Consider the following 81,959-nt stretch of genomic DNA (forward strand, 5'->3'; position numbering starts at 1 on the left):
AATTACCGATTTCTGTCCCACTCTCTTTTTCTTATTTATTCACGTTTTCCCATTTCCAGTTTTGAACTTCTGGAATGTCGTCTCCGTTTTCACGGATGTAGTCATGGTGGAAGGCGATTGTTTCATCCATTTGAGCTGCGAATTCAGCTGCTTCTGCTCCAAGAGCTGCATTAGCTGCATCTTGTGCCAAGTGGAAGCGATCCAACTCAGACATCACACGCATATCAAATGGTGTGGTGATATCCCCGTTTTCACGGTAACCATGCACGCGCAAGTTATGGTTGTGACGGTTGAAGAAGATATCACGGATCATGCCTTCGTAACCATGGAAGGCAAAGATAACTGGTTTATCAGTTGTGAAGACTTTGTCGAACTCTTCATCTGAAAGTCCACGCGCATCAACGGATGGGTGACGCAATTTCAAGATGTCGATAACGTTGACAAAGCGGATCTTCAATTCTGGGAAGGCTTTGTGCAAGATTGTAATAGCAGCAAGAGCTTCTAAGTTTGGCTCAGTACCTGCAGCTGCAATAACAAGATCTGGCTCTTCATCTGCTGAAACAGTTGATGCCCAATCGATCACCTTGTATCCTTCACGAACCAATTCTTCTGCTTCAGCTGCTGAGTAGAATTGAGGACGTGGGTGTTTAGAAGAAACGATCAAGTTGATCACATCTTCTCCCTTGAAGGCTTCATCCATTACCGCAAGCAAGCTATTGGTATCTGCTGGCAAGTACTCACGGATATATTCAGGAGTTTTCTCAGCCAAGTGAGTCAAGATACCTGGATCTTGGTGAGTGTAACCATTATGGTCTTGTTGGAAGACCGTTGAAGTTGCAATCAAGTTCAAGGCTGGGTAGTTTTTACGCCATGTTGTATGGGTCTTAGACTTACGCAACCATTTGAAGTGTTGAGTGATCATAGAATCCACAACACGAAGGAAGGATTCGTAAGAAGCGAAGAAGCCATGACGACCTGTCAAGACATATCCTTCAAGCATTCCTTCTGCTTGGTGCTCTGACAATTGAGAGTCAATGACACGACCAGCAGGGCTCAACGCTTCATCGTAGTCTGGTTTCATACGTCCTAACCATTGACGGCTTGTACGAGTGAAGACTTCTTGAAGACGGTTTGATTTGGTTTCGTCTGGACCGAAGATACGGAAGTTATCTGGGTTTGCATCTACTAAGTCTGCCGCATACTTACCAAATTCGATCATGTCTTGAGCCATGATTTCACCTGGTGTGTTGAATTGAAGGGCATGTTTCTTCCAATCAGCTGTGTTCATTGGTTTGATCACACCAGCATTTGTGATTGGGTTCATCGCCATGCGACGGTCACCTTTTGGTGCAATTTCAGCAATTTCAGGAACTAGCTTTCCAGTTTCGTCGAACAATTCAGCTGGACGGTAAGATTCCAACCATGAAAGAAGGGCATCGACATGCTCCATGTGGTGAGCATCTACTGGGATTGGAACTTGGTGAGCACGGAATCCACCCTCGATTGGTGTTCCTTCCCATGCTTTTGGACCAGTCCAACCTTTAGGAATACGAGCAATCAAGACAGGGTAAACTGGTTGAGTTGCTTCTTCAGCAGAACCTTTACGAGCTTCTGCTTGGACTTTCTTGATTTCTTCAATTGCTTCGTCCAATTTTTCAGCGAACAAAGCGTGGGCAGCTTCGTGGTCTTCTGAAATTGCAGTGACATTCGCAAAGATTGGTTTCCAACCAAGACCTTCAAAGAAGAGGGCCAATTCTTCGTCTGTTTTGCGCTCGAAGATGGTTGGGTTGTGGATCTTCCCACCATTGAGGTAGAAGATTGGAAGGATAGCACCATCGTTGACTGGGTTCAAGAAGGTATTTGACAACCAACCAGCCATCAATGGACCTGTTTCTCCTTCACCGTCACCGATAACTGTGGCAGCAATCACATCTGGATTATCCAATACAGCCCCTGCAGCGTGAGAAAGAGCATAACCAAGTTCTCCACCTTCGTGGATAGATCCTGGTGTTTCAGGCGCCGCGTGAGAAGCGATTCCTCCTGGGAATGAGAAGATCTTACACAAGTGTTTGAAACCTTCTTCATTTTGTGGGATGTTTGGATTCAATTCAGTATAAGAACCATCTAAGTAAGAGTTCGATACCATTACTTGTCCACCGTGACCTGGTCCTTCAATGTAGAACATATCCAAGTCGTATTTGTTGATGGTACGGTTCAAGTGAGCATAGATAAAGTTTTGCCCTGGAACAGTTCCCCAGTGTCCGATTGGGTGAGCCTTCAAGTCATTTTCAACGACTTCGCGCTTCAACAATGGGTTATCTTTCAAGTACATTTGAGCAGCTGAAATGTAGTTGGCTGCACGCCACCAAGCGTCTACTTTATCCAAGTAAGCTTTGCTGTTATAATCGACAGTCATCTTGTCTCCTCACAATTTCTAGACAGGTCTGTTGAATAACCTGTTCGTTTGATCAATAGTTTAAACAATCTGTTTTCAATCAAACAGATGATATTGAAGAAAATATTCAATATTACTTCTATTCTATCAAGAATTTCCCTTTTTGTACATCAGAAAGTAAGAAAAATATTCTTTGAACGTCAAATTTTAATTTCCCACTAAAGTGGTTCCATTCCCTACAGGGATACGTTTTAAAAAAAGACTTTGCTGATTTTTGCAAACCAGCAAAGTCCCAAATGAAATGGAGTCAGTTAAATGACTTTTTGACCTTTCTTGTAGACATCTGTCACGAGATTTGTCGCAAAGAAATAGAAGAGATAATCTAGATTTGGTGCGTCAAAGATGGTAATGTCGGCCTGTTTGCCAACATCGAAAGAGCCGATTGTTTTAGCACGATCAACTGAATAGGCCGCATTGATGGTCACTGCATTGAGAATTTCTACTGGAGTTAGGCGCATCATGAAGCAACCCAAGTGCATGGCAAACTGGAGATTGGCTGTTGGACAAGATCCTGGGTTGCTATCTGTTGTCAGGGTGATGGCCATGCCAGCGTCCAACATCTTACGAGCCGGTGCATAGGTATCTTCCATGAGGCTGAAGGTTGTAGCAGGCAAAAGATTTCCAATCACTTTTGCTGCAGCTAATTTTTGAATGCCTTCATCGGTAATCACCATCAAGTGTTCTGCACTAGTAGATTCCAATTCAGCCGCCACATCAACACCACCAATGGATTCGATCTCATCCGCATGAATCCGTAACTTGAAGCCCATCTCCTTAGCTTTAGAAAGAAGATAGCGAGATTCATCTGCTGTAAAGACACCTTTTTCACAGAAGATATCACAGAATTCAGCTAACTTTTCTTCCTTCACTTTTGGAAGCATTTGCTCAATGATGAGATCTAAATACTCTTGAGAACGGCCCTTATACTCTGTCGGGATCGCATGGGCTGCCATAAAGGTTGAAACCAGATCAATTTCATGGTCACGGTCCAAGGCAGCTACTACATCTAGTTGGCGTTTTTCTGTTTCCCAATCCAAACCATAGCCACTCTTAGCCTCAACGGTAGTCACCCCATGACGCAACATGTAATCCAACAGTCGTTTGGACTTGTCATAGAGATTTTCAAAAGAAGCTTCCCGTGTCGCCCGAACCGTGCTCAGAATTCCACCGCCTTGGGCGAGGATGTCTAAGTAAGAAACACCCGCTAATTTTTTCGCAAATTCATGCTCCCGACTGCCTCCATAGACCAAGTGGGTGTGGCAGTCAATCAAGCCAGGAGTCGCAACTTTTCCTTCACAGGATTTGACTTCCGTATGGTCATCGATCAGTTCTGGGTCTGGTTGACCTGTCCCAACTGCAAGAATCTTTCCATCTTTAATGGCAATATAAGCATCGGAAAGGATTTGCGCTTCTGCCATCTCTTTTCCATAGAGAGGATGGCCTAGATCATTCGGACAAAACAATTGATTAAAGTGGGTTAATAGGATATCAGCAGACATATGAAACATTCCTTTCTATTTCCATTGTTATTCATTTTACAATTCTACAGAAAAAGCGTCAAAAAAAAGTCAAAAAGTTTTTCCCTCATTTTTTTTTGCTTTATTAAAAATTATATTTTTTTTTGACTCTTTATTGACGTTTCTTCGATACAATAAAGAAAATATAAATTCACAGTCCAACTATAAGGAGGGTTCTGCTATGTCATTTATAGACGAGAAAGAAATTGCAGCTGCTATGTCTGTCAAACTTGACTTTGATGTCCTACCTGAAAAGGCGACTTTTCAAGAAGGCATCCGTCGTGCACCTGATAGAGGCTTCCGCTTAACGCAAGCTCAGACTGAAATTGCCCTTAAAAATGCTTTGCGTTACATTCCTAAAAAATTCCACCAAGAGTTGATCCCAGAATTTCTGGAAGAACTAAGAACTCGCGGTCGGATCTATGGCTATCGCTTCCGTCCAAAAGATCGCATCTATGGAAAACCAATCGATGAGTACAAAGGAAAATGCACTGCTGCTAAGGCTATGCAGGTCATGATCGACAACAACTTGAGCTTTGAAATTGCTCTTTATCCATATGAATTGGTCACTTATGGGGAAACAGGATCTGTCTGTGCCAACTGGATGCAATACAACTTGATCAAGAAATACTTGGAAGTCATGACAGAAGACCAAACCTTGGTGGTTGAATCGGGTCACCCTCTGGGTCTCTTCAAATCGAAACCAGAAGCTCCTCGTGTCGTCATTACCAACGGTCTCTTGATCGGTGAGTATGACAACATGCGCGACTGGGAAATCGCTGAAGAAATGGGAGTGACCAACTACGGTCAGATGACGGCTGGTGGCTGGATGTACATTGGTCCTCAAGGGATCGTTCACGGTACTTTCAACACCCTTCTCAATGCTGGTCGTCTCAAACTCGGTGTTCCTGATGACGGCGACTTGACCGGTAAACTCTTCATTTCATCTGGTCTCGGTGGAATGAGCGGAGCTCAAGGGAAAGCAGCTGAAATCGCAAAAGCGGTTGCCATCGTTGCAGAAGTGGACCGCTCTCGGATCGAAACTCGTCACTCTCAAGGCTGGATTAGCCAAGTGACCGACAGTGCTGAAGAAGCTGTGAAATTGGCTCAAGCAGCACTGGAAGCTGGTGAATCAACTTCGATTGCCTACCATGGTAATATCGTAGACTTGCTCGAATATGTCAACGAACACCAAGTCCATGTTCATCTCTTATCTGACCAAACCTCTTGTCACAACGTTTATGATGGTGGCTATTGCCCAGTTGGCATTAGCTTTGAAGAACGGACACGTTTGCTGGCAGAAGACAAAGAAACCTTCCGCCGTTTGGTTGATGAAACCTTGGCTCGTCACTTTGCAGTGATTAAAGCCTTGACAGCTAAAGGTACTTACTTCTTCGACTACGGTAATGCCTTCATGAAATCTGTTTACGACTCAGGCATCAAGGAAATTTCTAAGAATGGCTTGGATGACAAAGACGGCTTCATTTGGCCATCTTATGTAGAAGATATCATGGGACCTATGCTCTTTGACTATGGTTATGGTCCATTCCGTTGGGTCTGCCTCAGCGGTAAACACGAAGACTTGATTGCAACTGACCATGCAGCCATGGAAGCGATCGATCCAACTCGTCGCTACCAAGACCGCGACAACTACAACTGGATTCGCGATGCGGAAAAGAACCAACTGGTGGTTGGTACACAAGCACGTATCCTCTATCAAGATTGTATGGGCCGTGTCAACATTGCTTTGAAATTCAATGAACTCATTCGCCAAGGCAAGATCGGACCGGTCATGATCGGACGTGACCACCACGACGTATCTGGTACAGATGCTCCATTCCGTGAAACATCAAACATCAAAGATGGTTCGAACGTCACTTGTGACATGGCGGTTCAATGTTACGCTGGTAACGCTGCTCGCGGTATGAGTCTCGTCGCTCTCCACAACGGTGGTGGTACTGGTATTGGTAAAGCTATCAACGGTGGATTTGGTCTCGTCCTAGACGGTAGCCACCGGATCGATGAAATTATCAAGTCTGCCATTGCCTGGGACACTATGGGTGGGGTTGCTCGTCGGAACTGGGCACGGAATAACCATGCCATTGAAACAGCGATCGAGTACAACCGTCTCCATGCAGGAACAGACCACATCACCATTCCGTATCTGGCAGATGAAGATTTGGTCAAAGAAGCCGTTCAAAAATTGTTTTAACATCAAAAAATAAAAACTGAGAAAGGGGAGGAAAATGCAAAGACTCCTCCTCCCCAACTTCTCCTATAAAAAGAGGTAATCATATGGCAAAAATTGTTGAGTGTATTCCAAACTTCTCTGAAGGACGCAATCAAGCTGTGATCGACGGATTAGCAGCAACAGCAAAAAGTATTCCAGGTGTCACTTTACTAGACTACTCGTCTGACGCCAGTCACAACCGCAGCGTCTTTACACTCGTTGGGGATGAAGAAAGCATTCAAGAAGTGGCTTTCCAATTAGTGAAATACGCTTCTGAAAACATTGATATGACCAAGCACGAAGGCGAACACCCTCGTATGGGGGCAACAGACGTTTGTCCATTCGTTCCCGTTAAAGATATCACTACAGCTGAATGCGTTGAGATTGCTAATAAAGTGGCCGAACGCATCAATCGTGAATTAGGTATTCCAATCTTCCTTTACGAAGATGCTGCAACTCGCCCAGAACGGAAGAACTTGGCCAAAGTGCGTAAAGGACAATTTGAAGGAATGCCAGAAAAATTGTTGGAAGAAGACTGGAAGCCAGACTACGGTGAACGCAAGATTCACCCAACTGCAGGGGTTACAGCTGTCGGTGTCCGGATGCCACTCGTTGCTTTCAATATCAACCTTGATACAGACGACCTAGAGATTGCCAATAAGATTTCTAAAATCATTCGTGGATCAAGCGGTGGATACAAATACTGTAAAGCGATCGGTGTCATGCTAGAAGATCGCAACATCGCCCAAGTCTCCATCAACATGGTCAACTTGGAACAATTCCCATTGTATCGTGTTGTGGAAACCGTTCGTTTCGAAGCGCAACGCTATGGTGTTCGCATCATCGGAACAGAACTCATTGGACTGGCTCCTGCTAAGGCTTTGATCGACTCTGCTGAATACTACTTACAATTAGAAGACTTTGACTACAGCAAACAAGTCTTGGAAAATCACTTGTTGGGTTAGAAAGGGAGTTCTATGAAACTAGTTGACTTAAGTATTACGGAGTTTGCCAAGGTCCTTGGTTCGGATGCTCCAGCTCCAGGTGGTGGTTCTGCTGCTGCTCTATCTGCTGCGAATGGGATTTCCCTTACCAAAATGGTCTGTGAACTGACCATTGGAAAGAAAAAATACGCAGAATTTGAAGACCACATCAAAGGGGTTCATGAAAAAAGCGCTCACCTCCAAGACCAATTACTAGAAGCCATCGACAAAGATACAGAAGCTTTCAACGTTGTATCAGCAGTCTTTGATCTTCCAAAGGAAACGGAAGAAGAGAAAGCCGCTCGTCGTGAAGCCATGCAAAAAGCTTTGAAACATGCGACAGTATCTCCTTTCTCTATGATGGAGCTCATCGTTGAAGCGCTTGAAACAACAAAAGAAGCTGTTGGCAAGTCCAACACCAATGCGGCTAGTGACTTAGGGGTAGCTGCTCTGAATCTTAAAGCTGGTCTTCAGGGGGCTTGGCTCAATGTCCTGATCAACATTTCAGGAATCAAGGACCAAGACTTTGTCCAAGAATACCACGGTAAGGGACTCAAACTCCTCCAAACCGGTTCTGATCTTGCAGATAACATTTACCAAACCATTTTAGAAAGTCTATCTTAAACCTAGCAAATAAAAATAAAGAAAGAAGGGATTCTATGGTTTTATCGGATATTGAAATTGCCAATTCTGTCCAAATGAAGCCCATCACCGATATCGCTGCCGAACTTGGATTGACCGAAGACGATATTTCGCTCTACGGAAAATACAAGGCAAAAATTGATAGCAACCAACTGGAACAACTCAAGGATAAGGAAGATGGAAAGCTGATCCTCGTGACAGCCATCTCACCAACACCTGCTGGAGAAGGAAAGACAACCACCTCTGTTGGCTTGGTCGATGCTCTTTCAGCTATTGGTGAAAAAGCCGTCATTGCCCTGCGCGAACCTTCTCTTGGCCCTGTCTTTGGGATCAAGGGTGGAGCTGCCGGTGGCGGGTACGCCCAAGTGGTTCCAATGGAAGATATCAACCTTCACTTTACCGGAGACTTCCATGCCATTGGGATTGCCAACAACCTCCTTGCTGCTTTGATTGACAACCACATCCATCACGGCAATGAGTTGGGCATCGATTCTCGTCGCATCACATGGAAACGGGTGGTCGATATGAACGACCGTCAACTCCGTCATATTGTCGATGGTCTTCAAGGAAAAACAAACGGGGTTCCTCGTGAAGATGGCTTTGACATCACAGTGGCTTCTGAAATCATGGCCATTCTCTGTCTCTCTGAAAATATCCTTGATCTCAAAGAACGTCTTGATCGCATCATTATCGGGTACAACTACCAAGGACAACCGGTCACAGCCAAAGACCTCAAGGCTGGAGGGGCCATGGCAGCTGTCCTCAAAGATGCCATTCATCCGAACTTGGTGCAGACTTTAGAACATACTCCTGCTATTATCCACGGTGGACCATTTGCCAATATCGCTCATGGCTGTAACAGTGTGCTGGCTACTAAACTAGCCCTCAAATATGCAGACTATGTCGTGACAGAAGCTGGTTTTGGAGCAGACTTAGGCGCTGAAAAATTCATCGACATCAAGTGCCGTATGGCTGGACTCAAACCTGCTGCCGTTGTCCTCGTCGCAACCATCCGTGCCCTCAAAATGCATGGTGGGGTTGCCAAAGCGGACTTGGCTACTGAAAATGTCCAAGCCGTTATCGATGGTCTACCAAACCTAGACAAACACTTGGCCAACATCCAAGAAGTCTATGGCCTACCAGTGGTCGTTGCCATTAACAAATTCCCACTGGATACTGAGGCAGAGCTAGAAGCTGTCTATGAATCTTGTAAGAAACGTCACGTAGATGTCGTCATTTCAGATGTCTGGGCACATGGTGGGGCTGGTGGTCGTGACTTGGCTGAAAAAGTCATTCAACTGGCTCAAGAAGAAAACCACTTCTCTTATGTCTATGACGAAGAAGACAGCATTGAAACAAAATTGACCAAGATCGTCACAAAAGTCTATGGTGGTAAAGGCATCAGCTTAACACCAGCAGCCAAACGCGAACTGAAAGAATTGGAAGCTCTTGGCTTCTCAAACTACCCAATCTGTATGGCCAAAACCCAATACTCCTTCTCAGATGATGCGAAGAAGATGGGAGCACCTAAAGACTTCACTGTTAAAATCAGTAATCTCAAGGTAGCTGCCGGAGCTGGCTTTATCGTAGCTCTCACCGGTACCATTATGACCATGCCTGGCCTACCAAAAGCACCTGCCAGTGAAAAGATTGATATCGATGCCCACGGCAATATCACTGGTCTCTTTTAAGAAAGAAGGCGTCCTATGGTGACTCTCCTTCATCTTACCCCCGCAGATTATCAAATTTCTACTTGGTCCGGTGGCCAAACCACCCAACTCTTTCTCTCCCCAGAGGGAGGAAGCTATCCAGATCGGACATTTGACTTCCGCCTCTCCACTGCAACGGTAGAGGTTGAAAAAAGTAACTTTACCGATCTCACTGGCTACTACCGAATCTTGATGCCCTTGAATGCCTCCATTAGGCTCACCCATCACCATAAAGAAGTGGTTTTGAACCCATTTCAAAGCTACTTCTTTGATGGGGGAGATCCTGTATCTAGCCAAGGGACTTGTCAAGACTTTAATTTGATCTACAAACCTTCTTATCAGGGGCATATGAGTGCTATAACCCCAAAAGAGAGTGTCAAAAGTCAGAGTCGCTATCAATTGATCTATGCTCTCTGTCCGCTAACACTAAAATGGGGAACGAATCATTCTCAAATCCTCCAAACTCACGAGCTCCTGGTGATCGAACAACCATCTCCTCTTCAAGAGATGACAATCACGTTTTTACCCCATCAGTCTGGGGAGCAACCGATTGCTATCTGGACTGGACTACAATAATGTTCACAAAGGAGAAACATTATGAACGGAGCACATAAACAGTCGATTGAGGAACAAGAAAAAGCGAAATTCAGCTTTAGCGGTGCCACTCTTTACGGTATCAACGCCGTAATCGGATCTGGTATCTTCCTCCTTCCTCAAAAAATTTATTCTGGCCTCGGACCAGCTTCTCTAGCTGTCATGTTCGGGGTTGCCATTCTCGTCATGCTACTATCAGCCTGTCTGGCTGAAACAGCTGGCTACTTCGACAAAAACGGTGGAGCCATGCAATACTCAAAAGCCGCTTTCGGAGACTTCGTTGGCTTTAACGTTGGGATTCTCGGTTGGGCCGTTACTGTTATCGCTTGGGCTGCCATGTTAGCCGGATTTGCTAAGATCTTCATCATCACCTTCCCAGCATTTGAAGGCTACAACCTTCCGATCAGTATCGGTATGCTGATTCTCTTGAGTCTGATGAACATTGCCGGTCTGAAAACCTCTAAGATGTTTACTCTGACAGCTACTGTTGCAAAATTAATTCCAATTGTCCTCTTCTCACTCTTTGCCATCTTCTTCATTCCCGGTGGCGTGAGCAAGGGCAACTTCACACCTTTCCTTCAATTGGAAAGTGGAACAAACCTCTTCAGTTCTATTTCTAGTACAGCCGTCTACATCTTCTACGGTTTCATCGGATTTGAAACCATGTCTATCGTTGCAGGGGAAATGCGCAACCCTGAAAAGAACGTTCCCCGCGCTATTCTAGGTTCTATCAGTATTGTATCTGTTCTCTACATGTTGATCATCGCAGGAACAATCGCCATGCTTGGTGGTCGCATTATGCAAACTGGTGCACCAGTACAAGACGCATTTGTCGAAATGATTGGCCCTATCGGAGCTCCACTCGTTTCTTACGGAGCCCTCATTTCAATCGCCGGTCTAAACATCGGTGAATCCATCATGGTCCCTCGTTTTGGTGCCGCATTAGCAACTGAAAAACTCTTGCCAGAAGGGCTTGGAAAAACAAACTCTAAGAATGCCCCTGTCATTGCCATTATCATTTCTGGTATCTTCGCCTTCTTACTCTTGTTATCTGGCTCTTTCGAAACATTAGCAACCTTCAGTGTTGTCTTCCGTTTCTTCCAATACATTCCAACTGCTTTGGCAGCCATCAAACTCAGAAAAATGTACCCAGACAAAAAGGTTACCTTCCGAGTACCATTTGGTCCTGTTATCCCAGTTCTAGCTGTTGTGATCAGTATCTTGATGATTGCAGGGGACAACCTAATGAACTTTGTTTGGGGTGCCATCGGTCTCGTGATCGCAAGTGGACTCTACTTTGTTTTCCACGGCGATAAACTACATAAATCGAAAACCCTTCCTCACTAATTTTCTTTACACACTAGATGGGAACAGAGACGGGAGTGAAGCTCGGTTTTGCTCCCTAACCCATCTAGGACTCCACGAATGTCAAACCTGAGCCCTTTTCTCTATGACTCCTTTCAATTTTTTTAGATCAATAGACAATGGGCCCATGTTTGGTATTCAAACCGAAGTAAACAACACTACTTCCACAGAACAACTATTCATAATCGGAGGTTTTATATGACTCAATTGATTCATTTAGATGGTAATAGCTTAACACTCGAAGAAGTCATCGCTGTCGCTCGGCACGGTGCCCAATGTGAGCTTGATGAACAAGCCAAAGAAGCCGTTATCGCATCCCGTAAAATCGTTGATGACATTGTCCGGGAAAAACGAGTCGTCTATGGTGTAACCACTGGCTTTGGTTCCCTCTGTAATGTCAGCATCTCTCCAGAAGATACTGTTCAACTGCAAGAAAACCTGATTCGAACTCACTCATCTGGCTTCGGTGATCCACTTCCTGAAGATGCCGTTCGTGCCATCATGCTGATCCGTATTAACTCACTATTGAAAGGTTATTCTGGCATTCGTCTGTCAACCGTTGAAAAACTGTTAGAATTGCTCAACAAAGGAGTCACTCCTTATATCCCTGAAAAAGGCTCTCTCGGAGCTTCTGGAGACCTTGCTCCTCTTTCTCATATGGTTTTACCAATGTTGGGTCTTGGACGTGCCTATTACAAAGGAGAACTTCTCAGTGGTCAAGAAGCCCTAGATCGTGCTGGAATTGAAAAGATCCAATTAGCTGCCAAAGAAGGGCTTGCCTTGATCAACGGTACAACCGTCCTAACGGGTATCGGTGCTCTTGCGACTTATGATGGTATCCAATTGCTCAAACTCTCTGATATCGCTGGTGCTCTCTCAATGGAAGTTCACAATGGAATTACCAGTCCATTCGAAGAAGACCTTCATACCATCCGCCCACAAAGTGGACAATTGGCAACTGCTCGCAACATCCGTAACCTTCTTGAAGGAAGCAAGAATACCACTGTTGCGACTCAACAACGGGTCCAAGATCCTTATACACTTCGCTGTATCCCTCAAATTCATGGGGCCAGCAAGGATTCTATTGCTTACGTAAAAGAAAAAGTTGAAATCGAAATCAACTCTGTCACAGATAACCCAATCATTACCAAAGAAGGACACGTCATCTCAGGAGGTAACTTCCACGGTGAACCAATGGCGCAACCATTTGACTTCTTAGGCATTGCCCTTTCTGAAATTGGGAATGTATCCGAACGTCGGGTGGAACGCTTGGTCAACAGCCAACTCAGTAAATTACCATCCTTCTTGGTCAAACACCCTGGACTCAACTCAGGCTTCATGATTACCCAGTATGCTTGTGCATCCCTTGCATCGGAAAATAAAATTTTGGCTCACCCTGCTAGTGTCGATTCTATTCCATCTTGTGAAAACCAAGAAGATTTCGTCAGCATGGGAACGACTGCCGCTCGTAAAGCAGCAGAAATTCTTAAAAACTCACGTCGCATCGTTGCTACTGAAATCATGGCAGCCTGCCAAGCCTTAGATCTCAAACCAGAAAATCATGAACTTGGTAAAGGGACAAAACCAGCTTATGAGCTGATTCGTCAAAAACTGAACTTCATTGAATTTGACAAAGATATCGAAATCTTTGAAGAACTCAATAAAGCATCTGCTGTTGTCGAAAGCGAAGAATTCTTAGCAACCATCGAAAAAGCAGTTGACTTAAGCATTCAATACTGATACAGTAAGAATAAAGCAAAACAGAGGCTGGCGATCTTCTCAGCCTCTGCCTGCTTTCAGAAAAATAAGGGAGGCGACAAGCTTGCTCACAAACTACTATCCAATGACCTACAGCTACTACCAAGGTAGCATCGAGGACAATCCCTACACGGCCAAATGGGGAATGGTCACCAAATTTTTAGACCTAAACGACGAGACCCTCACTCCATTTGAGGGTATGACCTTTGGGATCATCGGCTTTAAGAGCGACAAAGGAGTCTATATCAATAATGGGCGTGTAGGAGCAGTCGAGGGTCCTACAGCCATCCGTTCTCAAATCGCTAAACTTCCATGGCACTGGGGAACCAATGTGACAGTGTATGATGTGGGAAATATTGACGGGCCCAACCATTCACTAGAAGAACTCCAAGAAAGTCTCTCACAAGCGATCCAGCGCATGTACCAATTAGGGATCCAACCTATTGTCCTAGGAGGCGGTCACGGAACTGCGTACGGCCACTATCTAGGGATTCAATCCAGTTTAGAAAAAGATGAACAACTGGCTGTGATCAATCTGGATGCCCACTTTGATTTGCGGCCATACGACCAAACCGGTCCCAATTCTGGAACAGGATTTCGTCAAATGGCTGATCATGCTAAAGAAAAAGGTCAGGACTTCCCTTACCTCATCCTTGGGATCCAAGAGCACAATAACAACCTCTTCCTCTTTAATTATGTCGCTAAAACACCAAGCATTGATTTCTTAACAGGGCAAGACCTCTTCCAGATGAGCCACCAAGCCATTCTGGATCGAATCGATCAATTTTTAGAAAACCAAACCGCGATCTATCTGTCTATTGATATGGATTGCTTTGCGGTCGGCTCTGCTCCTGGTGTTAGCGCCATCCAATCATTGGGTGTCGATCCCAAACTGGCCCTTCTGCTTCTCCAACACATTGCTGCTAGTGGTAAGCTAATCGGATTTGATGTCGTGGAAGTTTCTCCTCCTCATGACATTGACAACCATACTTCAAACCTTGCTGCGACCTTTATCTTTTACTTGACCCAAATATTGGCGCAACAAAAACTGAACTAAGAAGATTTCTACACACATAAAAAGCATAGAAACACCCATTGCTTGGGTATTTCTATGCTTTTTTCATTTTCGCCTGAAAGGAGGCATGGCCTCTTAGCCTTCTCTTATGATTTAGATAAGAGACACTACAGGTCTTTTAATTTCTTAAGAAACTGACGATCTCTGTATGGATTCAAGTGTTGCTCTGCCACCTTTTTGTAGTAATTTTTATCTTCTTTTAAGAAGGTGCTCAGGGCAGGAGCGAGCTCTATTCCTTTCTCCTTTTGATCAGATAAGTAAGCTAATAGATAATGAACCATCCCCTTATCCCGTGAATTGGCAGATTGTTTCATCGTCCTTTCTTTTCGAGCCAGATAAGCCGCAACCTTCTCCTGATCCCCTTGCTGGCAAGCAATTAAAGATTGGTAAAATTCGAGCAACTCTTCCTTCCAAGGGAAGCGAACACTGGACAAAATCTTCTGAGCTTTGTCAAAACAACGGCGAGCTTGGATCAAATCTCCCTTCCAATAATAGGCGATCCCAAGATCAATATCAAAGACGACACGGACGGAATCAACAGCCTGATCTCCCACCAAACGCAGAACCTCTTCTAAGTGGGTGACAGCTACTTGGAAATGGCCTCTCACTTGCTCGATTTCAGCGAGGTAGGCCAAAGAAGCCGCAATTTGAATGGCATACTTGGCCTGCATGCTATTGGTCAAACTAAAGCAATCAATGGAGCGATACAGATGCCGGGTCGCCTGCTCCTCATCCCCAACCATCAGGTGATACAAGCCCTTCAAACGCAACTGAATCGCGATGACCTCATGATTATTAGCTTGGATGGCATCTTCCAAAGCTAAATCTGTATAATAGGCCATCTCAGAGATATTTTCCGTTTGAATGCAATAATAAATGATTTGCCGATAACCCTCTAAGAGGAAGTCTGACTGTTTGAGTTCCCGCGCATAGGAGATGACTTTTTGGATATCATGAATCCCCTTTTGATACTCCCCACTTCGAATAAAATAGCGACCTTCTAGGTACAAGTAACGCAGTTGTAAATGCTTGTATTCTCTATCTCTTTGGTGCCTTGAAAAGAGATTATCTAATTCTTGGCGTATACGGGATAGCTCTCCAAAAATGTCCAAACGGCTATTTGTACCATCTGATAGGAACCCCTCATCTACCTTGGAATAAATCGGAAACAGTTCATGCTCCAGCTGAAGGATTTCTTCTAAATAGGTCAACTCAAACGATAAGGAACGCAAAAGATTTTGGGATCGCTTATATTGGTAGGCAATTTCCTTATAAAGAAGAAGGTCCGTCGAATCTTCTAAGCTTTCTTCCAATTTTTGCGCAATTTGTTGGTGGAAGAGCCGCCGTCTAGCTGGCGAAAGAAGATGGTAAAAGTACATGGCTACCAATTGCTTGCAGAATTGAACCATAAGAGACTCTCCTTCTTCTACGATTGAGACGATCGCTCTTTCAGATAAAGGCTCGATTAATTCTGTCAAAACAGGAAGCTCTGTAGCCGTCAATTCTGCCAAGATAGACAGAGAAATTGGCTTATGAAAACACGATAGGTAGTGTAGAAGAGCCTCTTCCTCACTGCTCATATCCCCAAGTTCCTGAGAAAGATAAGCTTGAATGATATCAGGCAAGGGTTCTAAATTTTCATTTTCTTTCCACTCTTCGATATAGCTGGACAGCAAGAACGGACTGCCTTCACTCCATTCGACCATCTGCTCCATCACTGCCGGCTCTATTGCCCCCAGTTCCCCTTTCAAGAGAGCACGACTTTCACTTGGGGCAAAATTGGTCAACTCTAGTTGAGACAGCCTTTTCTCTACCTTCAAGCTCCCCAAGAAGTTGACGAAGGAAGCTGGCAGAGGCTCTTCAGCTGTAAAAATTAGTTGCCATTTCTCCTGGTTTCTTCTCTCCTCTAGTTGTTTCACTTTTTCTAGAGACACTGCATCGATCCACTGGGCGTTTTCAAGCAGGATTAGGAGCGGTTTTTCTTTGCTAAGGCCTTGAAGCTGATTCCATACCGAAATGAGATCATCCTCCTCTTCCAGAAATGAAATCCCCATCTCATCCCCCAGTTTCTCTAGCGCTTGTCTGAGATCATTCCAGCTGCTTCCTTCGTAGCGTTGACTAGTAGCTCTTCCTTCCACCTTGATAAAATTAAAACTGCGATTGGACATCAAGACCAACTGCCGCAAGAGACGTTTCTTACCTGTTCCAGATTGCCCCATCACGAGAAAAGGACCTACCGCCTCACCCGTCTCGACTAAGGAAAGGTATTCCTCGAGCTGCGAGAGTTCTTGTTTCCGACCAAAGAAAGGAAGTTCATGGATATTCAAGCGATGACTCAGTTTATGAGTTCGTTTGGCTTCCAAAACGGAGTGATAAAGTTCCTCAATTGCTCGACTGGGACGCACACTAAGCTCGCGATCCAATAAATCGACTAGCTTATAATAGGTCTCAAAAAATTTTCCTAGCTGATGATGGAAGCTATAATACTCCATCAAGAGCTGGTAGTTTTTCTCTTCAAATTCATCCAACTCTACCAAATGATGGAGCAAGAGTTCTATACTAGAGTCTCCGAAACCGACCTTTTCAATTTTTTGATAGCAGCTTTCGACATAGAGCTTCCTATAAGCATCTCGTTTGCGAGAAGCCCACTGATCAAAGTCTTCATCATCCTTGACATAGAAGCCCTCTAAAAAGTCTCCCCGATAAAGATCCAAGGCACTTAGTGGATCTCTTTCAAAGAGTTTGACATCCAAAGAAAGGCTCAAATCAGGATTAAGGGCCAAACTGCTCCGACTTGGAGAGACAATGATATCTCCTTCAAAGATTTTATTGGCTTGGTAAACCGTATTCCGTAAGTTTTTGCGAGCTACTTGGTTTTCCTTATCTCCCCAAAGGATACCGGCTATTTCATCACGGTTGACTTGGCCCATGACCGCTAAATAATAAAGCAAGGCCTCCATCTTCGAAAAAGAAAACCGAATATCTTTCTGATTGAAAACAACCTTAGGGGGTCCAAATAACTTTAACGTGAGATCTTTCTTCATTGCAAGCGCCTCCAAAATCGTCTTAGTTATACTATAAAAAAAAAGTTGGCTTTTAGCAAGTGATTTATCCAAATAAAAAGAGATTGAGAACGATTCTTTCTCAATCTCTACACTTCCTACTAAAAGTGTTGATTAATTCACTTCAAAATTCGTTTGATGATCAAATAACGCCTTTGTTGCTTGGTAGACGTGGTAAGCGACATCTTCATTGTTCATGGTGTAAAGGTGGACTCCAGCCACATCTTGAGTAACCAAATCAACAATTTGATCAACTGCATAAGCCAAACCAGCTGCGCGAAGAGACTCTGGATCATGCTCATACTTGTCCAGAATGGCTTTAAACTTCCGTGGGATATGAACATTTTCACAAGTCTTAAGGAGACGAAGAGCCTGATTACGGTTGAGAATCGGCATCACTCCTGCATGAATAGGAACATCGATCCCAGCCAAGGTACACTTATCCTGAAAATCATAGAAACGCTCATTGTCAAAGAAAAGTTGAGTAACCAAGCTAGAGCACCCTGCATCTACCTTCTTTTTAAGATTTTGAATATCTGAAATTTGGTTGGGAGAATCTGGGTGTCCCTCAGGATAGCAAGCACCAATCACCTCAAAATGGGGCGCTTCTGTTTTGATAAATTCAATCAGATCCGTTGCATAACGAAAGTCTTTTAAAGGTTCCACACCAGGGATAATATCCCCACGCAGAGCCAAAATCCGATGAACCCCTACTTCATCTAACTCATGAAGAGTATCGGCCACTTTTTCCTTGCTCAAATAGACGGCTGGCAAGTGAGCAATCGTCGGAATAGACAATTCATTTTGAATGTAATTGGCTAAAGCAACCGTCGTCTCTTTGATATTGTATTTATTATTGCTAGCGGTCACACTAATAAAGTGAGGAGCTAGCTCCTGCATATTTGCCAAAGCACGTAAGAGTTTGGCATTGCCTACTTCAGGATTTGGAGGAAAAACTTCAAATGACAGAGACGGTGTGTGTTGTGACATATTCTATCCTTTTCTTTTGTTTCTTTGATCAAGAACTCTGAGCCACTATTTCTAAGATAAGGGAACGATTCGAAAACCCTCTACACGATGATAGAAGGTCCTCGAAACATTTCTTACAAGTGTTCACGCGCTTCTTTAGCAGCATTAACGAGTTTGATCAAGCTTTCTTTTGTTTCTTTAATTCCACGAGTCTTCAAACCACAGTCAGGGTTGATCCAAACTTTGCCACTTGGTACTTTTGCCAAGATTGCTTCGATGGTATGATCAATTTCACCGTCTTGTGGGACACGTGGTGAGTGGATATCGTAAACCCCAGGTCCAACTTCTGTTTGGAAGTTTTTTGCTTTCAACTCATCCAAGATTTCAAGGTTTGAACGGCTTGCCTCAAATGAGATGACGTCAGCATCCAAGTTGTCGATAGCTGGGATGATATCTGTAAATTCTGAGTAACACATGTGAGTGTGGATTTGGGTGTCTGGTGCTACAGTTGAGTGTACCAAACGGAAGGCTGGAATCGCCCAGTCAAGGTAGTCTTCGTACCAGTCGCTACGACGGAGTGGCAATTTTTCACGAAGAGCAGCCTCGTCGATTTGGATGATCTTCACGCCTGCAGCTTCAAGGTCAAGAACTTCATCCTTGATGGCAAGAGCGATTTGAAGAGTAGAATCCTTGATAGAGATGTCTTCACGTGGGAATGACCAGTTAAGAATGGTAACAGGTCCAGTCAACATCCCTTTAACAGGTTTGTCTGTACGGCTTTGTGCGTAGCTAGACCATTTCACAGTGATTGGGTTGAGACGAGTCACATCTCCCCAGATGATTGGTGGTTTCACCCCACGCATACCGTATGATTGTACCCAACCGTTTTTAGAGAAGAGGTAACCAGACAAGTTTTGACCGAAGTACTCAACCATATCGTTCCGCTCGAATTCACCGTGTACAAGTACGTCAAATCCAACTTCTTCTTGCCATTTGATCCATTCGTCGATCGTTTCAGCAAGGAAGGCATCGTATTCTTCTTGTGTCAATTCACCCTTACGGAAGGCCAAACGTTTGGCACGTACTTCCTTAGTTTGAGGGAATGAACCGATGGTAGTTGTTGGAAGTGCTGGAAGCTTGAAGGCTTCTTTTTGGATTTCTTCACGTTCTGCGAAAGCTGGCAAACGAGTGTAGTCTGCTTCTGTCAAAGCTGCGATACGAGCATGAAGTTCAGCATTTGCTCCAACGCGTTCTGTTGCAAAGAGTTCTTTGTTGGCAGCAAGAGCTTCTGCCCCTTGACCATTGCGGATGGCATCCAAGTCACGCAATTCACCCAATTTTTCAACTGCAAAGGCGAAGTGGTTCAAAATAGCTGGTTCAAAATCTTCGTTAGCCGTTGTAAATGGCACATGAAGAAGGGAGCAAGAAGTCGTCAAGACAACCTTTTCAGCTGGAACTTGATCCAAGATTTCCAAACTCTTTTCATAGTTGTTGCGCCAGATGTTTTTCCCATTCACAATACCTGCATAAAGGGTCTTATCAGCTGGGAAGCCACCTTTAACGAGTTCAAGTGTTTTCTTGCCTTCAACAAAGTCAAGACCAATACCATCTACTGGCAAGTTCACAAGATCATTGTAGACATCACGAACATCACCAAAGTAAGTTTGGATCAAGACTTCAAGGCCTTTCTTGTCAGCCAAGAGTTTGTTGTAGAGGTTCAAGAAGAGAGCTTTTTCTTCAGCTGACAAATCTTTGACAAGAGCTGGCTCATCGAGTTGAATACGAGTCGCACCAAGCTCAGCCAATTTGGCAAAGACTTCTTGGTAAGCAGCAACCAAGCTGTCGACGAAGTCTTCAGCTTTCACACCATCTTCAAAGTCAGATAATTGAAGGAAAGTGAATGGTCCAACCACTACTGGACGAGTGTTGATCCCCAATTCTTTGGCTTCTTGGTACTCATCAAAAATCTTGTGACCAGCCAATTTCACTTCTGTCGCTTTTTCAAATTTAGGAACGATGTAATGGTAGTTGGTGTTAAACCATTTTTTCATTGGAAGGGCACGGACATCCCCTTTTTCACCTTGGTAACCACGCGCCAAAGCGAAGTATTGTTCAAGGTCTGTCAAATCCAAGTTTTGAACAGATGCAGGCACGACGTTGAAAAGGAAGGCCGCATCAAGGAAATTGTCGTAGTGTGAGAAGTCATTTGAAGGAATCTCTGAGATGCCTTGTTCTTTAACAATGTTCCAGTGTTTTGCGCGCAAGTCTTTAGCAGCTACCAAGAGCTCGTCTGCTGAGATTTCTTTTCTAAAGTATTTTTCAGTTGTAAATTTTAATTCACGGAATTCACCCAAACGTGGGAAACCGATAATTGTAGTTGACATGTTGTGTCCTCCAAAAATTCTAATTGACACTATCATATCAGAAGATAGCCGTCTTGTATAATTGCTTTTACACGAATTTTGATATAGCCAAAAACTATAACACAGATTTAATAGGCCTTGAGAGCAGAAATCAAAATCAAAAACTAGGACTTCTTATAAATATTTCCTATAACCCAAGCATCCCCAAAACCATTTTTGAGCGGATTTTAAGCGGATTTTTGAGCGGATTCTGCTAGAAGAACAGCCCCTAAAAACTAAAGAAGGCCTTCTCTACTGAGAAAGACCTGCTTTTATAAGGAAGTTCGTTCCTTAATTTTTTTCATTTGCTTCATTAGGCTAATTTGACACAGAAGGCATCCCAAGGGGCTAACTTGCCCGATTCGAGGACCTGCTCCACCTTGGTATTGGCAATGAGAACCTCTTCAACTCCATTGACAAGTGGTAAGTCTTGCTCTTGACTTGAGAGATTGACAACGACGAGGTAGGCTTGCACTCCTTCTACCCGCTTGTAAGCAAAAACCTTGTCTACTGCGTCCACCAATTCATAATCAGCCGTCACAAGCCAAGGATACTCTTTTCTCAAGGCCACCAGAGTTTGATAGGTATAGAAAATGGAGTCTGGATCTGCTAGAGCAGCCTCAACATTGATCTCTTTGTGGTTTGGGTTGACCGCAAGCCATGGTTGACCTGTCGTAAAGCCAGCTTCTGCCTCATCATTCCACTGCATCGGTGTCCGTGCATTGTCCCGACCAATATGGCGGATCTGATCCATGATCACTTCGAGTGGCACTCCTTTTTCTAAGGCTTCATGGGCATAGTTGATTGACTCGATATCTTCTACATCCTCGAGGGTCTGAAATGGATAATTGGTCATCCCGATTTCTTCTCCTTGATAGATATACGGAGTCCCCTTCATCAAGTGAAGCAGAATTGCTAAAGCCTTGGCAGATTTGACACGGTAGTCGCCATCATCCCCCCAAGTTGACACAATCCGTGGGAGATCGTGGTTGTTCCAAAAGAGGGAATTCCAGCCTTCGTCTTTTCCTAATTCCGTCTGCCACTTGGTGAAAATTTCTTTCAATTTTGGCACATCCAATTCCTTAGCGTAGTGCCATTTTGGTTGACCCGGTTGGTATTGAAGACCAATGTGTTCAAATTGGAAGACCATGGACAATTCTTGATTTTTTGGATTGGAATATTGCTTAGCAATCTCTGGAGTCGCTCCCCAAGTTTCTCCCACGGTGAGCAGATCCTTATCGCCAAAGGTAGCTTGATTCATTTCCTTCAAATAAGGATGGAGCATGGGACCATTGCTGATGATTTCCTGATCTGGGATCTTACCGATCATATCGATGACATCCATACGGAAGCCACCAATCCCCTTGTCAATCCAGAAATTCATCATGTCATAGATCTGATGACGAAGCTCCTCGTTTTCCCAGTTGAGGTCTGGTTGCTTCTTACTGAAGTTATGCAGGTAGTATTGGCCTGATGCTTCATCCAATTCCCAAGCAGAGCCACTAAAAGCAGAAATAATACCATTGGGCTCATTGCGCCAAATATAGAAATCCCGCTTTGGACTATCTGGATTTTCACGTGCTTCGATAAACCAAGCATGCTCATCAGAGGTATGGTTGACCACCAAGTCCATGATGATTTTGATCTTGCGTTTATGGCCTTCTGCGATCAATTCTTCCATATCTTCCATAGTCCCAAAGATGGAGGCAATATCCTCGTAATCCGAGATGTCATAGCCGTTATCATCCATGGGACTCTTGTAGACTGGTGAGAGCCAGATCGCTGTAATCCCTAATTTTTCCAAGTAGTCTAGCTTGCTCGTGATCCCCTTGAGATCCCCGATGCCATCGCCATTACTATCCTTGAAACTCTTTGGATAAACTTGGTAAATTACGGCATTATGCCACCATTTTTGTTCCATTTTTTTCTTCTCCTTTATGATTGTGAAATCACTTTCATCTTACAATAATAGGGGTGAAATTGCAAGAATTTACAAGTCTTCATTCTCTTCACTGGAATAAATCACTTCAAAGAGACGTTGACGCAAACCTTCCTCTAAAGGCGTAATGATCTTCATCAACTGTTTCCAATCCTTGGCTGTTGAACAAGTCGCAAATAATTCATTCTTTCTATCGTAGGCCAGGTTGGCAGATTTCAAGAGCTCAAACATCCGATCTTCTTTTGCGGTAGGACGCGATTGCAGCTCACCCATCGCAATCTCCTGACTGTGATTGTCCACTAAGATAGGGGCTGTCTCAAAGGTATGGAGGAAGAACCGGTGCTGTCTCTTTTCAGGAAGCAGCGTTCGATCACCTGTTACATCCAGCCTAATCTTTCTTTCATCCCAATTGACAGTTAGGCGGGTTTCAACCCTGTTATCTCCTTCTCCTTCGACGAGTACGAAGGAACGATTGTCACCTGGGAAAAGATGCCAGTCCAGCATTTCTGGGAGCTCTACCCCTGTCTGCGGTTGTGCATCCATAGGGATGATGGCTCCTGCACGCGCAAGGACCGGAATATCCTGGCTAGCTCTAAAGACTGTAAGCTTGCCTTTTCCTTCGTACTTCCAATCATGGAAGAAATCATACCAAACTCCGTCTGGGAACCAAACACTCACAGAAGCACTATGATAGACAGGATCCAGAGCCTCTGTAATTGGGGCCACCATGAGTTCACTACCAAAGAAATATTGATTTTTAGCCTCATAAGCCTCTTCTTCGTTTGGGTAATGGTAATAGAGAGGCTGAACCAAAGGCAGTCCTTCTTCATGCGTCGCCACATTCATGGTGTAAAGATAAGGCAGTAAGCTGTGACGCAGGCGCAAATACTGCTTCATCCAGCGACAGGTCTCAGGCGAGTAAAACCACGGTTCCTTGCTGTTAAAGGCATTACAAGAACTATGGAGACGATTGATCGGGCTAAAGACCCCAAATTGCAACCAGCGAAGAGCCAAATCTTCATCATAGTAACCCCGCATATGGCCACCAATATCGTGACTCCACCACGTATAACCGATATTTGAAGCTGTGCTGGTAAAATAGGGTTGAAAGGCTAGGGATTCCCAAGTCACAATGGTATCCCCTGAAAAACCGATCGGATACCGGTGGCTGCCAGGACCCCCATAACGCGATAAGATGAGACCAGCTTGGCCTTTTCGGCAATTGTCTAGATAATGATAGTGATTTAACAACCAAAGGGGATCCATCTTGCCATGACTTCCCTGTTGCCAATCAATCCACCAAAAGTCGACTCCTTGATTTTCCAAGGGATGGTGGACATCTTCGAAATAAGCTTCGCGAAAGGCTGGACTGTAAAAGTCAAAGCTAGCCGCTTCTTCTTTTTCCGCATCTAATCCCAAGCGTTTTGCAACCATAGGGTAAGCATCTTCGAAGGCGCGAATGCCATCTGCTGGATGGACATTTAAGGTCACCTTTAAACCACGCTCATGAAGACCATGTAAGAAGGCTGCTGGATCAGGAATCAAGTCCCGGTTCCAACTATAGCCCGTCCAACCACTTCCAAAGCGAGCAGGAATCGCTGTCTTATGCCAGTCCATATCGATCACACTGACAGCCAAAGGCACCCCTTCAGCTTTGAAACGATCCATTAAATCTGTGTACTCCTGACTGGTATAAGGCCAATACCGACTCCACCAGTTTCCCAGAGCATAACGTGGCAAGAGGGGTGGTTGTCCCGTCAGATGGTAAAAATCTTTCAAGGCCCCTAGATAATCGCGCCCATAACCGAAGAAATACAGATCCACTTCTGGACATGGCCGTGCTCTATATCCGCTTTCGACATCATACAAGTAGGAACTGGAATCGTCCAAAAGAGCATAACCGGCCTTGCTCAAGATCCCATCTTCCAACTCCATAGCTCCATCGACCTCGTCAAGCGTCCGACTGGTCCCTTTCAAGGTCTCAGGCTGATCTCCATAGTGCCACCGGCTACCATAGACTGCATACTGACCCTTGAGCTCGATAAAAAGCCGATCCGGTGTAAAAGGTCCCTTTTCAAAATGAAGGTGGAGATGCTCCGTATGCAGATCGAGGACCTCTTCTGTCTCTACGACCTCATAAGCAACAGGTCCAAAATCACGATTTTGCACAACTTGCGTCTGACCATCTTCAAAAACACCATCCTCTGAGTATTCCAAGCGAACCAAAGATTCCGTTAATACGGAGATTCGGTAGTTCTCTCCCTGTATCACTGATCCTGCCATTTGTCTTTCCTCCTCTTTTTATAGGGCATCTGACTGCCCGCTTTTTATCTGCTCCGCCTCTCCGTGTAGGCGTTTACGATTTTACTATAGCACTCAAAAAAAGGCCTGTCAACACCTGACAGAGCCTTTCCTAAAATTTTATAAGATCAACTTCCCCAATGGATCAAGAGATACATGAGACTCGATCCAAACATATCTGCCAAGGCATGCATGAGGAAAAATGGCAAGAGATTCTTGACGACCTTGAGGACGGACGTTAGGTGAAATTATCCAGTGGATGATTTCAGCAATCCAGGAAGCTCCATGACTAAATTAAGATACAGAGGGTGTCTGCGGAGTAAAAATTAAAAATCATATTTCTGCAGAATCATTTCACCTATTTTAGTTAAGAAATAGGTTATCAACATTCTGAGGCCGGGACAAAAGTCCTAGCCTCTTAATTGTTTTTGGATTGTTGAGCAAGACGCAGTGGTTGAGTGGGCTCTACTACACTGGTTTCATCAGCTTTTACAGCCCTACTTAACTGTGCGGAGGTGGGACGACGAAATCGAATTCTAACGAATGACCAATTTCTGTCCCACTCTCAATTACACGATTAGTCTAACAAGTCTTGGATTCTATCCAGATACTGGTTGTCTGTCACCGCCATCACGCGCACCCCTTCTGGCCAGATAAAGTCGGGAGCAATCTGAATATGAAGCGGTTGATCTTCCGCATCTCGATAACCAATAATGTTGAGATGGTACTCCTCTCTGACAGCCAAGTCCTGAAGGCTTTTTCCTACCCAGCTGGATGGAACCGTAAACTCGACTACTACCACTTCTTCATCCAACTGGAAAACTTCAATCCGGTGTTGGAAAAGAACCATTTTAGCGAGGGACATGCCTGCTTCTACCTCTGGCAGGATGACCAAATCAGCCCCAATCTTTTCCAGAATTTCTTTGGTCACTTCATTTTTGACCTTGGCAATGACGTGCTCGACACCTAGTGCCTTACAGTGCATGACAGCCAGCACACTGGACTCCAGGTTTTCACCCGTCGCGATCACGACTGTGTCACAGTTCCCAATATCTGCTGCATCCAAGAGGTCCAACTCCGTAATGTCTCCAACAATTCCAGTCGTAATCATGGATTCATATTGGTTGATCACATCTGCGTGATCATCAATCGCAACAATATCCACATCCTGGTCTTGCAGGGTTTTCAGGACACTCTGTCCAAAAATTCCTAATCCTAAAATTCCAATGGTACGATTTGCCATAAGTCTCTCCTATCCGATAATGATGTCTGCTTTAGCATATTGCAAGGCATCTGCCTTCTTAGCTTTGTAATTGTTCAAACTGACCATAAGGGTCAAGGGGCCGATCCGACCGATAAACATGAGGACCATGATAATGCCTAGTCCCGCCCCATTTAAGGTCGAGGTCACATTGGCTGTCACACCTACTGTCGCTAGAGCCGATACTGCCTCAAAGACCAGGTACAAAAAGCGTTGACCATCCGGAGTCACGAGACAAAGACCAAAGAGTCCAAGGAGAAAAGTCAACTGGAAAATCACTGCCGTCCCCAAAGAGCGTTGGACCAAGTCTGGTGCGATGGTGCGTTTACCCAGGTTGGTATGTGGCAAGCCGAGCAACTCTTTGCGCGCTAAGAGAATCAGCACCAAGAAGGTGGTGATCTTCATCCCTCCTGCTGTCCCGCCTGGTGCTCCTCCTAGGAACATCTGTAAGAGATAGATAAAGAGCGTCACTGGCCGGACTGCTGTATAATCTAGCGAAGCAAAACCAGCTGTCCGCATACTGACAGTTTGGAAGAAGCTGACCAAGATCTTCTCTCCTAATGGAAGGGACCCAATCGTTGCTGGATTATTAAACTCGGTCAAAAGACTAGTCACTGTCCCAAAGAGAAGGATCGCAGCTGTTAACCAGAGAACCACCTTGGTATGGAAGCGAAGAGTTCGCCGCCCTGATTGATTGCGGGCCTTGGTGGCTAGGTCAAACCAGACCATGAAGCCCAAGCCTCCGGTAATGATCAGAGCAGACAAGGTCAGATTGACCAACCAATCGGTCTGGAAACTCATCATACTATCGCCCCCAAAATTATCAAAGCCCGCATTACAAAAGGCCGAGACAGCAACAAAGATGGAGTTAAAGATCCCATGGCCCCAGCCAAAGCGAGGAATAAAGCGAGTCATGAGGAGCAAGGCCCCCAGTCCTTCGATGGTAAAGGTGGTAATAAAGATGGAGCGGACAAAACGGGCCAAACTCTGGTTATTGCTAAAACTAAAGCTATCCCGAATGGTCTGCCGATCCTTGTAACTGAGCTTTTGGCGACCTTCCATAAAGAAGAGACCGATAAAGGTCAAAATCCCTAATCCCCCAATCTGGATCAAGAGCATACAAATCAATTGCCCCCAGCCATTATAGGTCGAAGCCACCGACTGGGTAAAAAGCCCCGTCACACAAACCATAGAGACTGCTGTAAAGAGGTGATCGATATAGCCTGCTGTTGAGCTTACTTGCTGGACAAAGGGCAAACTCAGTAAGAGCGAGCCCATCAGGATAACCAAGGCAAAGCTGAGAAAGATCCGCCTTGCCGGAGACAGGCGAGTCAGTTTGGCTCGCCATTGTTTAAAATATGATTTCACTAACATAGCTTCATTGTATCATAAAAAGAGAATAGACCTACAAGTAATGAACCATTTCTAGGCATAATTCTAAGGCCTTCTCGAATGCTTCAGAGCCCCAGTCACGCTGGTCATAATTTTCCAGGTCTGCAAGAGAATCTGCGGTAAAGAGGAGCAAGCCCCAAACCGCCCCACGAAGTTGAGCCACTGCAGCAAGGGAGGCGCACTCCATCTCCACCACACTACACCCTTCTTCGATGCGATAGGCCACCTTGTCAGGTGTTTCCCTATAAAAACCGTCGGTCGACCAGGTCATGACCTCTTGATAAGGAATGGACGCTTGTTTGAGAACTGTTTCAATAGCAGTCAGGGCACGGCCGTCCACCTCTATATAACGGGAGGGCGCCACATAATGGTAACTGGCTCCCTCATCTCGCAAGGCCTTGGTAGGGATCAAGAAGGCATTTTCTTCTATGTCCACCAAGACCCCACAGCTACCTGCCGATATAATCTTCTTCACCCCATAGCCAATCAACCAATCCATGAATTGGGCAGCAGCTGCAGATCCAACTGGCGCTTGGGCCAAGCAGATTTCCTCTCCTTGGTGCTCCATAACATAGACCGGATAGACCTTGGTAGCTGAGACAAAGCTAGCTACTTGTTTGGCTCCAACAGCTTTGGCAAAGCGATCAATCTCATCCTCCAGGAAAGCATAAACACATTTTTCGGGTAGGTGCAGGTCTAACCCCTCATGGGTCGGCATAATGACTGCCTGCGGATTGTCGTCAAACTCTAAAATGGGTATTTCATGTTTATGGATCATTGTTTCTCCTTTTTGACGAGTATTTCTTTAATGACACGGGCTGGGTTTCCTGCAAGGACCACATTGTCTCCAAAGGACTTGGTGACCACTGCCCCAGCGCCAGCGACCACATTATCACCCAGCGTCACTCCAGGAAGGATAGTAACGCCTCCTCCTGCCCAGAAGTTGTCTCCTATCGTAATCGGAGCTCCGTACTCGAGACCAGAATTGCGCTCGTCTGGATCCAGTGGGTGCAAGGGCGTCAAAAATTGGCAATTGGGACCAATCATGGCATTATTGCCGATCGTAATGGGACAAATGTCCAACATGGTCAAATTGTAATTGGCATAGAAATTTTCTCCTAGATGGATGTTGACCCCATAATCCACAAGAACCTGACGATTGAGATAGAGGTTTTCACCGGTTGATCCAAACCACTCTTTGATGATAGCTGCCCCTTTTTTAGGATCCACCTCTTGGTTAAAAGCTTCTTGTTTCTCCCGAGAGGATTGGGCCAAAGCCCGTAATTCAGGGTCCGCAGGTCTATAGTAGTCACCCGCAATCATTTTTTCATATTCACTGGCCATAAGGAAACCTCCACGTTATTTTGACATATTATAGCAGAATTCCCCCTTTAAAACAAACGTCAGAATAAGGGTTTGCAAGAAAAAAGATCGTAAACACTTAAAAAAACTTAACAAAACTTGCATCCACTTACAAAATGGTGTACAATGAAGACAAGAACAGAAATAAGGAGCGAATTCATGTACCAGGAACAGCGACTCGAAAAAATATTAGAACTCTTAGAAGAGCGAAAACAGCTATCGGCTAAAGAAATGGTTGATTACTTTAAGGTTTCAAAAGATACTATTCGCAGAGACTTTGCCCTTCTTAGCCAACGCCAGCTGGTCCGCAGAACCCATGGTGGTCTCCTTCCCTTAAACAAAGAACCCGGCCCTTCTTATCTAGACCGTAGTCAGAAAGCCAACAAGGAAAAGACTGCCATGGCTCAAAAGGCCCTGCAATTGATCCAAGATGGACAAGTGATCTTTCTCGATGTTTCCACCTCGATGACCCTGCTTGCTGGTTTGCTTAATAAGGAAGTCACAATCTATTCGCATTCCCTTGACAATGCCATCCAGCTCAGTAGCCATTCCCAGGTTGACTTTCATCTTTTAGGAGGAAAATTCTACCCTAAAAACCGCTTCTACTATGACGCGAATCAAGCACAAATACTGGACAATCTTCGCTTTGATCTCGCTTTTTTTGGAGCGAGTAGCTTAGCCAATGGCGAAGTCACCTTTGAGGATGCTGAAGACGTTGCCGTCAAGTCTCTCGTTTTTGAACGAGCTCGTACCAAGATCCTTGTGGCAGAAAGCAGCAAGTTCTCCCAAAATGCCAACTACTATCTTGCTCGTCTCAAGCAATTTGATTATTGGATTACCGACCAAAAACCAAGCCCTGAAATCCTTAAACAAGTCGGCAACGAAACCACTATTCTCTATTAGGAGGTAATCTTTATGTCTCACATTCGTCTCATCATCAGCGATATCGATGGCACCATCTTAAATGACCACCATCAGATCGATCCACAGTTAGCATCATTGATCCCGGATTTAAAGCGTGAAAAGATTCCTTTCGTGCTGGCCTCTGCTCGCTCTCCAAAAGGGATGGCACCCATTGCCAAAGAGCTCGGCATAGAAGACTGTCCTATGGCCTGCTACAATGGAGCCTTGATCCAAAAAGGAGAGCAGGTTCTGTTTGAGCATCCCTTAGACAAGATTGAAGCCCGTCAATTTATTGATTGGGCCAACCAACACTTTCCTCAGGTTTCGATCAACCTCTATAGTGGAAAAGACTGGATGACCGATCATCTCGACCAATGGAGCCAAGAGGAGGCCCGGATTACAGGAGAAAAACCTATCATTCTTCCCCTATTGGATCCTTTACTGGATGCGACAAAGCCCCTCCACAAATTGCTCTTAATTGGGGAAGCAGAAGAGATCCAAGCCCTCTATCGTGCTATTTCTACCGACGACTTCCCTTCTACCGCCTTTTATCTCTCCAAAGCCAACTACCTAGAAGTCACGGCTAAGCACGGCTCTAAAGAGGATGCTCTGGTTGAACTCGCCAACCACTACCACTTGATCTTAGAAGAAGTCCTCACCATGGGGGACAACTTCAATGACCTTCCTATGCTCAAAAAAGCAGGCATCGGGGTCGCTATGGGCAACGCTCCTCAAGAGGTGAAAGACGGAGCAGCAGTCGTGACAAAGACCAACAATGAAAACGGGGCTGGGCAAGCGGTTGAAACCTATGTGTTGATTTAGTCATCCGTTTAAAAAGGACGTCGAGTATAATACCCGACGTCCTTTTATAGATCTATTGACGAATGTATAGCACTAAAACTACACCATTTTCATATAAATGCTATCCCAACAATGTCTGCAGAATTGGAACCACAATCACAAATAAGACTGTGCTGAGAGTGACCACATTCGTTGAAAACTCAACATCACCTTTACCTTGATTGGCAAGGATAGGAAGAACTGCCAAGGCTGGTGTTGCTGATTGAATCATAAAGGTTCTAAATTCTGGTGCCACCATATTTGGAGAGAAGAACTTCAGAACCAAGAGCATGATGACCGGTGCAAGAATAAAACGACCAACCAGTGTGATAATGGTATCTTTATCAAAGCGAATCGTCTTAAGTCCTGCCTTAGCTAGGACGATACCGATATAGACAAGAGATAAGGGCGTTGTTAAACTACCAATATAAGTCAAGGTACTTTCCGCAAAACTTGGAACAGGAATACGCAACACCAAAAAGACGAGGGCTACGAGAAAACCTAATAAAGGAGCTGGGAAAAGCTTCTTCCAATTAAATGTTTGAGCCTGTTTTGAAGCCCCTTCTTTACTATCAGAAGTCATCAGATAGACACCTAATGTCCAAGTAGATACTGTATTTGTAATATAATAAACCAAGAAGTAAGGAAGGGCTTGATTTCCAAACAAAGCGATATTTAAAGGCAAACCAATAAATATGGTATTGGCATTAACAAAGGTATTAATCATAGTCCCTCGACGACCTGGGCGCACTTTAAAAACTTTCACTGCGATAAAGGCCGCTAGGTAACCAAGAATGAAGGCGATAAACGTGTACAACAAACCGCCAGACAAGCTAATCAGCTTATCTAAAGTTAAATATTTAAGAACAGAGGTGAAAATTGCAACAGGCATGGCCACGTTCATAATGAGCTTAGACAAGTCATTTCCGAAACTCTCTTGGAACCAACCGCGGACTTGCAAGAAATAACCAAGAATGATGATGACGATAATGGGTACAATACTCTGAATTGACGTTAAAAAGATTTCCATAGTCTCCCTTTCTATCTAACAAGACATACACAAAAGGTGTACGAGGCATCCCGTCGCACTCGTACACCCCATTCCCATTTACTTATTTATATTCTGGGTACCATTTCAAATCACGGACCGCTTTAGCCATATCTGTTTCTTGAGCACGCGCAAGACCTTGTTCTTGCGCTTTTTTAGCAACTGCTTCTGCTACTTTGATAGACACATCAGCTACATACTTGAATGGAGGTAAGACTGGTGCTCCTGGTTCGCCTGGATTGACAATACCACTCAATGAATGTGCGGCAGCTCCAATCATTTCATCCGTCAACAGACTCGCTTCAGAAGCCAGCATACCAAGTCCAAGACCTGGATAAATCAGTGCGTTATTCGCTTGACCAATCACGTAGTCCACACCTTTATAGGAAACTGTACCAGCTGGAATTCCTGTTGCAACAAATGCTTTTCCGTCTGACCATTCGATCAAATCTTTGGCACTTGCTTCAGCTAGTTTGGTTGGGTTTGACAATGGGAAAATGATAGGACGTTCAGTGTTTTCACACATAGCTTCTACAATTTCTTTTGTGAAAGTATTTGGCTGAGTTGAAGTTCCCACAAGAATGGTTGGTTTAACCGTCTTCACTACTTCAAGAAGGTCCGTCAACTGATCTGCATTGGCAAAATCAGAACGTTTCTTAGCAAATGGTTTTTGTTGCGGCGTTAAGTCATCCATATCATCAAAAAGGAGACCTTGTTTGTCGACCATAAAGAAGCGTTTATAAGCTTCTTCTTCAGGCAGACCTTCACTAACCATTTCACGAAGGACACGAGAAGCAATCCCTGCACCAGCAGTCCCACCACCATAGCAGAGATAAACTTGATCCGTTAATTTTTCACCTGTAATATCCAATGCCCCAAAGATCCCACCAAGGGTTACAATACCAGTTCCTTGGATATCATCGTTAAAGGTTGGGATTTGTTTTCGATATTTTTCAAGGATGTTGGCAGCATTTAAGCGACCGAAATCTTCCCAGTGAAGGTAGAGTTTAGGGAAAAGACGTTCTGCAGTTTGGACAAATTGATCGATAAAATCATAGTAACGATCACCACGCACACGTTCGTGGCGATTTCCCAAGTAATTAGGATTGTTACGAAGTTCTTCACGATTGGTACCTGCGTCAATGACCAAAGGAAGTACCATTGAAGGATCAATTCCTGCAGCTCCAGTATAGACCATCAGTTTCCCAACAGAAATATCGACACCATTTGTACCCCAGTCACCAATACCGAGAATACCTTCTGCATCTGTCACAACAATAAGACGAATTTCACGATCACCCGCTGCATTTTTCAAAGTCGCTTCGATATTTTCAGGGTGATTGATGTCAAGATAGGCCGCATATTGTGGGTCTACAAAAAGATCGCTATAGCCTTCGATGGTATCGGCAATAGTTGGATCATAAACAATGGGATTAAACTCTTCCAAATGTTGAGCAAATAGGTAGTAAAATAGAGTACGATTTGTATTAAAAATTTCCATTAGGAACAAACGTTTTTCCAAATCATTAACCTTTGTTTGCATTTGCGCATAAGTTTGCGCTGCTTGTTCTTCAATGGTTTGAACGTAAGGTGGTAGGAGGCCAATGAGACCTAGTTGCTTACGTTCCTCTAAAGTAAAGGCAGTTCCTTTATTGAGGAAAGGGTTGTTTAAAATATCATGTGCAGTCATCATGTGACCTCCTTATTAGTTTAATTTATTATACCACTTATTTGCATTAAATGACACTTTGTTCTATATATGATACAATATGAATGAATCACTCAATGAAAGTTCAGGCGATACAACCGAAAATGATGCGATTTCAATAGATAACAAAATAATAGGTTTATCCATCACTTCCTAGATAGTCACGGTCATCTCTTAAAAAAGCCTGTTCCTTTCCACCTTTTAGAAGGTTATTCTCATCAAAAGATCCACTGTTTTCAGGTACTCTTTTTTCCACTTATGATGATCAATACCTATAAAAACCATAGATAATAAATCTAAAATATGTTTGTTATAAAATACTTTGTTTTGTTTAAGGTGTTATTTTTGTCATTTAAAACTTGTATTCTGGTTACATGAAAACAAAACATTATTTACAACGGTATATAGCGCAAAAGGTCAAATATTTGCGAAAAAAACAAAACATGAGTCAAGAGGAGCTATCGGAACGGGCAGATCTTGGATTAAAATACATCAATCAATTGGAAAATCAAAACGTGAATCTGACCATTCACAGTCTTGAAAAAGTCATTGCTGCTCTTGAGTTAACGCCTGAAGAATTCTTCAATTTTAATTCACTCGAAGTGTCTTCAGATTCTACCGACAGCCTTTCACTTAAGAGAGTAAATATGAAAATTAAGCAACTTCCAGTTGGAAAAAGGGAGAAGATCCTAACGATTTTCGAAGATCTTTTAGATAGCCTTTAATGGTCCTCTGACTCACCTCAGATTGTAACAAACAAAAAATCATATAGTCAAATTAGCTATCACGGATAATTTTTGCTTATCCATGTCTGTCTATTTAGAAGAGGGAGCCCAATGAATCTTAAGGACTTTTATTATTTTCTTGATCTTAGTCAACAGCAATCCTTTACTGGGGTTGCCCAAAAACACGGGATCAGTCAACCATCCGTTTCCTATGCGGTTAAACGACTAGAAAAGGAATTTCACTGCCCATTAATCGCGCACGATCCTTCTCACCGTACTTTCAAATTAACGCCCCAAGGAGAAATCTTGCTACGACATATTCATAAGATCTTACCTGAGATCCAAGGGGCTAAAAAAGAGATCCTCCGGAGTCTTTCTCAATTCAATACGATTGGTTTCCCACCAATCATCATTGACTATCTTGTCCGAAAACAACCCGCCTTTATCAGTAATGTTGCAGCTCTTCAAAGTATCCATCCTGTCCAAGAAGGGTCTGTTGAACTTTTAGAAATGCTTTCCAAAGGAGAACTAGATACTAGTTTTTTAGGGAGTTTAGAACCGATTAAAGATCATCGCTTCCAGGTAAGAGAAATGGCCAAACGAGATCTCTTCTATATCCTTCATCACAACCATCCACTAGCCTCAAAAAAAGTATTACAATTTTCAGACGTCATCGATGAAGATTTTATCATTCCAGATGAGCACTTTGTTCATTTAAAAGCCTTTGAACAGTTGAATGAGCGCTATCACCATGAGGCTACGCCCTTCTTTCAGACGGATGATATTCAGCTTCTAAAACAACTCCTTCGTAAACAAGTGGGGATCAGTTTACTAGCAGATCTTGCACTAACAGATGGTGAAGAAGAACTGATCGCAATTCCGATGGCAGAAAATGAACGGATTAGTTTTTACGTTTCACTAGTTGAACCGAAGGAAAGTAATCTCAAACCGGAGGTCATCCAATTCTTTGAAAAATTACTAAACTAGTCGTAGTCTTTGTTCTTAGTGCTAATGCAGAAACATAAAAAAAGTGACTAGCTAGTATTTTTTACGACTAAAAAAAATAGTAGAAATGCCGATAAAATAAGGATTCCTGCAAATTTGTGGGAATCCTATTTTCTTTTATACACTTTGTATATTTAAATTATTTTGTGTATATTTTTCTTGTTAGGCTTTTTATTAATAATTAGGGATATAAAAGTAGACAAAACCCTTGATTATTATACCGTTGACAAGTTTTTCAAAAACCTGTATGATAGAAAAAAGTTTATTAAAAAGGGGACGTATTTTGAAAAAATATACTATTTCACGTAAACAAACTTTAACTTTAGCTTCCGTTGTTTTAGGAACTGTCTTCACAGGAACAACTATTGCTTCTGCTGATGACGTTGCACCTGCAACAACCCAAGCTACTCCTGCAGCTACTACAGCAGCAAAATCGCCTATCACGGCTGCAACCGAAGAAATCAACGCCAAAGCCAATACACCAGTTGTTCCTGTTGATAAAGCAAAAACTGGGGATGTTATCGCTGTGGACGTTAAAAAAACTGGCCCATCTGCTAAAACAGACGGTGCAGATACAACCACTACCTCAACAGCAACCATCAAAACGACTAGCTTAGCAGATCAAGACACACCTGTTGGCACTTCAAAACCAGTCTCTTCTACCAAGACAGCTACATCCACTAAAGAAACAGCTGACTACACTGAGACAACAACTGAAACAGTCAATAAAACAACTGTGGTCGAAGTTACAAAAGAAGCCGATATCGTCAATAAAAAAGAAGTTCAAGGAACATCCGACATCGTCTTTGTCATCGACAAATCAACTTCAATGGATTCTCACATCAGGGATACGATGAAGAATGTCGAGACCTTCGTTCGCAATCTATCGGCAAAAAATATTCAAGCTCGTTTAGGATTGGTTGAATACGAAAGAGCTAGTGAAGTTAAATACCATGATTTCAATGGATCTAAGTTCACAAGTGATACAGAAAGTTTCATTTCTGCTTTGAAAACCATTAAAACTAAAGGCTACTATGAAAATGCTACTGTTCCATTGCATCATATCGCTACTTCAGGAGACTACAACTGGGGGACTGGGGCAAACAACCATCGCTTTGCTTTCTTGATTACAGATGAGGACATTGATCTTACAAAGGATACACCAACAAAAGAAGCGACACTGAAAGCCCTTAAAGATGCTGGTATCTCTTTGACAGTGGTTGGTGAAACACGTGAAAAAAAAGACTTTGATCCATTGGTCAATGGAACAAATGGTCTCTACTTAGATATCGACAAAAACTTTGCTAACTTGTTGAACGTTCAATTTGCCAATAAAGTCGTTGAAACTGTCCAAAAAGGTCGTGTCTTCAAAGTCCAAACAGACAAGTATGAGTTGATCTCAAAAACTCATCGTGTGGCGAAAGTAAAACCACAAACTCCTAGCATCCAAACGCCTGCAACACCGACTCCTACTCCTCAAAAACCGGCTGTTGTAACCCCTGCGAAACCGACTGTATTCACACCTGCTAAAAACGAGCCTGCCAAAACAGCAGTCTATATCGCACCTGCAGCTCTTCCTCAAAAAGAAGCAAGTCTTCCAAATACAGGAAGCAAGACCTCAATTGCCTTGACAACTCTTGGCCTTGGTCTTCTTAGCATGAGTGCTGCCTTTGGCCTCTCTCGTAAAACAAAGAAAGACTAACATGAAAAGCCTAATCAAATGATTAGGCCTTTTTCAATCTCTATTCCAAAAACTCTACCATCCATTGCTCTAAACAGTCCATAAATCGTTGAACAGCTGGAGATACTTTTTCTTTTTTAGGGAGGGCCATCCCAAGAGAAACAAAGCGTTTCGGACTGAGCGGAACTTGCACCACTTCTTCTTTCCAGTCTCTTGCGATCATCGCTTGGTTAAAGCTGACTCCTAGACCAACCTTGACCATCTGATAGGTCGTAAAGCCGTCTTTTGTTGTGAATCGTGTCTGCAGATTAAGGCCTTCTTGCTTGATTAAACGGTCTTGGTCTGTATCTTGACCAGGTAAGGTGTGGATAAAATCTTCTGTTTCCAGATCTTTAATTTTGTAAGTCTTTTGTTCGGCCTTGGGATGATTTTTCGGCAACCAAGCCACCAAGGGGTCTCGATACAATTCTTTCCAGCTGTACTCTCCACTATCCTGAGGCTCCGCGCACAGACAAATATCGACAGATTTCTCAGCTAGCCACTTGGCAATCTCCTTATTTCCACCTTCTAACAGAGTAATCTGAATGGATGGATAGGTTTCGGAAAATGCTTTTAAGAGGCTAGGCATCCACATGGAGGACACGCTAAAGTAGCAGCCAATTGTGATGGAACCTCTGACTAAGCCCTTGATTTCCTCACTGACTTCGACCGCCACCTGATTGGCATCGACAATCTCTCTAAAATAAGGCAACATCAATTGCCCATTTTCCGTTAAGCGAACGCCCTTTTTGTTGCGGATGAAAATTGGAAAGTCCAACTTTTCCTCTAAACTCGAGATCATCCTTGTAATCCCTGACTGGGTATAGTTCAGCTGTTCAGCTGCGGCTGAAAAAGAGCCGGTCTCACTCGCTACTAAAACAGCTTGGCATTTACTGGCATCCATAAACTTCTCCTCCTTATCTATTCCATTATATCATAGATAAGATGAGTTTTTGCCGTTTGTGTAATATCAAAAATTATTTTAAACTAATAGCATCAATAAAGAAAGAGAAGCAACCAAATGAAAACACAACTGAATTTCGCCAACGACTATTTACAAGGAGCACATCCTAACATCCTTAAGCGGATGATGGAAACCAACCAAGTGGAAATGACAGGTTATGGGACAGACCCGATTACTGAGAGTGCCATTGAACGGATTCGAGAGGCTTGTGACTGTCCCCAAGCAGAAGTTCGCTTTCTTATGGGCGGGACCCAAACCAATCAAATCATGATTGATAGCCTCCTTCAATCTTATCAAGGGGTGATCGCAGCGAAAACTGGGCATGTCAGTGTGCACGAGGCTGGGGCTATCGAGTTTGGCGGCCACAAGGTTCTAGAACTCGATACAGCAGACGGAAAATTGACCGCCCAACAAATCAAAGAAATCATTGAAGAGTACTGGGCAGATGGCAATCACGAACACATGGTCATGCCCGGCATGGTCTACATCTCACAACCGACTGAGCTTGGAACCCTCTATAGCAAATCTGAATTGGAAGCCATTGCTCACGTCTGCAAAGAGCACGAGCTCAAACTCTTTGTCGATGGAGCACGCCTGGCCTATGCTCTGGCTTGTCCTGAAAATGATGTGACTCTAGCCGACCTCGCCCAGCTCTGTGATGCTTTTTACATCGGTGGCACCAAGTGCGGGGCCATGTTTGGAGAGGCGGTAGTCATTCCCAATCCTCGTCTTCTGCCTCATATGACCACCATCATCAAGCAACACGGTGCTCTCTTAGCTAAAGGCAGATTGTTAGGCATCCAATTTGACGAATTGTTCAAGGATCATTTATATGACACTATCGGCAAAGATGCGATTACTGATGCCAATCAGATCCGTCAAGCTTGTAAAAGAGCAGGACTCCCTCTCTATTTTGAAAATCCTACCAACCAGATCTTTTGCTTGGTGACCAAAGAGCAGATGGAAAAACTTTCTGAGAAAGCGGTCTTCTCCTTCTGGGAAAAGTATGATGACGAACTGACCGTCATTCGTTTTGCGACCTCCTGGTCCACTCGAAAGGAAGATGTAGAGGCGCTCTGCCAGGTGATTGAGTCACTCTAGGGCTTGAAGGGATCGGTTGCTCACCTCATTTATGATATAATAATCCTGATAGAGGGAGGAAACCAATGTTACAAGAACTAGCCTTTACAGGCCAATGGAGACACTATCAAAAACGCGTTCTCGATAAGAGTGACGCTTTTATGGCGGATGGCCATCTACATTTGGTAGCAGCTCCTGGCTCGGGAAAAACAACCCTGGGAATCGAATTTATCAGACGCTTCGGCCAGCCAACCCTGATCTTGGCTCCAACGGTCACCATTCGTCAACAATGGGTGGATCGGATTATCCAGGCATTCTTGAGTGATGAAAGTCAAGCGGAACAACTGATTTCACAAGACTTAAAACATCCTAAGCTGATTACAGTAGCTACCTATCAGGCCCTACACAGCGCCATGAACCAAGTCGTCGGTCAATCGCAAGCTGAGGATACCGATGACCAGGCAGAGATTGAAACATTTGATTTCAAAGGCTTTGATATCTTCACTACTTTCAAAGCCATCTCACTCGGAACCCTTTGTTTAGATGAGTGTCACCACTTACGCAATGAATGGTGGAAGAGTTTGGAAGCCTTTCGTCAAGCCTTCCCTGACTTAAAGATGATCTCCCTTACCGCCACCCCTCCCTATGAAGGGGATCCTGCCCTTTGGGATCGCTATATCCGCATGTGTGGTGAGATTGATGAGGAAATTACGGTTCCCGAATTGGTCAAGGAAGACACCCTTTGTCCTCACCAAGACTATGTCTACTTTGCCTTTCCAACCAAGGAAGAGCAAGAGCAGTTGGATGCTTTTAGCCAACAAAAGAATGCTCTCTTGCAACAACTGACTTCCGATCCCCTCTTTTGCCAACACCTCCAAACCTGCCAGGCCTTATCGGGTCAGATCAGCGATGATGAATTGCTCAATGAGCCCCAGTATCTCTCTGCTACCCTGATCTTTCTTCGAAGCAAGGGAATTGCCTTTCCCCAACGTTTCCAAGACCTTTTAGGAGCCAAGAAATTACCTGCTTTCACCCTGGACTGGCTTGAAATTCTCCTGCAAGGCCTGCTCTTTCAGGTGCCTCACTGGTACAATCTACCTGAGGAATACGAGAAGCAACTGCTTCATGAATTAAAAGCAGCCAGCTTGATCGATCGAAAACAAGTCAAACTGGTCCGCAACAAAAAACAAGACCTTCTGCTCAACCAATCCCTCGGAAAACTCAATGCGGTTCGAGAAATTTTCAAGGCCGAATACCAGGCGCTTGGAAGTCAACTGCGCCAACTGGTCCTAACAGACTATATCCGCCAAGATTTTGAAGTTCATCTCGGGGATAAAGATGCCCAATTCACTCAATTGGGAGTTCTCTCCTATTTTGAATCTATTCGCAGAGAAAGCATAGAGCTAACTACTCCTCCTGCCATTGCTGTCTTGACCGGTAGCATCGTCATCATCCCGACAGTTGCTAAGCCAAGACTAGAAGAGCTACTTGGAGGGAATCGACTGACTTACCAAAACGTCGGCCAATTATCTCCAGATGACTTTCTCAAGGTTCGCTTGGTTGGTTCTCAACATGATTTGGTGACAGCCGTGACCCAGCTCTTTCAAGAAGGGCTCATCCAAGTCGTCATTGGAACCAAGTCACTTCTAGGAGAAGGCTGGGATGCTCCTTGCGTCAATTCCCTGATCCTAGCGAGCTTTGTCGGCAGTTTTATGCTCAGCAACCAAATGCGAGGTCGTGCCATCCGAGTGTGGCCTGAGGATCCAGAAAAGACTAGCAACATCTGGCACCTGGTCTCCATCAATCTTTCCCTAAAGAAATGGTATGAAAAGTCCGATCTTGAAAAGGAAGAGATCGAGGCCATCACTGATCAGTTGAAAGAATACAGTCCTGATCTGGAGCTCTTAGAAAGACGGATGAAACAATTTTTAGGCCTCCATTACAAGGAGCCCTTCATCGAATCTGGCATCGAACGTCTAGCCTTTGACAATATCCGCTATACTAAAAAACAGTTGCAAAAACTCAATGAAGAGACCTTAGAGCGCTCTACCCATCGTCAAGAACTCCGAGACGGCTGGAAATCAGCCCTGCCGATTCTGGAGAATATGGAGATTGCTAACGAGGTACAAGTGGATAAACACTTCCTGCCCCTGGCCCTATTTTTTGATGCTAGAAAGCTAGCTCGCTGGCTGACGGCCGCTACCTTGACCGATTCTTTCGCCAACCTGATTTACTACTCACATAGAGGAGGAAGGAACACTGTTTCTCTTATTCTTCTATTCGTTTTAGCTGTTCTCGCTCTCCTTGCTTGGCTGCGCTACTATCTCTATAAGAGCCCTTATAAACGGTTAGAAGTCTTCGGCCAGGCTATTCACCAAGCCCTACTCCTTTCTGGCCAGATCCAGACCCAAGAAACCCGCATCCAAGTCGTACGAGACAGAAAGGATGCCATCAACACGCTGATCTATTTGAAGGGCGGAACCATGCGGGAGAAGGAACTCTTCTCGCAAACCATGATCGAATTCTTCGCACCGATTGAAAATCAGCGCTATATCCTGAAAGCACAGGAAAAGGTATCCGATCAAACAGAATATTTCGCTGTACCAAGCCTCTTTGACAAACGGAAAGAGGATGCCCAAGCCTTTGTGGAGCAAATCCGAAAGAGCCTAGGTAAGTATGACCTCGTCTATACCCGAAGTGCCGAAGGTCGCGCTATTCTCCTTGATGCGCGCATTAAGGCCTTAGCTAATAAACAAGAGCGCACCTTCACCAAGAAACAAGTGATGTCGAATTTGAAATAAAAGTTGTAAAAAACCATATTCCCATTGAAATGGAATATGGTTTTTTGGTTTGTTTCTATCAGATCCCCCTATTTCCACAAGCCACCTAAGATTTGCTTTTCGACCAAGGAAAGATCTTCATCGGTCACTTGCCCATTAGTTCCAAGAATATAGAGCTGACCAAAATAGGCAAGCAGCGGGCCAATCAGAATACGCAGGAATTGGGAAATAGTCAGATCAGGATTGATGCGAGGGTCCGCTTTCAGTTCTTGAAGGAGGTCACCAATTCTACCCTGAATGAAACTCCAAATATGTTCTTGCTCCTGCTTGATCTTTTCATTCGAAAACATCTCCTGTAACACGATTTTTAAGAGAGCTTGATTGGTTTTGAGGTAGTTCATTCGGTCATAAACGAAATAGTGAATTTTTTCCTCTGTTGTTTGAAAATTTAAGAGTTGATCCAGAAAATTTCCCAGAAGACTAGGAAGGATCGGATGTAAAATAGCCGTCAGCAACTCATCTTTGGTCTGGAAATACTTGAAGAGTGTGGCTTGGCTAAGCCCGGCATGCTCCGCAATTTGAAGAGTTGAAGTCCCATTATAACCCTTGGTCGAGATCAAATCGACGGCTGCCTGCATAATTTTCTTCTTTCCTTTGGGATAGTCTGCTCCCTCTAGATAAGCTTCAAACGACTCAAAAATACTCTCGTTCATGTCCATCCTCACATCCTTTTTATTTTTATACCTTACGATACCGACGCAATCCGACAATATTCAGCATTGTCAAAGCGACAAGGAAAAGCAGTAAAACACCGATATTTGGCAAAATATCCCCAAGGTTACGTCCGTAAAGAATAATCTGACTCATGGCATCACCTGAGTAGGTCAAAGGCAAGAATTTCCCAATTGTTTTTGCCCACTCTCCCATTGAACCAAGAGGAATGATTCCTGAGAAAAAGAGCTGCGGCATAATCACAAGAGGAATAAATTGCATCATTTGAAATTCTGATTTGGCCAAGGTGGACAAGAGAATTCCGAAGGCGAGTGCTACAAGAGCCAATACCACATTAACTATTATAACATTTAATAAACTTCCGACAACTTCAATATTCAACAACCAAATAGCTGCTAAAACAACAACTGCTGTTTGAAGAATAGCTATGATTCCATAAGACATCATGTAACCATAGACGATTTCAGAACGTTTGACCGGAGTGGCTAATAAGCGATCTAGGGTCCCGCTGGTGCGTTCTTTCAACAGCGCCATCCCTGAAATCAAGAAGACAAAGAAGAAGACGACAAATCCAATCAAGACTGGAATCATTTTGGCAAAGAAACCTGTATCTTCATTCCCATACTCATAAGATTCCTTAATTTCTGGTGATTTTGCATCGAGTTTCAATTGAGGAAGGGCCTGTTTAACACGAGTTAATAGTTGATTGGTGCCTTCACTGGCGATACTGGTCCGCAATACTTGACGGGTCATAGCAGTTTTCGAAGCATCTGTATTGGCATAATCTACCTGATACTCCCCGTCTTTATAAGAAATGACGGCGTCGACTTTCTCATCAGCCAAGTCTTCTTTGGCTTGCTCCATGTCTTTGTATGTTTTCACATTGACATGGTCCAGATCATCCATTTTCTTTACCAAACTAGTTGGTAGATCCTGCGTTGCTAGCTTGATGTTCACGGTTGTACTAGCCGAAAACATGAGGTTCATCAACCACATGATAAAGACTGGAGCCACAAACATCATGGCAAGGGTTCGTTTGTCACGAAGCAATTCTTTGATAACTTTTTTTGCAATGGCAAGGGTTCTCATCTTATTCTCCTTCCGCTTTCAAAAAGACTTCTTCAATACTTGAAACACCATAACTTTCCTTGAGATTTTTTGGTGTATCAAAGGCAATGATGTTTCCACCTAACAAGAGGCCAACCTTATCTGTCAGCTCTGCCTCATCCATGACATGGGTGGTAACCAAAATTCCTACACCCTTGTCTCTAAGAGTAATTAATTCCTTCCAGATTTTCTTTCGAAGAGAAGGGTCGATTCCAACTGTCGGTTCGTCCAAAATCAGGAGTTGAGGATTTCCTAAAAGCGCAATCGCCAGCGACAAGCGTCGTTTCATTCCTCCGGAATAACCAGACACGGCCTTATTTAAGTGCTCTGTTAAATCTACCACCTGAGCCACATGGGCAATTTCATCCTTTAAGTCTTTTTTGGAAAGGCCTTTTAGCTGACCGAAAAATTCCAAATTTTCTTGTCCTGACAAAGCCTCATATAAAGCATCAGACTGGGCCATATAGCCAATATCTCCCAGAATATGACGATTGGGCATGGTGTGGTCTAAGACTAAAGCGATACCGCTATCTGCCTTTTCCATTCCTAACATGGTTTTTATCATGGTTGATTTACCAGCACCAGAAGGACCGATTAGACCAATGATTTCCCCAGACTGTAATTCAAAACCAACGTGGTTTAACACCAATTGTTGACCAAAAGATTTTTGTAAATCTTGTAAATGTAGCAATGTTTTCATATGCATCCTCTCAGGTGAGTGTTTACTCACTTTTTAATCATGAGACTATTATAGTGAGTGAACGCTCACTTGTCAAGTAGAAAATTTCATTTTTTTCAGAAAGATAAAAACACCAGATGAATACATCTGGTGTTGATAATGGAAATTTCTGCTGTTAAGCTTCTGTCTGCATCTACTCGCGATACTCTGAAATAGTCTGTCCGGTCCATTTTTTAAAGGCTCGTGAGAAGGAAGACACTTCGGAGTATCCTAGTAAATAGGCTACATCAACTGTTGTCATGTAATGACAATTTGCGTCACAATGAAATTGATTGGTCTACTCCCCTTCCTTCCATCATATACTGTCATTTTTCTGATATAATAAATTGTTCAAACATCGCAGAAAGGATAACCCATGTCAAATCTTATCAAACACAAACGGGTTGAGTATAGTGAACTCTTTTATGATCTGGTCTTTGTTTACGCTATTTCCAAAACCACTGCCCTTATCCATCATCTTCACCATGGAGTCTTATCATTAGATGCCATCTTTGGTTTCCTGATGACACTTCTGGTTTTGGTCAATTCTTGGATGATTCAGACCGTCTATACCAACCGCTATGGAAAGAATTCCCTTTTCAATATGACCGTCATGTTCATCAATATGGCAATGTTGCTCTTAATCTCAAACATGATTACCAATGACTGGCAGAGCTACTTTCATACCTTCTGCTGGACAGTGGGAACCCTGACCTTAACCCTATTTCTCCAATACTTAGTAGAGTATTTGCGTAAGTCTACTACTCCAGCCAATCGAAAAAGTATCAAGGGCTTTCTTTGGATGACAGGGCTCAGGACCTTGGCTATCTACATAGCTGCACTTCTTCCGATAGATTTTGGTATCTATGTCTATATGCTAGGGATTCTCTTGACCTTCGTCATGCCTATTATCTTAACTCGACATACAAGTCTTTTTCAGATTAATCTCCCCCACCTGATTGAACGCATCTCGCTTTTAGTTATCATCACTTTTGGTGAGATGATTATGGGCCTTGCAGATTTTTTTACACTTGAAAATTTCTCTATCCACTCTATCCTTTACTTTATCATCATGGTCAACCTCTTTATGAATTACTTTGGTAAGTTTGACCATGCCATTGATGAAGAAGGAAAGAATAAGGGAATCTTCCTAATTTATAGTCACTATCCAATTTTCATCGGCTTGATTATGGTGACTGTGTCTATGAGTTTCTTGGTCAATCCAGAAGTCCATCACCATTTTGCGACTGGCTTCTTCTATACGGGTATCGGCCTCTTTCAAGCTGCTATCCTTGCAAATGGCTATTTTAACAAGAGTCACCTCAAGTATGACAAGCTCTATTATGGTTTGCAAGCAGGGATGTTCCTTATCGGACTGGTTCTCTCCCTTCTTTTCTCAGCCAATCCAACCATTGTCATTACCATCGCAACCGTGATGACTTTAGCAATGGAAGTTCACTTTATCCATTTTTATATGACCCGAACCAAGAAATTTTCAAGTCCGGATTGGGAATTGTATTAAAAAATTCTAGTAGATATTTTCTACTAGAATTTTTTCGTTAGTCCAGTACAATCATAGCCTTAATCGTCTTACGTTCATCCATATCTTTATAGGCTTGATCAATCTCATCCAAGCTATAGCTATGAGTAAAGACGCGACCTGGGTTGATGTCGCCATCAAGTACAGCCTTGAGCAAGAACTGCTTGTCATAGGTAGTAACAGAGGCTGCCCCACCTGCCACCGAAATGTTTTGGGCAAAGGTCGAACCAAGGGCACGATTATTGTAATGAGGGACACCGACAAAACCTAAACGCCCACCATTATGAAGCACCCCAAGGGCTTGATCAACAGCTGCTGCGGTACCGACACATTCAAGGGCCGCATCTGCTCCGCCACCAAGGATTTCACGGACCTTGGCAATGCCTTCTTCACCACGCTCCGCTACGACTGCTGTCGCACCAAATTCCAAAGCCATCTGTTGGCGGTCTTCGTGGCGACTCATGAGGACAATTTGTGACGCTCCCCGCATCTTAGCTGCGATCACTGCACATTGACCAACGGCACCGTCCCCGATGACCACTACTTTGTCACCAGGCTTCACGTCTGCTACACGCGCCGCATGGTAGCCCGTCGGCATGACATCTGCCAGCGTCAAGAAAGATTTGAGCATGGCTTCTGTATAATCTGATGGTTGCCCTGGAATTTTGACAAGGGCCCAGTTGGCGTATTCGAAGCGCATGTACTCCGCTTGCACCCCATCAGACCAGTTGGTGCCGATATGACGGTCACACGTCCCATCGTAGCCAGCACGACAGGCATCACACTCCCCACAACCATGGGTGAAAGGTGCGATGACAAAGTCTCCTGGTTTGACCGTTGTAATAGCTTCTCCGATTTCTTCGACAATCCCAATGGCTTCGTGGCCACTATTTTGATGCCCTGCGTCAATATCTGGATTACGGTAGCTCCAGAGATCGGATCCACAGACACATGTGCGGACGATGCGGAGAATAACATCATCCGGCGCTTCGATTTGCGGACGTTCAACTTCTACTAGACCCACTTGCCCAGCTTTTGTATAAACTGTTTTCTTCATAGGAACAACCTACTTTCTATTGCTTCCTTATCTACAGTATACACTTTTTCTTAGGCTTCTGCTCGTACCAACTCGTCATTAATGATGGTGATGATCATGCCCATGACCTTGATCCACTTCCAGTTCTTCGATATTTCGCTTGTGGGCGCGGTGGGTCGCCAAGTCTTCATCCACTTCGATGGTAACATTTTGAAATCCACTCTCTTTGAGCAAGGTGCGGATAGACTCTTTACAGACCTCCATATGCTTGACATGCTCCAGACAAACATGGACAATGGCGTTTTTTTCCAAACCATCCATGGTCCAAAGATTGAGCTGATTGATACTAGCGACATGGTCCAACCGCTCCAAATCACTCTTGACTTGCTGGATATCTACTCCTTCTGGCACGGCATCCAAGAAAATCTTGAGCGTGCTCCAAAAACGTGGAATGGCTTTTGACAGAATAAAGATGGAAATGGCAAGAGATAAGAGCGGATCCAGAATATACCAGTCGGTAAATCGGAGGACAATGGCCATTAGGATGACAGCCACCCAGCCCAGAGTATCTTCCAGAAAATGCAGGCTGAGAATGGATTCGTTCTTGGTTTGCCCCTTGCGAATGACGAGACTCGCTAGCACATTGATGCTGACGGCTATGATTCCAAGCCAGAGAATGCCCTCATCGTTGACAGGTTGTGGGTGAAATATTTTCGTTATATTTTCTAAAATAACCAGAACGGACCCTGTCATGAGAATCACTGCCGTTACCATGGCCCCTAAAAGGCTAAAGCGCTTGTAGCCCAAGGTATAGTGGCTGTCTTCTTCACGGTTAGAAATGCTCTCCAAAAAGGCGGAGATCCCAATAGCGATCGCATCCCCCAAGTCATGGACCGAATCCGCAAGGACAGCGCTGGATCCAAAAATCCCTCCTGCAATAAACTCAACAATGGCATAACTCAAATTCAAGAAAAAAGCGATCCAGACCGCATGTTTTGTCTTCATAATCCTTAATCCTTTGTTATAATAGATTCATGAACATCATGTTCATTATCATTATCTAACATTCACAACAGAAAGGATAGGAGCAAACTGTTTAGGGTGTCCGTTACTGAACAGTTTGTTCGAAGTGTCCATATGACAGCACAGGATCGTCGCATCACCAAAACTCGAAAAGCTATCTATCAAGCTTTTTTACAATTACTCAACCAAAAAGACTACGAGGCCATCACGGTTCAGGAAATCATTGACTTAGCCGATGTGGGGCGATCAACCTTTTACAGCCATTACGAAAGTAAGGAATTATTGCTAGATGAACTCTGTCAAAAGCTCTTTCACCATCTCTTTGAGCGTGCTGAACACCTCTCACCACAAGACTATCTGGCTCATATCTTTCAGCATTTCAAGAAAAATCAAGATCATGTGACCAGTCTCTTGCTCTCTAAAAACGATTATTTTATCCGGCAACTGCGAAAAGAACTAGAACACGATGTCTACCCAATGGTTGCCGACGAACTCATCAAGGCCCATCCAACTCTCCCTCACTCTTACCTCAAACACTTGGTCGTCAGCCATTTCATCGAAACCCTCAGCTGGTGGTTGAAAAAAGGCAAGTCCTACACCGAACAAGAAGTGATCCAATTTTATTTGGAGATTTTAAAAGTGGGCTCGAACTAGAAGGGAGTATTTTCAATGACCAGCGTGCAATTTTACTTTCTATTTCCATCACTCTTCATGCTTCACGAACTTGAAGAAATCATTTGGATGCCATCCTTTGTCAAAAAATTATCAGCACAGTTTCCAGATAATCGAATCCTATCTTATTACACTCCTTTTGCTTTCAATGCCATTGTCTTGGAGCAATTTCTGATCCTAATGACGTCGCTATATCTTAGTTACCAGTTTAACAACTATAGCATTTACGCAAGCATCATAATCGCTTATATCTACCATGTCTTAGGACATCTGATTCAGACAGTCGTTATTCGAAAATATGTGCCTGGATTGTTGACGGGCATTTTAACGAGTTTGTTTGCTCTTTGCAATCTCAAAAATGAATTTCCAATTAAACTTTATAGTTACTCTCTTTTTACCTTATTGGTTATTATTTTAAATCTTGTAGTATCATTTATGATTCTTCATAAAATCAGTCATAAAAAATAGTACTCAGGCAATCATATCTTAGAAAGGAAACCCTATGTTCTTCCCCATTCTTCTCGGCTTTTTTACAGCCTTCTTTGCCCTTGCTTTTGTTCTTCTTCACTTATTGGCTTCTCTTTCTGAAGTTAAAAAAGGGAATCACACTCTAGGAAATACATTTCTCCTCATCGGAAGTAGCCTTGCGACCTTATCACTCATCCTCTACTTCTTTTTACCGATTGTCGCTCTAGTCCTTTGGCTGATCGGCTGTGGTTTGATTTGCTACGGAGCCTATTGGAATGGGAAACACAAAGGAAACTTCCATCCAGCCCACCACCTGATTCGGGTGGGCATCGCTCTGGTCCTTACCATCTTGTTAGCCTTGTTATAAGAAAAGCTCAAGTTTGCAGAAAAACTTGAGCTTTTGTTTTTTCTATTTGTTAAGCCATCAACAGCATGAGAAAAGGAATCACCACCATGGTTGCAAGGGTCGTCTCTGTCACCATGACGGCTGCATAATCACTATCAGCTCCGTAGAGTCTGGCAACAACTGGCGCATTGGTCATCACAGGCATGGCAGACTGGATGATAAAGACTTGCTTCATCAGGCTTGGAAGAGGCAACCAGTAGACGATGGAAGCCATCAAGAGAGGGGCAACCAGGAAGCGACCTAGTAGAATGAGTAGCTGGTCTTTTCCCAGAACCAACTGCTTCACGCCTACATGAGACACTGACAAACCGATAAATATCATAGATAAAGGGGTTGTTAAATTGCCCAGATACTGCAAATCACTGGCTAGAAAGGCTGGCAACTTGATCTGCAGCATCACCATGACTAGCCCCAAGATAAAGCCCATGAGGGGCGGAGAAAAGACTTTTTTCAGACTCGTTTTAAGATCAAACTGAGCTTCTCCTTCACCATCTCGCTGGATGAGATAAGTTCCCAAAGTCCAGAAAAAGGTTGTATTGCACATGTAATAGATCAAAACATAGGGAATGCTGGCATCTCCAAAGAGGGCTTGGTTAATGGGGAGCCCCACGAAGATGGTATTGGAGTTAAAAAACATGGAAATAAAGAGGCCGCGACGGTCCTGTCTCACCGCAAAGATCCTGGCTACTCCTGTCGCAATACCGAGCAAAATAACCATAGACAGGGCAGGAAACCGCAAGGCTGGCAACATTATAAGTAGATCCGCTGCTGTGAAGCGCTGCGTGATGGTGTAGAGCATATAGCAGGGAAGAGCAACTTGAGTGACCAATTTAGCGAGTAGGCCACGTGACTTGTCATCGAACCAGCCTTTTTCACCAATGACAAAGCCCACTAAAATCATGCCCAGGATGACGAGAATCCCCGATATGCTCCTCAAAAAGATGTCCATGTTCTCTCCTTTTCTTTTTTAAATTTGAACTAAAAAAATCATTTTTTACAAGGCTCAAAAACTACTCTAGTATATCACAAAAAGAGGTGGAGCAACATGCCCACCTCTTGTATTTATTAATTGTTACTAGTAGCCTTTCTTGGCCGCCTTGGTCTATTGGTACCAACCAACGAGACTGTTGATAAGGTAAATCAAGAAAAACCAATAAAATGGTGGGGACTATGGCGAAAATAGATGATTCAGTTAAAAAGAAAGTTCCAGAATTGCGATTTAAAGGATTCGCGGATGAATGGGAACAGCGTAAGTTGGGAGACGAAGTTCGAATAGTGACGGGACAGTCTCCTAATTCAGAAAATTATACTGATGATCCTAATGGGCGCTAAAAATGCGAAGACCTATGAAGACCTATTTTGTATTAGTCAAACAAAAGATCCAAAAGAAATGGTATATGATTATGACCATGAAACAAAGTAAAATCAAACCAAGTGATCTGAGGAAGCACCCGATGATCATGAAACGTTATTAAACACAAAAGTCACCCATGTGAGTTCTTGCCAGAAGCTGAAGTTAATCCTTCAACCTGGAAAACCCGCAGAGGTGACTTTTTCTATACATCTCGATTTTTCTGGTAATAATCATTAACCGATAAATATGTCTGTGAATCACCCAGCGACTCCGCTATGTCCATAATCCGCGGTGGTAGTAATCCCACTCGCTGGACAAGTTCGTGATCGCTGAACAATTCCCGTGGACTGCCGGAGAAGCCAAACTTCCCGTGTTCCATAACATACACCGACTCAAACTCGGCGGCGACCCAATCCATGTCATGGGTGATGGTCACAACTTGGTGGCCCGAATCAGCCAACTGATGGAAAATTGCGGTCAACTTGCGCCGGCTTTCCCAATCAAGCGACATCATCGGCTCATCAAATAAATAAATCGCCGGATCCACTGCCAAAACTGTGGCAACGCTCAACAGCTTGCGTTCCGACAATGACAGGTCATATGGACTTTCAGCTGTTTTATCATCCAAGCCAACTCTTTTTAGAGCCGCTAAAGCCCGCCTCGTAATCGTGTCGTGGTCATCTATGACCTGCGCGACACTCCACTCCACCTCTCGTTGAACGGTCGGGTTAAAAAGCTGATCGTCAGGATTCTGAAAAGTAATCCCAACCTTCAGTAACTTTTCGACTGGTTTAAGATCATTAAAATTTTCTCCATCGATCTTAATCACACCGGTTTGTGGTGTCAGCAAGCCCGTCAATAATTTGAAGAGCGTTGATTTGCCGGCACCATTTTGGCCGACAATCGCCACCATCGGATCGGCGAAGAGTTTGTCTTCAACATCCAAGCTAAAGGACCGTTCCGGATAAGTGAACGTCAGGTGGTTCAGTTCAATTGTGGACATAACAAACCTCCTTCAGTTCAGCGTCATTCACCGGATACCGGCCATCAGCCAAGCGCCAATCCATTTTTTGAGCAAGTTGCTGGATTGTCGGGGCTGGAATCTGCCAGTCAGCTTCCAAATGATTAAACACCTCACCCGGCCTGCCCTGGGCTACCATTTGACCCTCGTGCAGCACCCACACAACGTCGGCGACTTCGCACAAATCGTCAATTTCACTGGTGACAATGAAGACAGTCGTCTCTTTGACTTGGGCCAGCCATTGGAAAAATTGTCGGCGACCAAGGGGATCCATCTGACTGGTCGGATCATCCATAATCAAAACAGCCGGGTTAGCCGCAATCGCCGTGGCAATTGCCAACCGCTGGCTCTGACCACCGGAAAGGCTCTCGGGACGCAAATTCAGCTGTTCAATCAGCCCCATTTGCGTCGCAACTTCTTCAACCCGTTTTTGAATCAGTCCTTCAGCCATTCCCTGATTAATCAAGTCAAAGGCAATTTCATCGGCAACCGTGTCTGCCAACCCGCTTAGTTGGCCAGCTGGATTTTGCAGTACAACTCCATTCATGGCATTATAAACGGGCCAATTGTCGGACACTCGCTGGCCAAACATGTGCCAGTCGCCCTCAATCTCAGCAGACACCATTTTGGGAATGACCCCTGCCAGCACACGGCACAAAGTCGATTTGCCGGAGTGGCTATTCCCGATAATCCCAACCACCTGGCCGGTATGAACCTCCGCGTTAATCTGACGCAGTTGTGGTTGCTCAGTACCCGGATAACGGGTGGTCAAATTTTCAATTACAATCCGTTTATCTTCGTCCATATCTTCCACCCAATCAATAAAATTGCCAATCCAGTCAGACCAATGTGCAGCGTCCGCGACAGGCGATACACGCGCTGGGAGGTTCTGACAGTCCGGTTGGGATTATCAAAACCTCTCAGTTGGAGAGAAATCGACCGCGCCATCGATTGATCCAAGGTCTTAATCACCAATGGAATTAGAACCGGCAGGACTGACTTTAATTTCTGAATCAACGTTTTTTGCGGATTGGTTCCGCGAACTTTTTGTGCCTGCTGGATTTTCCGCATATTGCGCATCATTTCCGGCAAAATATAACACACCGACATCAGAACGTAGACGGTTTTATAAGACAATCCGGACAGTTCCAAATAGGCCGCGTTTTCTGAAATACTCGTGGTCACCATAAAAAAGCCACTGGTCAAAATAATCACCAATACTCGACAACCCAGAGTGGTGGCGTAAATCAGGCCTTCTTTGTAGAACGACACCCCAAGCACAGAAAACAGCACAGTTTGATTCCGACTGTAAAATAATCCTTGGATGATCAGCATGGTGCAAATCAGAAACAGGCTGAATCCCAGCGCCTTAAAGATGGTAGAACTCAATTTGGAAAATAACAATAGCAGTGTTGCGACAAGAATTAATCCGGCCTGAAGCAATAAATTCATACTGGCAAAGCTCAACAACGTCATGTCCAAGATGAACAAGAGCTTAGTAATCGGATCGATCACCTGGTACCACTTGAGCTTGACCCGTGGCGCTCCAGAAATCAATGTTTGATCAGTCATCATTTATCACCGCTAAAGAAGTGCACCATCCGCTTCGGTAGCTGACGATAGATGAAGAATGCCAGGTAGGCCACGCAGACTTTATCCAAAATATCCAAGACAAACTCATCGGTAAATGAGGCCAGCCACACTGGTGCATGATTGGCGACCATTACCGCAAACAATGAGTCACCCCAAGCGATACCGGTCTGACCACCCCAAAAGATGACGTTGAGTGGCGTTGAAATGACAGCTGAAACGATGGCAATAATAATAGCAGAAACAAATACTCGTCGCGCTGACGAGAACCACCCATTGGCGTGCAAAACTCCGACAGCAATCCCAATTCCGATGCTGGTAATCGCATACACGGTTGAAATTGGCGATAAGGTCAGCCCATAGATCACGTTGTTGATGAAACCACTGATGGCACCGGCAACCGGCCCAGCCAACATGCTGGCAAGAAAGGTTCCCAAAGACCCCAGCCAAACGGGCAACTTTAACCCCTCCGCCAAGGCTTTGGCAACATAGTTAATCCCCACGGCAGCGGGAATCAAAGTCATGGTGGCAGCACTTAACTTAAATTTCCACATACTGGTACGATGAATCGGTTCTGTTTTCATAATCTTCTCCTTTTGTTTTTAAAGAGCCGTGTCTGTTTAGACTTTCGGACGCAACGCTCTATAGATTTTCGATTTGAACCGCTTCTCCTTTCACAGATCCCTTAGTCGACATCAGGGATTTTCTTGAAAATGATTGTTCAACAGTTCACAACTAATCATACGCCTATTTCATCAGAAGTCAAGAATTTTCTGAAGTTTTCTTGAAAACGTTCGGGAATTGAAAAATAGAGCGAGCGCCCATGAGAACGATCGCTAAACAATTATAAGAGGCCACTATAAAAAACAAACACCATCTCTGGTGTTTGTTTCATTTTATAAAGGAAGCACTAGCTTATTTTTTCTTTTTCTTCAAAATATAAGCTGCAATGCTTGCCAAGACAAAGGCTAAAACTAAGCTAATAATAGAGATGGTCGTACCTGTATTTGGTAAGAATCCTAAGATCTTGCCTGGTTTCTTCGGCTCTGGTTGGCTTGGTTTTTTAGGTTCAGGTTGACCCGGTTTCTTTGGTTCAGAAGAACTTGGAGGAGTTGGTTGTTTTGGAGTTTCTTTTGGAACATGCTTGTTAGTAATCACAACATTTCCTTTACGATCCTCGTCGTTACGAGCTTCATAGCCCTTTGGAACACTGACTTCTCTCACTGTATAAGTGATGGTGTTTCCATTTGCTTTTTCATCTAAATCTGCAAAGGTATGGGTCCACTTGTTTTCAGCTGACAATTCTACTTCTTGACCGACTTTTTGATCATTGGCATAGAGTTGAACGCGAATACTCTTCGGACGAATTCCATCCTTGTCATTCTCATCATCCCACTTCTTAGTGACCGTGACGCTTGTCTTACCAGGTGCATGGGTATTGGTAATGGTATAAGCAGCCTGATCAATTGTAGTCGTATATTCAGCTACCTTCTCTTCTTGAAGAGTATAGACGATTTCTTTTCCATCCTTGAATTTTGGTAGACCTGTGAAGCTTTCTTTCCAATCTGTCGCATTCGTGAGTTCTTTTTGAGCAACTTTTTCACCATTGGCAAGAAGATTCACCACGATACTTGCTGGACGAAGACCATCTTGATTGTCTTGGTCATTCCAGATCTTGGTCACTGGAATATCGATCACCGCAGGCGTATGCGTATTGGTCAAGATCGTGTGAGCAGCATCAGAGGTATCAGCAGTGACTTGGTAGCCTTCAGGAACAGAGACTTCTTCCACACGGTAGCTGATAGCTTGACCGGCTTTCTTTTCAGCTAATTTACTAAAGGTATGAGTCCACTGATTGTCCGCTGACAACTCCACTGGATCTCCTACTTTTTCATCACCAGCATAGAGTTGAACCTTAATGGATTTTGGACGAAGACCATCTTGGTCATTGGCATCTTCCCATTTCTTCGTAACTTTCATCTCTGTCAAAGCTGGTTCATGCGTATTGGTCAAGACAACATTGGCCTTGTCCTTATCATTTACCGTCACCTTGTAACCATCTGGAACAGCGACTTCTTTCACCGTGTAAGTGATTGCTTTTCCAGCTGCCTTGGCATCAAGGTTTTCAAATGCACCTTTCCAGTCATTCGCGGCTGAAAGTTCTACCACTTGATCCGTCGCAAGACCATCTTTGTATAATTGAACTTGAATGCTGGCTGGACGGAGACCATCTTGGTCGTCTCCATCTTCCCACTTCTTGCTCACTTCTACTTTGGTCTTTTCTGGTTCGTGCGTGTTGGTCACGACTACTTGACCTGGGTTGCTTGCTTCGACGGCTTGTGTGTAGCCTTCTGGAACATCGATTTCTTTTACTGTATAGTTGATAACTTGGCCAGCTTTCTTCTCGTCTAAGTTTGAGAAGGTATGGGTCCATTTGTTATCTGCTGACAATTCAATAGCCTTACCAACCTTTTGATCACCAGCATACAATTGAACCTTGATTGTTTTTGGACGAAGGCCATCTTGGTTATTGGCATCCTTCCAGTTTTTCGTAACAGTAAGGCTTGTCTTACCTGGTTTGTAAGTATTGGTAATCGTCGTTCCATCAATCTTAGTAGTGTAATTGTCCACTTTGTCTTCTGTCACTGTGTAGACAACTTTTTGACCATCTTTATAGACGGGTAGGTCTGTGAAGGTATGAGTCCATTCATCTCCTTCACCAGTCAGGTCAAGTGCTTGCACCTCTGTTCCATTTGCCAAGAGGTGAACTTTGATGGTAGATGGGCGAAGACCGTCTTGGTTTTGTGCATCATCCCAGACTTTCTTGACTGTAACCGTCGTTGTCTCAGGAGTGCGCTTGTTGGTGATGGTGGCTTTTCCATCTGTGAAGCTGGCTTCTTCTGTATCGACCGTATAATGAGTCGGAACTTTCACTTCTTTAACAGTGTAGGTGATGAGCTTGCCATCACTGTCTTTATCTGGAAGGTTCGTAAAGTGAGCTTTCCAGTCTGTTGCTGCTGAAACCGTGACTGGTTTTCCTTGAGCTTTGCCATTCTTGTAAAGTTGGAATTCCACACTTGCTGGTCGAAGCCCTTCTTGGTTGTCTTGGTCATCCCAAACTTTTGAAGCTTCAAGATCGAGATACTTGATATCTGCTTCATTAGCGATCTCAACTGGGACTGCTTTTGAGCCAACCGCTTTTCCATCCACCGTGACGTGGTAGATTTGTTTGTCCGCATCATAGGTGACAACCACAGCATGTTCTGTTTCATCCAACTTGTAGTTTTCAGGTGCTTTGATTTCTTTGAGCGTATAGGTTCCTTCTGTTAAGGTGTTAAAGGAGAGTTCTCCATTTTTATCAGAAGTGGCCGTCGCAACAACCGCACCATTTGCATCAGTTAAGGTAAATTCAGCACCTTCAAGGACTTTCTTAGGATCATCCTTGTCTACCTTCTTGACTTGGAAAGCAGCCGAGAAGATTTGTGCAGTTACGGTATTAGACTCACGATTTCCTTCGTGACCTTTCGCCTTGTAACCAAACTGGTTATGAGCTTGAACAAGACCGGAACGACCGCCGTTATCTTCATTATCTTTGGTGCGTTTTTGCATCAAGGCCTTGACTTCATCGGTCAATTCACTTGGATTCACGACTGGGACACCAAAGCTGGCTTCTCCACGCGCAGGAATCGTAGTTCCTGCATTTGCAACTAACTTGATTCCTGTTACTTGACTGTAATCAGCCACAGCTGTCGTCCAGATATCCTTGTCAGCAGCTTGCGCCATGGTATCTGTCGTAACGCCTGTATCAGTTGTATAGTAGACCGTCCATCCTTCTGGAGCTGTCACTGGTCCACGAAGGCTGACCGTGTATTCTGTCATCCGACCAGATCCGTCTAGTGTGTTAACGTCTTTTACTTTTGGTAGGACATCATAGACGACTCCGTCTTCTACTGCCTTATCCGTATTATTTTTAATGGTGAGTTTGTAGTTAAAGGTTTCACCTGGTTTGAAGGTACGTGTCACAATCGAAGCGTCTGACAGGTCATCATTTTTAGCGATATATTTGCGTGCATAGATTCCTTCAGCCGCAACAATCGTATAGTTTGATTGAGCATATGGGATTTTATCCGTTGTTGAACCATTTCCATTCAGATCGTAAACGTCTTCCGTGACCCGATCAGGGTTGGCATTTTCAAGATCGTGGATCCCGTTTCCAGCGACATATACTTTATTTGTGAAGGTACCACCATCATCTTTCCCTTTCAGATCAGCCACAATAAACGGTAGACGCACGCGGTTAAGATCTTTCAGAGAAGCCTTAATAAACTCTTTTTGGTCCAAATGCATGATGAGAGCTGTCCGTCCAGAGTTGTGATAGTTTTCAATGACATCGTAACTCTTTAAGAATTTCATACCTTTTTCATTAGAGGCAAGGTTTCTCTCAAAATCTTTATAGTCGACTTTAAGGGTATTTGGATCATACAGATCAATGATTCGCAGGTCTCCATAATCCTTATCAGGATCTAAAACTACTTTGGTTGCCATCAAACCAAAACGAATATTTTCTCCATCAGTATAACGAACATCATTGTAATCCGTCGTTTTTGAAATCTCAAAGCTTTCCTTCAAAGGAATCAGCTTAAAGGTCCAATCTGATGTTTGGTCTTTAGCAATATTTGATTGTGTTTGATAAGTGACACGACCTGTATTCTTGAATTCATTCTTGGTCGCATCATTTTCATCGTAACGAGTCTTTTCTGGATCTTTGAAGCTTGTATAGGTATTGAGGCGAATTCCTTGACCAGATTTTAGGACAAAATCATCCTTCATTTCCATCCGCCAACCGACAACTGTTCCATACTTGGTTAAATCGATCAAGCCATTGCCGTCTTTATCAGTTTCTGGCTGAATTTCTTTTTTACTACCATCGTCCAAAGTAAGGATCAAGCGTTTCACATATTTGCTAACAAACTCGCCATTTCCATAATTCCCTTGCATGAGACGAGCGTAATCAATTTTGGTAAATTTTAACCGAGAGTCAACTGTCTCATCATAGAAAACAAAATTCTTTTGTGGTGAAGGAGTTTTGTTATCAAAGGCTATGATCCACTTATAATTTGCTGCTTTATATTCAGTTGAATCATAGACATCACCATCTGCTTTTTTGGCAAAACTTCCAGCCCCTTCAAGGTCACGAGAAGTCAAGCGGAAAATGAGGGAATCTTCAGCTGTAATATCCGGTTCTCCCTCTCCACGGTTGGCAGGAATCCCTACGATGCTACCAGTATTGGTCAAATCCTTACTAAGGACATCCTTGAGGGTTTGGTCTTTTTCTAAGACCAAATCAGGGAATTTCAAGTAGAGGTAACTTGTATCCTTGATTTTGGTCATAAATTCTTGGTGATAAGCTGCTGGATTGTTGTTTGCATCCGCCTTGAAAGTCTTCGTAACGGTACCATCTCCATTGTCTACCCAGCCTTCAGACTTGGTTGTATCAAGAACAGCTGTACGAGTCTTCCCACTTTTATCTGTATAGGTTGGTAACTTATCAGTGATCGTTGCTGATTCTAACTGACGGTATTGACCACCGTATTGACCACGCATTCCGTCCAATTGGAAGGCAAATGGGACAGAAGTTGGTGTTTCAATATAGTTCTTACCATCCGCACCTTTGACAATACCTGGCATTGCTTCCGCATAGTCCTTAGACATGGCTTCGTTCAAGTTTTGGTTGATGTACTTGGTGAAGCGATAGTCGTTGTACTTGGGTTTCCAAATGATATCATTGAGCGCTGTTTCCTGCCCATTGATGTTCAAGGTACCCGTAATATCCAATGAATAATTGGTCGGTGCATAACCGACTTTAAATTTTCCAATAAATGGTAGAGTTAGGACCTCTGACTTTTGGTAATTGTTAAAGTGAAGTGTGACTTGATAATCATCTCCAACTTTTGTAACCGTTGGTTTGTCATGCTCTGAAGCACTATTGAAGTCAGGGAAACTAACTTCTCGTAAGTACTTTCCAGGAACCTTCAAGGTCACCGTTACTTCATTAATATCCGTTGTCAAATTCTTAGGGGTGATCTGGATATAACCAGACATGGTATCCCCTGTGTAATAGGACATCCCATCTGGATGGTTCTGTTTATCCCCATACATAAGGGCAACATCCAAGGCCCCATTATCCCCGACTGCTAGCTCATTGGCAAAGGCTGTGATCGCCCCTTGGCCAAGCTGGCCTAGCATCATGAAAATTGTTAAAATGGCAAAACCTTTTTTCAAAAAGTCTTTCCATAATGAACGAAGCTTTTTCATGTCTTATCTCCTTTACTTTTGTTAGCCTTCCAAAAGGCCCTCCCTTTAATTTTATCACTTATTTTTTAAAATATCCTTTGCTTTTCAAATTAAATCATCACTATTCAATAATATAGACATTATTTACAATGATGTCTATATTATAAATCACTATCTGGTACTGATTTCCCCTTTCTTATATCCAAGGGCAAGAAAATAAAACATTTATAAACAAGGAGGAGCAGTCTGCCAATTCTTATTCTTCCTTGATTTTCTTCATACAAAAAAACTCAAACACATCTGCTTGAGTTTTGTACACCCTACTATTGGTTGGTTATTTTATCTAACTCTTCACCATTTGAAGGAATCTTTTGTTTTTCCCTTCTCTCTCGTACCCACAGCATGGCTAGTCCAAAGAGGTGGCTGCCAAACAAGGCCGTCACAAAAATCAGCTTGCCCCTGTCTGGATAAGAGAGAGGGGGGCTGCTAAAGCCATAGCGAGCCCACTCGATAAAGATCGGATGCGAAAAGTAAAGAGCTATACTCATTTGCTTTAAATACTGTAAATTATAGCTTTTCAAAAAGGACGATCGCAGGCAGGCATTGACAAAATAAACGGTCACAAAAGGAAGAAGAAAGAAAAAGTTCTTATCAATTCCTTCGTGTTGAAAAATAATGATCCCTTCTAGACAGAGCAATCCAAAGGCAAGAGCTAGCTTTTGCCAACGGTGAATTCTAAAAGTTTGTGCATGAAAATGGTCATACAGATAATAACCCATATAAATAAAAATGGGCGTGTAAAAGAGACCATTTCGCGCTGTAAAAAATAAATTGCTGTAGAGCTGGTAACCTTTGAGAAGACTTGTTGTGTCCAGATAAGCCGAATAGGTCTCGATCAAGCCCCAGCAATAAAGAAGAAAGGTGATCAACCCCGTCCAAACCATACCTAGGTATTTGACCAATTGATTGACCAAAAACAAACCCAGCAAAAAGGCTGGGATATACCAGAGTTGGTAGCACATCCCCAGATAGATCAGTGCAATGAGAACACCTGCTGGAAAAAGATAGACAGGAAGACGAAGACTAGAGAAAAAGAGCCAAGCATACGGAAGGTAAACAAAACTCCAAAACAAATAGGTTTTTACGATTTTGACCAGATAGGCCTTCATTTTCTGAGAATTCCCTAGTGATTGCTTAAGGAAAAAGCTGGCACAGACGATAAAAAATGGCACCGCTAGCCGGCCAAGCATACTCTTGAGACCAAAATGCACCGGCTCATATGAAGTTAAGCGACCACTATGCACCAAAATCACTGCAATCGCAAACAGATATTGAAAGAGACTAATACTAGAAGTATTGTAGAGGGAATTCTTTTGCATGTTCCTACTCCTTGCAAAATGCAGAATCTAAGGTTATTTTAGCATGAAAGAAAGGCCGGGGCAAGGAATCTTGTATCCTGATCTACCTTTTTTCCTCTATTTTTGATATACTCAAAGCATGCACAAACAAACGATTATTGATTTTAAAGAACTTGGATTGCGACACCTTTTCACCAAGCCCATAAAAGAATTAAAAACCAGAGACCTCGACCAAGTAGAGGCACTTCTTAAAGAAGTGGAAACTTACCAGGAGGCTGGTTTTTATGCTGTCGGCTATGTCAGCTATGAGGCAGCACCTGCATTTGAGAAAAAATTAGCTGTCCACCCTGCTCCTCTCATGGGAGAGTATCTCCTCTACTTCACTATCCACCAGGAGGTTGAAACCCTTCCTTTCCCAGAGGACTATGAAGCAGTGGACCTGCCAGCCAATTGGAAGGAAGAGGTCGAGGCTCCCGCTTACCAAGAAGCCATCAAGACTATCCATCACCACATCCGCCAGGGGGATACCTATCAGGTCAACTACACCGTCCAGCTTTCTCAAGAGCTAGAGGCGGATCCTCTCGCCATCTACAACCGACTAGTGGTAGAGCAGAAAGCTCATTACAATGCCTTCATCCAACATGATGATGTAGCCATCCTCTCCATTAGCCCTGAGCTCTTTTTTGAGCAAGACGACCGGCTACTGACCACTCGCCCTATGAAGGGAACGACACGCCGCGGGCTTACCAACCAAGCGGATCTCAAAGAGGCTGCTTGGCTAGAAGCCGATCCAAAAAATCGAGCAGAAAACATGATGATCGTCGACCTCCTCCGCAATGACATGAACCGGATTTCGGAGATTGGAAGTGAGCAGGTGACCCATCTCTGCCAAGTCGAGCAATACTCCACCGTTTGGCAGATGACCTCGACCATTGAAAGTCACTTACGAGCTGAGATCGACCTGGTCCAAACCTTCCGAGCTCTCTTTCCTTGTGGCTCGATTACAGGAGCACCAAAGATCTCCACTATGGAAATCATCCAAAAGACGGAGAAGGCTCCTCGAGGTGTCTACTGTGGAACGATCGGCATCCTTCTTCCAAAAGGGAAACGGATTTTTAATGTGGCCATCCGGACCCTTCAAATGCAGGGGGATCAAGCCATCTATGGCGTGGGAGGAGGCATCACTTGGGATAGCAAATGGGAAGGTGAATACCAGGAAACCAAGCAAAAATCGGCTGTCCTCTACCGACAAGAGTCTCACTTTGAGCTCCTGACGACCGGCCGCATCCACCAAGGAGAGTTGACTTTCTTAGACCAACATTTAACACGCTTGAGGGAAGCTAGTCGCTACTTTGCCTATCCTTATGATGAGTCGAAGCTCCTGAAAGAACTTCAAGAAGAGCTTGCTCATTTGGAGTCCAACCTTGATTATCGTTGTCGGATTGCCTTGCAAAAAAACGGGACCTTCCACCTAGAGATCACGGAGCTGACAGACTTGCCAGCTAGCTATCTACAGGCCCAACTGACAGAGCAGAAGCTTGATTTAGCGACGCCATTTACTTATTTCAAAACGAGTCAGAGAGACCATCTCAACCAGTCAGATCACGAGCAAATTTTCCATCTGCCAGACGGAACCTTGCTAGAGACGACGATTGGCAATCTGGTGCTGGAGATAGAGGGACAACTCTATACCCCACCAGCTCACCTCCCCTTACTCGATGGCATTTATCGGCGCCATCTTCTTGAGACCCAGCAGGTGGAAGAAAAACTCTTGACTCTGAACGATTTAACAGACGCTGATCGTATTTATGCCTGCAATGCTCTTCGTGGTCTCTACGAACTCGATTTTCAAAGAAAGGATTCCTGATGAAACTTATTTTTTTACATGGACTAGGGCAAGATGTCCTCTCTTGGCAAGGAGTCCAATTTGCACTTTCACCCTTGCACTCCAAAACTTTTGATATTTTCTCCCATCCAAAAGAAAGCTATCAGGAAGTCAAAGAAAGGTTGATGGAGCGCCTCCAGCAAGAAAGCGAACCCTTTATTCTGGTAGGACTCTCACTAGGTGGCGTGCTCGCTCTTGATCTCTCCAGACAAGACTTCCCGCAACTCAAGGGCTTAGTCCTTGTAGGAACACAATACAAACTTAACACCAATCCCCTCTATCGGCTCCAGATCCTTCTCTTTCGTCTACTTCCCAAGCATGTCTTTGAAAAACAAGATGCCAATAAACAACAGATGCTTCAAATCTTGACCGAATTAAAAGGGCTCAATTTAACCGATACCGTTAAAGCTTGCCCTCTTCCTAGCTTAGTTGTTTGTGGTAGCAGAGATTGGGCCAATCAATCTTCTTCTAAAAAATTGGCCAAGCTCCTGCCAAAAGGCCGCTATCAAGAAATTGCAGACGGAGGCCATCTACTCAATACCGAGAAACCCTATGAACTCGCGCAAGCCATCAAGGAGTTTGTCGCTGGGTTTTAAAATGAAGAGGCTAGCTTAAAAAACAGTTCCTCTTAATGTAGATAAAGTATTTTTTCATGTTATATAACTTAAAAAATCAAGAACTTTAAAGAAATGTTTATTTTTAAAGTTATGCATGAATTTCTTGAGGCTTTCCGCCGTGAGAAAAGTGCCTGAAACACAATTGTTTCAGGCACTCGGGAGTTTTGAGACCTTAGGCTCAAAACTAAGTCATGGAACTTCTTCGAAGTTCGCTGACGTCCGTACTCACCTAAGGAAAGCCTCTAGGAAAACTTAGTCTTAAAGTCACGGCTAACTTTTTAAAAGTTAGTCGTTTTTTTAGAAATATTTGAGAATTGCTTGATAGTTATTTGAAAAGCAAGCTGTATACTAAGAGTGTAAAGAAAACAACTAGTCATTTGGACGAAGGAGAAAACCATGGAAAAAGTATTAGAAATTTCCCATTTGAGTAAAAAATTTGGTCAACAATACGCCTTAAATGATGTGAATCTCACCATTCGCAAAGGCGACGTTTATGGCCTGATCGGTAAGAACGGGGCTGGGAAAACCACTCTCATCAAGATCATCACCCAGCTGATTCAAGAAACTGACGGAAGCGTCTCTCTCTTTGCTTCTACAAATCGCTCCCAGTGGACCCAAGCCTTGAAACGGGTTGGATCTGTCATTGAAAGTCCCGTGGCTCACAAGCATATGACCGCCTATCAAAACCTGGTCTACTATTGCAAGGCTCGCCATATTCCCAATCCCGACCAGGTCATCAAAGAAACCTTGAACTATGTTGGCCTGAATAATACGGGTAAGAAGAAATTCCGTGATTTTTCACTCGGGATGAAACAACGGTTGGGAATTGCGATTGCTCTCATTGCTAAGCCAGATTTCCTTATTCTGGACGAACCCATCAATGGCCTTGATCCAGTCGGAATCAAGGAATTCCGTCAGATGATCAAACGCCTCAATGATGAACTCGGCATGACCATCCTCATTTCCAGTCACATCCTCTCCGAACTCTATCTGGTTGCCAATCGCTTTGGCATTGTCGACCAAGGACGCCTGATCAAAGAAATTAGCAAGGCTGAATTCGAAGAACAAGGAGAAGACTACATCATCCTCAAGACAAGTCAGCTAGCCCTTGCGAGTCAACTGATCCAGGATCAACTCCATCACCGCATCAAGGTCATCGATAAGGATGGAGAAATCCATATCTTCGGACAGACTCACGATATTAAAGTCATTGTCAAAGCCCTCGTTCAAGCCGATATTGACGTGGACGAAATCTACTATGCCCGCCAAGATCTGGAAAAATTCTTTACGGACTTGGTAGACTAGTCCAATCACCGTCTTCCTCTATTACCTATCCCACATATTTCATTTAGGAGATTTATCATGTTGCATACCATTCAAGCAGATTTTTACAGACTTTTTCGCTCCAAAGGTTTTTGGATTACAGAAGCCATTCTCGTTCTCAACATCCTGTCTGGAGTCATCTTTGGAGCTACTGGCCACGTCGGCGTCAATACGGAATCCAAATTGCCCCAAGCGACCGAAGTTTGGACAGGCTTTAAAGCTTTGACCAACTACTCTTCCAGCATCAGTGTGACTATCCTCTTTACCATTATTGTCATCACCTTGGTCCTGGGAACAGACTTAACGCAAAACTTATACAAGAATAGTCTGGCCTATGGCGTTTCGCGCACCAGTTACTACTTTGCCAAAAGCGCCGTTGTTCTGACCATTGCTCTCTTCCAATTTCTTGTTTCTTATGGTCTCGTCTTCTTGATCGCGACGCTCTACAATGGACTTGGCACCATGCCAGAGCACTTCCTTGCTCATTTTGGACTGACCGTGCTGATTCAGTTCCTTTCCACCTTGGCTTGGGTCAGCATCATTTCCTTCCTTCTTTATGCCAGCCAATCCATCACCTTGGCCTTCGTTGGCTACTTCATTGGAAATATCCTCTTAAGCCTTCCTGCGCTCTTCCTTAAAGATATTGATATTCTCCACTATCTAAACTTGGAATTCCAATATTCCATGGTACAGAGCACAACAGCAACAACCAACACCCTCTCGATCGCCCTTGGATTCATCCTTGTTTTCGGCTTCCTAGGACTGGCTACTTTTAAACACAAAGATTTATAACAAAAAGACTTGAGCAGTGCTCAAGCCTTTTTTCTTAGTGTAATGGTCAAGATAAACCAGTCTGCCTCCGTTGCCAGTTGCAAGTCCCCGCCTAAGATCTCTACAAAATTTTGAATGATATAGAGACCCAAGCCAGATGACTCTTCTGTATCCGAGAGATTTTCAGAGTAGAATCGACTAGCCAATTGGTCTAAGTGCTGGATCGGTTGTTGCACAATATTGCGCAGCTCGACCCGAATCGTGTCTGCATCCGACATCAAGGTCAAACGGGCCTGCTCCTTTCCATGCTTGAGGACATTGCTGAGCATATTTTGCAAGAGGCGCTCCCAAAGCTCAGGATCCGTAGCATAATGAAGATGCTCTTCTAGCTCTACCTCTAAGGTAATCCCCGCCTCAGACAAGCTATCATAATACTGGAACAACTGCTGGGTTAAGACTTGACTGAGATTAACGTTTGAAATCCGAGGCTGAATAGCTCCCTCCATCAAGCGTCTGTATTCCAAGAGAGATTCCAAACGTTTTGAGACGACTTGAAGATTGGAAGCAATTTTCTTCAGCTTCTCCTCTTCCTGCGTCCCACCCTTAATGATTTGTTGGGTATAGCCCGACGCAATGGTCAAAGGTGTCCGAATATCGTGAGCAATATTACTGATGGCCATATCCAAGGTCTTTTTCTCTTGAAAGGCAATCCGATTGGTCCGCTCGATCTGATCAAAGAGATCACTGACCTGCTTGGTCAAGGCGACCAATTCTTTTTTTGAGAGCTGAGAGGTCAGCCGTACCCCACTTCCGCTTTGAAGTTTCTTTTGAATCTGCTCCTGCAAATCCTTTAAGGCAGAAAGCAAGCGAGCATAGCCCAAACCCAAGAGAAGGACAAGGACGACAAGAATTAGAACTAAAACCCACATTACTTGTCTCCTTTCAAGCGAACACCCAAGCCCCAGACCGTTTCAATATAGTCCTCATCTGGATCAAGCTGGGCAATTTTCTTTCGGAGATTGCTTAATTGAGCATTGAGGGTATTGTCTCCAGGCAGATAAACTTCTTCCCAGACCGCCTCATACAATTCTTCTTTGGTGAAAATCTTCTTTGGATGTGACAGCAAGGTCTCAAAAATTTGAAATTCTTTTTTGCCCAAGCGAAGCGTCTGTTCTCCGGACTCCAATTCAAAGGTTTCTGGATTTAAGACCAAATTCTTAAAGGATAGCTTTTGCGACGATTGAGCTTCCTGTGCTACCGTCGGTTGATTTCTCAACTGCACCGTCACCCGAGCCGCCACTTCGTCCAGATTAAAGGGCTTGACAATATAATCATTGGCACCTGCAAGGAGATACTGGCTAATGAGGTGTTTGTCTCCCAGAGCGGTCATCATGATAACCGGTGTTTGACTCTGCAAACGGATCTCCTCCAGGACCTGATCCCCATTCTTCCCTGGAAGCATGATATCCAGAAAGACCAAATCAACAGCTTCTTGCTGGAAGAGCCGCAGCCCTTCTGTACCTGAAAAAGCCTGAAGGACCTCATGATCTTCACTTAAGAGACTGTATAAAATTTCTTGGATATCATTATTATCCTCGATTAATAAAATCCGTGCCACTTGCCTCGCTCCTTTTTTCTTTTCTTGCGAAATCAGTTCTATTCCCCTAGCCTATCAAATAAAGGGACCTTCGTCAATGAAAATCTGATAAAATTCTATTGTCCCCAGGTAGATCTGCATGTTAGATCATCACAAGATGAACTTGACGATCCTTTCTTTCAAAGGGTATAATAGGACCAATGACACAATAGGGAGACTCATCTATGAAAAATCATGCTAAAACTAAAATCAGTCTTGTATCCATCCTTGTCATCCTGGGCGTTGCTGCAAGAATGATGCGAGTCATCCACCGCCAGCAAATCAGGGAGCAAAACAGACAAACCATCCAAACGACTAAAAAGGTTGCAGAGTTTCAGAAAACACTAGACGAGGAAGAAACGAAGAAACGCAACGAAACCTTCAACAAGATTTATAATGAATCCCTTGTTCGGACAAAATTTGAGAACTGGAAAAAAGTCGATGAACTTCATGGTTTGGGACAAAGAACTGGGCAATTTTATATCTATAACTTTGAAAAAAAAGAAGAGATTCTCTTAGAGAATACAGATCAAGCATTTGTTCTACCCATTCGATACAAGAGCGATAACATCACATTTCAGGCTATCTTTGCCCACAAGGACGGTCAGTGGCATATCCTAGAGCCAGACGGAAGTTCACAGTTGCAACTAGGAGCAGCCAACGTTTCCGCTGAATCTAAGTTTGTCATCGAGAATAATGTCTTAGATTACGACCAGTAAATCCGTAATAACTTGGCTAAACTACATACAAAAAGCTTAGGACCCCAGCTTGAAATTGGGATTCTAAGCTTTTTCGTTTATAGGAGAGAGTCGGCCAGCAAGTACCGAAAACTTTTATTCAACAGAAGCCCCATTGGTCGCAATGACTTCTTTGTACCAATAGAAGGATTTCTTACGTGAGCGCTCCAAGCTTCCCTTGCCTTCGTTGTCCCGGTCAACATAGATAAAACCGTAGCGCTTCTTCATTTCTCCTGTCCCGGCAGAGACCAGGTCAATACATCCCCAAGTTGTATAGCCCCAGAGGACAACGCCATCTTCGTTAATGGCATCCCGCATGGCCTTGATGTGAGCAGCCAGGTAGTCAATCCGGTAGTCATCCTCAATCTCCCCGTCTTCATTTGGGGTATCAACAGCGCCTAGTCCATTTTCTACAATAAACAGGGGTTTTTGATAACGATCCCAGATGGTGTTCAGCGTAATGCGGAGACCAAGAGGGTCAATCTGCCAACCCCATTCTGAACTTTCTAGGTAGGGGTTCTTCAGAGAGGCAAAGATATTGCCCGCTGTTTTCTCCCTTTCAGCTGGATCCCCTGAAGCGACTCGACTGGCATAGTAGGAGAAGGAAATAAAGTCCACTGTATGGTCTTTCAACAATTGCAGGTCCTGCTCCGTCATCTCAACCGTGATTCCCTGACGCTCCCACTCTTTCTTGGCATAGTTAGGGTATTCCCCACGCGCTTGCACATCGATGAAGAAATAGTTCTTGCGGTCTTCTTCTAGACCAGCCCAGACATCTCGTGGAGCACAGGTATGCGGATAGTTTTGCCCTGCTGCTAGCATACAGCCCACCTTATTGTTAGGATCAATCTCATGGGCTAGCTTGGTAGCAATGGCTGAAGCGACCAATTCATGGTGAGCCGCCTGGTATTTGACCTGCTCCTCATTCTCCCCTTCTTCAAAGCAGAGACCTGCTCCCATAAAAGGCGCATGAAGGATCATATTGATCTCATTAAAGGTTAGCCAGTAGTTGACCAAGCCCTTGTAGCGAGTGAAGAGGGTCCGGCAGAGTCGTTCATAACATTCCAACATCTTACGACTACGCCAACCTCCATACTCGGTAATCAAATGCATGGGACAGTCAAAGTGGGTAATGGTCACCAAGGGTTCAATGCCATACTTGTGGCACTCCTTAAAGAGGTCTTCATAGAACTGTAGACCTGCTTCATTCGGCTCTAGTTCATCTCCTTTAGGGAAGATCCGAGACCAGGCAATGGACAAACGATAGGTTTTAAAGCCCATTTCCCCAAAGAGCGCAATGTCTTCCTTGTAGCGATGGTACATATCAATGCCATCTTTAGCTGGATAAAAATAGCCTTCTTCAAAGTCGAACATCTTTTTCTGACCCGTAATAATGGCGTGACGATCAGGCCCAATCGGCACCACATCCACATTAGCCAAGCCACGGCCGTCTTCATTATAAGCTCCCTCACACTGGTTAGCAGCCGTCGCACCACCCCAAAGGAAACCATCTGGAAATTGAAGTTTGTCGGTCATCTCTCTACCTCACTTGATTTGATAGTTCTATTATACCCTTCTCTTTCCAAAAAATCCTACAAGATCCTATGAAAAACTGATACTATTCTAAGATTGTTTTTGTTCACGCGCAACACAAAAAGACCGGATAACTCCGATCTTTTTAAGTTCCACTCCAAGAACGTTTAAATTTTTTGATAATAGAATTACCTAGTTCATACGATAAAAATCAATCACTAAACCAGCTGGGCCTTTAACTAACAGGCTTTCGGTTCCCCAATCGGTTACAACTGGACCGTTTAAAACCTGTATACCAAGCTCTTTCAACCGTTTGTAGTTCTGGTCTACATCCTCAACCTCGATATGAAGAATGATTCCTGACTGAAAGTTTTCCAAAGGAACCAAATGATTTTGAGACAACATGAGACAGTGACTGCCAATCGTGAACTGAGCAAAACCGTCATCGGCATAGTCTGCCTTCTTATCCAAAATACGCTCCAAGCTAGCACAAACTTGGGTAACATCTGAAACGATAATATCTAATTGATTTAAATTCATTTCTTATCCTCCACAAAAAGACCGGATTGCTCCGATCTTTTTAAGTTCTGCTCTAAGAAAATCAAAGAATAAACAAGGCATCGAACCGCAGACAGTACTGGAATACAGCAAGGTGAAGATAACGCAGTTTACATTTGATTTTCCACGAGAGGAATTATTTGATTGCGCGTGATTGCAATCCTTCTTCTTCCAAGAAGAGGCGGAATGGTACGAGTTCTTCTGCTTCGTATTTTTCCTTGAAGGCTTTGATCGCTTCTTCTGAGTGTTGTTTTGGATCCAACTCAAGAACTTCTACTGGAAGTGGACGGTGTTGCGTGATGCGAGCATCGATGACAACTGTCTTACCTTCTTTGTTCAATTTAACAGCTTCAGCAACGACTGCGTCGATGTCTTCGATACGGTCAACTGTAAATCCAATAGCTCCTTGAGCTTCAGCGATTTTCGCATAGTCAGCATTAGGGAAGTCACAACCAAACAAATGTTTGTTTGTGTCTTCGTATTTGTCCTTGATGAAGGCATATTTACCATTTGAGAAGACAACGTTGATAACTGGAAGGTCGTATTGAACGTTTGTGATAACGTCTGGGTAGCACATGTTGAATGCACCGTCACCCATGATGTTCCATACTTGGCGATCTGGATTGTCTTTCTTAGCAGCGATACCACCAGGAAGGGCAATACCCATTGTCGCAAAGAGTGGAGATGTACGCCACATGTTCTTAGGTGTCATGTGAAGGTGACGAGTAGATGTTTGAGTAGTGTCACCGACGTCGATTGAATAGATAGCGTCTTGATCAGCATGTTTGTTGATTGCATTGTAAACTTGATACAATTGCAATTCACCCTCAGTTTTACCTTCGAGTTTGTTCATGTAATCACGCCAGTTTTGGTTATTCTTAACGTTTGCACGCCACCATGGAGTAGATTCAACTGGATTCACTTTATCAAGGATTGCTTTGGCTGCTTGACCTGCATCACCAAGAATTGAAGCGTCTAGGGCATGACGTTTACCAAGTTTGTAAGGGTCGATATCGACTTGGATGAATTTTTCAGTGTTCTTGAAGGCTTCGTAAACTTCAGCAAATGGGAAGTTTGAACCAAGGAAAAGAACAGTGTCTGCTTCAAAGACCACTTCGTTGGCTGGTTTCCAACCAACACGGTATGCAGAACCTGTCAAACCTTCGTAGTTCCATTCGAAGGCCTCGAAGTTTTTACCAGTTGTAATGATTGGTGCTTTAATTTTACGAGACAATTCAGTGATCACATCACCCGCACCAACTCCACCGAAACCAGCGTAGATCACTGGGCGTTCAGCATTGTTCAAGATTTCAACAGCTTTATCGATTTCCACTTCGTTCAAGGCAGGAGCGATAAAGTGACGTTCATAAGAACCTGATCCGTAGTAAGAGTTTTCGTCGATTTCTTGGAAACCAAAGTTTACTGGAATTTCAACAACGGCTGGACCTTTTTTAGAAACGGCAGCACGGCAAGCTTCATCGATTACTTTTGGCAATTGTTCTGCGTAAGCTACACGTTTGTTGTAAACAGCGATACCGTTGTACATTGGGTTTTGGTTCAATTCTTGGAAGGCATCCATGTTCAGCTCGTTGTTTGGACGTGATCCAAGAATGGCAAGGAATGGAGTGTTATCCATAGCTGCATCGTAAACACCGTTGATCAAGTGAGTCGCACCAGGTCCACCTGAACCAACTGCAACCCCGATAGAGCCACCAAATTTAGCTTGCATAACCGCTGCAAGAGCACCAGTTTCTTCGTGACGAACTTGCAAGAAACGGATATCTTTGTCTTCAGCCAAAGCGTCCATAAGTGAGCTAAGTGTTCCAGATGGGATACCGTAGATCGTATCTACGCCCCATGTTTTCAATACATTAAGCATTGCTGCAGATGCAGTAATTTTCCCTTGAGTCATTCTAACTCTCCTTTAATTCTATTTTGATCCCTTAAAATGCAGCATAGCGCTTCTACTTCATCTTTGCGATCATCTCGCCTTGAAAATGAGTTTTTTCTGACTTTTCTCATGAAAACGATTTACAAAACGATTACAGTATTAATTTATCACAAAGAGATTCACATGTATAAGGATCTGCTCAGAGATGCTCAATCCCTATTCCATAACAGATGCTCTTTTTGAGAAATTTTCACAAACTATCCTACAATAGGGTATTTTACTATAATTTGATACCTCCTCTTTTCCCTCGTCGCTCTAGGTAAAAGAGAAAAAGAGTGATACAGAATTCTGTACCACTTCTTATTTTCGTTAATCTATTTTCGCAACATTGAGAAGCAGCGAGCTAGTCAAAACAGACACAGAACTAAGGGCCATAGCAAGACCTGCTAGTTCTGGATTGAGGGTCAATCCCAGTCCTACAAAGACTCCAGCAGCAATTGGAATCCCAAGGATATTGTAGATAGAGGCCCAGAAGAGATTGAGTAAGATGCGACGGAAGGTCTTTTGACTCATGTCAAAGGCGCGCACAACGCCAAGCAAATCATTTTGCGTGAGCACGATGCCACCGGACTCGATCGCAATATCCGTTCCAGATCCCATAGCAATTCCGACATCGGCGATCGAAAGAGCTGGAGCATCATTGATCCCATCTCCCACAAAGGCTACCTTACTGCTTTCTTGCAGTTTTTGGATGGCGCTAGCTTTTTCTTGAGGAAGGACATCAGCAATGACGGTATCAATGCCCACTTGCTTAGCAATAGCTTGGGCCACCCGTTCATTATCCCCTGTTAACATGACCGTTTTCAAGCCCCGTTCTTTGAGCTTTTTGATCGCTTCTTTTGAGCTGGCCTTCGGAGCATCTTGAATGGCAATCAAGCCAATCACTTGCCCATCCACAGACAAACTGATCACTGTTTTGGCCTGCTCTTGCAACTCTACCATCCGTTTTTCAAGCTCCGGATCCATCAATGTCCCGTCATGAAGTTTGCCATTTCCCAAGGTCACCAACTGCTGGTCGATCTGACCTTGGACCCCTTTTCCTTCAATCGCTTGGAAGTTTTCCACAGGGGTTAGCACCAAACCTTTTTCTTCTGCTCGTGATAAGACCGCTTGCGCTAGGGGATGTTCTGAAAAAGTTTCAAGACTAGCAGCCAGTGTCAAGACACGCGCTTCATCTCCTACAACATCGGTTACAAGTGGTTGGCCAATGGTAATAGTCCCTGTCTTATCAAACACAACGGTTTGAATCTTTTGCACTTCTTGAAGAACTGTTCCATTTTTAATCAGAACCCCCATCTTGGCACTACGGCCGGTTCCGACCATCAGGGCAGTCGGCGTCGCCAAACCAAGGGCACAAGGACAGGCAATAATGAGGACAGAGACTGCATAGAGCATGGCCTCTTGAAGCGACGCGCCCAGAAGCACGGACCAAACCCAGAAAGTCGCAATGGCCAAAATCGTCACCACTGGAACAAAGATACCTGAAATCTTATCCGTTAAATCTTGAATGGGAGCACGACTGGATTGGGCCATTTTGACAAAGTCCACAATTTGAGATAAGAGGGTCTCACTACCGACTTTTTCAGCCTTAAAGAGAATGGTCCCATTGCTGTTGATAGTGGAGCCGATAACTGCATCACCAACTGATTTTTCCACAGGCAAGCTTTCACCTGTCACCATCGACTCATCAATGGTCGTACTTCCTTCTACAATCGTCCCATCAACCGCAATCTTTTCCCCAGGACGGACCCGAATCAAGTCATCAATTTGGATATCTTCTGCCGCCACCTCGACATAGTTCCCATCACGGAGAACTTGAGCCGTTTTTGCCTGCAAATCCAACAACTTTTCCACAGCCTCGGAGGCATTGTTACGCATCCGTTCTTCAAAGATTTGCCCTAAGAGGATAAAGAAGATGATAAAACCCGCAGCCTCAAAGTATACTGGCTGACCAGTAAAAAGGGCAAATACACTATAGACATAGGCTACCAGGGTTCCAAGAGCTACCAAGGTATCCATATTGGAATGGTGCTTCTTAAATGAGGCCCAGGCACTCTTGATAAAAGGAACTCCTGCCACTAGCATAATCGGCGTTGTCGCTAGAAAAGTCCCCCAGCGACTGACTGGATGGGATACAAATCCTGCCATCATCCCGATCATCAAGATCAATAAGGGAAGGGTAAAGATACTAGTAATCCAAAAGCGACCCAGTAAACCTAAGACACGACGGCGTTTTTCCACAACCGTGTAGGAACCCTTTTGCATCTTCATTCCACATGAAAACTCGAAGTCCCCTGTTTCTGTCGGGGTAAAAGATATGACCTTATCCACACCGACTTCCAAAGGCTCTAAAATCCCCTGATCTTCAAACAAAATTTCCTTGTAACAGCCGGAAGGATTGACCCGATGGAAGGTGATTTCAGCAGGGATCCCTTTTTGAAGTTGAAATTCCTTTGGACTATAGCCTTTTTCTGCTGTAATACGGATCTTTTGCACTCCGTTTTCCACAACTGCTTTTTGTTTTTCTACCATACCTACTCCTTTATTCCACAATCATGTGACCATGCATCATGTTCATTCCACATGAATACCCATATTCGCCCGCTTTTTCTGGCGTAATTTCAATGACATGTTTTTCACCTAAAGGCAAATCTTCATGAACGCCAAAATCTGGAAAGATCACTTGAGCCAGACATGAAGATGGATCCTTGCGATTAAAGATGATCCGGGCTGGAACATTCTTTTTCAGGACAATGGTTTCAGGCGAATAGCCCCCCATAACTTCGACTTCAATTTCTTGATAACCTGATTTCTGACGAGCGTGGCCGCTTACCTTTTCATGTTCTGCAAAGAACCACCAAGCAATAAAAGCAACCCCAAGTAAACAAACAATACTAATTAACAATCCAAACATTAAAATTCCTTCTTTCTATTACATACAATTGCAAGGGACTGTTTCGACAGCCTCAGCTTTCTTATCTTCGAGGACTTGTTGTAGCTGATTAAGATCTGCTAGCGTAAAGTCACTCGCCTGAATCAAGTTTTCAAGCACCTGGACAATCCTTTTTGAGCAAACCTTGTCTTTCACATCCTCAACCACCAAGTCTATACTTTGGTCCTGCGTCAACAGAGCCGAGTAGACAAAGGCTTTGCCAGATTTTTCTCTAGTCAAGCACCCCTTTTCAACCAAGCGCGTCAAGAGGGTTTTGATCGTCGACTTGGACCAGTCAAAGCGCTCGGACAAGACGGCGATCAAATCCGTGCTGGTCTGCTTGCCTTCCATCCAGATAATCTTCATGATGCGCCATTCCGCATTGGAAATTTGCATGGCTTCTCCTTTCTAAATCTACATTTGTAAATCTTATGACGCTATTTTACACCTAAGATTTACATTTGTCAACCAAAAGTTTTAAAAAAAACAAATCTTCCTTTGAAGATTTGTCTGATTGGGCTTTTTTCACTCCCTATTTTTATCTCTATACTATCTCCTGCAGAGCTTGGGCTAGGATGCGATACCCGGCCACACTTAGATGGAGGCCATCTATCGTATAGGCTTCTGCTAACTGCCCCACTTCATCCAATAAAGACGAATACACATCGACATAGCTGACCTGGTGGTAGGCCTGGGCCAATTCGCGATAGGCCTGGTTGAGGGCCTGAATTTTTTCATTGGTCCGCACATAGACCTTTTGTTTGTAGCGCTCATCTCGACTCACCGGTAGAACCGAGATCAGGTTGATGTGGGTCAGCGGAAAGTCCCGCATAATTGCTTGTAAGACCGCTTCTACATTGTCTAAGGTTTCCTTTTGAGGAATTTCTTTTCCGATATCATTGGTCCCGATCAAGAGAAAGATCTGATCCACCGCCGTTCCAAAGACATGGGCGTCTAGATGCTCACGAAGGAGATCCGTCTTATAGCCTCGCACTCCTCGATTGACCATGTGTTTGGGACTTTGTAATAGTTCATGAATGGGGAAATACTCCACGATGGAGTCTCCGATAAAGATCAAACCAGGCTCCTTCAGAGGGGCTTGATTAAGTTCCCGATAGGTTGTTATGATTTTCTCCTGCTCCTTTAAGAGCCAGTCTTCTAACAGTTGTACCGCCATCTAATTCTTTCCTTTCACTTGTTCCCAGGGGGTCAATCCTAGATACTCTTCGATCACCTGGTAGACACCACCTTCCTGATGAGTCGGTGCTAGATGTTTGGCAACAGCCTTGACAGCTTCTTCTGCATTGGCCACCGCATAGGAGTGACCAGCCATTTCAAGCATTTCGATGTCGTTTCCGCTATCCCCAAAGGCCATGACCTGACTAGCATCGAGCTGCCATTTCTCCATTAATTGAGCCAGTCCCCAAGCCTTGTGAATACCTGCTTGTAAGAGATCCATGCTGCCAAAACCGCTCGAAACCGCCATGAGCTGATCTCCAAAAGCCTGTTGGACTTCCTGACTCACTTGATCAAGACGATCCAAGCCAACCACCAAGCTCATTTTAAGCACCTGGTCAAACAAATCGGCTGTCAATTCCGGAACAAACTTCATTCGCTTGTACAAGGCTTCAATCACTTCCGGCTGCATGAATTTTTCAACTTCTGTAAAGACCGTGCCTTCCTTGACAAAGCCACCATTGACAGCTGATACAACCAATTGATCTGAAATTTCCCGGCCCTTAAAATAAGCAAGAACCGCCTCCACCAATTCCCGATCCCAGAATTTTCCTAGAACCATCTGGTCATTCTCAAAAATCCGAGCTCCGTTGGCGACGACCAGGGTCACCCGCTTGACCAAGGGACCCAAGAGCTGGCGCATGCGATGGATTTCATTTCCCGTCGCAATGACAAAGCGAATCCCTTTTTGATCCAAGTGGTCCAACAGCCTTTCCAGACGCGGAAGGTCCACCTCTCCTCGCCCATCTAATAAGGTTCCATCCATATCTGTTGCGATTAACTTAATCATACAATCTAACCTTTTCCCTTTCAAAAGGTGCAAATTATCTATTCCCATTATACCACAGATCAAGCAAGTCAAAACCACCCGTGAAAACAGGTGGCTTCCTCTTGGGCTGAAAGTTGTTACTGATGGCCAAAGGATCTTATAAATATAAGCCCTTTTCTACACTTTCATGAACCAACTCTTCCGTCAGTTTCCATAATTCTTCCGATTCACTTTTTATAAATTTTTTCTTTTCTAATACCATCTCTGAACGGATATGATCAGGATTATAATTGACTTCTGATACTTCCAAGTGATTGATCAGTGGTACCAATGCATCAATCACTCTTGCATATCTTGCCTCAGGACTCTGCCCTTTTTCAAACTCCAACCACGAATTTTTCATATTCACATATGTTGCTTCTGGAAGGAGGCTCATTGTTTTTTCTATAGATTCTAGCTCTCTATCATGAGCATGAAGCTTTTTTTCATCATCAAACACCCAAGTATCTCCAGCATAAATCTCACCTAAATCATGGATCAGTAACATAGAAATCACCTTTTCCATATTCAATTTTTCAGGATAATAATCTTGAAGAACCATCGCAGCTATCGCGCCCTGCCAGGAATGCTCGGCACTATTTTCAAACCGTCCATCAAGGGTTCTATTAAACCTTGTTACTGACTTTAATTTCTCGATTTCTTTAATAAATGCAACTGTCTGATTCAAATCACTCATGGCGACTCCAACCTCCCTATTCGAAATTACGACTATCATACCAAAAATCAGGTTTTCCATAAATGAATTCCCGTATTTGCAAAAAGAAAAAGTCCCCATTTTTCGGAGCACCTTCCTTTTTCTAACAAGACTACAAAGGCAAGCAAAAAAGCTAACCAGTCTTTACCGGTTAGCTTCTATTTTTCACCCAACAAAGGCCCAAATAATGGAAATCAGCACTGCTGGAAGGAGATTGGCGACCTTGATTCGTTTGCCCCAGATGAGGTTGATCCCTACACAGAGAATGAGGCTGGAGCCAACTAGGGACAGATTCGAAAGGGCTTGTGAAGTCATGATCGGTGCGATCAAATGGGCCAACAGCGTGATCAAACCTTGAAGGATCACAAGTGGTACCACTGCAAAGATCGCGCCCTTTCCTTTTGAAACGGTCAAGACCAGAACGATAACCATATCGAGAATAGCTTTGGCCAACAAGGTCGAGGTGTCGCCTGTCAAGCCATCCTGGACAGCTCCGACCACCGCCATAGCCCCGATACAAATGGTCAAGGCCGTGGTCATAAAGGCATCGACAAAGCTGGTATCGCTTTGGTTGCCCGTCTTTTCCTTCAGCCAGCTTCCCAGGCGCTCAAAGCCCTCCTCAATCTTCAAGAGTTCCCCGATAACGGTCCCGATCACTAGACTCAGAATCAACATCATACTTCCGTGACTTTCCACATGACTTCCATGCACCACCAGCATCTTTTCCAAGGTCCCTGCAATGCCCAAGACAAAAACAGCAACTCCTGTCACTTTCAGAAGGGTCTCATGAAAATCTTCTGACAAACGTTGACCGATGAGCAATCCTAAAAGCCCACCAAATACGACCCCTAAGGCATTATAGAGGGTCCCTAAACCGATCATTTACAAACTCCTTCGTTCATTTCTCATTCTTTTTCAATTTCTTTCAAAGACCAATGCCCCGTCTCTTCATACTGGTCAATCAAGTCCTTGGCTGTTTGCGTAATCTCCTCAGGATAATGTAAGCTTTCTAGGGTATTGACCGCATTCTTGGTCACGGCTGACCCTGGCTTGATCTGGTAGTCAAAGACGATCTTGCCATCCACATAGCGGCTATCAAAATGGTAATTATCATTGACTTCACCGGAGGCCGCGACCAGCTCAATATCATGGCTGGAAATCATGTAGAGACAGTTTTGGGCAGCCAACCAGCGGACAATTCCAAGGCCTGATCCGATCCGCTCGATGGTATTGGTCCCCTTAAAGAGCTCGTCAATAAAGAAATAGTGAAAACCAGGATCGTTCAAATGCTGAATCATACGCAAAATAGCTTTACTTTCAGTGATAAAGTAGCTATCTCCAACTTCAATATCATCGCTCACATCCATAGCCGTTAGGACATGACCGTAAGGCAGGGCAAAGCTTTCTCCATAGGCAAAGCCCAGCCCTTGAGCCAGAATAGCATTGATAGCGACGGTCTTCAAATAGGTTGATTTCCCAGACGCATTGTCCCCACTGATGACCATATTTTTTTGAAAATGCACATCATTTGCAATCGGATTGGACAGCAAGGGATGATAGAGCGTCTCACCTTCAATCCCACCCGTCTCTGTAAAGACTGGCTGACAGACCACTTCTAGATCCCGCTTATGGCGCAAGAGACTTATAGCGACTTCCATCTCCCCTAGCAGATCCAGAAGTTTCTGGGCCTCTTTTTGATAAGCCTTCACCTGATTGTAAATATAAACCTGAGCGATCTGCGGGAGTAAAAAGAGGACATTGAGGTAGAGGAGAATAATTTCCATCTCAGAAGTCCCCGTTGGACTCTGCAAGACACTGGCAATGATCCGCGTTTTCTTAAAGGGTTTGACCGCCTGCTTGAGTTCTTCTTGTTGTGGCAAGGCTAGATGGCTCAAGCGTTCTGCCGAAGCAAAGATGCGGACCAGATAACTAACATTGTCCAGACGGATTTTATTAGACCAATTGCGCAAACTTGAAAAGACGATATTAAAGACCACACTGATCACCAAGAGGGTAATCGCCCCAACTGGCTCAAAGGGGATGGCAAAGAGACAGAGGATTGGAAGACAGGCCAAGGCTATATAGAGGGGCAAACCTGCATAATGCTTGCCAGGATTTGCGACAATGCTACGCGCCATGTTGTGATTCTTCTTACCCAGTTGGTTGAAAATGACCTGGACCTTGAGCCGCAAATCCGGATGCTCTTCAAAGAAGGCTTCTAAGTCATGAAGCTGATCCTGAGGCTGGAATTCCAGCAGGCGCATTTTGTGATAGAGAGCTTCTGCCCCAAGGCTCGATTGGGTGTAATTGAGCTGATCAAAGACCGCATCCAAAGCCAAATCATGCCAGGTCTGATCATCCACTTGGCTATCGATCGTCCTTCCCTTAGCTGGATAAGCCAGACTGTCTATCAAACTTTCTTCTGTATCTTTCTTACGAAAGAAAGGCGCCCCGTCCCAAGCCTTCTTCAGCTTTTGCTTGAGGCGAATGGCCGTGAGAAATTTGGTTGCCCAAATCACCACGATCAATCCTAGGATCCCTAGCGGAATCCAGTTTACATTTCCTTCCATACTCTATTCCTTTCCACTCTGAGGCCAATCCAAGTGAACATGTTCCTTCATTTCTCGGTAAGCCGTGTCCACTCTCTCCTTGGTCTCCTCATCCAGCTTGTCGCGGTACTTGCCACCCTGGATAAAATCTTCCAAGATATAGGTCTGGTACTTGTACAAGTCATAGCCTTCAGGAGAATAGGTTCCCTTCGGAGTCCGACTGACCCAGGTTGGATGAGCAGTAGCCGTCTTAATCCGTGTCTTGCGACCAACCTTTTCGATGGTCACATCCATCAAGACCCCTCGCTCTGTCCATTGGGCAGTCTCCACATCTCCCATGGTTTCCAGACGCTGATTGGACAGGAAATTCCCCATCGAATAGATGATGAGCTTGTTTTGACCATCTTTATTGACCACTTCAGCAGGCTCTACAACATGGGGATGCCCACCAAAGACGATATCAGCTCCCCAAGAAACCATCTTATGATAGAGCTCTTTTTGCTCTTCTGTCGGCTCCAATTGGTACTCAATTCCCATTTGGGGCATGACAATGGTAATATCGGCCTCTTGCTCCGCCTTTTGGATCTCCGCCTTCATCCGCTCTTCATCCAGATCAGACAAGACATCTGCTTGCTCCTCTGGAGTAAGGGTCGTTTCCATTCCATTAAACCCATAAGCGTAGGCTAGAATAGCAATCTTGATGCCATTCACTTCCTTGATCACCAAGGGGGCCTGCCCTCTCTTTTCATGCGTGTATACACCGACAGGTGTGATGCCTGCATCTTCAAAGGCCTTAGCTGTCGAATAGACTCCTTCTAGACCTGAATCCAAGATATGGTTGTGTCCCAAATCCATGACATCATAACCAGCATCCTTGATGGCTGGTACGACTTCGCTCGGCGCATTAAAAAGAGGATATCCTGACAAATAATAATTGGGGTTAATGGTTCCCTCAAAATCACCCAAGGCTAGATCCGCCTTTTGTAGCCAGGGTTTGACATACTCATAATTCTCATGAAAATCATAGGTCCCATCTTCTTTTTGCGCGCTCATATAGACCAAATCATGATAGAGCTGATCTCCATTGGCCATGATCCGAGCTGTATGAGGAATCTGATCAGCCGGTGTCTTGGCCTTGTACACAACCTCTGGCCGTTCCGTTGCGGTGATCGGAAAGCCTTGGAATTTTTGCACCCATAAGATAGCATTGGCCACGATGAAAACAACAGACAAGAGCACATAGACAAACTGTTCATTGGTCAGCTGAATCTTTGAGAAGAGACGATCAAAAGCCCAATCAAAGGCCGCCGATAGTTCTTTTCCCATCGTTTTGATGGTCCCTTTCACACTCTCCCACTTCTCTAACATTCCTACCTCTTCTTCCTACCTAGTTTCTCCAATGATCCGCCAACAGATTGAGCTGTCATTGAAATACTTTCTCTTCATTGTATCACAAATTTCCAGAGGAGAATAAAAGTTCTGCAAAACAGAACTTCTAAATGATTTGATATTAAAAGAATGGTTTCTTCAAAGCAGAAAACATCATCACGATTTTCAACTGATGCAAGCATCTACTGAAACTTTCCGCTGTGAGAAAAGT

At 44.0% G+C, this 81,959-nt stretch carries 66 protein-coding genes and 2 pseudogenes; 26 read left to right on the forward strand and 42 right to left on the reverse strand.

The features are described from left to right. Positions 1 to 31: 31 nt before the first annotated feature. Positions 32 to 2,416 (reverse strand): phosphoketolase family protein, encoded by a 2,385-nt coding sequence (locus tag HMPREF2918_RS09675; RefSeq protein WP_070595436.1) that lies wholly within the window; start codon positions 2,414 to 2,416, stop codon positions 32 to 34. Between the two features lie 290 nt (positions 2,417 to 2,706). Then, complete coding sequence (hutI, locus tag HMPREF2918_RS09680; protein ID WP_070595438.1) at positions 2,707 to 3,954, reverse strand: imidazolonepropionase; 1,248 nt, start codon at positions 3,952 to 3,954, stop codon at positions 2,707 to 2,709. Between the two features lie 199 nt (positions 3,955 to 4,153). Between hutI and HMPREF2918_RS09685 the strand changes: the two genes are divergently transcribed. From HMPREF2918_RS09685 to hutG, 8 genes are all read left to right on the forward strand, one after another. Beyond that, the gene (locus HMPREF2918_RS09685) at positions 4,154 to 6,184 is read left to right on the forward strand and encodes a urocanate hydratase (protein ID WP_049490357.1); all 2,031 of its coding nucleotides are present in this window, start codon (positions 4,154 to 4,156) and stop codon (positions 6,182 to 6,184) included. A gap of 83 nt (positions 6,185 to 6,267) precedes the next feature. Next, positions 6,268 to 7,167, forward strand: coding sequence for a glutamate formimidoyltransferase (gene ftcD, locus HMPREF2918_RS09690; RefSeq protein WP_003008641.1), 900 nt, complete (start codon positions 6,268 to 6,270; stop codon positions 7,165 to 7,167). Positions 7,168 to 7,179: 12 nt separating this feature from the next. Then, the gene (locus HMPREF2918_RS09695) at positions 7,180 to 7,809 is read left to right on the forward strand and encodes a cyclodeaminase/cyclohydrolase family protein (RefSeq protein WP_003018741.1); all 630 of its coding nucleotides are present in this window, start codon (positions 7,180 to 7,182) and stop codon (positions 7,807 to 7,809) included. A gap of 35 nt (positions 7,810 to 7,844) precedes the next feature. Further along, positions 7,845 to 9,518, forward strand: a complete 1,674-nt coding sequence (locus HMPREF2918_RS09700; protein ID WP_070449929.1) for a formate--tetrahydrofolate ligase — start codon at positions 7,845 to 7,847, stop codon at positions 9,516 to 9,518. A gap of 15 nt (positions 9,519 to 9,533) precedes the next feature. Continuing rightward, positions 9,534 to 10,112 carry a HutD/Ves family protein gene (locus tag HMPREF2918_RS09705; protein WP_070595440.1) on the forward strand — a complete coding sequence of 193 codons (579 nt, stop codon included), beginning with the start codon at positions 9,534 to 9,536 and terminating at the stop codon, positions 10,110 to 10,112. 21 nt (positions 10,113 to 10,133) lie between these two features. Continuing rightward, on the forward strand, positions 10,134 to 11,477 hold the full coding sequence (locus tag HMPREF2918_RS09710) for an APC family permease (protein WP_049471849.1): 1,344 nt from the start codon (positions 10,134 to 10,136) through the stop codon (positions 11,475 to 11,477). A gap of 216 nt (positions 11,478 to 11,693) precedes the next feature. Continuing rightward, on the forward strand, positions 11,694 to 13,235 hold the full coding sequence (gene hutH, locus HMPREF2918_RS09715; protein ID WP_070595442.1) for a histidine ammonia-lyase: 1,542 nt from the start codon (positions 11,694 to 11,696) through the stop codon (positions 13,233 to 13,235). Between the two features lie 82 nt (positions 13,236 to 13,317). After that, positions 13,318 to 14,310, forward strand: coding sequence for a formimidoylglutamase (gene hutG, locus HMPREF2918_RS09720; RefSeq protein WP_024054987.1), 993 nt, complete (start codon positions 13,318 to 13,320; stop codon positions 14,308 to 14,310). A gap of 125 nt (positions 14,311 to 14,435) precedes the next feature. Here hutG and HMPREF2918_RS09725 read toward each other — a convergent pair whose 3' ends face one another. The 10 genes and pseudogenes from HMPREF2918_RS09725 to HMPREF2918_RS09765 form a co-directional block, all read right to left on the reverse strand. Further along, the gene (locus HMPREF2918_RS09725; protein ID WP_070595444.1) at positions 14,436 to 17,372 is read right to left on the reverse strand and encodes an ATP-binding protein; all 2,937 of its coding nucleotides are present in this window, start codon (positions 17,370 to 17,372) and stop codon (positions 14,436 to 14,438) included. A gap of 132 nt (positions 17,373 to 17,504) precedes the next feature. Beyond that, positions 17,505 to 18,380, reverse strand: coding sequence for a methylenetetrahydrofolate reductase [NAD(P)H] (gene metF, locus HMPREF2918_RS09730; protein ID WP_070595445.1), 876 nt, complete (start codon positions 18,378 to 18,380; stop codon positions 17,505 to 17,507). A gap of 113 nt (positions 18,381 to 18,493) precedes the next feature. Then, positions 18,494 to 20,743 carry a 5-methyltetrahydropteroyltriglutamate--homocysteine S-methyltransferase gene (metE, locus tag HMPREF2918_RS09735; RefSeq protein ID WP_070588691.1) on the reverse strand — a complete coding sequence of 750 codons (2,250 nt, stop codon included), beginning with the start codon at positions 20,741 to 20,743 and terminating at the stop codon, positions 18,494 to 18,496. A gap of 331 nt (positions 20,744 to 21,074) precedes the next feature. Next, complete coding sequence (locus tag HMPREF2918_RS09740; RefSeq protein ID WP_070588689.1) at positions 21,075 to 22,682, reverse strand: alpha-glucosidase; 1,608 nt, start codon at positions 22,680 to 22,682, stop codon at positions 21,075 to 21,077. Between the two features lie 69 nt (positions 22,683 to 22,751). Next, positions 22,752 to 24,983: a glycoside hydrolase family 31 protein gene (locus tag HMPREF2918_RS09745; protein WP_070595446.1), complete on the reverse strand. Its 2,232-nt coding sequence runs from the start codon at positions 24,981 to 24,983 to the stop codon at positions 22,752 to 22,754. Positions 24,984 to 25,129: 146 nt separating this feature from the next. Beyond that, positions 25,130 to 25,225: pseudogene (locus tag HMPREF2918_RS11715) on the reverse strand (CPBP family intramembrane glutamate endopeptidase); the annotation flags it as partial. A gap of 353 nt (positions 25,226 to 25,578) precedes the next feature. After that, on the reverse strand, positions 25,579 to 26,244 hold the full coding sequence (locus HMPREF2918_RS09750; protein ID WP_023919047.1) for a potassium channel family protein: 666 nt from the start codon (positions 26,242 to 26,244) through the stop codon (positions 25,579 to 25,581). Between the two features lie 9 nt (positions 26,245 to 26,253). Continuing rightward, positions 26,254 to 27,636 carry a TrkH family potassium uptake protein gene (locus tag HMPREF2918_RS09755; protein ID WP_070588687.1) on the reverse strand — a complete coding sequence of 461 codons (1,383 nt, stop codon included), beginning with the start codon at positions 27,634 to 27,636 and terminating at the stop codon, positions 26,254 to 26,256. Between the two features lie 31 nt (positions 27,637 to 27,667). After that, entirely contained in the window at positions 27,668 to 28,432 is a 765-nt protein-coding gene (locus HMPREF2918_RS09760) for a nucleoside phosphorylase (RefSeq protein WP_070588686.1), read from the reverse strand. Further along, on the reverse strand, positions 28,429 to 28,998 hold the full coding sequence (locus HMPREF2918_RS09765; protein ID WP_031574556.1) for a sugar O-acetyltransferase: 570 nt from the start codon (positions 28,996 to 28,998) through the stop codon (positions 28,429 to 28,431). The genes HMPREF2918_RS09760 and HMPREF2918_RS09765 overlap by 4 nt, the downstream gene beginning before the upstream one ends. A 177-nt stretch (positions 28,999 to 29,175) precedes the next feature. Between HMPREF2918_RS09765 and HMPREF2918_RS09770 the strand changes: the two genes are divergently transcribed. Together HMPREF2918_RS09770 and HMPREF2918_RS09775 are read left to right on the forward strand one after the other, a co-directional pair. Further along, entirely contained in the window at positions 29,176 to 29,919 is a 744-nt protein-coding gene (locus HMPREF2918_RS09770; RefSeq protein WP_070588684.1) for a DeoR/GlpR family DNA-binding transcription regulator, read from the forward strand. 12 nt (positions 29,920 to 29,931) lie between these two features. Continuing rightward, the gene (locus HMPREF2918_RS09775) at positions 29,932 to 30,741 is read left to right on the forward strand and encodes a Cof-type HAD-IIB family hydrolase (protein WP_070595448.1); all 810 of its coding nucleotides are present in this window, start codon (positions 29,932 to 29,934) and stop codon (positions 30,739 to 30,741) included. Between the two features lie 100 nt (positions 30,742 to 30,841). Here HMPREF2918_RS09775 and HMPREF2918_RS09780 read toward each other — a convergent pair whose 3' ends face one another. Both HMPREF2918_RS09780 and HMPREF2918_RS09785 read right to left on the reverse strand, forming a co-directional pair. Beyond that, positions 30,842 to 31,789: an AEC family transporter gene (locus HMPREF2918_RS09780; protein ID WP_049506358.1), complete on the reverse strand. Its 948-nt coding sequence runs from the start codon at positions 31,787 to 31,789 to the stop codon at positions 30,842 to 30,844. 82 nt (positions 31,790 to 31,871) lie between these two features. Then, the gene (locus HMPREF2918_RS09785) at positions 31,872 to 33,497 is read right to left on the reverse strand and encodes a malolactic enzyme (protein ID WP_070466726.1); all 1,626 of its coding nucleotides are present in this window, start codon (positions 33,495 to 33,497) and stop codon (positions 31,872 to 31,874) included. Between the two features lie 392 nt (positions 33,498 to 33,889). Here HMPREF2918_RS09785 and HMPREF2918_RS09790 point away from each other — a divergent pair, with 392 nt between their 5' ends. From HMPREF2918_RS09790 to HMPREF2918_RS09800, 3 genes are all read left to right on the forward strand, one after another. Beyond that, complete coding sequence (locus HMPREF2918_RS09790; RefSeq protein ID WP_070595451.1) at positions 33,890 to 34,240, forward strand: helix-turn-helix domain-containing protein; 351 nt, start codon at positions 33,890 to 33,892, stop codon at positions 34,238 to 34,240. A 111-nt stretch (positions 34,241 to 34,351) separates the two neighbouring features. Beyond that, positions 34,352 to 35,227, forward strand: a complete 876-nt coding sequence (locus HMPREF2918_RS09795) for a LysR family transcriptional regulator (RefSeq protein WP_070595454.1) — start codon at positions 34,352 to 34,354, stop codon at positions 35,225 to 35,227. Positions 35,228 to 35,528: 301 nt separating this feature from the next. Continuing rightward, positions 35,529 to 36,947, forward strand: a complete 1,419-nt coding sequence (locus tag HMPREF2918_RS09800; protein ID WP_238676484.1) for a VWA domain-containing protein — start codon at positions 35,529 to 35,531, stop codon at positions 36,945 to 36,947. 40 nt (positions 36,948 to 36,987) lie between these two features. Here the strand turns inward: HMPREF2918_RS09800 and HMPREF2918_RS09805 are convergent, their stop codons facing one another. Continuing rightward, positions 36,988 to 37,869 (reverse strand): LysR family transcriptional regulator, encoded by an 882-nt coding sequence (locus HMPREF2918_RS09805; protein ID WP_070595458.1) that lies wholly within the window; start codon positions 37,867 to 37,869, stop codon positions 36,988 to 36,990. Between the two features lie 117 nt (positions 37,870 to 37,986). On the opposite strand from HMPREF2918_RS09805, the gene HMPREF2918_RS09810 reads away from it, so the two are divergent. Together HMPREF2918_RS09810 and HMPREF2918_RS09815 are read left to right on the forward strand one after the other, a co-directional pair. Beyond that, complete coding sequence (locus HMPREF2918_RS09810; RefSeq protein WP_070595460.1) at positions 37,987 to 39,030, forward strand: threonine aldolase family protein; 1,044 nt, start codon at positions 37,987 to 37,989, stop codon at positions 39,028 to 39,030. Positions 39,031 to 39,095: 65 nt separating this feature from the next. Further along, on the forward strand, positions 39,096 to 41,810 hold the full coding sequence (locus HMPREF2918_RS09815) for a DEAD/DEAH box helicase family protein (RefSeq protein ID WP_070595462.1): 2,715 nt from the start codon (positions 39,096 to 39,098) through the stop codon (positions 41,808 to 41,810). Positions 41,811 to 41,878: 68 nt separating this feature from the next. On the opposite strand, the gene HMPREF2918_RS09820 is transcribed toward HMPREF2918_RS09815, so the two are convergent. The 4 genes and pseudogenes from HMPREF2918_RS09820 to HMPREF2918_RS10895 all read right to left on the reverse strand — a co-directional run. After that, positions 41,879 to 42,502: a TetR/AcrR family transcriptional regulator gene (locus HMPREF2918_RS09820; protein WP_037617500.1), complete on the reverse strand. Its 624-nt coding sequence runs from the start codon at positions 42,500 to 42,502 to the stop codon at positions 41,879 to 41,881. Between the two features lie 25 nt (positions 42,503 to 42,527). After that, positions 42,528 to 43,610 carry an ABC transporter permease gene (locus HMPREF2918_RS09825; RefSeq protein ID WP_003008691.1) on the reverse strand — a complete coding sequence of 361 codons (1,083 nt, stop codon included), beginning with the start codon at positions 43,608 to 43,610 and terminating at the stop codon, positions 42,528 to 42,530. 1 nt (position 43,611) lies between these two features. Then, complete coding sequence (locus HMPREF2918_RS09830; protein ID WP_037608085.1) at positions 43,612 to 44,328, reverse strand: ABC transporter ATP-binding protein; 717 nt, start codon at positions 44,326 to 44,328, stop codon at positions 43,612 to 43,614. 172 nt (positions 44,329 to 44,500) lie between these two features. Beyond that, a pseudogene (locus HMPREF2918_RS10895) lies at positions 44,501 to 44,608 on the reverse strand (helix-turn-helix domain-containing protein); the annotation flags it as partial. A 114-nt stretch (positions 44,609 to 44,722) separates the two neighbouring features. Here HMPREF2918_RS10895 and HMPREF2918_RS09835 point away from each other — a divergent pair. Next, positions 44,723 to 45,868, forward strand: a complete 1,146-nt coding sequence (locus HMPREF2918_RS09835; protein ID WP_003008695.1) for a low temperature requirement protein A — start codon at positions 44,723 to 44,725, stop codon at positions 45,866 to 45,868. Positions 45,869 to 45,905: 37 nt separating this feature from the next. On the opposite strand, the gene HMPREF2918_RS09840 is transcribed toward HMPREF2918_RS09835, so the two are convergent. Then, the gene (locus tag HMPREF2918_RS09840) at positions 45,906 to 46,943 is read right to left on the reverse strand and encodes a zinc-binding dehydrogenase (RefSeq protein ID WP_070595464.1); all 1,038 of its coding nucleotides are present in this window, start codon (positions 46,941 to 46,943) and stop codon (positions 45,906 to 45,908) included. A 78-nt stretch (positions 46,944 to 47,021) separates the two neighbouring features. Next, the gene (locus tag HMPREF2918_RS09845) at positions 47,022 to 47,927 is read right to left on the reverse strand and encodes a cation diffusion facilitator family transporter (protein ID WP_049497949.1); all 906 of its coding nucleotides are present in this window, start codon (positions 47,925 to 47,927) and stop codon (positions 47,022 to 47,024) included. A gap of 132 nt (positions 47,928 to 48,059) precedes the next feature. Between HMPREF2918_RS09845 and HMPREF2918_RS09850 the strand changes: the two genes are divergently transcribed. Genes HMPREF2918_RS09850 through HMPREF2918_RS09860 form a run of 3 tightly spaced genes read left to right on the forward strand, consistent with a single transcriptional unit; the run spans position 48,060 to position 49,452 of the window. After that, positions 48,060 to 48,599: a TetR/AcrR family transcriptional regulator gene (locus HMPREF2918_RS09850; RefSeq protein ID WP_003008700.1), complete on the forward strand. Its 540-nt coding sequence runs from the start codon at positions 48,060 to 48,062 to the stop codon at positions 48,597 to 48,599. Between the two features lie 15 nt (positions 48,600 to 48,614). Next, entirely contained in the window at positions 48,615 to 49,085 is a 471-nt protein-coding gene (locus HMPREF2918_RS09855; RefSeq protein WP_070595468.1) for an HXXEE domain-containing protein, read from the forward strand. Positions 49,086 to 49,119: 34 nt separating this feature from the next. Continuing rightward, positions 49,120 to 49,452 carry a glucuronide permease gene (locus HMPREF2918_RS09860; protein ID WP_070595470.1) on the forward strand — a complete coding sequence of 111 codons (333 nt, stop codon included), beginning with the start codon at positions 49,120 to 49,122 and terminating at the stop codon, positions 49,450 to 49,452. Between the two features lie 49 nt (positions 49,453 to 49,501). On the opposite strand, the gene HMPREF2918_RS09865 is transcribed toward HMPREF2918_RS09860, so the two are convergent. Continuing rightward, a complete protein-coding gene (locus HMPREF2918_RS09865; RefSeq protein ID WP_070595471.1) occupies positions 49,502 to 50,440 on the reverse strand; it encodes an AEC family transporter in 939 nt (312 codons plus the stop codon). A gap of 221 nt (positions 50,441 to 50,661) precedes the next feature. On the opposite strand from HMPREF2918_RS09865, the gene HMPREF2918_RS11255 reads away from it, so the two are divergent. Beyond that, a complete protein-coding gene (locus tag HMPREF2918_RS11255) occupies positions 50,662 to 50,823 on the forward strand; it encodes a hypothetical protein (RefSeq protein WP_176745571.1) in 162 nt (53 codons plus the stop codon). A gap of 14 nt (positions 50,824 to 50,837) precedes the next feature. Continuing rightward, positions 50,838 to 50,966, forward strand: coding sequence for a hypothetical protein (locus tag HMPREF2918_RS11720; protein ID WP_002878297.1), 129 nt, complete (start codon positions 50,838 to 50,840; stop codon positions 50,964 to 50,966). 81 nt (positions 50,967 to 51,047) lie between these two features. On the opposite strand, the gene HMPREF2918_RS09870 is transcribed toward HMPREF2918_RS11720, so the two are convergent. The 6 genes from HMPREF2918_RS09870 to HMPREF2918_RS09895 form a co-directional block, all read right to left on the reverse strand. Further along, positions 51,048 to 51,848, reverse strand: coding sequence for an energy-coupling factor ABC transporter ATP-binding protein (locus HMPREF2918_RS09870; RefSeq protein ID WP_070595474.1), 801 nt, complete (start codon positions 51,846 to 51,848; stop codon positions 51,048 to 51,050). After that, complete coding sequence (locus tag HMPREF2918_RS09875) at positions 51,835 to 52,671, reverse strand: ABC transporter ATP-binding protein (protein WP_070595476.1); 837 nt, start codon at positions 52,669 to 52,671, stop codon at positions 51,835 to 51,837. The genes HMPREF2918_RS09870 and HMPREF2918_RS09875 overlap by 14 nt, the downstream gene beginning before the upstream one ends. After that, positions 52,647 to 53,438: an energy-coupling factor transporter transmembrane component T gene (locus HMPREF2918_RS09880; protein WP_171963570.1), complete on the reverse strand. Its 792-nt coding sequence runs from the start codon at positions 53,436 to 53,438 to the stop codon at positions 52,647 to 52,649. Before HMPREF2918_RS09880 ends, HMPREF2918_RS09875 begins: the two co-directional genes overlap by 25 nt. Then, positions 53,438 to 54,040, reverse strand: a complete 603-nt coding sequence (locus tag HMPREF2918_RS09885; protein WP_021153833.1) for a hypothetical protein — start codon at positions 54,038 to 54,040, stop codon at positions 53,438 to 53,440. Before HMPREF2918_RS09885 ends, HMPREF2918_RS09880 begins: the two co-directional genes overlap by 1 nt. A gap of 331 nt (positions 54,041 to 54,371) precedes the next feature. Further along, positions 54,372 to 59,771, reverse strand: a complete 5,400-nt coding sequence (locus HMPREF2918_RS09890; protein WP_070595479.1) for a Cna B-type domain-containing protein — start codon at positions 59,769 to 59,771, stop codon at positions 54,372 to 54,374. A 302-nt stretch (positions 59,772 to 60,073) separates the two neighbouring features. Further along, the gene (locus HMPREF2918_RS09895; RefSeq protein ID WP_070595481.1) at positions 60,074 to 61,129 is read right to left on the reverse strand and encodes an acyltransferase family protein; all 1,056 of its coding nucleotides are present in this window, start codon (positions 61,127 to 61,129) and stop codon (positions 60,074 to 60,076) included. A gap of 118 nt (positions 61,130 to 61,247) precedes the next feature. On the opposite strand from HMPREF2918_RS09895, the gene pabB reads away from it, so the two are divergent. The 4 genes from pabB (at position 61,248) to HMPREF2918_RS09915 (ending at position 65,725) form a co-directional block, all read left to right on the forward strand. Beyond that, complete coding sequence (gene pabB / locus HMPREF2918_RS09900) at positions 61,248 to 62,975, forward strand: aminodeoxychorismate synthase component I (protein WP_070595482.1); 1,728 nt, start codon at positions 61,248 to 61,250, stop codon at positions 62,973 to 62,975. Beyond that, a complete protein-coding gene (locus HMPREF2918_RS09905; protein ID WP_070595483.1) occupies positions 62,975 to 63,589 on the forward strand; it encodes an alpha/beta fold hydrolase in 615 nt (204 codons plus the stop codon). The genes pabB and HMPREF2918_RS09905 overlap by 1 nt, the downstream gene beginning before the upstream one ends. Positions 63,590 to 64,006: 417 nt before the next feature. Further along, positions 64,007 to 64,915, forward strand: a complete 909-nt coding sequence (locus tag HMPREF2918_RS09910; protein ID WP_031574611.1) for an ABC transporter ATP-binding protein — start codon at positions 64,007 to 64,009, stop codon at positions 64,913 to 64,915. A 57-nt stretch (positions 64,916 to 64,972) separates the two neighbouring features. Continuing rightward, positions 64,973 to 65,725, forward strand: a complete 753-nt coding sequence (locus HMPREF2918_RS09915; RefSeq protein ID WP_006595651.1) for an ABC transporter permease — start codon at positions 64,973 to 64,975, stop codon at positions 65,723 to 65,725. 20 nt (positions 65,726 to 65,745) lie between these two features. Here HMPREF2918_RS09915 and HMPREF2918_RS09920 read toward each other — a convergent pair whose 3' ends face one another. Both HMPREF2918_RS09920 and HMPREF2918_RS09925 read right to left on the reverse strand, forming a co-directional pair. Beyond that, positions 65,746 to 66,633 (reverse strand): sensor histidine kinase, encoded by an 888-nt coding sequence (locus HMPREF2918_RS09920; RefSeq protein ID WP_070595484.1) that lies wholly within the window; start codon positions 66,631 to 66,633, stop codon positions 65,746 to 65,748. Next, positions 66,633 to 67,322, reverse strand: a complete 690-nt coding sequence (locus HMPREF2918_RS09925; RefSeq protein WP_070595486.1) for a response regulator transcription factor — start codon at positions 67,320 to 67,322, stop codon at positions 66,633 to 66,635. Before HMPREF2918_RS09925 ends, HMPREF2918_RS09920 begins: the two co-directional genes overlap by 1 nt. A gap of 203 nt (positions 67,323 to 67,525) precedes the next feature. On the opposite strand from HMPREF2918_RS09925, the gene HMPREF2918_RS09930 reads away from it, so the two are divergent. Next, a complete protein-coding gene (locus HMPREF2918_RS09930; RefSeq protein ID WP_070595487.1) occupies positions 67,526 to 68,059 on the forward strand; it encodes a hypothetical protein in 534 nt (177 codons plus the stop codon). Positions 68,060 to 68,173: 114 nt separating this feature from the next. Here the strand turns inward: HMPREF2918_RS09930 and HMPREF2918_RS09935 are convergent, their stop codons facing one another. From HMPREF2918_RS09935 to HMPREF2918_RS09990, 12 genes are all read right to left on the reverse strand, one after another. After that, positions 68,174 to 69,613, reverse strand: a complete 1,440-nt coding sequence (locus HMPREF2918_RS09935; protein WP_070595490.1) for a 6-phospho-beta-glucosidase — start codon at positions 69,611 to 69,613, stop codon at positions 68,174 to 68,176. Between the two features lie 189 nt (positions 69,614 to 69,802). Continuing rightward, the gene (locus tag HMPREF2918_RS09940; RefSeq protein WP_070595492.1) at positions 69,803 to 70,150 is read right to left on the reverse strand and encodes a VOC family protein; all 348 of its coding nucleotides are present in this window, start codon (positions 70,148 to 70,150) and stop codon (positions 69,803 to 69,805) included. 154 nt (positions 70,151 to 70,304) lie between these two features. After that, a complete protein-coding gene (gene spxB, locus HMPREF2918_RS09945; RefSeq protein ID WP_070595494.1) occupies positions 70,305 to 72,080 on the reverse strand; it encodes a pyruvate oxidase in 1,776 nt (591 codons plus the stop codon). Positions 72,081 to 72,428: 348 nt separating this feature from the next. After that, the gene (locus tag HMPREF2918_RS09950) at positions 72,429 to 74,651 is read right to left on the reverse strand and encodes a heavy metal translocating P-type ATPase (RefSeq protein ID WP_070595495.1); all 2,223 of its coding nucleotides are present in this window, start codon (positions 74,649 to 74,651) and stop codon (positions 72,429 to 72,431) included. Between the two features lie 10 nt (positions 74,652 to 74,661). Beyond that, complete coding sequence (locus HMPREF2918_RS09955; RefSeq protein ID WP_070595497.1) at positions 74,662 to 75,033, reverse strand: cupredoxin domain-containing protein; 372 nt, start codon at positions 75,031 to 75,033, stop codon at positions 74,662 to 74,664. Between the two features lie 18 nt (positions 75,034 to 75,051). Further along, positions 75,052 to 75,447: a CopY/TcrY family copper transport repressor gene (locus HMPREF2918_RS09960; protein WP_070595499.1), complete on the reverse strand. Its 396-nt coding sequence runs from the start codon at positions 75,445 to 75,447 to the stop codon at positions 75,052 to 75,054. Between the two features lie 148 nt (positions 75,448 to 75,595). Further along, entirely contained in the window at positions 75,596 to 76,228 is a 633-nt protein-coding gene (locus tag HMPREF2918_RS09965; RefSeq protein ID WP_070595501.1) for an SGNH/GDSL hydrolase family protein, read from the reverse strand. Further along, on the reverse strand, positions 76,229 to 77,077 hold the full coding sequence (locus HMPREF2918_RS09970; RefSeq protein WP_049474138.1) for a Cof-type HAD-IIB family hydrolase: 849 nt from the start codon (positions 77,075 to 77,077) through the stop codon (positions 76,229 to 76,231). It abuts the gene before it with no gap. 136 nt (positions 77,078 to 77,213) lie between these two features. Continuing rightward, positions 77,214 to 77,792, reverse strand: a complete 579-nt coding sequence (locus HMPREF2918_RS09975; RefSeq protein ID WP_070595557.1) for an HD domain-containing protein — start codon at positions 77,790 to 77,792, stop codon at positions 77,214 to 77,216. 183 nt (positions 77,793 to 77,975) lie between these two features. Further along, entirely contained in the window at positions 77,976 to 78,692 is a 717-nt protein-coding gene (locus tag HMPREF2918_RS09980; RefSeq protein ID WP_070595503.1) for a DUF554 domain-containing protein, read from the reverse strand. Positions 78,693 to 78,715: 23 nt separating this feature from the next. After that, entirely contained in the window at positions 78,716 to 80,380 is a 1,665-nt protein-coding gene (locus tag HMPREF2918_RS09985) for a MutS-related protein (RefSeq protein ID WP_070595505.1), read from the reverse strand. A gap of 3 nt (positions 80,381 to 80,383) precedes the next feature. Beyond that, complete coding sequence (locus HMPREF2918_RS09990) at positions 80,384 to 81,727, reverse strand: CapA family protein (RefSeq protein ID WP_049490825.1); 1,344 nt, start codon at positions 81,725 to 81,727, stop codon at positions 80,384 to 80,386. Positions 81,728 to 81,959 lie beyond the last annotated feature (232 nt).

Origin of the sequence: Streptococcus sp. HMSC065C01, from assembly GCF_001813525.1 — a bacterium.
In the GTDB taxonomy this organism is placed as follows: Bacteria; Bacillota; Bacilli; order Lactobacillales; family Streptococcaceae; genus Streptococcus; species Streptococcus parasanguinis_V.

Coding starts and splice junctions, on each gene's coding strand:
- HMPREF2918_RS09955 (WP_070595497.1), bottom strand. CDS start 75,033: ATGTTTGGATTGTTAATTAGTATTGTTTGTTTACTTGGGGTTGCTTTT.
- HMPREF2918_RS09975 (WP_070595557.1), bottom strand. CDS start 77,792: ATGAGTGATTTGAATCAGACAGTTGCATTTATTAAAGAAATCGAGAAA.
- HMPREF2918_RS09930 (WP_070595487.1), top strand. CDS start 67,526: ATGAAAAATCATGCTAAAACTAAAATCAGTCTTGTATCCATCCTTGTC.
- HMPREF2918_RS09760 (WP_070588686.1), bottom strand. CDS start 28,432: ATGATCCATAAACATGAAATACCCATTTTAGAGTTTGACGACAATCCG.
- HMPREF2918_RS09805 (WP_070595458.1), bottom strand. CDS start 37,869: ATGGATGCCAGTAAATGCCAAGCTGTTTTAGTAGCGAGTGAGACCGGC.
- HMPREF2918_RS09750 (WP_023919047.1), bottom strand. CDS start 26,244: ATGGCAAATCGTACCATTGGAATTTTAGGATTAGGAATTTTTGGACAG.
- HMPREF2918_RS09920 (WP_070595484.1), bottom strand. CDS start 66,633: ATGTGGGTTTTAGTTCTAATTCTTGTCGTCCTTGTCCTTCTCTTGGGT.
- HMPREF2918_RS09740 (WP_070588689.1), bottom strand. CDS start 22,682: ATGGAACAAAAATGGTGGCATAATGCCGTAATTTACCAAGTTTATCCA.
- HMPREF2918_RS09960 (WP_070595499.1), bottom strand. CDS start 75,447: ATGCAAATTTCCAATGCGGAATGGCGCATCATGAAGATTATCTGGATG.
- HMPREF2918_RS09745 (WP_070595446.1), bottom strand. CDS start 24,983: ATGGCAGGATCAGTGATACAGGGAGAGAACTACCGAATCTCCGTATTA.
- HMPREF2918_RS09980 (WP_070595503.1), bottom strand. CDS start 78,692: ATGATCGGTTTAGGGACCCTCTATAATGCCTTAGGGGTCGTATTTGGT.
- HMPREF2918_RS09970 (WP_049474138.1), bottom strand. CDS start 77,077: ATGATTAAGTTAATCGCAACAGATATGGATGGAACCTTATTAGATGGG.
- HMPREF2918_RS09685 (WP_049490357.1), top strand. CDS start 4,154: ATGTCATTTATAGACGAGAAAGAAATTGCAGCTGCTATGTCTGTCAAA.
- HMPREF2918_RS09770 (WP_070588684.1), top strand. CDS start 29,176: ATGTACCAGGAACAGCGACTCGAAAAAATATTAGAACTCTTAGAAGAG.
- HMPREF2918_RS09795 (WP_070595454.1), top strand. CDS start 34,352: ATGAATCTTAAGGACTTTTATTATTTTCTTGATCTTAGTCAACAGCAA.
- HMPREF2918_RS09725 (WP_070595444.1), bottom strand. CDS start 17,372: ATGAAGAAAGATCTCACGTTAAAGTTATTTGGACCCCCTAAGGTTGTT.
- HMPREF2918_RS09840 (WP_070595464.1), bottom strand. CDS start 46,943: ATGAAGAAAACAGTTTATACAAAAGCTGGGCAAGTGGGTCTAGTAGAA.
- HMPREF2918_RS09880 (WP_171963570.1), bottom strand. CDS start 53,438: ATGACTGATCAAACATTGATTTCTGGAGCGCCACGGGTCAAGCTCAAG.
- HMPREF2918_RS09810 (WP_070595460.1), top strand. CDS start 37,987: ATGAAAACACAACTGAATTTCGCCAACGACTATTTACAAGGAGCACAT.
- HMPREF2918_RS09865 (WP_070595471.1), bottom strand. CDS start 50,440: ATGGACATCTTTTTGAGGAGCATATCGGGGATTCTCGTCATCCTGGGC.
- hutI (WP_070595438.1), bottom strand. CDS start 3,954: ATGTCTGCTGATATCCTATTAACCCACTTTAATCAATTGTTTTGTCCG.
- HMPREF2918_RS09875 (WP_070595476.1), bottom strand. CDS start 52,671: ATGGACGAAGATAAACGGATTGTAATTGAAAATTTGACCACCCGTTAT.
- HMPREF2918_RS09860 (WP_070595470.1), top strand. CDS start 49,120: ATGTTCTTCCCCATTCTTCTCGGCTTTTTTACAGCCTTCTTTGCCCTT.
- metF (WP_070595445.1), bottom strand. CDS start 18,380: ATGTCACAACACACACCGTCTCTGTCATTTGAAGTTTTTCCTCCAAAT.
- HMPREF2918_RS09790 (WP_070595451.1), top strand. CDS start 33,890: ATGAAAACAAAACATTATTTACAACGGTATATAGCGCAAAAGGTCAAA.
- HMPREF2918_RS09765 (WP_031574556.1), bottom strand. CDS start 28,998: ATGGCCAGTGAATATGAAAAAATGATTGCGGGTGACTACTATAGACCT.
- HMPREF2918_RS09870 (WP_070595474.1), bottom strand. CDS start 51,848: ATGTCCACAATTGAACTGAACCACCTGACGTTCACTTATCCGGAACGG.
- HMPREF2918_RS09845 (WP_049497949.1), bottom strand. CDS start 47,927: ATGAAGACAAAACATGCGGTCTGGATCGCTTTTTTCTTGAATTTGAGT.
- metE (WP_070588691.1), bottom strand. CDS start 20,743: ATGTCAACTACAATTATCGGTTTCCCACGTTTGGGTGAATTCCGTGAA.
- HMPREF2918_RS09965 (WP_070595501.1), bottom strand. CDS start 76,228: ATGGCGGTACAACTGTTAGAAGACTGGCTCTTAAAGGAGCAGGAGAAA.
- HMPREF2918_RS09910 (WP_031574611.1), top strand. CDS start 64,007: ATGGAAAAAGTATTAGAAATTTCCCATTTGAGTAAAAAATTTGGTCAA.
- HMPREF2918_RS09755 (WP_070588687.1), bottom strand. CDS start 27,636: ATGTTAGTGAAATCATATTTTAAACAATGGCGAGCCAAACTGACTCGC.
- ftcD (WP_003008641.1), top strand. CDS start 6,268: ATGGCAAAAATTGTTGAGTGTATTCCAAACTTCTCTGAAGGACGCAAT.
- HMPREF2918_RS09915 (WP_006595651.1), top strand. CDS start 64,973: ATGTTGCATACCATTCAAGCAGATTTTTACAGACTTTTTCGCTCCAAA.
- HMPREF2918_RS09815 (WP_070595462.1), top strand. CDS start 39,096: ATGTTACAAGAACTAGCCTTTACAGGCCAATGGAGACACTATCAAAAA.
- HMPREF2918_RS09990 (WP_049490825.1), bottom strand. CDS start 81,727: ATGTTAGAGAAGTGGGAGAGTGTGAAAGGGACCATCAAAACGATGGGA.
- HMPREF2918_RS09825 (WP_003008691.1), bottom strand. CDS start 43,610: ATGAGAACCCTTGCCATTGCAAAAAAAGTTATCAAAGAATTGCTTCGT.
- hutH (WP_070595442.1), top strand. CDS start 11,694: ATGACTCAATTGATTCATTTAGATGGTAATAGCTTAACACTCGAAGAA.
- HMPREF2918_RS09785 (WP_070466726.1), bottom strand. CDS start 33,497: ATGACTGCACATGATATTTTAAACAACCCTTTCCTCAATAAAGGAACT.
- HMPREF2918_RS09905 (WP_070595483.1), top strand. CDS start 62,975: ATGAAACTTATTTTTTTACATGGACTAGGGCAAGATGTCCTCTCTTGG.
- HMPREF2918_RS09820 (WP_037617500.1), bottom strand. CDS start 42,502: ATGAACGAGAGTATTTTTGAGTCGTTTGAAGCTTATCTAGAGGGAGCA.
- HMPREF2918_RS09985 (WP_070595505.1), bottom strand. CDS start 80,380: ATGGAAGGAAATGTAAACTGGATTCCGCTAGGGATCCTAGGATTGATC.
- HMPREF2918_RS11720 (WP_002878297.1), top strand. CDS start 50,838: ATGAAGACCTATTTTGTATTAGTCAAACAAAAGATCCAAAAGAAATGG.
- HMPREF2918_RS09940 (WP_070595492.1), bottom strand. CDS start 70,150: ATGAATTTAAATCAATTAGATATTATCGTTTCAGATGTTACCCAAGTT.
- HMPREF2918_RS09695 (WP_003018741.1), top strand. CDS start 7,180: ATGAAACTAGTTGACTTAAGTATTACGGAGTTTGCCAAGGTCCTTGGT.
- HMPREF2918_RS09700 (WP_070449929.1), top strand. CDS start 7,845: ATGGTTTTATCGGATATTGAAATTGCCAATTCTGTCCAAATGAAGCCC.
- HMPREF2918_RS09950 (WP_070595495.1), bottom strand. CDS start 74,651: ATGGTAGAAAAACAAAAAGCAGTTGTGGAAAACGGAGTGCAAAAGATC.
- HMPREF2918_RS09780 (WP_049506358.1), bottom strand. CDS start 31,789: ATGGAAATCTTTTTAACGTCAATTCAGAGTATTGTACCCATTATCGTC.
- HMPREF2918_RS09885 (WP_021153833.1), bottom strand. CDS start 54,040: ATGAAAACAGAACCGATTCATCGTACCAGTATGTGGAAATTTAAGTTA.
- HMPREF2918_RS11255 (WP_176745571.1), top strand. CDS start 50,662: ATGGCGAAAATAGATGATTCAGTTAAAAAGAAAGTTCCAGAATTGCGA.
- HMPREF2918_RS09855 (WP_070595468.1), top strand. CDS start 48,615: ATGACCAGCGTGCAATTTTACTTTCTATTTCCATCACTCTTCATGCTT.
- HMPREF2918_RS09890 (WP_070595479.1), bottom strand. CDS start 59,771: ATGAAAAAGCTTCGTTCATTATGGAAAGACTTTTTGAAAAAAGGTTTT.
- HMPREF2918_RS09775 (WP_070595448.1), top strand. CDS start 29,932: ATGTCTCACATTCGTCTCATCATCAGCGATATCGATGGCACCATCTTA.
- pabB (WP_070595482.1), top strand. CDS start 61,248: ATGCACAAACAAACGATTATTGATTTTAAAGAACTTGGATTGCGACAC.
- HMPREF2918_RS09710 (WP_049471849.1), top strand. CDS start 10,134: ATGAACGGAGCACATAAACAGTCGATTGAGGAACAAGAAAAAGCGAAA.
- HMPREF2918_RS09850 (WP_003008700.1), top strand. CDS start 48,060: ATGACAGCACAGGATCGTCGCATCACCAAAACTCGAAAAGCTATCTAT.
- HMPREF2918_RS09830 (WP_037608085.1), bottom strand. CDS start 44,328: ATGAAAACATTGCTACATTTACAAGATTTACAAAAATCTTTTGGTCAA.
- HMPREF2918_RS09705 (WP_070595440.1), top strand. CDS start 9,534: ATGGTGACTCTCCTTCATCTTACCCCCGCAGATTATCAAATTTCTACT.
- HMPREF2918_RS09835 (WP_003008695.1), top strand. CDS start 44,723: ATGTCAAATCTTATCAAACACAAACGGGTTGAGTATAGTGAACTCTTT.
- HMPREF2918_RS09675 (WP_070595436.1), bottom strand. CDS start 2,416: ATGACTGTCGATTATAACAGCAAAGCTTACTTGGATAAAGTAGACGCT.
- spxB (WP_070595494.1), bottom strand. CDS start 72,080: ATGACTCAAGGGAAAATTACTGCATCTGCAGCAATGCTTAATGTATTG.
- HMPREF2918_RS09895 (WP_070595481.1), bottom strand. CDS start 61,129: ATGCAAAAGAATTCCCTCTACAATACTTCTAGTATTAGTCTCTTTCAA.
- HMPREF2918_RS09935 (WP_070595490.1), bottom strand. CDS start 69,613: ATGACCGACAAACTTCAATTTCCAGATGGTTTCCTTTGGGGTGGTGCG.